The sequence below is a fragment of the Streptomyces sp. NPDC049597 genome (genome assembly GCF_040675505.1).
In the GTDB taxonomy this organism is placed as follows: domain Bacteria; phylum Actinomycetota; class Actinomycetes; order Streptomycetales; family Streptomycetaceae; genus Streptomyces.
This window is the reverse complement of sequence record NZ_JBFAOY010000009.1, coordinates 57,672-173,014: the sequence shown is the minus strand read 5'-3', so window position 1 is coordinate 173,014 and position 115,343 is coordinate 57,672. Positions and strand designations below refer to the sequence as shown.

Sequence of the window (115,343 nt, the reverse complement as noted above, 5' to 3'; positions counted from 1 at the left end):
CGTTGCCGTTCGGGTCGGCCGGGTCGCCGGCCGGCAGGTCGCGGGTGGCGGGGGCGAAGGTCTCGTACTGCCCGAGGACCCGCGAGGCGAGGAACGACAGGAGCATGCCGAGCTCGACGCCGGTCACCTTGCCGCCGACCGCGCCCAGCACCGCGCCGCCCGGCGTGCCCGAGCGGCGTTCCTGCATCTTGTCCAGCAGGGGGCGCAGCAGTTCGCGGAAGCCCGCCACGTTCGCCCTGATCCAGCCGGCCCGGTCCACGACGAGGACGGGGGTGTCCTGCGGCTGAGAGCCCGCGGGGATCATCGCTGTGAAGCCGCGCACGTGCTCCTCGGAGGCCTTGGCGTGCCGGCGCAGCTCGGCGACGACGGCTCGCGCCTCGTCACGGCTCACGTCGGGACCTGGCCGCACGAAGCGGGTCGCGGTCGCCGCGGCGAGGTTCCAGTCGACCATCTCGGCACCACCGATGCTCGTCATGCGTCAACCGTACGTTCTCCACCGCCGGGGCGTGCAGGTGTCGGCCGCCCCGTCCGCCCCCTACCCGGCCGCGGGAGTGCGGGCGCGTGCCGTGTCCTGCGCGGGCCGCCCGCCCGCGCGGGTGCCGCGGCGCGCAGGGCCCGGCCGGGTGGACGGGGCTACTTCGCGAGGGCCGACGCCAGGCGGTCGAGGGCGTCCTGCGCCGCGCCCCGCGAGGGGGTGCCGTCGGCGAGGAACGCGAAGCCGAGGAGTCGCCCGCCGGGGGCGACGACGGTGCCGGCGAGGGTGTTGACGCCGGTGAGCGTGCCCGTCTTGGCGCGGACGAGGCCGGAGCCGGACGAGGACGGTGCGTAGCGGTTCTCCAGGGTGCCGGTGAAGCCCGCGACGGGGAGGCCGGTGAGGACCGGGCGCAGTTCGGGGTGGGCCGGGTCGCCGGAGCGGGCGAGCAGCGCCGTCAGGAAGGCGGCGGAGACCTTGTCCTGCCTGCTCAGACCGCTGCCGTCGGCGAACCGGGCGCCGTCCAGCGGCAGCTGGAGACGGCGCAGCTGTCCCGTCACGGCCCGTCCGGCGCCGGCGAAGTCCGCCTTCTCCCCGGTGGCCGTCGCGGTCTGCCGGGCGAGCGACTCTGCTATGTCGTTGTCGCTGCTGGTCAGCATCCGTTCGACGATCGTGGAGAGGGGGTCGGAGAGTACCTGGGCGAGCGGGACGGCCTTCGCTGCCGCCCGGCCGGGCCGCGGGACTCCGCTCACGCGCACGCCGCGCTCCTCCAGCATCGTGGCGAAGACGCGGGCGGCCTCGCCTGCCGGGTCGGCGGTGCGCGTGGCGGCGCCGGTGCTCCGCGGGTCGTTGCGCCCCTGGTCGACCATCAGGGCGCTGACCGGGGCGATGTTGTCGTTGGGGCCGATGGGGTGCAGCAGGGGGCCGGTGTAGAGCGAGGTGTCGTGGACGAGGCGGACGGCACCGGCGCGGCGCTCGCGCAGGGCGCGGGCCGTGCGGTCGGCGAGCGTGGCGAGACGGGCCCGGTCCAGGGTGGCGTCGCCGCCGCCGACGAGGGTGATCTCCTTCGCCTCCGCGGTCGCGACGACCGTGGTGGGTATGCGGTGGTCGGGTCCGAGGGCGGACAGGGCGGCGGCGGCCGTGGCGATCTTCACGGTGGACGCGGGGGTCATGGGGACCGTCGCCCCCTTCCCGTACAGCCGCTCCCCGGTGCCGAGGTCGACGACGCAGGCGGTCGGCGACGGGCCGAGGCCGGGGGCGCCGAGCAGCGGTCCGAGGGCCTTCGCGAGGACGGCCGGGACGGTCGCGGGAGCCTGCGCGGACGCGGTGCGCGGGCCGCCGAGGGCGGTGAGCACGGCAGGGGCGCTGGGAGCGGGGGCGGGGCGCCGGGGCGCCGGCCGCCCGTGATGTACGCCACCCGTACGCCCGTGGGCCACCGCCCACTCCTTCTCGGCCTTACGCTGGCCCGAGTCCCAGGGGCCCGCCGCGGCAACCGCCCCGGCGGCGAGGGCGAGGCCGGCAACGGCGGCGCCCGCTGCGAGCTGCCACGTCCTGACCTTCGGCACCGCCGCACCAGCCCCTTTCGCGATCACCCAAGTGCGTGAGGGACACTTAATCACCGTCAATCACGTCTTGCTATGTCTTGATCATGGAGGAGCCACCCGTGGAGTTCGACGTCACCATCGAGATCCCGAAGGGTTCGCGGAACAAGTACGAGGTGGACCACGAGACCGGTCGGATCCGCCTGGACCGTCGACTCTTCACCTCGACCAGCTACCCGGCGGACTACGGCTTCGTCGAGAACACCCTCGGCGAGGACGGCGACCCGCTGGACGCGCTGGTCATCCTCGACGAGCCGACCTTCCCGGGCTGCCTGATCAAGTGCCGCGCCATCGGCATGTTCCGGATGACCGACGAGGCGGGCGGCGACGACAAGCTGCTGTGCGTGCCGGCGTCCGACCCGCGCGTGGAGCACCTGCGCGACATCCACCACGTGTCCGAGTTCGACCGCCTGGAGATCCAGCACTTCTTCGAGGTCTACAAGGACCTGGAGCCCGGCAAGTCCGTCGAGGGCGCCAACTGGGTCGGCCGCGCCGAGGCCGAGGCCGAGATCGAGGCCTCCTTCAAGCGCCTGGAGGCGCAGGGCGGCGCGCACTGACGCCGCTTGCACGAACCCCTGACGCGGGCGGGACACCTCGGTGTCCCGCCCGCGTCGCGTAGCCGGGCGGCCGCTGACCCCTTGGACATGCCCATACTGGGCAGGAGGGCCGGACACGGGGCTCGTACGAGAGGGAGCGAGGACAGCGAGATATGGCGGAGCCCGAGGGTCCGGAAGACCGGAAGCCTCAGTCCGACGAGGCGCACAGCGCTTTCGCTCCGCCCCCGGGGGTGGAGCAGCCGGGCGCGCCGGAAGAGGACCACCCCAGCTCGGAGTTCGCGGTTCCCGAGGGGCTGCTGCCGGAACCGCCGCCGGAGCCGGAGGGGTCGGCTTTCGCCCCGCCGAGCACGTACAGCGCCAGGACCTCCCCGCCGGCCTTCACGCCCGCGCACGGCGTCCCCGTCGTCCGGCTCACCAAGGACGCGCCCTGGCAGGACCGGATGCGGGCCATGCTGCGGATGCCCGTGGGCGAGCGGCCCGTGCCGGAGACCGTGCACCGGCAGGGCGAGACGGGCCCCGCCGTGCCGCGCGTGCTCGACCTGACGCTGCGTATCGGCGAGCTGCTGCTCGCGGGCGGCGAGGGGGCCGAGGACGTCGAGGCGGCGATGTTCGCGATCACGCGCGCGTACGGCCTGGACCGCTGTGAGCCGACCGTCACCTTCACGCTGCTGTCGATCACGTATCAGCCGTCCCTCGTCGACGATCCCGTGACGGCCAACCGCACGGTGCGGCGGCGGGGCACCGACTACACCCGGCTCGCCGCGGTCTACCGGCTGGTCCACGACATCAGCGTCGACGAGTCGGACGTCACGCTGGAGGAGGCCTACCGGCGGCTGGCGGAGATCCGCAGGAACCGGCACCCGTACCCCGGCTGGGCGCTCACGCTGGCCGGGGGCGTGCTGGCCGGTGCGGCCTCCGTGCTGGTCGGCGGTGACCTCGTGGTGTTCCTCGCGGCCGCGGTCAGCGCGATGCTCGGCGACCGGCTCGCCTGGCTGGCGGCCGGGCGCGGGCTGCCGGAGTTCTACCAGTTCGTCGCGGCGGCGATGCCGTCCGCCGCGGTGGGCGTGGCGCTGACGCTGTCGCCGCTGGAGGTGCGCGCGTCGGCGGTGATCACCGGTGGGCTGTTCGCGCTGATCCCGGGACGGGCGCTCGTCGCCGGTGTGCAGGACGGTCTGACCGGCTTCTACATCACGGCCGCGGCCCGTCTGCTGGAGGTCGGCTACCTGGTGGTCGGCATCGTCGTCGGCGTGCTGAGCGTGCTGTACCTCGGCTTCGCGCTCGACGCCGGGCTCCAGCCGGAGACGGCCATCCACACGGTGGAGCGCCCGGTGGTCCAGACGCTGGCGGCGATGACGCTGTCCCTGTGCTTCGCCATGATGCTCCAGCAGGAGCGCCACACGGTGTGGCTGGCGACCCTCAACGGCGGGGTGGCCTGGGTCGTCTACGCGGCCCTCGCGGACACCGCCGACGTCTCGCCGGTCGCCGCGACGGCTGCCGCGGCGGGGCTGGTGGGCCTGTTCGGCCAGATGCTCTCCCGCTACCGCTTCGCCTCCGCCCTGCCGTACGTGACGGCCGCGATCGGGCCGCTGCTGCCGGGCAGCGCCACGTACTTCGGGCTGCTGTCGATCGCCCGGGGCGAGCTGAACACGGGACTCGCCTCGCTCAGCAAGGCGGCGGCACTGGCGCTCGCCATCGCGATCGGGGTGAACCTGGGGGCGGAGATCTCGCGGCTCTTCCTGCGGGTGCCCGGAGCCGCGGGCCTGCCGGGCGCGGAGGCCCCGGGCGGCCGCCGCGCGGCCAAGCGGACGCGCGGCTTCTGATGGTGTGAGCGGGCGGGGCGGTCGGTCGGCCCCTGGGCGCGGACGTCACCCCCGGGCGGTCGTCCCGGCCCGGGGCGCGGGTCAGCGCTTGGCGTGGCGGCCGCGCGTGGTCGACGGCGCTTCGGCGGCGTCGGCGGAGGCGGCGGCCTCCTTCTTGTTCCTGGAGCGGGCCCGCAGGAACTCGATCACGATCGGCAGCACCGAGATCAGCACGATCAGGATCAGGATCGCCTCGATGTTCTTGTGGACGAACTCCACCTTGCCGAGCGCCGCGCCGAGCAGCGTCACTCCGGCGCCCCACAGCACGCCGCCGATGATGTTGAAGGTGATGAACGAGCGGTAGTTCATCCGGCTCACACCGGCGATGATCGGCGTGAACGTCCGCACGATGGGCACGAAGCGGGCCAGGACCAGGGACTTCGGGCCGTACTTCTCGAAGAAGTCGTGCGCCTTCTCCACGTTCTCCTGCTTGAAGAGCCGGGAGTCGGGGCGCTTGAAGAGGGCCGGGCCGACCTTGCGGCCGAAGAGGTAGCCGACCTGGTCGCCGAGGATCGCGGCCAGCACGACGAGGGTGCAGACCACCCACAGCGGCTGCTTGATCACATCGGTGGTCACCAGCAGGCCCGTGGTGAACAGCAGCGAGTCGCCCGGCAGGAAGAATCCGATCAGCAGGCCGGACTCGGCGAAGACGATGACCAGGACGCCGATCAGCCCGAAGGTGGTGATCAGGTAGTCCGGGTCGAGCCAGCTCGGTCCGAGCGCAAGGGTGTTCACGAGGTCCGGGCTCCTGAGTCGGTAGTCGGGCGATGCGCCGGGCGGCGTACGGCGTGCGGGGACGAGCCAAAGCTATCAACGCACCGGGACCCGGCCGCGTTCCACCGGCCCGCCCAGGATGCACTGTGCCCCGGCCGGGACAAAGTCACGGCCGGGGCACATGGCCGGCGGGCGACGGCCGGGTGGACGTCCGGCGGCCCGGTCAGGCGCGCCGCGCGGCGTTGGCGAGGATCGCCTCCCGCTCGTAGGCCGCCAGCCCCGGCTTCGCCCGGTCGATGTTGCGGGTGAAGCGCTCGTCGGAGACGTACATCTCCGCCAGGCAGCTGTGCATCTCGTGGGTGCACTCGTAGTGGTTGCGGCAGATCCACCGGCGGTGCTCCTCCGCGACGTCCGTCGCGGCCTCGGAGGTCGGCCGCTCACCGGCCTCCATCAGCGCCACGAAACGCCGGGTGATCTCCTGGGCCTCGGCCTGGATCCGCTGCCAGTCCTCCTTCGTGTACGACGCGGTACGCCGAGCCGACTCCTGGTAGGCGTCGGTGCCGCCCCAGCGCCGCTCGGCCTCCTCCGTGTGGACGTCGGGGTCGAAGTCCCCGAACACCTCGAACTTCTCCTCGGGCGTGAGGTTGATGCCCATCTTCTTCGCCTCCATGGCTCGCTCCACGGCCGCGGCCATCTCCTTCAGTCTGGCGATCCGGGCGGTCAGCAGCGCGTGCTGCCGCCGCAGGTGGGCCCGCGGGTCCGCGTCCGGGTCGTCGAGGAGTGCCGCCACCTCGTCGAGCGGGAAGCCGAGCTCCCGGTAGAACAGGATCTGCTGCAGCCGGTCCAGGTCCGCGTCGTCGTACCGCCGGTGACCCGCGTGGCTGCGCCCGCCCGGTGCGAGCAGGCCGATCTCGTCGTAGTGGTGCAGGGTGCGCACCGTGACGCCGGCGAAACGGGCGACCTGTCCCACGGAGTAGCTCATCGCCTTCCGCTCCTTCGTTTCCGTGACGCGTCCAGGCTGCTGCCTCACGTTGCGTGAGGTGCAAGCCCGGGTGAGCCTGAGTCCCATGGCACTCCATCAGGGCGCGTCCGGTGACGGCGGACCGGAACGGCGCAGGCTGTCGCTCAACCCGTTCTTCGGCGAGGCGGATCCGGTCGCCGGCATGACCGCGGCCCCGCCCACGCACCGCCTCCCGGACGGGCCGCTGCCGCCCTCCACCGCGTACCAGCTCGTGCACGACGAGCTGATGCTGGACGGGAACTCCCGGCTCAACCTCGCCACCTTCGTCACCACCTGGATGGAGCCCCAGGCAGGGGTGCTGATGGGCGAGTGCCGGGACAAGAACATGATCGACAAGGACGAGTACCCGCGTACGGCGGAGCTGGAACGCCGCTGCGTGGCGATGCTCGCGGACCTGTGGCACGCGCCGGACCCGGCCTCGGCCGTGGGGTGCTCGACGACCGGGTCGAGCGAGGCGTGCATGCTCGCGGGGATGGCGCTCAAGCGGCGCTGGGCGACGCGGAACGCCGACCGCTATCCGGCGAGCGCCAAGCCCAATCTGGTGATGGGTGCGAACGTGCAGGTCTGCTGGGAGAAGTTCTGCACCTTCTGGGAGGTGGAGGCGCGGCAGGTGCCGCTGGAGGGCGACCGTTTCCACCTCGACCCAAAGGCGGCCGCCGCGCTGTGCGACGAGAACACCATCGGGGTCGTCGCCGTCCTGGGCTCGACCTTCGACGGGTCCTACGAGCCCGTCGCCGACGTCTGCGCCGCGCTGGACGCGCTCCAGGAGCGCGAGGGCCTCGACGTCCCCGTCCACGTGGACGGCGCGTCCGGGGCGATGGTGGCGCCGTTCCTCGACGAGGGGCTGGTCTGGGACTTCCGGCTGCCCCGGGTGTCCTCGATCAACACCTCCGGGCACAAGTACGGACTGGTCTACCCGGGCGTCGGCTGGGCGCTGTGGCGCTCGCCGGCCGAGCTGCCGGATGAGCTGGTCTTCCGGGTCAACTACCTGGGCGGCGACATGCCGACCTTCGCGCTCAACTTCTCACGGCCGGGCGCGCAGGTGGTCGCCCAGTACTACACGTTCCTGCGGCTGGGCCGGGAGGGGTACCGGGCGGTGCAGCAGGCGGCGCGGGACGTGGCGCGGGGTCTCGCGCGGCGGATCGGGGAGCTGGGCGACTTCCGTCTGCTGACGCAGGGTGACGAACTGCCGGTGTTCGCGTTCACGACGGCGCCCGGCGTCACGCGCTTCGACGTGTTCGACGTGTCGCGGCGGCTGCGGGAGCGCGGCTGGCTGGTGCCCGCGTACACCTTCCCGCCGAACCGGGAGGACCTGTCGGTGCTGCGGGTGGTGTGCCGCAACGGCTTCTCGGAGGACCTGGCGGAGCTGCTGCTCGAGGATCTGCGGATGCTCCTGCCGGAGCTGCGGGAGCAGACCGGGCCGCTGGACAAGGACACGGCGAAGGCGACGGCCTTCCACCACTGAGGGGGCGCGTCAGCTGGCGTCACGGAGCTGTCGCCTCAGCGCGCGTCGCCCTCGTGGTGCTCGCCCGTCGCGTACGGGTTCTCCTCGCCCTCGGCCAGGACGCCGACGAAGGGGGCGCCCTCCCCCGCGAACGTGTACGCGCCGGACTCGATCCGCTCGATCAGCCCCCGCGTCCACCGGGCGCCGGAGTCGGCCTGCGTCACCCACAGGTTCATGATCTCGCCGATGTGCCCGAGGGATTCGGGCCCCTCATCGGGCGTGTAGTAGTCCGTGACCGACGAGCGCCACTCCTCGATGCTCCGCACCCGCTGCCGGAGCAGTTCCACCGCCTCGGAGCGCGGCAGGTCCACGACGAAGCCGAGCGCCGCCGCGAGCACGTCCGGCTTCTGGTCGTAGGCGGTCAGGGACGCGCGCAGGAGGGCGAAGAACTCCTCCGTGCCCTTGTCGGTGATCTCGTACTCGGTGCGCGGCGGGCCGCCGGCGGTCGACGGCGCCGTCTCGTGCGCGTGCAGCAGCCCCTGCTTCGCCATGTGCTTGAGGGCGTGGTAGATCGATCCGGGCTTGGCGTTCGACCACTCGTGCGCGCCCCAGTACTCCAGGTCGTTGCGGACCTGGTAGCCGTGCGCCCGCCCGTGCTGGCGCACGGCCCCCAGGACCAGCAGCCGGATCGCCGACATCCGCGTCCCTCCCGTTCAGGTGCGACCAGGGTACGCGGGCGCCGTTTCCGCCGGTCAGCGCGTCCACTTGTACTTGCCGCCGCCGACCCACCGCACGACCCCGGGATCGTCGAGGTCGACGTGGGGCAGACCGGCCTCGTGCGCCAGATGGACCACGTCCAGCAGGTCACGGGCGGTCCCGGCCACGGTGCCGTTGATCTCCACCAGGCGGAACGGCGGATCGGCGGGTGTGACCGCGTGGACGACGATCGAGACCCTCTCGTCATTGGCCATGCTTCCAGGGTGTGCCGACACGACGGCGGGCACATGTCGGGGCTACGCCTCCGGGCCGCGTCCCTGCTCCAGGGCCACCAGGTCGAAGGCGCCCTTGCCGTCGATGGACTCCCGGATGATGTCCGCGTGTCCGGCGTGGCGGGCGGTCTCGCGGATCAGGTGCAGCAGCAGCCAGCGCATGGAGACCCTGCCGTCCTTGGGGAACCAGGGCGCGGGCGGCAACGGGAAGGTGTCGTCCAGGCTGGGCACCGACCGGATGAACTCCTCGGTCTCCCCGGCCACCTCGTCCCAGAGCGCCAGCATGTCGGCGACCGTCTCGTCACCGGACAGGCGGAAGCCCTCGGCCCAGCTCTCCTGGGTGCGCCCGTCCGGGTTGGGCACCTGCTGTGCCAACCGCAGCCAGTTCCGCTCGACCTCGGCGCCGTGCTTGACCAGCCCGGACAGCGACAGTGTGCTGGCGGTCGGGCGGGACGCCGCCTGCTCCTCGGTCAGGCCGAGCACCGCGCGGCGGACTCCGCCCCGCTGCTCCGCCACGAAGGCGAGCAGTGCTCCGCGCTCGTCGCCATGTGCTTCCGCGGGAACGTGAGTGACCATGATGTCCGCCTTCCGGGTCCGCGGGGAGAGCGGCTCTCCCCTTCGACACGCCCTACGCTACGGAGCCTTGCGGACAACTTGTGTCCGCAAGGCCGCTCCGGGCGGAAAAGATCTCACGGCAGGACCGCACGGCAGGACGTCACGGCACGCGAAAGCCGCGGGCCCGCGGGCCTGCAGGCCCGGAAGGCTCAGAACGGGAACTGCGAGCGGCCGTGCTGCACCGAGATCCACTTCTGCGTCGTGAACGCGGCGAGCATCGCCTCGCCGTTCAGCCGGCCCACGCCCGACTGCTTCTCGCCGCCGAAGGGGACGATCGGCTCGTCGTGCACGGTGCCGTCGTTGATGTGGATCATGCCGGTGTGCACACGCTTGGCGAGCCGGACACCGCGCTCGACGTCGCCCGTGTGCACGGCGCCGCTGAGGCCGTACGGGGTGTCGTTGGCGATGCGTACCGCCTCGTCCTCCCCGTCGAAGGGGATCACCAGGGCGACCGGGCCGAAGATCTCCTGGCCGAGGACGGGCGAGCCGGCCGGCAGGTCGGTCAGGACCGAGGGCGCGACCAGGTTGCCGTCCGTCGCACCGTGCAGCAGCGCGGTCGCCCCCGCCGCGACCGCCTGCTCGACGACCGACGAAACCGCCTCGGCCTGCGAGGAGTTGATCAGCGGGCCGATGTGGGTCGTCGGGTCGGCCGGGTCGCCCACCTTCAGCGTCTTCACCTTGGCGACGAACTTCTCGGTGAACTCCTGCTGCACCGAGCGGTCCACCAGGATGCGGTTGGCCGCCATGCAGACCTGGCCCTGGTGCACGTAGCGGCTGAAGACCGCGGCGTCGACGGCGTAGTCGATGTCGGCGTCGTCGAGGACGATCAGCGCGCTGTTGCCGCCCAGTTCGAGGATGGCGTGCTTGAAGTTGGCCGCGCAGACGGTGGCGACGTGGCGGCCCACCGTGTCGGAGCCGGTGAAGGAGATCGCCTTGGGCACCGGGTGCTCCAGCAGGGCGTCGCCGATCTCGGCGATGTCGGTGATGACCACGTTCAGCAGGCCGGCCGGAAGGCCCGCGTCCTCGAAGACCTTGGCGACGAGCGAGCCGCCGCAGATCGGGGTGTTCTGGTGCGGCTTGAGGACGACGGCGTTGCCGAGCGCGAGCGCCGGGGCGACCGACTTGAGGGAGAGCAGGAACGGGAAGTTGAACGGGCTGATGACACCGACGACGCCGACCGGCACGCGGTAGACCCTGTTCTCCTTGCCGTCGACCGGCGAGGGCAGGATGCGGCCCTCGGGGCGCAGGGCGAGCTGGATCGCCTCGCGCAGGAACTCCTTGGCCAGGTGCAGCTCGAAGCCCGCTTTCAGATGCGTGCCGCCGAGCTCCGCGATGATCGCCTCGGTGATCTCCTTCTCGCGGTCCTCGATGATCCGCAGGGCGCGCTCGAAGACCAGCCGGCGGGCGTACGGGTTGGTCTCGGCCCAGGCTTCCTGCGCGCGCTCGGCGGCGCGGTACGCCTGGTCGACCTCGGCCGCGGTGGCCACGGTGACGGACGCCAGCTTCTCGCCGTCGAACGGGTTGAAGTCGATGATGTCCCAGGAACCGCTGCCCGGCCTCCACTCGCCGTCTATGTACTGAAGTGCCAGTTCACTGAAGAAGGACATGTGATCGCTCCAGAGGCATACGCGGCGGTGGCCGGCAGAAGCACAGAAGTCAGATGGTCCGGGACTGATGTGGCGTCATCGTACTTGTGTTTCAGGTGAGTTGAAGGAGACCCCGGAGAAGATCACGGGTCTCCGCCGCGTCCGGGCTGTCCTCCTCGAGCCGCTTCATCACCCGCTCGTAGTGGGCCACTTCCTCGCGCTTGTCCAGGTAGAGGGCGCTCGTCAGCTGCTCCAGGTAGACGATGTCGGAGAGGTCCGACTCGGGGAACCGCAGCATCGTGAACGCGCCGCTCTCGCCCGCGTGCCCGCCGAAGCTGAACGGCATCACCTGCAGCGTGATGTTCGGCTGCTCGGAGACCTCGATGAGATGCCTCAGCTGTGCCTGCATCACCGCGCGGTCGCCGTAGGGCCGGCGCAGCGCCGCCTCGTCGAGCACCGCGTGGAGGCGGGGGGCGTGCTCGGAGACGAGGGCTTTCTGCCTCTCCAGGCGCAGGGCGACACGGCGGTCGATCTCGGCCGCGGGGGCGTCGGGCATGCCGCGAGTGACGACGGCGTGCGCGTACGACTCGGTCTGCAGCAGCCCGTGGACGAACTGCACCTCGTAGATGCGGATGAGGGAGGCGGCTCCTTCGAGGCCGATGTACGTCTGGAACCAGCCGGGCAGCACGTCGCCGAAGCTGTGCCACCAGCCGGCGACGTTGGCCTCCTTGGCGAGGCCGAGGAGGGACCTGCGCTCGGCCTCGTCGGTCACCCCGTAGAGCGTGAGCAGGTCCTCGACGTCCCGCGCCTTGAAGCTCACCCGGCCCAACTCCATACGGCTGATCTTGGACTCGGACGCGCGGATGGAGTATCCGGCGGCCTCCCGGGTGATGCCGCGGGACTCCCTCAGCCTTCGGAGCTGGGAGCCCAGCAGGATCCGCCGTACCACCGAGCCTCCGCCCGGACCCTCACCGCCGGGGTGTCCCCACGACGCCGCCTCGCCTGCCGTCACGACTCCAACCCCTCCCACTCCACGCCGCTTTCGGCGCAGACCGATCCTGCACGAGGGTCCCCCCGAACCCAAGAGCCGGATTCTGCCACCAAAACGCTTCACCCCGTACTCGTCCGGTTACGGAAATGAGAAGGCGATGAACGCGGAACCGAAGAAACTCGTGGAAGAAATGAGCAAGAACCGGCACGGGGCTGGACAGGTCCGGCGCGTGCACGTGCATCTGCCCTTGCATCCGCCCTGCGCATTGGGAACCATGGTGCTCGCCGCACCTGCGTGCTCGTTCGTGTTGTAGCGTCACAGCCGCGATTCCCGGGAGTGCCTCGCATGGGGACGAATGGATCGACCATGCTCGAGCCGTTACGGCAGGGCCTTCCGCCGATCGATCCCTCGGCCGTCTCCAGCTCCGTGTCCTGCGCTCTGCCGTCCCGTTACGAAGCGGTGCGCGGCGCACGCCGGTTCACCCGGTCCACGCTCGGCCAGTGGGATCTGGACCACCGCTTCGACGACGTCGCCCTGGTCGTCTCCGAGCTCGTGACCAACGCCCTGCGCCACGCGCTGCCCTCCGACCCGGCGCCGCGCGAGAGTGCCGGCGAACCGCCTGTGCGGCTGCATCTGATGCGCTGGACGGGCCGGTTGGTGTGCGCGGTGCGCGACCCCAGCCACGACGGGCCCACGGCCCGGCAGTCCGAGGAGGACTTCTCGGCGGAATCGGGGCGCGGTCTGTTCCTCGTCGATTCCTTCAGCGACGGCTGGGGCTGGCACCCGCTCGCCGGTTCGCTGCGCGGCAAGGTCGTCTGGGCGCTGTTCCGTCTGGGCTGACCTCGCGGGGGCGGGCCGGATCGGGGGCCGGCCCGCCCCGGCCACTCACGCGACCAAGTGGTCGAATTCCCCGTCCTTGACCCCCAGAAGCAACGCTTCTATCTCCGCGGGCGTGTATACGAGTGCGGGACCGTCCGGGTGCCGTGAATTGCGCATCGCCACATCACCGCCGGGCAGCTTGGCGAATTCCACACAGGAGCCCTGGGAGTTGCTGTGTCTGCTCTTCTGCCAGACGACTCCCTGAAGCTCCGTGGCGGTCATGCCGTTGTACACGTGGTGCACAAGTCGCTCCCGGGGTGCATGGTGCAGGTGTCAACTGTCCGGGATCATAGCTGTGTTCATATGCCGATGCATGGGCGGATGCACCGGCAGATGCACGTGCACGGGCGGTGTTCCCCCGACTACGGAACCCTCTCGCGCCGGCCCCTGGGGTGCGGTGCGCGGTGGTCTCAGCGGGTGGACGAGTACGGCAGCAGGGCCATCTCCCGGGCGTTCTTGATCGCGCGGGCCAGCAGCCGTTGCTGCTGGGCCGTCACCCGGGTCACCCGGCGGCTGCGGATCTTGCCACGGTCGGAGATGAACTTCCGCAGCAGATCGGTGTCCTTGTAGTCGATGTAGGTGATTCCGGCGTGGTCCAGGGGATTAGGCCGGGACTTCGCGGGCTTGCGCGGGTCGGTGCGACGTGGGGACATGTCAGACCTCCAGAAGAGAGTCGAAGGCGGGCGGAAGCCGCTTCCAGGCCTCGCGGCCCGCGGCGTACTCGGCGTCGGTCAGCAGACAGGATTCGAGGAGCAGCTCCAGGCCGTCGCGGTCGAGGCCCGGCGAGGTGAAGACCAGGTGCTGGCAGCAGTCCCCGTGCTCGGGATGCCAGTCGAGGGCCGCGGCCGCCCGGCGCACCGGCGGCACCATCTCCCAGGCGGCGTCCGGCAGTGAGGCGAGCCAGGGGCCCGCGCTCTCGACGCACAACGCGCCGCCGGCGGCGTCCCACGCGAGCAGGGTGTCCGGCCGGTCGGCGAGCCAGAACCGGCCGCGGCTGCGGGCGGCCGCGCAGGTCAGGTCCTCCAGCGCCGCGTACAGCCGCCCCGGATGGAAGGGGCGTGCGCGGTGCCAGACGTACGTGGTGACACCGCAGTCGTCCGCCTCCTGCGGCAGCAGCGCGCAGGCGGGGTGCTGGGCGGCGGCGGCCGCCTCCACGTCGAAGCCCGCCACGGCCGCGGCGGCGAGTTCGTCCGAGCCGACGAGGACACGGCGGGCGGTCGGGTGCAGCTGGGTGAGCAGCGCGCGGTCCTCCTCGTCGGCGTCCTCGCTCTCGACCACGGAGATCACGGGCGCGTACTCCAGCTGGCGCGCCCAGGTGTCGGCGATCGTGCGCTGGTCCGTCGCGGCCGCGGCGAGCCCGGCCTCGGCGAGGTCGTCGCCGTTGCCCAGGTACGGCAGGAGCAGCGCCGGGTCGACGGCGCACATAACGGAGGTGACGGCGAGCCGCTCACCGCCGTGCGCGGCGACGACCTCGGCCATGGCCTTGGGCTCCACGGAGTCCCACAGCTCGACGATCGCGAGGCGGGTCGCCCCGTCCTCGGCGAGCCGCACCAGCTCGGGCACCAGGTCCTCGCGCAGCGCGCAGCAGGCGCAGTCGTTGACCAGCGGCGTCTCGCCGGTGTCCCGGACACGGAACGCGTCGCGCACCGTGCGCACGACGGTGCCCCGCTCGGCCGTGGAGAGGTCGTGGTGGAGCGCGACGCTGCCGGTCACCGAGGCGAGCAGCCGCTCCACGGTCTCGCGGCGGGCGTCGGCGTGCAGTCCGGCGACGATCGCGACGGACAGCATCAGCGGGCCTCGCGACGGCCGTAGCGGCGCTCGAAACGCTCGACGCGTCCGGCGGTGTCGAGGACGCGCGCCTGGCCCGTGTAGAAGGGGTGGCTCGCCGAGGAGATCTCGACGTCGATGACCGGGTAGGTGTTGCCGTCCTCCCAGTCGATCGTCTTGTCGCTGGTGGCGGTCGAGCGCGTGAGGATCGCGAAGTTCGCGACCTTGTCACGGAAGACGACCGGTGCGTACGGGGAATGGGGCCTCCCCGCCGAAGGCAGGGGACGGATGCCGTGCTTCATCGGGTTCAGCGCTCCTCACGGAAGTCGACGTGGCGGCCGGCGACCGGGTCGAACTTGCGCAGCGTCAGGCGGTCGGGGTCGTTACGGCGGTTCTTGCGGGTGACGTAGGTGTAGCCGGTGCCCGCGGTGGAGCGGAGCTTGATGACCGGGCGGAGTTCGTTGCGAGCCATGCCGGTAGTATATGGAAATGGTTTCCATTACCAAATGACCCAGACGAGAGGTGCCTCACCCATGTCCGCCCACTGCATGCTGACCGGGTCGAAGCCCGGCTTCGGCAACCGGATCTCCCACTCCCACCGGCGCACATCACGCCGCTTCGACCCCAACATCCAGCGCAAGCGCTACTGGCTGCCGAGCGAGGGACGCCATGTGCGCCTCACGCTCAGCGCCCGGGCCGTGAAGACGGTCGACACCATCGGCATCGAGGCCGCCGTGGCCCGCATCCGCGCCCGGGGAGTGAAGGTCTGATGGCCAAGAAGAGCAAGATCGCCCGCAACGAGCACCGCAGGAGCGTCGTCGAGCGGTACGCCGAGCGCCGCGCGGAGCTGAAGGAGATCATCCGCAGGCCTTCCAGCACCGACGACGAACGCGCCGCCGCCCAGGCGGAGTTGCGGCGTCAGCCCCGGGACGCCAGCGCGACGCGGGTGCGCAACCGCGACGGCGTCGACGGACGGCCCCGCGGCCACCTGCGGAAGTTCGGGATCTCCAGGGTCCGGATGCGCGAGCAGGCCCACGCCGGTTTCCTCCCGGGCGTGCGCAAGGCGTCCTGGTAGCTTGGCGCGGTCTTGCAACCGACCGGGTCCGCGGGCGTGTTGACCCGTGGCAGCAAGGGGACAGATCCGTGCACAAGCTCGTACGCATGTCGGCCGCCGCGGCCGGCCTCGTCGCCGCCCTCGCCCTGGCCGGCTGCGGCAGCGGTGAGAGTGGTGACACCGGTGGCGGCGACAAGGCGTCGGCCGCGCCCACCGAGACCGCCGACACCGGCGGCGGCGAAGGCAGGCCCCGCGACGTCGAGGGCACCTGGACGGGCCTCAGCGACGGCAAGCCGGTGGCCCTGTCCGTCACGCAGGGCAAGGCGGCGCTGCTCGCCGACGGTCACGCCTGCACCGGCGAGGTGCAGGACACGGGCGGGCAGACGCTGTCGCTGACGTGCGCGGACGGGAACACCGACCGCACGACGGGCTCGGTCGAGTCCAACGACGGGACGACGCTGGTCATCTCCTGGGGCGCGGGCAGGAAGGACACGCTGAGGAAGAGCGATGCCGGCGAGCCGCCGGAGGGTCTGCCCACCGGTCTGCCGACGGGCGTACCGGCCCCCTGACACGCGGACTCCCGCGCGGCGGCCGGGCTGCCGCGCCTTCCGGCGCACGGGTCGGGGGCGGTCCCGCGCGAAGTGCCGGGCGCCGCTCCCGGGCCGCGGACTCCTCACGGGTCCGCGGCCCTTCGTCGTCCAGGACTTCGGACGTCCTCCGGCGCGGGGAGGAGCACAGCCGCCCCGCTGCGCAGGACAGCGTCGTGCCGGACCGCGGGAGTCCCAGCCGCCCGGGGCCGCCTCCGGGCCTTGACTCGGCGGCATCGCCCACGCCGCGAGCGCGTCGCGGGCCGCCCGCCCCCGCCGCGCAGGACAGCGTCGTGCGGGACCGCGGGAGTCCCTGTCGCACGGGGCGGCCTCCAGGGTCCGGCGGCATCGCCCAGGCAGCGAGCGCGTCGCGGACTGCCCGCCCCCCGCTGCGCAGGACAGCGTGCGGGGCCGTGGGAGTCCCGGCCGCCCGGGTCGCCTCCGGGCCCCGATCCGGCGGCATCGCCCACGCCGCGAGCGCGTCGCGGGCCGGGCCCCGGCCTGGGCCCCGTGCTCCCGGACCGCCTTCCGCCGCTCTCAGGGACGCACCCGCCCCGGCGACCGCGACCGGGCCGCGCGGCTGGAGCGGGAGCGGGAGCGGGAGCGGGAGCGGTCGGATCATCGGTCGGGTGTGCCATAGCGTGGTGACCACCCCTGTCACCGAGCCGAGGAGCCAACCGATGACTGCCGAGTGGCGGCCCGTACGGCAGTCCCGCACGCACGAGCTCGTCCTGGAGAGCATCGAGGAGCGGGTGCTCTCCGGCGAGCTCAAGGCCGGCGACCGGCTGCCGCCCGAGCGCGAGCTGGCCCCCGTGCTCGGGGTCAGCCGGTCCGCGCTGCGGGAGGCGCTGCGGGTACTGGAGACGATCGGAGTGCTGTCCGCACAGGCCGGACGGGGCCCCGACTCCGGCGCCCGGATGGTGCGCAACCCGGACGACGCCCTCGGCCGCCTGCTGCGGCTGCACTTCGCCCTCGGCAGCTACACCCTCCAGGACATGCTGGAGGCCCGGGTCGTCCTGGAGCGCTCCAGCTTCGAGGCGGCGGCTCGGCACGCCTCGCGGGAGCTGCTGGCGGAGGCGGAGGACATCCTGGCCCGGCTGCGGGAGCCGGACATCGACGTGGCCGAGTTCAACGACCTGGACACCCGCTTCCACGTCCTGATCGCCCGCGGCTCCGGCAACCGGCTCACCTCGACGCTGACCTCGGCCGTGCGCGAGTCGGTGCGGCCGCTGATCCTGCGCGCCCTGGAGGCGGTGGACGACTGGCCCGCCACGGCCGCCGCGCTGAGCGCCGAGCACACGGAGCTGCTGCGGCTGGTACGGGAGGGCGAGGGCGGTGCGGCCGCCGATCTCGCCGAGCGGCACATCCGCGGTTTCCACGGTTCCCTGGTCGACGCGTCGGACGGGGAGGACCCACAGCTGTCCCCCTGAACGGCCCGTCGTTAGTATGGTCGGACCATACTCGAGGAAGGGCTCGCTCGATGCGCATCGGACTCTTCGCCACCTGCCTGGGAGACACGCTCTTCCCCGACGCGGTGCGGTCGACCGCCCTTCTGCTCGCCCGCCTCGGCCACGAGATCCTCTTCCCGCCCGAGCAGACCTGCTGCGGCCAGATGCACATCAACACCGGCTACCAGCGCGAAACCCTCCCGCTCGTACGGAACTTCGCCGACCGGTTCGGCGACTCCTCCGTCGACGCCGTGGTCATGCCGTCCGGCTCGTGCGCCGGATCGGTACGCCACCAGCACGAGACCGTCGCCCGGCGGTACGGCGACCCGGCGCTCGTCACGGCTGTCGCCGGGGTGAAGGCGAAGACGTACGAGCTGTCGGAGCTCCTCGTCGACATGCTCGGCGTCACGGACGTGGGGGCGTACTTCCCGCACCGCGTCACCTACCACCCCACCTGCCACTCCTTGCGGATGCTGCGCGTCGGCGACAAGCCGCTGCGACTGCTGCGCGCCGTGGAGGGCATCGACCTCGTGGAGCTGCCGGAGGCCGACGCGTGCTGCGGCTTCGGCGGGACGTTCGCCCTGAAGAACGCCGGGACCTCCACCGCCATGCTCCAGGACAAGGTGGGCCACGTCGTCTCGACCGGCGCGGACGTCTGCACCGCCGGTGACTCGTCCTGCCTGATGCACATCGGCGGCGGGCTCTCCCGTACCGGGGCAGGCACGCGCACGCTGCACCTCGCCCAGATCCTCGCCGCCACCCGCACCTCGCCGTACGCCCCGACGGAGGCCGCCCGATGAGCAGCAGCACCTTCCTCGGCATGCCCGCCAGGCCGCCGCGCGTCCCCTACGGCACCGGAAACCTGCGCGGTGACGCCCCCTTCCCCGAGGCGGCCGAGGGGGAGCTGCGCAACGCGCAGCTGCGCCGCAACCTCGGCCGGGCCAACCGCACCATCCGCGCCAAGCGGCTCGCGGTCACCGGTGAACTGCCGGACTGGGAGCACCTGCGCGACGCGGGCTCCGCGATCAAGACCGACACCATGAACCGGCTCCCGGAGCTGCTGGAGGAGCTGGAGCGGAAGGTCACCGAACGGGGCGGCACCGTCCACTGGGCCCGCGACGGCGCCGAGGCCAACGCGATCGTCACCCGCCTGGTCAAGGCGACCGGCAGCGACGAGGTCATCAAGGTCAAGTCGATGGCCACCCAGGAGATCGGCCTCAACGAGCACCTGGCCGACGAGGGCGTCACCGCCTGGGAGACGGACCTCGCCGAACTGATCGTGCAGCTCGGCCACGACCGGCCCTCGCACATCCTGGTCCCCGCGATCCACCGCAACCGCGACGAGATCCGCGACATCTTCCTGCGGGAGATCCCGGGCGTCGACCCGGACCTCGACTCCGTGCCCGAGCACCTGGCGGCCGCCGCCCGCGCGTACCTGCGGCACAAGTTCATGACGACCAAGGTCGCCGTGTCCGGCGCCAACTTCGGCATCGCCGAGACCGGCACGCTGTGCGTCGTGGAGTCCGAGGGCAACGGCCGGATGTGCCTGACCCTGCCCGAGACGCTGATCACCGTCATGGGAATCGAGAAGGTCCTGCCGCGCCACCAGGACCTGGAGGTCTTCCTCCAGTTGCTGCCGCGCTCCTCGACCGGAGAGCGGATGAACCCGTACACGTCGCTGTGGACGGGTGTGACCGAGGGCGACGGGCCGCAGGACTTCCATCTCGTCCTCCTCGACAACGGGCGCACCGCCGCCCTCGCCGACCGGACGGGCCGCGAGGCGCTCAACTGCATCCGCTGCTCGGCCTGTCTGAACGTGTGCCCGGTGTACGAGCGCGTCGGCGGGCACGCCTACGGATCGACGTATCCCGGACCGATCGGCGCGGTGCTCACCCCGCAGCTCGCCGGGATGCACGCCGCCGATGACGACCCGAACGCCTCGCTGCCGTACGCCTCCAGCCTCTGCGGCGCCTGCTTCGACGCCTGTCCCGTGAAGATCGACATCCCGTCGCTGCTGGTCGAGCTGCGCCACCAGAAGACCGAGCAGTCGCGGGGCGGCGGGGAGCGGCTGGCGATGAAGGCGGCCGCGGCCGTGATGAGGCGGCCGGCGCTCTACACCGCCGCGCAGAAGGCGGCCCGGCTCGGCCGGGTGGCCGCCGGACGGGACGGCACGATCCGGCGTCTTCCGCCGCCGTTCTCGGGCTGGAGCGACAGCCGGGACACACCCGCCCCGCCGAAGCAGACGTTCCGTGCCTGGTTCGCTTCGCGGGAGGGCGTCGAGGCCCTGCGCGAGGCGGCCCGCGAAGGCGAACAGCGGCGGCCGGCCGGCCGCGTCGAGCCGGAGGAGGACCAGTGACCGCACCGGCCACCGGGCCATCGGCCCGCGACATCGTGCTCGGCCGGGTCCGCGACGCGCTCGCGCTCGCGCCCCGCGGCGAGGTGACGGTGTCCCGGGACTACCGCACCGGCCGCACCCTGCCCGACGGGGAGCGCCTGGCGCTCTTCACCGACCGGCTGACCGACTACCGGGCACGGGTCCACCCCTGCACTGCCGACCGGACCGCCGAGGTCGTCGCGCGCGTTCTGCGCGAGCGGGGCGCCCGCGCGATCGGCGTCCCCGCGGGTCTCGACCCCGGCTGGCTGGCGGGGCACGACGGCGAGGTGCGCGTCGACTCCGCCGACGTGCCGGCGGCCGGACTGGACGCGCTGGACGGGGTGGTCACGGCGTCCGCCGGCGGCTGCGCGGAGACCGGCACCGTCTTCCTGGACGGTTCGCCGGACCAGGGCCGCCGGGCACTGTCCCTCGTACCGGACCTCCACGTCTGCGTGGTCGACCTCTCCACGGTGGAGGCGGGGGTCCCCGAGGCCCTCGCCCGGCTCGTGCCGGGACGGCCCACCACGCTGATCAGCGGCCCGTCGGCCACCTCCGACATCGAGCTGGAGCGTGTGGAGGGCGTCCACGGTCCGCGCGCCCTGGACGTGATCGTGCGTACCGACGTCTGAGACGTCCGATCGCGGGCGCGGCGAACAAGGGCCCGACGGCGGGCGCGGCGAACCGGGGCGTCCGATCGCGGGCGCGGCGAACCGGGGCATCCGATCGCGGGCGCGGCGGACCAGGGCGTCCGATCGCGGGCGCGGCGGACCGGGCGTCCGGCTAACGCAGCGGCTTGCGGGGCTCGTGCGGCTCCCGCCGGGCCCGGTCGGCCGCCGACGTGCCGTCGCGCCAGCCGTCGATGTCCGTCGCGCCGCGGACGCGGGTCCTCGTCGTCTCCGGGAACATGCGGTCCGCGTGGTCCGCGACCGCCACCTCGCGGGTGGACAGGACCGGGAGCAGGTCGGCGGTGACCTGCTCCTCGGCCACGGCCGTCAGATGCTCGCCCAGGCGGGAGGCGTACGCCGTCCAGAACGACTGCCGGAAGGTCTTCGTGCGCCTGCGCCCGCCCGCCCGCTGGGCGGACTCGGCCTTCGTCATGGCTCCGGCACCCTGGACGAGCAGCGAGGTGTAGAGCAGTTCGACCGCTTCGAGATCGCCCTCGAAGCCCACGACGGTGCTGAATCCGAAGGCGCTGTTCCAGACGGCGCGGCAGCGGTTCGCGGAGGCGACCGCGTCGAGCAGGACCGCCTTGGCCGTCTCGTACGGGGCGTCCACGCCGATGCGGCAGGCGGACGGCGCGTCCTTGCTGTGCGCGCCGTGGGCGAGGACGGCCTCGTCGATGCTGTGGCGGGCCATCAGCTCCTGCGCCTTCGCGGTGAGCGCCTCCGCCTCCTCCGGGTACTCCGTCGCCTCGGCCTTGGCCAGCAGGGCGCGGACCCGGGTGAGCATGCGCGGCTCGTGCGCGGAGGCCCTCGCCGTCAGGGGCGTGCCCGGCGGCGGGGCGACGGGCTCGATCCCGGGCAGACGCGCGAGCAGGCGGTACAGCTCCAGGAGGGAGGTCGCGTGCGTGAACCGGTCGGCCCGGTACGGCTCGTGGTCGGCGAGGTCGGCGAGCTGGGCCCGCCAGCGCGGTGCGAGCCGCTCGCCGTAGGTGCGCGACTCGGCGGTGACCAGGTCGGCGGCCAGGCGCTCGTGGGCGTCGTCGAGGTCGCGCCGGACCAGGCGGAGGACGTCGGCCGGCTGCCAGCCGCGCTCCCAGGCACGACGCAGCAACTCCTCGCCGCATCGGCGCAGTTCCGCGTCGGCGGACGGGTCGGCGGCGAGGAGGGAGGCGGCGGTGTCCAGCGATTCGTCGCCGTCCGCGTACAGCGCCGCCGCCAGCGCCTTCTCGACCGTGTTCACACACCCGATGGTGTCACGGGGCACGGGGTCGGCCGTCCACAGCCTGTGGACACCGCACCGCCGCGGGACCCGCGCGGGCTCGGGCCGGTGGTGGTCCCGCGCCTACGGGGCGATGTTCTGCTCCGCCCACACCACCTTGCCCGTGACCGTGCGGCACGAACCCCAGCGGCGGCAGAGCATGTTGATCAGCTGGAGGCCCCGCCCGCCCTCGTCGCTGAGGTCCGCGTGCTGGATCTGGGGCAGGTCGGGGCCGGTGTCGGAGACCTCCACGGTGAGGCGTTCGCCTCGCAGCAGCCGCAGCTGGCCGGGGCCGTTGCCGTAGCGCAGGGCGTTGCCGACCAGTTCGGAGACGACGAGTTCGCAGATGTCGGCGAGCTCCCCGAGGCCCCAGGAGGCGAGCTGGCCGGTGACGAGACCGCGGGCGACAGAGGCGGCCCGGCCGTCCTTCGGCAGCTCCCACACCCGCAGATCGGTGCGCGGGAACGAGGAGTCCGCGGCGACGAGGAGCACGGCCTCGTCGAACCGGACGGCGGTGGCCGGTGCGCGCTCCAGCAGGCCGCCCGCCTCCAGCTCCCCGGGGCCGAGACCCAGCGCCGAGGTGCGCAGCCGCTCCAGCTGGACGTCCATGTCCTGGGTCCGGGACTTGACGAGTCCGTCCGTGTACAGGACCAGCCGGCCGCCCTCCGGGACCTTCAGCCGCAGCGGGTCGTACGGGATCACTCCCGCGCCGAGCGGCGCGCCGGCCGGCACCTCCACGAAGGAGGCCGAGCCCGGCCCATCGAGCAGCAGGGGCGGCAGGTGTCCCGCGCTGGCCAGCGTGTAAGTGGAGTCGGCCGGGTCGTAGACCGCGCACAGGCAGGTGGCGACCTGTTCGTCCTCCAGGTCGCGGGTGGCCAGGTCGAGCCGGGCGAGGACCCGCTCCGGGGCCATGTCCAGGGTCATGAGCGTGCGGGCGACCGTCCGCAGCCGCCCCATCGTGGCGGCGGCCGGCAGGCCGTGTCCCATGACGTCGCCGACCATGAGTGCCGTGCGCCCGCTGGGCAGGGCCATGACGTCGTACCAGTCGCCGCCCACGCCGTGGCCGGCGTCGGAGGGCGCGTACTCGGCGTGCACCCGCAGGCCGGGGGTGACCGGGGTCGCGCGCGGCAGGAGGCTGCGCTGCAGGGAGACGACGTGCTCGCGCTCGCGTCCGTAGAGTCGGGCGTTGTCGATGAAGACGGCGGCCTTGGAGGCGAGCTGTTCCGCCAGGGCGAGGTCCGTCGAGGAGAACGGCGGCGTGCCGGGTCCGCGGACGAAGTCGGCGGTGCCGAGCAGCACCCCCCGGGCGATCAGGGGCACGGCCAGGTAGCTGTGGACTCCCGCGGCGCGCATCTTGACGGCCGCGCTCGCGGTGGGCGCGACGCGCGCGTAGTCGTCGTCGTTCATCCGGCTCAGAAGGACCGGCTTGCCCTGCCGGAGGCAGTACCGGTGGAGCAGCGTCTCGTGCGGCAACTCGTCGTGGACGAAGGTCTCTCCCACCGGTGTCGGTTCCAGGGAGGAGAGCTCCTCGATGGCGCACAGCGCCGTGGCCCGCATGGCGGGGATGCCCGTGCGGGTCCGCCTGCTGCCCTCGTCCCCGCTCAGGACGCTCTCGAGGATGTCGACGGCGGCCCCGTCGGCGAAGCGGGGCACGGTGAACTCGGCGAGTTCCTGTGCCGTGCGTTCCAGGTCCAGGGTCGTACCGATCCTGGACGTGGCGGAGTTCAGCCAGGCTAGCCTGCTGCGGGTGGTGAACTGGTCGGGCGGTACGAGTCCCCTGCCCCGGCGGAATCGCGGGCCCGCACTGCCGTAACGGTGGGCCGATGCGCCGCTCCCGGACGAGATCCGGCTGGTCAGGCGCCGTTTGCGGCTGCCGCCGTTCACCGTTTCGGCCTCCCGTCGCCTTCGCCCGCACTCGGTCCACAGTGTGCCCTGTCACAGGCCGCCACGCTTGCCGGACGGCGGGGCCGCCGGCCGCGGTCGTCAGAGTACGGCGAAGGGGCCGATTCCGGCAGCGGGGCGGCAGAACCGGCCCGCGGCCGCGGGGCATCGGGCGTCAGCCGGTACGCAGGCTCTTCCTGGCCAGTTCGTACGCGGGGAGCATCTGCTCGTGCTCCTGGGTGTCGAGTCCCCCGAGGTCCACGACCACGACGCCCTCGGGCGTCGCCACGGCGAAGGCGCGCTCCTTCTTCGGTTCACCGATGAGCTCGTCGGTGTTGACGTACGTGACCTCGACGGCGTCCAGCTCGCCCGCCTTCGTGGCGGTGTACGCCTCCTTCTCGCGGCTCTTGGCCGCGTCCGCGACGAACGCCCGCAGCGCCTGACGGATGTCGTCGCCCGCCGTGCCGCCCGCCCAGACGCGGATGAAGCCGATGTTCCCCGCGGGCTTCGCGTCGATCTCGCAGACCAGCGTGACGGTGCCCTGCCGCAGAAGAGCGCCGAACTCGTCGTCCGCGCCGCCGCTGTCGACCGCCTCGGGCTGCCAGTCGGCCGCGACGTCGAAGGTGACGGGCATCGGGCACGCCGAGCCGGGGCCGCCGATGGTGTCCCCCTTCTTCACGGAGCCCGCGGCGGCGGGAGTCGCCGTGGCGTCCGCCGTGCTGCTGGCCCCGGCCCCGGCGTCCGCCGCCGGCTCCGGCGAGCAGCCGGTCACCGCGCCCAGCACCAGGACGGCCGTCGCCGCCTTGACGGCCGCGCCGCGCGCACGCCCTTGCGTCACTTCTCGCACCGGAGGATCCCCACCCTGTGAATGTGCTCGCGGCCGGACCGGCCGCGTAGTAGGGATCAATCGTACGGAGGCGACGACCGGAGCCGAGGGGCGGACCGCGCATGGGCGTGAACAAGGACCGGATGCTGGCGGGCGAGTGGTACCTGCCCGACGATCCCGAGCTGGCCGAGGACACCGAGCGGCGCTTCGCGCTGTGCGCGGCGTACAACGCGGGCGGTGGCGCGGCACCCGCGGACCGGGAGCGGATCCTCGCCGAACTGCTCGGCGGCCTGGGCCGGCAGGTGCGCATCCGGCCGCCGTTCCACTGCGACTACGGCTACAACATCCGCATCGGGGACCGGACGTTCGTCAACTTCAACGCGGTCTTCCTGGACGCCGCCCCCATCACGATCGGCGCCGACGTGCAGATCGGCCCGAACGTCCAGCTCCTCACGCCCACCCACGAGCTGGACACCGAACGCCGCCGCGCCGGCTGGGAGCGGGCGGACCCGGTGGCCGTCGGCGACAACGTCTGGCTGGGCGGCGGGGTGATCGTCTGCCCCGGGGCGACGATCGGCGAGAACACCGTGGTCGGCGCGGGATCCGTCGTCACCGGGGACCTGCCAGCCGGGGTGCTCGCGGTCGGCAGCCCGGCCCGCGTCGTGCGCCGCCTCAGCGGCTGACGGCGGCGGAACGGCGCGTTGTCCGACCCTGCTGCCACACTCGAACCCGTGAGCGAGCGGTGGGCCGTGGCGGCGGACGGGGACGGGGCACGGCTCGTCCCCCTCGGCCCCGACGGCCTGCCCGCGGGACCGGTCGTCACCGAGCCCGACCTCGTCGAGGCGGTCCGCTCCCGGCCCGGCGTGGGCCGGTGGGTGTGGCGGTCCACCGCGGAGGTCTATCCCCGCCTGCTCGCGGCGGGCGTCAGGGTCGACCGGTGCTACGACATCGAGGACGCGGAGCTGCTGCTGCTCGGCCACGAGGGGCGGCTGGGCGAGCCGCGCTCGGCAACGGCCGCGTGGGCGCGCCTGCGGAACGCGCCCGTGCCGCCCGATCCCCCGTCGCGCGCGGCCGTGCCGGGCTCGCAGACCCCGCTGTTCGAGCCGCAGCCGGCGCCGCTGCCGCTGGAGGCTCTGCTGGAGGTCTACGCCGGGCAGCTCGGACGGCACGACGCCGCCGAACACCCGGGGCGGATGCGGCTGCTGACAGCCGCCGAGTCGGCGGGGATGCTGGTGGCCGCCGAGATGCACCGGGCGGGCCTGCCGTGGCGGGCCGATGTGCACCGCGAGGTCCTGCACGAACTGCTCGGCGAGCGGTACGCGGGCGGCGGCGAGCCGCGCCGCCTCGCGGAGCTGGCTGACGAGGTCTCGGCGGCGTTCGGACGGCGGGTGCGGCCGGATCTGCCGGCTGACGTGGTGAAGGCGTTCGCGGGGGCCGGGATCAGGGTGAGGTCGACCCGCCGCTGGGAGCTGGCGGGGATCGACCATCCGGCGGTCGATCCGCTGATCCGGTACAAGAGGCTGTACCGCATCTGGACCGCGCACGGCTGGGGCTGGCTGCAGGACTGGGTGCGCGACGGGCGGTTCCGGCCGGAGTACCAGCCCGGCGGCACCGTGTCGGGGCGGTGGACGACCAACGGCGGCGGGGCGCTGCAGATCCCCAAGGTGATCCGGCGGGCGGTGGTCGCGGACGAGGGCTGGCGGCTGGTGGTGGCCGACGCGGACCAGATGGAGCCGCGGGTGCTGGCGGCGATCTCCCGTGACCGGGGGCTGATGGAGGTCGCCGGTCACGACGGCGACCTGTACACCGCGCTGTCCGACCGCGCGTTCTCCGGCGACCGCGCGCACGCGAAACTCGCGCTGCTCGGCGCGATCTACGGACAGACGTCGGGTGACGGCATGAAGAACCTGGCGGCCCTGCGGCGCCGGTTCCCGCGGGCCGTGGCGTATGTGGACGAGGCGGCGAAGGCGGGAGAGGAGGGCCGCCGCGTCCGCACCTGGCTCGGCCGGACGAGCCCGGGGGCCGAGGAGAGCGGGTCGGACGAGGCGGGCATCCCCCAGGAGGACGACGAGGAGCGCGGCCGCCCCTCCTCCTCCGACGCCCGCGCGAGGGGCCGCTTCACGAGGAACTTCGTGGTGCAGGGCAGCGCCGCGGACTGGGCCCTGCTGATGCTGGCGGCGCTGCGGCGGTCGACGGCGGGGATGCGGGCGGAGCTGGTGTTCTTCCAGCACGACGAGGTGATCGTGCACTGCCCGCTGGAGGAGACGGAAGCGGTGACCCGAGCGATCCGCGAGGCCGGCGCGCTCGCGGGCCGGATCGCCTTCGGCGACACACCGGTGCGGTTCCCGTTCACGGTGGCGGTGGTGGAGCGCTACGCGGACGCGAAGTAGACGGCGCCGTACCGACGGACCGGGCCAATCCCAGCCCCGCGGGACCGCCGCACCGACGGACCGGGCCAATTCCAGCCCCGCCGGCGATTGAGGCGCGGGGCCCGGGGCAAAGCCCCGGCGACCCGGCCGAGGTCGCGGACCCGGCCACCCCCCGGCGCCACGGCCACGCCCGCGGACATGTCCTCAACCGCCGGGCTGGAACGCGCGCCCCGCAGACACGCAGCGCCGACGGACCGGGCCAACCCAGCCCGGCAGGACGGCCGCGCCGACGGACCGGGCCAATTCCAGCCCCGCCGGCGATTGAGGCGCGGGGTCCGGGGCAGAGCCCCGGCGACCCGGCCGAACTCGCGGACCCGGCCACCCCCCGGCGCCACGGCCACGCCCCGCGGACATGGCCTCGAACGCCGGCCCCGCCGACAACGCGTCACGGGCGCAGAAACACCTTGCCCGTCGTACGGCGCCCGCGCAGGTCCTCGAAGGCGCGGCGGGCCTCGCCGAGCGCGTACGGCGGCGACGTCACCGGCGTCAGGCGGCCCTGCGACACCAGGCGCAGCATCTCCGCCAGCGGACCCGACACCGCCCCCGGCCGCGCCAGCGTCGGGCGGAGCCAGAAGCCGACCACCGCCGCGTTCAGTCGCAGCAGCCTCGCCGGGTCCACGGGCGGCAGCCCCTCCCTCCGCGCGTCCCCGTACGTCACCAGTCGGCCGAAGTCCGCGAGCGACGACAGCGCCTGCGCGAACAGTTCCCCGCCCGTCGCGTCCAGGATCACGTCCGCACGCTCCGCGAGCGGGTACTGGGCCACCGCGTCCGCCCCCAGCTTCAGGGCGAGTTCACGCTTCTCGGGTGTCGACGCCTGGGCCAGGACCCGGCCGGCGCCGAAGATCCCGGCCAGCTGTACGGCGAGACTGCCCACGCCCCCGCCCGCCGCGTGCACGACCACCGTCTCCCCCGGCTGGATGCGGGCGGCCGACCTCAGCAGGTGCCAGGCGGTCAGGCCCTGCATCAGCAGGGCCAGCGCCTGTCCCGCGTCGAGGTCGTCCGGTATCGCGACGACGGCCGCCTCCTTGGCGACGGCCAGCTCGGCGTACCCGTTCGCCACCCGGGCGAGCACCCGGCGCCCGTCCTCGGTGCGGCCGACGATCTCGCTGCCCGGTATGCGCGGCAGCGATTCCGCTACGGCGTAGGAGCCGTCGACGACGAGGGTGTCGGCGTAGTTCACGCCGGCCGCCTCCACCGTGAGCAACAGCTCGCCCGGCCCCGGTACGGGATCGGGCACCTTGACGGCCTCCAGCACCTCGGGACCGCCGAATCGGCTGAACTGGATCGCACGCACTCTCGATTCCCACCCTTCTGTCCGGTGCGCCCGTCCACGGATGGAGTACGGGCACGTATAAACAACCGACTAAACGGTTTCTTTCTTCATGTGAACCTGCGGAGATGACAATGTCTGGGCCTCCAGGGGGCTCCCACCTCCCGGTTCGGGGTAGTTTCAGCAGCCAATGAGAGCGAAAACCGGTCGGACCCCGCACACCAAGGGCCAGTAAAGAAACCGCATGGTAGGTTTCTGTGGTGGGAGATGTCCCTCGTATTGCGGATCGCGAGGAAGGGGTGGCGGCGGTGGCCAAGCAGGAGCGGGCGGAACAGACCAGACGGTCCCTCATCCGCGCGGCGGCCCTGACCTTCGACGACGTCGGCTACGAGCGCTCCTCCCTCACCCGGATCAGCGAGGCCGCCGGTGTGTCCAAGGGCGCGCTGTCGTTCCACTTCGCCTCCAAGGACGAACTCGCGGACGCCGTCCAGGAGTCCGCCCACCTCGCCGCCCGGACCGTCGTCGACGCCGTCCGCCGCCGCCCCGGCCCGGCACTGCAGTCCGTCATCGACATCACGCACGAGCTCGCCGCCCTGCTGGAGCGGGACCCCGTGGCGCGGGCGGGAGCCCGCCTGGCCCGGGAGCGCCCCGCGAGCACCGAGCTCCCGCACCACTGGAACGCGGCGTGGGCGGAGGCCGTACGCCGGCTGCTGCGCCACGCCCGGACCGACGGGTCCCTGATCCCTGGTGCGAACGTCCACACGGTCGCCGTCCTCGTGGCGTACCTGATGTCAGGTCTGGAGACGACCGTGCGCGACCACGGCGTCCTGGCCGAACTGGTACCGCCGCAGGGTGCCGACGATCCCCCCGAGCCGCCCCGCGCGTGGCTCAGCCGGATCTGGGAGCTCGTGCTGCCCGAGGTGGCGGCCGTGGGGCATCTGCCGGTGCTGATGGCGCACGGCTCCCGCCCCTGCGGGGACGAGGACGGCGCGCTGTGCCCGCTGGGACCGCGCGCGGCGGAGCCCTGACGCCCCACCGCAGCCCCTCCCCTGCCGGGATGCCGAGACGGCGGCCGCCGGCCCCTCTCAGAGCCGTGAGCCGCCCGTGGCGTCGATGTACTGCCCGGTGACCCAGCGGGAGTCCTCGGACGCCAGGAAGCCCACGACGTCCGCGATGTCGGCCGGCTGCCCGATGCGGCCGAAGGCGGAGAAGCTCTCCAGGAAGGCGGCCCCCTCCGGGGTCGAGCGCAGGGGCGCGTTCATGTCCGTCTCGACGAAGCCCGGCGCCACCGTGTTCACGGTGATCCCGCGTCCGGCGAGCTCCTTGGCCAGCGCCAGCGTGAAGGTGTCCACGGCTCCCTTGGTCATCGAGTACGCGATGGCGTCGGGGAACGCCATGCGGGTCACGCCCGACGAGATGTTGACCACGCGCCCGCCGTCGCGCAGCAGCCCGAGCCCCCGCTGGACCAGGAAGAACGGCGCCTTGACGTTCACCGCGAACAGCAGGTCGAAGTCGCCCTCGGACACCTCGTCGATCCGGGCCGTCGGCCCGATCGCGGCGTTGTTGACCAGCACGTCGAGTCCCGGCTCGGCTCCCTGCGCCGCCATGCCCTCGCCGAACCCCTCGTAGAGCTCGGCCACACCGTCGCCGGCGGCGAGATCGGCTCGTACGGCGAAGGCCCGCCCGCCCTCCGCGGCGATCGACTCGACCGTCTCCTTGGCGGCCGCGTCGTTGCTCCCGTAGTGGACGGCGACGAGGAATCCGTCCCTCGCCAGCCGCTGCGCTATGCCGCGGCCGATCCCCCTGCTCGCTCCCGTGACCAGCGCCGCCCTTGCACCCGAAGCAGTCATGCGACCGCCCTCCCCTTCGAAGTGATCGATGTCGCGCGTGATGGTGTGGCGGCCCTCCGGTGGGCGTGAACCCGCCGGAAGGCCCGGCCGCGAGGCCTAGGCCCTCGCCCCCGCAGCGAGGGCCGCGCCCTCCTCGCCGTCCCCCTGGAACAGTCCGTTCTCGACGGCCTGGGCGGTCACCCGGGCACCGCGGTCGGGCCTGGTGTCCAGCCGGCCGAGGATCCCGGGGACGGCGATGGCGGGCAGCATGTGGTCGTACATCAGGCCCACCTGGCGCTCCAGACACGAGATGTCCGACGACGCCTGCGAGGTGAGCGACAGGCCGGTGAAGGCACCGACGAGGATCCCGGCCGTCTCCTCGGGCAGCACGTGCGGAAGCAGTTCGCCCTGCGCCTTGGCCTGGCTGAGCAGGCTCGCGATCAGTTCGGTCCACTCGCTGTACGGGGCGCCGAAGTGGTCCCGCGAGCTCTGGTCGGCGGCGAGGCGCGCGGCGGCGCGCAGGACGACCTCACGGGGCAGCCGGTAGGCCAGCACCATGCTGACGTCCACGACCTCCTGGAGCTTGGACGGCTGCTCGGGGACGCCCTCGGTGGTCACCGCGTAGGCGAGGACCCCTCTGGCCAGGTCTTCCTTGGACGAGAAGTGGAAGTACAGCGCGCCTTTCGTCACATCGGCGCGGGCCAGGATGTCCGCGATGGTCGCGGCCTCGTAGCCCCGCTCCGCGAAGACGGTGGCGGCTGCCTCAAGGATGGTCGCGCGAGTCCTGGTCGCGCGTTCCTGACGTGCCATCAGGCCTCCTCTCACTCCCCGTTCGCTTTCAAGTTCTTCTTGAGTTTGCCGCGGATCGATTGACAAAACAAACCGGGCAGTCCGTATCTTAGCAGGGGAACGGACAGCCGTTCTCACGTAGAAGGTCTACGAGCCTGGGGGGTTCTATGTCTCAGATGTCCATCCATGCCCGAAAAAGGACCACGCGCAAGATCCGCCGGTCGGTTTCGTCGCCGACCTCCGCGGTGGTCTCCACGGTCGGCACCCGGCCGAGCGGACCGATCACTCCGAAGTTCGTGCACCGCGTCGCCGAGGACGACATCCTGATCACCTCGTGGACGCGACTGGGCGAGGACCGATTCCACCTCTCCGCCGACTGGACGGTGGCCCACGGCTTCTTCGCTCCGGCACCGAGGGCACGGCACAACGAGATGCTCGTGGCGCAGACCATCCGTCAGGCCGGTCTGCTGCTGGCGCACGCGGGGTTCGAGACCCCCACCGCCGACCAGTACCTCATGAACAAGCTCCAGTACTCCTCGGATCCGGCCTACCCCACGGTGGACCGGACCATGGACGCCGTCGAGATCGACGTCCGGTGCGTCCCCTCCGGACGCCGCAGCCTGGACATGCACTTCGTGTTCTCGCACGAGGGCACGATCTTCGTGACCTGCAGCGCCGCGTTCAGCTGGGTGCCGGCGAACGTGTACGGACGGCTGCGTGGAGCGTACGCCTCCGCCCGGCCCGCCGGTGCCCCGGCCCCCGTCGCTCCGGCTCTCGTGGGCCGGCGCGCCGAGGACGAGGTGACGCTCGCCCCCACCGACACGGCCAGCCGGTGGGAACTGCGCGGGGACACCGGGCACCTGGCCCTGCTGGACCACCCGGTCGACCACGTGCCGGGTCTGGTCCTCGTCGAGGCCGCCCACCAGGCGGCGTTCGCCCATGCGGGGCCCGACGGCTTCGTGCCGACGTCGACCTCCATCGTGCCCATGAAGTACGTGGAGTTCGACAGTCCCTGCTGGATCGAGGCGCGCGACGTACAGGGCGCGCTCCCCGGCAGCAGGGCGATCGAGGTGACCGGGATCCAGCACGGTGAGCTCACCTTCCGCTGCGTCCTCACGTCCTGCGTCAACTGGCCGCCCGCCGTGGGCGAGTGGTAGGAGCGCACGACCCGTCGGTCAGGTGCGTGACCGACCGCAAGGAGGAGGCCCTGTCCGGGGTATGGACAGGGCCTCCGGCCTGTGGAGCGACGCCCGTCAGCCTCGGATGACGGTCTTGGTGCGCATCAGGAACTCGCCCAGGTAGCCGTCGTGCGGCACGCTGCGGTCCATCCAGTGGGTCGGGTGGTCCCCCAGGTGGACGTTGCAGATGCTCGGGTCCTCCACCAGCGCGTCGATGAGGCCGGCGTGCGCCTCCTCGTCCCCGGTGATCACGCCGAGCACGAGGGTCTCGCGCAGCGGTGCGATGCCGTCGGCGGGGCGCCACGGCGCCACCCACACGCAGGGGAAGGGAAGTTCGACGCGGTGCTGACCGCCGTCGGTGCCGGTGAGTTCGTGCACGGCGGGCCGCAGCACCGCACTGCCGTCCGGCAGTTCCTCGACGACACCGTCCCCGCCGAGGTGCGCGGTGGTCCCGGCGGCCTGGGCCAGCAGGTAGCGCTCGAGGTTCCGCGCGGTCTCAGCCGGCTGGACGGGCAGGACGGCCTTCTCGTCCTCGGGCGGCAGCGACGGCAGCGCGGCCAGCCGCTCGGCGATCGCCGCGGCCAGCGGTGCCGGATCGCCCTCGACGAACACGGCGGTCGTGTTGACGCACTTGACGCCGCCGTGGTGGGCCACCGAGTCCACGATCGTGTCCAGGTGCTCGCGCCAGTCGGCGTCCGCGGTGACGAGGATCTTGGAACGTCCGGGACCCTGGGCGAGCACCGTCGTGTCGGCCGCGTACTTCTGGACCACGTCGTCGCCGCCGTAGCTGATGCTCAGGTCGGCGCCGGCCATGACCTCGTCCGCGACCGCGTGGTCCGTGGGCAGCAGGACGACCTGGTCGTCGCCGAAGCCCGCGGCCCGCAGCGCGAGCACCAGCCGGTGGGGGGTGAACGGCTCTCGGCGCGAGGGCCGTACGGCGACCCGGTAGCCGAGGGCCAGTGCCTCCAGCCACAGGGCGTGCGGCGCCGGGTGATTGCCCGCCGCGTTGACGGCGAGGACCTCGCCGCGCCGCGTCCACACCGCACGGCCCGTGCGGGTCAGCGGGTGCCGCCAGTCGGAGACGGCGCCCGTGGGCCGCGCGTTGTACGACGGGGTCAGCACCCGCTCGGCGGAGTCGGCGATCTCGTCGGCCGCCGACCGCACCGCCTGCAGGGGCACACCACAGATCCGCGAGACGGTCCGCTCGTACTGCCCGTACGACAGGCCGCCGACCTCCTCCTCGCGGAAGATGCGGCCCGCGCGGGAGAGGGCGGCGAGCCGCTGCTCCTGCGGCAGCGGACGCGCCTTGCGCAGCGCGACCATGGCGCGGCCGACGAACAGCGCGGGGACGAGGCTCAGTTCGGCGGTGGGGGCGCCTGCCACGTCGGGGATGGTGAGCCGCTTGCGGGACCGGTAGGACCCGTTCGGGCCGAGCGCGTCCAGGGCGACCGGTTCGGCGGTCATCAGTAGACCCCCTCGATGACCTTCTCGTCGTCGAACTCGCGCACCGGTGCGATGTCCGCGACCGAGTCGCCGACCTGGCCCTCCAGCGGGCGGATACGGGTGGCGAAGTCCCGCTCCAGGTTGTTCGGCAGGAACAGGCTCTTGCCGACGTAGTTCATGACGACCCGGCCCCGCTCGCCGTACTCGACGGGCTTGCGGGCCTCCAGGTCGATCACGTTGTAGGTCATGTACGGCGAGAACGGGTCGTAGACGCACGGCTCGTCGTCGCTCAGACCGGGGCGCTCGCTGACGTGGCCGAGGGTCATCGTGTTGCCGAAGCCGCTGTAGAGGGGGATGCCCGGGTACAGCTCGGTGCGGTACAGATGACGGGTGTCGGGGTCGAGCTGGGTGCCGACCCACATGATCGCCTTGACCTTCTTGCGGATCAGCTCGACGAGGTCGTCGCGCCGGCTCAGCCGCTCCAGCACCGGCGGCGTCAGCATCAGGACGCCGATGTCCTGGGAGACCAGGGCGTGGGAGAGCTGGTCGACCAGGTGGTCGGTGTAGAGGTCGGCCTCGGTCTCGGCGCCCCGGGCGATGATCTTCTTCACCCAGCGCGGGTCCACGTCGATCGTGAACGACAGGCCGCCTCGGGCCGCCACCAGCTGCTGGAAGGTCGCGCCGACCATGTGCGGACCGGACGGGATGGACAGCAGCCAGTTCACGTCGCGCGGCACGCCGTGGGCGTCGAGCTGCGCGTTGCTGTGCGCGATCAGCATCTCCAGCCACTCCTGGAGCATGACCACGCGCTTCGGCGCGCCTGTCGTGCCGCCGCTGTCGAAGACACCGACGACCTTCGGGCGGGGGCCGTAGCCCCGGGGGATCAGGTCCTCCGCGCGGACGTCGCGCAGCGAGTTCGCCACGTTGGGGAACAGCTTGAGGTCGTCGAACCCGCGCACATCGGCAATGGGGTCGAACTCCAGCTTCTGCGCCTGTGCGAGCCAGAACGGCGAGCCGGTTTCCGGCGAGAAATGCCAGCGGAGCGCCGCGCGGAGGAATTCGTCCGGGTCCGGCGTGACGCCGTACGGCAGCTCGAGAATGGGATCGATGGCGGACACCGATGCGCTCCCTTCGGGAAACAGCAAGAGCAAGAACAAGTCAGCTTGTCCACATCATTCAAGTGCCCGCGCATCGACCCCGCAAAGGCGGCCGATTTACTCTGTCATGTGACCGGCGAATTGAATTGAATGAGCGTCATCATGCCTGCGCCGAAAGGGAAACGGAATCGAGGACCCCGTCCGCCCAGTCCGCGGTGTAGGCGCGGAAGTCCGGGAAGCCGCCCTGCTGCGGGTCGGCCGTCCAGCGGAAGTCGGCGCCGGGGTTGTGCACGTCGAGGCCGTCCGCCGTGAACAGGTGCGGGCTGCCCTGGACCCGCGGACCGCGCGCCACCTCCCAGTCGCGGTACACCGCGGCACGCCCCTCGCCCCGCGCGACGGCCGAGGCGAGGGCCTCCTCGTCGACGAGCGGGCACGCGGCGGCGACGGCGAGTATCTCGGCCGTCAGGCTGATGCAGCGGCCCTCGCCGTAGAAGGCGTGCCGCAGTGCGGTGTCGAGCTGGTCGGACGCGCGCAGCCCGCCGACGGCCGGGTCCTTGGCCGCCTGGACGGCCTCCATCGCCGGCAGGGTCGTCACCGGGTAGGTGTACTCGGGCGAGGTCCACAGGCGCCAGCCCAGCGCGGGCACCTTGGCGCCGATCGCGACCACCTCGGCGTCGATGATCGGCTTCGGCGTGGACTGGCTGTTGAACAGCTCCAGCGGGAAGACGCGGTGGTCCACGACGAGTTCGGTGCCGCGCCGCTCGGCGGCCGCGTGCAGCGTGTGCAGGGCCAGCGTGGCCCAGGGGCAGCCGATGTCCGACCACACGGTCACGGTGCGGGCGTCGGAGGAGAAGAGCGAGTCGTCCGCCGTCACGGGCAGGGTCCGAGTGTCGGCCAAGGGGTTCATCAGGGGTCCTCTTTCCTGGAGTCCGGGCCGTGCCCAGAGGCCGGGGAGAACCACCGCCGCCGGCCGTGGCGCGGCACCGTCAGTGTGACCGGCGGCACGCCGCGGTGCGCAGCGCGCGCGGGGACTTCGTCACTTTCCGAGCCAACAGGCAGGAGGGGCCCGCCGGGTGTCCGGCGGGCCCCTCTCACCTACGGACGTCGCGGCTCACCGCGCGGCGCGCTCCGTGTCCCGGCGGGCGACCCGCTCCGCGTGCGTCGGCCCGGCCGGCACATCGGCGGCGCGGCCCGACGCGAACTCCTTGCGGAGCACCGGCAGGACCTCCTCGCCGAACAGGTCGAGCTGTTCCAGCGCGGTTTTCAGCGGAATCGCATGCGCGTCGACGATGAACAGCTGCCGCTGGTAGTCGCCGAACGTCTCCCGGAATCCCAGCGTCTTGTCGATGACCTCCTGCGGGGAGCCGACGCTCAGCGGTGTCTGCTCCATGAAATCTTCCAGACGGGCGCCGCCGTACAGCGGGGCGTTGTCGAAGTAGGGGCGGAATTCCCGGACCGCGTCCTGGGAATTCCGGCGCAGGAAGAACTGGCCGCCGAGGCCGACGATCGCCTGCTCGGGCGCGCCGTGCCCGTGGTGCGCGTAACGCTCCCGGTAGAGGTTGACCAGCCGGACGAAATGGTCCTTCGGCCAGAAGATGTGGTTCGCGAAGAAGCCGTCGCCGTAGTACGCGGCCTGTTCGGCGATCTCCGGGGAACGGATGGAGCCGTGCCAGACGAACGGCGGCACCCCGTCCAGCGGCCGGGGCGTCGCCGTGAAGCTCTGCAGCGGTGTACGGAACCGGCCCTCCCAGTCCACCGTCTCCTCGCGCCACAGCCGGTGCAGCAGCGCGTAGTTCTCGACGGCGAGCGGGATGCCCTGCCGGATGTCCTTGCCGAACCAGGGGTACACGGGGGCCGTGTTGCCGCGCCCCATCATCAGGTCGACCCGGCCGTCCGCGAGGTGCTGGAGCATCGCGTAGTCCTCGGCGATCTTCACCGGGTCGTTGGTGGTGATCAGAGTGGTGGCCGTGGACAGGATGATCCGCCGCGTCCGCGCGGCGATGTGGCCGAGCAGCGTCGTCGGGGACGACGGCACGAACGGCGGGTTGTGGTGCTCGCCGGTGGCGAACACGTCCAGGCCGATCTCCTCCGCCTTCTCGGCGAGCGCGACCATCGCCTTGATGCGCTCGTGCTCGCCGGGCGTGCGGCCGGTGTGCGGATCCCTGCCCACGTCCCCGATGCTGAATATGCCGAACTGCATGCTGTCCATCCCATCTCCGCCCGGACTCACTCCGAGATGCCGCCGCTCCCGGCGGCCGGTTCCTGCGGCTTCCCGGACCGGCCGGGGCCGCATGCGCCCGTCCGCCGGCCCGTACGGTGGCCTCCCGCCGGTACGCGTACCGGCGGGAGGAAGGGCTCGCCGCCCTTCCTCCGCCGCCTGCCTCACGGCGCCCAGTGTTCCCTCGCGGGCCCCCGCGCCGAACCGCCGTCCTGATACTCCGTCAGGTCCCTCGGCGCCTCTCGCTCTCGGCCGGCGTCAGCGGACCGCGAGCGCGTCGAGGTACGAACCGACGTTGCGGCGGGTCTCGGTGACGCTGTCGCCGCCGAACTTCTCGACGACGGCGTCCGCGAGCACCAGCGCGACCATCGCCTCGGCGACGATCCCGGCGGCGGGCACCGCGCACACGTCGGAGCGCTGGTGGTGCGCCTGCGCCGGCTCACCGGTGCGGACGTCGAACGTGGCAAGCGCACGCGGCACGGTCGCGATCGGCTTCATCGCCGCCCGCACCCGCAGCACCTCGCCCGTCGACATGCCGCCCTCCGTGCCCCCCGAACGGCCCGACGTGCGCCGCACGCCCTGCTCGGTGGCCACGATCTCGTCGTGCGCCTTGGAGCCGGGCACCCGGGCCAGCTCGAACCCGTCGCCCACCTCGACGCCCTTGATCGCCTGCACGCCCATCAGCGCGGCGGCCAGCCGGGCGTCCAGGCGCCGGTCCCAGTGGACATGGCTGCCCAGGCCGACCGGCACCCCGTACGCCAGCACCTCCACGACGCCGCCGAGCGTGTCGCCGTCCTTGTGGGCCTGGTCGATCTCGGCGACCATCGCCCCGCTCCCGGCCGCGTCCAGGCAGCGCACCGGGTCGGCGTCCAGCCGCTCCACGTCCCCGGGGACCGGCAGCAGCCCGGACGGGGTCCGCGCCGCCCCCAGCTCGACGACATGGGACAGGATCTCGATCCCGGCCGTCTCGGCGAGGAACGCGCGGGCGACCGCGCCGAGCGCGACGCGCGCCGCGGTCTCGCGGGCACTCGCCCGCTCCAGCACCGGGCGGGCGTCGTCGAAGCCGTACTTCTGCATGCCGGCCAGGTCGGCGTGACCGGGCCGCGGCCGGGTCAGCGGGGCGTTGCGGGCCAGATCCGCCAGGATCTCCGGATCGACCGGGTCCGCCGACATCACCTGTTCCCACTTGGGCCACTCGGTGTTGCCGACCATGACGGCGACGGGCCCGCCCTGGGTCAGGCCGTGCCGGACGCCGCCGAGGAAGGTCACCTCGTCCCGCTCGAACTTCATCCGCGCGCCGCGTCCGTACCCGAGGCGCCGCCGCGCCAGGGCGTCCGCCACCACGTCCGTGGTGACCGGCACACCGGCGGGCAGCCCCTCCAGCGTCGCGACCAGCGCCGGGCCGTGCGACTCACCCGCGGTGAGCCAGCGCAGACCACCCATGATCAGACCAGTCCGGCGGGCACGGGCAGGGCGACGTGGCCGGCGACGCCGACCTTGCTGCCGTGCAGCCAGGCGACCTTGTCGTACATGTCCTCGGCGCTCAGGGAGGCCAGCATCGCGTTGCGCTCCTTGGCCGCCTCGCCCGCCGGGTGGTACAGCTGCCGGCCCATCTCGCGCGCGACGAGCTGGGTCGCGGCCGTGCGCTCGCGGCGCTCGGCGTTGAACTTCTGGAAGTTCACCTCGAACTCGGACTCCTCGGTGCCGATCAGCTCGCCGAGCACCACCGCGTCCTCGACCGCCTGGCAGGCGCCCTGGGCCGCGTACTGGAGCATCGGGTGGGCGGCGTCGCCCACGAGGACGACCCGGCCGTCGGCCCAGGTGTCGACCGGGTCTCGGTCGCACAGGACCCAGCTGCGCCAGTCCTCGCCGAGGTTCAGCAGGCGCCGCGCGGTGTCGCCCAGCTCGGGGAACTCGCCGAGCACATGGTCCTTGGCCACCGGCTCGCCGAGGACGGCCTTCGTGGCGCCGTCGTCGCGGGTGGCGGCCAGGTTGAGGAACTTGCCCTCGCCGATGGGGTAGTGGACGAAGTGCCACTTGGGCCCGGCCCACAGCGTGACCGTGTTCCAGCGCAGCTCCTCGGGGACCTGCTCCATCGGGATCACCGAGCGGTAGATCGTGTGCCCGGACACGCGCGGGAAGCCGTCGCCGACGAGCTTCTTGCGGACATAGGAGTTGATGCCGTCGGCGCCGATGAGCGCCGCACCGGTGACCTCCTCGCCGGAGGTGAGGCGCACGGTGACGGCGCCGTCGGTCTGCTCGTAGGTCACCACCGACGCGTCGGTGCGCAGCTCGATGGTGTCGACGGCGCGGCACGCCTCCAGCAGGGGCGCGTAGAGGTCGATGCGGTGGACGACGGCGTACGGGTTGCCGAACCGGCGGCGGTAGTCGCCGGTGAGCGGCATGGTGGCGACCTTCTCGCCCGTGGTGCCGTCCATGAAGCGCAGTTCGTCGATGTGCACGGCGCGGGCGCGGACCTCGTCGCCGACGCCCAGCTGGTCGAGGGCCTGGAAGGCGTTCGGGCCGAGCTGGATGCCGGCGCCGATCTCGGTGAAGGTGTCGCGGGCCTCCAGGACGGTGACCCGGTGGCCGCGACGGGAGATGCTCAGGGCCGCCGCCAGACCGCCGATCCCGCCGCCCGCAATGATGATGTCCGACATCTCGCTCTCATTTCTCGCTACGTGTGTCTGCTGGTCGTTGGGCGCTGCTGTGCCGTGCAATGCCGTACGGGCCGTGCCGCGCGCGTGCGTGCCGCGCAGTGCTGCTCGGTGCTGCTCGGTGCTCAGCCGGCCGGCGGGGAGAAGCTCGCCTGCCCTCCGAAGAGCCTCGTCAGCTCCTCGTGGAAGCCGGGGAAGGTCTTGGCGACGCAGCCCGGGTCGTCGAGGGTGATCCCGGGGGTGCACAGCCCGAGGACCGAGAAGGCCATGGCGATGCGGTGGTCGCGGTGGCAGGCGACCTCGGTCGGCGCCATCCGTCCGGGGTGGACCGTGATCCGGTCCTCGCCCTCCTCGACCCGGACGCCGCCCGCGCGCAGGTTCGCCGCGATCGCGGTGATCCGGTCGGACTCCTTGAACCGCGCGTGGCGGATGCCGTGGACGGTGATCGGACCGTCGGCGAGCGGCGCCACCGCCGCCAGGGTCATGAAGGTGTCCGAGATGTCGCCCATGTCGACGTCGAAGCCGCCGCGCAGCCGTCCGGTGCCGGTGACCGTCGTGGCGTCCGGACCGATCTCGACCTCCGCGCCGGTACGGGCCAGCACCTCGGCGAAGCGCAGGTCGCCCTGCAGGCTGTCCTTGCCGAGATGGGGCACGGTGACGGACGTACCGGTGACGGCGGCGGCAGCGAAGACGTACGAGGCGGTGGAGGCGTCCGGTTCGATGCGCAGCCCGGTACCGGTGTAGCCCCCGCGCTCCACCCGCAGCCGGCCCTCGGCGTCGATGCCGACCTCGGCCCCGAACCGGCGCATCAGCGCCGTCGTCATGTCGATGTACGGGCGGCTGACCAGCCCGTGCGCGGCGACGGTCAGCGGCTCGCGCATCAGCGGCGCCGACAGCAGCAGGCCCGTGAGGTACTGGCTGCTGACGGAGGAGTCCAGTGCGAGCTCGCCACCCGCCAGGCCACGGGCGGTGATGCGCAGCGGCAGTCCGCCGCCCTCGCCCGCCTCCACGCGGGCGCCCAGTTCGACCAGGGCGCGGGTCAGCGGGCGAAGCGGCCGGGCCCGTAGCTGGTCGGAGCCGTCGAAGTGGAACTCGCCCTCGCCAGCTGCCGCGAGGACGGGGAGGAAACGTGCCGCGGTGCCGGCGTCGGCGCACCACACGTCGGCCCCGGTCCGCGGCGCGCGGCCGAGTCCGGTCACCGTCCAGCGGTCGTCGCGCACGTCGACGTCGACGCCGAGGGCGGTGAGCGCCTCGCGGAAGGCGACCGTGTCGTCGCTGACCAGGGGGGCGGTCAGGACGCTCGTCCCCTCGGCGGCGGCGGCCAGCAGCAGGGCCCGGTTGGTCAGCGACTTGGACCCGGGGATACGGGCCGCGCGGGCACGTGTCCCGGGCATCAGAGGCTCACCCCGCCGTCCAGCACCAGGTCGTGACCGACGACGAACTTCGCCTCGGGGCTCGCGAGCCACGCCACGGTGTCGGCGATCTCCTCGGTGCGCGCGACCCGGCCGGCCGGGGCCGACGTCTTCACGTGCTCCTCCCACTCGGCGCGGCCGTTGGTGGCCTCCACGTCGCCGGGGCTGATCGAGTTGATGCGGATGCCGTCGCCGATGTGTTCCTGCGCGGCGGTGCGGGTGAGCGCGGACAGCGCCGCTTTCGCCGAGGCGTAGGCGCCGAATCCGAGTCGGCGGCCGTTCACGCTGATATTCGTGGAGTGATTGACTATCACACCGCCGCCGTTTTCCCGCATATGGGCGATCTCGTGCTTCATCAGCAGCCAGACGCCGGTGAGATTGGTGGAAAGGACTTCGCCCCATACGGCTTCGCAGGTTTCCGCGATCATATGGGGGTGAGGAACCCAGCAGGCGTTGTTGAACGCGATGTGCAGTCCGCCGTGGCGTTCCACCGTCGATTTCACGAGCCGGATGACGTCCAGTGCGTGCGTCACGTCGGCCATGACGGCGTCGGCCTTGCCGCCCTCCTTCTCGATCAGGGTGACGGTGTCCGTCAGGTCCCGGGGTTCCCGCCCGGCGACCACCACGGTGGCGCCCTCCCTGGCGAAGGCCAGCGCGGTCGCCCTGCCGGTGCCGGAGCCGCCTCCGGTGACGAGTGCGACCTTGCCGGCGAATCGTGCTGTCATCAGGATTCTCCTGGTAGCGGGCTGAAGGGGCGATGCCCGGCGGACGGGAAACAGGTTTTCCCTCGATGGATTGCCGCGAGCAATTCATTCCGTTCGCAAGAACGCGATGCGAATCACCTCTGGAGTCCCCTTCACTCTGCGCCGCGCCGTGGCCACCGATCAATGCGCGTCCGGCTACTTCGTCAGTTGACGGGATATGCCCGCGACCATGCGAAAGCCCCGCATTCGCTTTCCCGGGCGGACCGTGGAAAGTGAATGCGGGGCTCGGCGCGGGAGCAGCTGCCCGTCGTCAGAACCGGGCGCCGGTGACGCTCAGACGGCGCACGTCCAGCCCCGCCCCCTGCCCCCAGAGCCGGCTGCCGGGCCGGCTGTCCGGGTCGGCGAAGGTCTGCGGAACCGGCGCACCCGCATCCGGGTCGTGGTACGCGGTGGTGTCGGTGAGCTTCACCAGGGCGCCGTCGGCCTGCGGCCCCTCGGCGTCCAGGAGCGTGAACATCCCGAAGCCGGGCGCGAGTTGGCGCGGGGTCACAAGCTCTTCGCGACCGCCCAGGTCGATGACGAGATGGGTGCGGTCCGTGGGGCGGAAGCCGATCCTGTCGACCTTGTGGACCTCGCGGTCGTTCACCTTCCACACGACCGTGCCCGCGGCCCGGTCGTAGGAGATGGCCAGGTCGTCGGCCTGGTCGGGGCTGGAGCGCCGGGCCACCGGGAGGGCGTAGGTGAAGGCCACGTGGTCGGCGCCCGGGGTGGGCAGCCGCTCGTAGAGCGCGTAGATCCGGCTGTTGGTGACGAAGAAGTCGAAGACCATGTTCGACTCCTGGTCGATCGTGATCATCGCGCCCGCCGCAAGCCGCAGGTCGGCGTGCGGGTCGGCCACGGCATCGCCGAACGGATGCCGCTCGGTCCCGAACGTCCGGGCGCTGAACGAGGAGTGGAACGTGAGCACGGTCCCGGGACTGGCGTCGAAGCCCAGGACTCCGCTGGAGGCCCGATGGCTCGCGAGGGCCAGCCACTTGATGTGGTCGAGCGCGCCGTCGCCGCCGGCGGACTCCTTGCCCGTGGTGTACGCGAAGGCGGGCGCGCCGGTCACGGGGTCGGTCCCCGTGGGCACGACACGCAGCCCCGCCGGTGAGGTGGAGGTTCTGCCGTCGCCGTGGGGGAACGACCCGAGCGGCGTCACGGACCACTTGGCGTCGTCACCGGTGTGGTCGAATCCGCCGCTGAAGTCGTCCCAGGTGGTACGGGTTCCGGTCTCGGCGCCGACCGGTCCGGCGGGCACGAGGGCCATGGCGAGGGCGACCGTCAGCACGGCCGGCAGGTGGAACATGGCGCGTTTCACTGCGATGGCTCCCTGTGGTGTGTCGGCAGTTGGGGCCGGGGCCGGCCGGGCCGTGGCCCGGCACGGCCGACGCCGGAAGGGCACGGGCGAAGGCCGGAGCCCGCCCATCCGCCCGAGGGGCGGTTCGGGTGCGAGGCAGGCGGGCCGTGCGCCCCCGCGAGGCGGGGGCGGCTCGGGCCCGGAGGACGGTTCCGGCCGAGCCGGAGACCGGCGGTCCCTGGGCAGCAGCGGGCGCGATGGCCGGGGCAGCGGCAGAACCCTCCGGCCGGGCACGCCGGGCGGCGAAGCCGGGGGAAGCCGCACCGCCCGGAGGACGGCAGGAGCCCCGGGCCCGTGCCCCGGGGACCCGGGTGCACGGAGGCCGGGGCGCGTGGCCCGAAGGCGGGTGCCCCGGGTGGGGCACCGGGAGGCGGACGGCCCGCGCCCCGGAGGGCGCGTGGGTGTGGGGCGGGGCCCCGGGAGATCAGGCCGCAGCCTCGAGGCCCCGCTTCAGCGCGGTGCCGATCTCCACCGCGCGACGCGCCTGGAACTCGATCGCCGCCAGGTTCTCGGTGCCGGGGGCCTCGTTGTTGTAGCCCACGTGGCTGGCGCCGTACGGGTTGCCGTTCTTGATGTCGAACTGGATGCCGTCCGCGTAACCGGGGGGAACGATGATCGCGCCCCAGTGGTAGAAGGTGTTGTTCAGCGCCAGGATCGTGCTCTCCTGGCCGCCGTGGGTCTGCGAGGTCGAGGTGAACGAGGAGACGACCTTGTTCACCAGCTTGCCCTTGGCCCAGATGCCGCCCGTGGTGTCGATGAACTGCTTGAGCTGGGCGGCCGGCAGGCCGTAACGGGTCGGCGTGCCGAAGAGGATGATGTCGGCCCACTCGAGGTCTTCCAGGCTCGCCACCGCGATGTCCTTCGAGGCCTCGCGGTGCGCGGACCAGGCCGGGTTCGAGGCGATGGCGGCCTCCGGAGCGAGCTCGGCCACCTGGCGCAGCCGGACCTCGGCGCCCGCCTTCTCCGCCGACTCGGCGGCGGCCAGGGCGAGCTTGTGGACGTTGCCGGTGGACGAGTAGTAAATGACTGCGACGTTCGTCACGGTGGTGCGCTCCTTGTCGGAATGCGGGGCATGGACGGTTGGGAACCGCACCTGACCATCCCGCAGAGGTCATTGAGGCCTCAATCGATTCGCGTCGATTTCGTCACGTGTGGCGCCGGGCCTCCGCGCCCGGGTATTCGCCCGACGCTGTCAAGACGGCACACCGCGCCCGGCGCTGTTCATCTGACGAAGTATCGGGTGCTGGATACACGTTCCCGAGTGACAGGCGTCACCCTGTGTCAGATAACGGAAGCCGGCAATCCGTGCGGTCGCTCCCGCCTCCCGGACGTGCTCGTACACCCCCGGACCTCGACCGCCGGGTGGTCCCCCGCGGCCGTTGCCCTTGTGATCACCCGGATCCGGTGCCCCCACGGCCGCGCCGCCGCCGTCTTCCGCCCCGGCCGATCCGACAAGGAGCCACGAGATGAGCAACGCTCGCCTCTCCCCCCGGCAACCCGCAGGCCACGTGCCCCGCAGCGGAATGCGCGCGGCCGTCCTGGGGTCGCCCGTCGCCCACTCCCTCTCCCCCGTCCTGCACCGCGCCGCCTACGCCGCCCTCGGTCTGACCTGGTCCTACACGGCGATGGAGTGCGACGAGCGGCGCCTTGCCGCGCTGCTCGACTCGCTCGACGGCTCGTGGGCGGGCCTGTCCCTGACCATGCCGCTCAAGCGTGCGGTGCTGCCGCTCGTCGACGAGGTGACGCCGCTGGCGCTCGACGTCGGGGGCGCGAACACGGTGATCCTGCGCGACGGCCGGCGGTACGGCCACAACACCGACGTCCACGGCATCCTCGCCGCGCTGCGCGAGGAGGGTCTGGGCGGCGACGGCCGGCCCGACGCCGTGATCCTGGGCGGCGGGGCGACCGCGTGCTCGGCGCTGGCCGCGCTGAAGGAGCTCGGACAGACCGAGGTCCCGGTCGTCGTACGCGAGAGCAGCCGCGGCGGGGAGGTGTGCGCGGCGGCCACACGGCTCGGGGTGGCCGTGCGGTACCACTCGTTCGACGCGCTCGGCGACGCACTCGACGGCGCGCGCCTCGTCCTGTCCACGCTGCCCGCAGGCGCGGCGGATCCGTACGCAGGGGCGATCGCGCGCAGCGGCGCCGACGTCTTCGACGTCGTGTACGCGGACTGGCCGACGCGGCTCGCGAGGGCCGCCCGCTTCGGCGGTGCGCGGGCGGTCGGCGGGCACGCGATGCTGCTGCATCAGGCCGTGCGCCAGGTGGAGTTGATGACCGGCCGCTCGGACGTGCCGGTGGAGGAGATGCGCCGCGCGGTGCGTGCGGAGATCGGCCTCAGGGCCGCCTAGCCCACGAAGCGCCGCTTTCCGCGCGGGAACCTCGGCGCACGGTCGGCTTCGGAAGCGGTGCGGCTTCCGGCACCGGCGCGTGTCCGTGTGCCGAAGACGCCGGGGCCGCAGCGCGGGGAACGCCGCGGGCCGGCACGGGGCCGTCGGCCCCGCTCGCTCAGGCGGAGCGGATCAGACTGCGTGCGGTGCGCTCTTCCCGGACGCGTGCGGCCGAGAGGGACACGATGGCGTGCGCCACGGAACTGAGCGTGACATGCCGGTGCCAGCCCCCGAACGTACGGCCCTCGAAGTCCCGTACGCCGACACGCGTGCTGATCTCGGCGAAATCGCGCTCGACCCGTTCGGTGAGCCTGCCGAGCCGCAGCAGCACGGCGGGCGGCGCCTCGACCAGGTTGGTCAGCCACAGCTCCCCCGGCTGCCGCTCCCATCCCGACCAGGCGCCCGCCAGTTGCAGCGGCAGCCCGCCGCCCGGAGCGGGCAGGCTCACCCGCGTACCGGTCACGAGCGCCGAGCGGTTGATCGAGCTGTGCGGATCGACCCACCCGACCTGCCGGGAGGCCTTCTTGACCCACTCGATCAACTGCTGTGCCTGGAGCCGGCGTTCGCCGTGCCCCGTGGACAGCGTCTCGCTCGGCACCAGCAGCGTCGTGCCGCCGATGCGCAGGACGAACGGGACGCCCTTGCGCGCGAAGTTGCGTGCGAGCAGGGTGGCGTCGTGGTCGCGCGCGTCCATCACGACCGGACGGCAGCGAAGCCCCCAGGCGCGCAGCGGTTCCAGGACGGCGTGCAGGGCGACGGCGCCGGGATCGGCCTCGCCCTCGCCCTCGGGTATCTCGGCGCGCTTGCGCCTCTCCTTGTCCTGCAGCCAGTCCGCGGGAAGGATCAGCCGCCAGTTGATGGGTGCGCTCTGCTCCTCGTTGGCCAGCCAGACTCCGTACGACTTCTGGCTGTTGACGACCCGTCCGAGCTCTGGCACGAAGGACTCCTCGACCCCCACCGTGTGCTCGCCGGTCTTGACCACGTACATCGGCCGGACCACCCAGGCGTGCGGCAGCAGCGTGCGGTCCAGGTGGCCGGCCAGTGCTCTGCGCACCGCCAGCCAGTCCCACGAGGACTTGCTGATGAAGTGGTGCAGCCGCTGTTCGGCCGCGCCGCCGCCGATCACCGACGCGATCGACCGCATGGACTTGCGCCCGGGGATCGAGAGCAGTCCGGAGATGTACCACTCACCGCGTTCGCGCTGATCCCGGCGCGGCAGTGACGTGAGCATGCGCTTCGAGAACTCGGTCACGAAGTCGTCGTCGACATCGCCCCAAGCGATGTCCGGTCGTCCTTCCCTGTCCCTGGTCCCTTCCACAGGGCCCCCTTCCCTGGATGCGACCTGGTCCGCCGAAACCGCACAGCTCACCGCGCGGAGTGCCAGACCTGGCCAACTCGACCACCATACCAAACCACGCAGTCGGTTTTTATTCGAAACAGGCCACCCACACTCCGTCAGGTCAGAGGAGCGCGCCAGTGGCATATGCAGGCGGAAGGAGGGCTACCGCAAGGAAGGGGCAGATGAGAGCCCCGAGAAGACTGCCATCAGAGGCACCTCTCGGGGCTCACAAACAAGGGAAGTGGTCGGTTTTTTGTCAGCAATGCGTCATCGAAAAGTCGTCGCCCACTCCTTCCGTACCGCGCGTGCTGTGCCCGCGCCGGCCGGTGGCCGGAGGGCGGCGGTCGGGGGGACGGCGGTCGGGCGGCCTGCGCACGGCTCAGGAACCGATCCGGCGGTACGCCTCGTCCTGCAGCTCGCCCTGCGGGTCGTGGAGCAGCCCCGGCCTGCCGATGGCGTCGAGCACGACCAGTGGCGCCACGGCCTCCCCGGAGCCTGCCGTCAGGGCCTTCCGCAGCCCGGCCCACGCCTCGCGCGGATGGGACGTGGGCAGCCCGACGGCGGCGAGGATCTCGCGGTGGCGTTCCACGGACTCGTCGTCCAGCCGGCCCGCGAGGCTGGCCAGTTCGGCGGCGAAGACCATGCCGACGGACAGGGCGTGCCCCGGCGGTACGCGGTAGTGCCCCACGCGCTCGATCGCGCGCCCGAGGGTGTACCCGTACGCGAGGCTCCAGGCCGCCTCGCCGTCCGGCCGGTCCAGGGCGGCGGTCTTGACCCGTACCGCACGCTCGATCAGACCGGCGGCGTCGCAGCCGGCGGGACGCACGGCCCGTGCCGGATCCGCGGCGATCAGGTCCAGGATCACCGGGTCCCCGACGAAGCCCGCCTTGACCAGCTCGGCGATCCCCCCGAGATGGCCTCCCTCGGGCACCGTCCCCAGCAGGTCCGGATCGCAGACCACCCCGGCGGGCGCACGGCACACGCCGACCAGCTCCCGGCCCTCGGGCACGTTGATGCCGGCGGCACCGCCGACGGCCGCGTCCACCATGCCGAGCAGCGTCGTCGGCACCAGGATCAGCGGCACACCGCGCCGCCAGGTCGCCGCGGCGAAGCCGGCGAGGTCGAGGGTCGCGCCGCCGCCGAAGGCGACCACGGCGTCGGCGCCGGTGATCCCGGCCGCCGCGAAGCGGGACCACACGCCCGCCAGGACACCGATCTGCTTGGCCGCCTCGCCCTGCGGGATCTGCAGCACGGCGACACGGCGGCCGTCGGCGTCCAGCGCCGCGCGGATCGACCGCACCTGACAGCTGAGGGACTCGTCGTGGACGAGGGCGACCGTCTTGGCCGTCTCCGGAAGCAGGCCGACCACCGCGGAGGCGGCCTTCTGCCCGATCAGGACGTCGTACGGCCGCTCACCGCCCGCCCTCACGCGCAGCGGATGACGCCCGCCGAGCGCTTCGGGAGAGGCGGGCACGAGACCTGGGAACATGGTGCTCACACGGGCTCCTTCGCTCGTGGGAAGGCCCCGGCGGGCCTGCCCGGCAGCAGGGCGGCGATCCGGCCGGCGACCTCGTCGGGGCGCTCCCCGGCCGCCACCGTCACGGTGTGGCGGGCCAGTCTGCGGTAGATCGGTGTGCGGACGCCGAGGACCGTGCGCAGCCGGCCGCCCGGGTCGTCGGCCAGCAGCGGACGGCTCGCGGCGTCGCCGATCCGGTCGAGCAACTGCTCCAGCGGCACGGCGAGATGGACGACCGTGTGCGAGCGCAGGGCCTGCTGGACGGAGGCGTCCAGCACGGATCCCCCGCCCAGCGCGAGGACCCCCGCGTGCCGCGCGAGTGCGCGGTGCACCGCCGCCCGCTCCAGCAGCCGGAAATGCGCCTCGCCCGTGCGGTGCAGGATGTCGGGGATCGCCGTGCCGGCCGACGCCTCCAGATCCGCGTCCGTGTCCCGGAAGCCGACGCCGAGCAGACCCGCGAGCAGCCGTCCCACCGTGGTCTTCCCCGCGCCGGGCGCGCCGATCAGCACGGCGGCCGGCCGGCGCTCAGGACGCGAAGGCAAGGCCGTGTCCGGAGAGCGAGTCCAGGGTGTGCACACCCTGGACGGTGGCCTCCACGTCGAAGGCGTGGCGGTGTCCGGGCGGTGCCCCGATGATCTCGGCCGCGCGGGTGGGGATCGGCTGGGCGGCCGCCTCGGCGGACTCCCACAGGAAGATCGCTCCCCATCGCTCGCGAGCCTCGTCGGAGATCCAGGTCTTGAGCACCAGTCCGGGTACGGCCGCGAACCGGTCCACGGCCTCGTCCCGGAGGAAGTCGCGCAGCTCGGCGATGGTGCGGCCGGTGCCCTCGAGCTCCCACCAGACGACTACGGCATGCATGGCTGTCCTCCTCGGCGGTGAGCACCCGCCTGTGTCGGGTCTGTTGTGCGATCTGTGTGCGGTCTGGCGGGCAGCGGCCGCGGGCGCGGTGCAGGGGGAGGGGACACCGCGCCCGCGGCCCGCCGTCCGTGCCGGTCCGGCGGCGGGGGATGGTGCCGGACCGGCGGGCCGACCGGGGCGGGAGGGCCCCTGGATCAGTCGGCCGTCAGCGGGGTGAGCAGATCGGCGATGATCCGCACACCGTCCTCGGTCAGGATCGATTCCGGGTGGAACTGCACCGAGCGGAAGCCCGGTCCGCGCAGCCCGTGCACCTCGCCGGTCACCGCGTCCCGGCTCACTCCCACGGGTGCGCCGATGAGCTCGGGCCGCACGGTCTCGGTGGCGCTGCGCGCGGCGAACGTGTTGTAGAAGCCCACCTGTTCGGGCCTGCCGAACAGGTCGATCTTCCGCTGCACGCCCTGGTTGGGCCTGTCCCTGCGGACCAGGTCGAGACCCAGGATGGTGCTGAGCACCTGGTGGCTCAGGCACACCGAGAGGAACGGGAGGCCCCGCGCCAGCAGCTCGCGGGTCGCGCCGTGCAGATGGGCGATCTTCGGATGGTCCACATCGCGCGGATCGCCGGGGCCGGGCCCGAGCACGACCAGGTCGCAGCCGTCGAAGGTGTACTCCTGGTCGAAGCGCCGCACCGTCACCTCCATGCCCAGCGAACGGAGTTGGTGCGCCAGCATGCCGGTGAAGGTGTCCTCGGCGTCCACGACGAGGACCTTCCGGCCGGCCAGCGCGGGCACCGTGCGGCGGCGCGCGTCCGGCTCCTGGAGCCAGTACGCCGAGATCGACCGGTTGCGCTGGTCCAGCGCGGCCAGGACGTCGGGATGCCGGGCGAGCCCGGACTCCGTCGCGCCGAGCGCGGCCAGCAGCCCGGACGCCTTGGCCCGGGTCTCGGCCACCTCGGACTCGGGCCTGGAGTCCCTGACCAGGGTGGCGCCCACGCCGATGGTGACCCGCCCACTGGCGGAGATCTCCGCCGTCCTGATCATGATGGCCGAGTCCAGGGTCGGGCCGCCCTCGGCGTCCCGGCCGATGAGGGCCAGCACGCCGCTGTAGTAACCACGGCCCTGCGGCTCGTACTTGGCGATCACCTTCGCCGCGCTCTCCAGCGGGCTGCCGGTGACCGTCGGGGCGAACATGGTCTCGCGCAGGATCTCGCGCGGGTCGCGGGTGCTGTGGCCCTCGATGAAGTACTCCGTGTGCGCGAGGCGCGCCATCTCCTTGAGGTAGGGGCCCACCACGCGCCCGCCGCCGTCGCAGATGTTGGCCATCATCTTGAGCTCTTCGTCGACCACCATGTAGAGCTCGTCGGCCTCCTTGGGGTCGGCGAGGAAGGCGGTCACGCCCTCCAGCGTCGGCCCGGTCGGGGGATAGCGGTAGGTGCCGCTGATCGGGTTCATCACGGCGGTGCCGCCGTGCAGGCTCACATGCCGCTCGGGGCTGGCGCCGACGAATGTGCGGTCGCCGGTGTGCACGACGAACGTCCAGTACGCACCGCGCTCGCCCTCCAGCAGCCGCCGGAAGAAGGTCAGCGCGGCGGCCGGCGACCAGTCGCCGATGTCGGCCACGAAGGACCTGCGGATGACGAAGTTGGCGCCCTCGCCGGTGCCGATCTCGTCGGCGAGGATCTCCCGCACGGTCCGCGCGTAGGCGTCGTCGCCGACGTCGAAGCGGCCTTCCGACACCGCGATGGGCCGGTCCGGCAGCCGGTCCAGCACCTCGCCCAGGCTCACCGAGTCCTGGTCGCGCACGGACAGGGTGATCAGCGGGGCGCCGTCGTCGGCCGCCGCGTAACCGCGCTCGGTGATCTGCCGGTACGGGACGACCACCAGCACCTCGTGCTCGGCGCGCCCGGTGCCGGCCATCCGCACGCCGCCGCTGGAGGGCACGTCCGCGAGGACGGCCGGGGTGGACAGGTCTCCGATGATCACGTCGACCCGGTCGGCGCCCGCCGCCTCGGGGCGGTGCAGCAGGGCGAAGGGGGGCGGATCCGCTGCGAGAACCAGGTCCAGGAGTCCGTGCTCGGTCATCGCGTCCCTCGGCTCTCCGCCGGAGCCAGCTGGTCCAGCACGGTCTTGGTGGTCACGGTCATGGCGCAGCGCTGCGCCGCGTACTCCAGAGCCATCCGGTGGTACTCGAGCGAGAAGTCCGCGATGGCGTCGCCCACGAGGAAGGGCTGGATGTCGTGGGTGAAAGCGTCCGTCGTCGTCATGAGGACGCCGACGTGCGCGTACACACCGCAGACGAGGAGCTGGTCGCGTCCGCTGCTGCGCAGCAGGTCGAGCAGTCCGGTCCGGAAGAAGGCGCTGTAGCGCCACTTGGTGAAGACGGTGTCCCCCTCGGCGGGGACGAGTCCGTCGACGACCTTCTTGTGCTCCGGCTCCACGGTCATGCCGGGACCCCAGAAGTCCTTGAGCAGGCCGCGCTCCTCGTCGGTCATGCCGCCCGGCTGGGCGGTGTACGTCACCGGGATGCCGAGCTCCGCGCAGCGCTCCCGCAGGGCGGTGGCGTTGCGGACCAGGTCGGTCACCGGTGACTCCCCGGCCGGGAACGGCCGCAGGAAGTACTTCTGCATGTCGTGGATCAGCAGGACCGCTCGTCGCGGGTCCACGGTCCACTGCGCGATGTTCTCCGGCATGTCCCCCTGACCGGGCATCGGATAGGGGCTGATCGTGGGCAGAGCCATCCGGGATCTTCCTCTCGGCTGATGGGTACGGGGCGGTCAGTGGCCGAGCGAGGCACCGCCGTCCACGGTGAGGTCGTGCATGGTGATGTGCGCTGCCCGGTCGGACAGGAGGAACAGCACGGCGTCGGCGATGTGCGAGGGCTGGGCCAGCCGTCCCATCGGGATGCCGACGCGGAAGGCGCCGGGAACGCCGTCGATCGAGGAGCGCGCCGCGCTTCCGTCGTCCCACAGGGACGTCAGCATCGGGGTGTCGGTGGAGCCGGGCGCCACCACGTTGCAGCGGATGCCGTACCGCGCGACCTCGAGGCCGAGGACCTTGGTGAACATGGTGGACGCGGCCTTGGAAGCGGAGTAGGCGGACATGTCCACGCGGGCCGTGCCGGCGGCGTTGGAGGCGATCGTGACGATCGCGCCGGCGCCGCGCTCGACCATGCGGTTGACGACCGCGCGGGACATGAAGAACACGCCGCTGGTGTTCACCGCGAAGGTCGTGGCCCAGTCCTGGTCGGTGAGGGTCTTCGCCTTGCCGAGGCGGAGCACACCGGCGCCGTTCACCAGGTACTGGATGCCGCCGAGCTGCTGCTCGACCGCGTCCACCACGGCATCGACGTCCGCGCTGTCCGTGACATCCGCGGGGTAGGCCTCGGCCACCTGCCCCACCGCGCGCAGTTCCTTGGCCAGTTCCTCCAGTGGCTCCAGATTGCGGTCGACCATGGCGACGGCGGCGCCGTCGGCCGCCAGAGCACGCACCACTGCTTCGCCGATGCCGCCGGCCGCACCGGTGACGAGGGCTACCTTCTTTTCCGTCTTGTCGACATTCATCGTGGTCCCAAAGCTCGGGGATTGCGGCGGCCGGAGCCGCCGGGATTCCGTGGGCTGTATTGCCGCACCACGAAATCCCGGCGGCCCGCCGCCATTTCCTGCTGCGGATGTACGGGTGTGGCTGCCGCACGAATTCCGGACCCGTGCGGTTTCTCCTGAGGCGTGCCGGCCGTTTCCGTCACGTCATGCGGGTCGCGCCGTTCCTCGTGCCGTTCGCCTAGACGTGCCAGGCGGCGGCGACCTCCAGGGCCTGGCGGGGATTGAGCCGCGGGTCGCACAGGCTCGTGTACTTGTCCCCGACCCGGTCCAGCAGCGAGGCGTCGTGGACGCACTCGGAGACCGCGTCGGGCGTGGTCTCCAGATGCAGTCCGCCCGCCGTGCCGCCGGCGTCGGTGACGGCCTTCTGGAACTCCTCGACCTCACGGATCACCGTGGTGACGAGGCGGGTCTTGAAGCCGTCGGGCGATCCGAAGGTGTTGCCGTGCATCGGGTCGCACAGCCAGATGACCGGATGTCCGGCCTCGCGCACCGCGCGGACCAGCGCGGGCAGCCGCTCGGCGACCCGGTCGGCGCCCATCCGGGAGATGAGCGTCAGCCGGCCCGGCGTACGGTCCGGGTCGAGGCGCTCGCACAGCGCGAGCAGCCCGTCGCGGTCCATGCTGGGGCCGACCTTGCACGCCACCGGGTTGGCGACGGAGGCCAGCAGGTCGACATGTGCGCCGTCCAGCTGCCTGGTCCGGTCGCCGATCCACGGCCAGTGCGTCGAGGTGAGGACCAGGCGGCCCTCCTCGTCGCGGCGCAGCTGCGGGAGCTCGTAGTCGAGCACCAGCGCCTCGTGGCTGGTCCATACCGGTGCGTCGACCGGCGAGAGCGAGCGCACGGACCGCGACCGCAGGGCGTCCATCGCCGTGGCCGCCGCGTCGTGCGACGACAGCAGCCGGCCCGGGTCGGGCCTGCGCAGTTCCGGGTCGGCCTCCGGGCTGTTGACCAGGTGGCCGCGGTAGACCGGCAGTTCGACCCCGCCGACGACCTCGGTCGAGCTGGAGCGCGGCTTGCCGAACTGCCCCGCCATCCGGCCCACCTGAAGGACCGGACGCAGCGAGTTCAGCGACATGACGCCGGCGAGGGCGTCCAGCAGCGCCGTCTTGCGCATGACGTACTCGGGTTGGCATTCGAGCGGGTCCTCGGCGCAGTCGCCCGCCTGGACCACCTGGAGCAGCCCCTCGGCCACCTCTGCCAGCAGATAACCGAGGGTCCGTATCTCCTCCACCGCGACGAGTGGTGGTCGGGTGGAGAGCTCGCGCACGGCCTGGGCAGCGGCCCCCGCGTCCTCCCATTCGGGCTGCTGCAGAGCCGGCAGCCTGCGCCAGCGCCGCGTCTCGCTCTCAGGAAGCACTTCTCCGAATCCGGTCGGCCTTTCCGAGATTGTTTGACTCGTCACCCAGGACCTCCATCGTGAGAATTCCCCATCGTTGCTACGGCTCCGGTGTATCGACTCCCATCCCGTCCCGGATTTCCGAGAATCGAACCCCAACTCGAGTTTCGGGGTGGGAATTTGATGGGTCAAAACCGACCTTCGCACTTCGTCACGTGATGCGGACGCCCTGTTTTCGCGACAAAGTGGGTCCCTTTTTGTGTCAGGTGGCGGCGAATCCAGAAAGTATCGGCACTACCTGGTCAGGTCGTGCGGACACAAAAAAGCCGCCCGTCCTTTTTCCTTCGGGAAAGAGGACGGGCGGTATTTTTCGCCGGAGCCGGGTCAGGCCGCCGGCACCGCGGAGCGGCGCATGCGCAGCGAGCCCTGGCCGAGGACGACCCGGTCGGCCGGCAGCACCAGCAGCATCTGATCGGTCACACGGCCCGTGAGGGTCACACCGGTGCGCTCCATTTCGAGCACCGGCACCTGGTCACGCAGCCCGAAGCGGGCACGCTCCCGGGCGTAGGGCATACGGCAGCGCAGGTCGTCGACCAGCTGGAGCGGCTGGTCCCAGCGGCGCAGCGGCCACAGGGCCGGGACCTGCGGCACGGACACCGCCCGCGGCAGCCAGATCCGCGCCGTGCACAGCAGGGTGCCGCCGATCCGGTAGCCGAGGCCCAGCCGCAGGCCCAGTCCGCCCTCACCGCCGTTCTCCTGGTCGCCCAGGGCCCACTCGGGCGCCGGGCCGATCTCGGCGTCCAGCGCGTCGACGGACACGTCGTACCCGGCCGACACCAGCGCCTCGGCGACCGGGTCCGTCCGTACGGCCCGGATCCACGCCGCCTCGTTCAGCGGCAGCCGGACAGTGCTCTCTTCCATCCGCATCATGTTCTTCTTCCCCGTGGACGCGCGGCGGCTGCCGGACGTACCGGAGCCCGGCCGCCCACTGAGGACGGGCCGGACCCCGCGGCCACAATCGGTGACGAACGATCAACATACTGTGGAGCCAGGCGCGTTGGCGAGGAGGAATGGCATCCCCGGAGGGACCTGGTCGGTCAGGCCCCGGCCCGCCCACGGAACTCGGCGGTGCTTCGTGCGCAGCGACTCTGCCGGTGGCCGAGCGCCGTGGACAAGACAGGGCCGCCGACCTTGTCATATGCCCGGGCGCACGGGCGCTCCCCGCGCGCCCCTCCCGCCGTCACCCCCGGGGCAGCCACTTCTCGTCGAGCGCGACGGCCCGCAACTGCTCCATCGTCAAGGGCGACGTCGTCCACGCGTCCGGCAGGGGCTCCGCGTCGGCGAGCGCCTCGGAGGCCGAGTTCGTCCTCGAAAGGCATGGGGAACCGACAAGGGCGGTGACCCGAGCAGCATGTACCGGGAGCCGTCCGGGAGCGTCTCGGCCGTGCACGAGTCGTGGCTGACGTTCATGGCGTCCGCGGTCTCCTCGATGCTGCGGTCCTCCCAGTACCGCCGACCGGCCCGCGCTGGTCGAGGGCGGACTGCGGGCGCTTGTGCGTCAGGAAGCAGCGCACGAGCACGGTCTGCGCGTAGGCGGCCGGGTTGTCGATGCGGGCGACGCGCCCCCAGAGCATGGACATCCGGCCGAGCGTCTCCTGCACCAGATCCTCGGCGAGGTGACTGTCACCGCTGGTCAGCAGGCACGCGGAACGGTAGAGGTGCGCGGCGCGGCTCGTCGCGAACTCCCTGTACTCCTCCGCTCGCGACGCTCTCATGTCCCTGTCCACTCCCCCTCGATGACGCCTTCACCCCCCTGACGCGACGGCACAGGGGAAATGTTTCACCGGAGATGTCAGGCCCCGTCCGCGAACCGGTGGTCGGCCTCCGGCTGGGGCTCCCAGGGCGTGGGCGCGTCGGGCTCCGACGCCGTCAGGCGCAGCAGTTCGCGCAGTTCGGCGAGCGTCTTCTGGTGCGCGCCGTCGAACGCCTCCAGCGTGCGCACCGCGGCGCGCCACTGCTCCCGTGCCTCGCCCACGCGGCCCGCCGACCGCAGCAGCAGCCCCCGCTGGTGCCGGGCGAGGCCCACCATCTGCGCGTCGGCCCGCGCCTGCGCGCTCTCCAGAAGCCGCGCGCACTCCACCGCCGCCTCCTCGTCGCGGCCGAGCCCGCGCAGGGCCCGGACGAGTCCGACACGGCCCTGGGACTCGCCGTGCCAGGGCCCGTCGTCGCCGAGGATGCTCAGGCACTGCTCGAAGTGGCGCAGGGCGGCGGCAGGTTCGCCGAGTGTGAGATGCGCGTAGCCGATGTTGCAGTGCGAGGTCTGGACGAGCACGTCGCCGCCGAGCCGCACCCCGATGGCCAGCGCCCGCTCGTGGTAGCCGATGGCGGCGCGGGCGTCCGTGTGCTCGTAGAGGTTGCCGAGCGCGATGAGGACGACCCCCTCGGCGTACGCGTCGTCCATGCGGTGGACGAGCTGCAGGCTCTCGCCGAGGACCTCGGCCGCCTCCTCGTACCGTCCCAGGGCCTCCAGCAGGAGCCCCTGGTTGCTGAGGCTCCGCTGCACGCGGCGCTCGTTGCCGAGGGCGCGCCAGGCCGCGAGCGCTCCCTCGTTGAGCGGCAGGGCGCGGTCCGGGCGGCCGCTGAGGTAGTGCAGTGCGGCGAGATCGCTGAGCGCGTTCGCCTCCGACTCGGCGTCGCCGTGGGCGCGGGCCGCGTCGAGGGCGATCCGTCCCACGACGGCCAGTTCCTGGAGCCGGCCGCGGTGCCGCAGCAGGAGGGACCAGGCGCGGACGAGGAGGGGGACGGTCCGTGAGGCGAAGGCGTACCGCTCGGTCAGCGCGACCGCGTTCGCCACCTCGGAGTCGCACCAGGCCAGCGCCGTGTCGCCGCAGGAGAAAGGTTCCGCCTCACCGATCGGCTCGGGCAGGCGCAGTTCGGTGTCCGAGCCGACCGGGGACAGCGTCAGCGCCGCCTGCCGGGCGCGTTCGCCGTACCAGCGCAGTACGCGCTCGACCGCCTCCTCGGTACCGCCGGCCCGCTCGGCCAGCTCACGGGCGTAGTCCCGTACGAGGTCGTGCGGGACGAACCGGCCGTACGACACCTCCTGGAGCAGTGCCACCTCGACCAGCCGGTCGAGGGCCGCCGCCGCCCGCGGTTCGTCGGTGTCCATCAGCCGGGCCACGGCGGGCACGCCGTACTCGGGCAGGTCCACCGCGCCCAGGCCGCGCAGCGCGAGCGCCGCGTCGGGGTCCAATCCGTCATGGGCGACGGCGAGCGAGCCGCGCACGCTCAGGTCGTCGTAGTCGAGGTGGTCGAGCCGCCCGGCCTCCGCGTCCAGCAGCCCGGCGAGCACGTCCGCTGTGAGCGCGCTGCGGGCGGCGAGCCGGGCGCCGACGACCCGCAGCGCCAGCGGCAGCCGCCCGCACAGCTCGACCAGCCGGTCCAGCCGCTCGCCCGGGCCGCGCCCGGACACGGCGCGCACCAACTGCTCGCTGTCGTCGGCGCTCAGCGGATCGAGAGGAAAGCGCCGGGCGCCGTCCAGCGCGGTCAGCGGGGAACGGCTGGTGACCACGACCGCGCACCCCGTCCCCGCGGGCAGCAACGGCCGCACCTGCGCGGCGGACGCCGCGTCGTCGAGCACGAGGAGCGTGCGGGTGGGGGCGAGGACCGAACGCAGCAGTGCGGTCGCCGCGTCCGGCGTCTCCGGCATCTGACACGGCCCCACGCCCAGGTCCCTGAGGAGCGCCGCGACGGCCTGGGGCGCCTCCAGCGGGGTCATGCCCGGGGTCGCGCCGTGCAGATTCAGATAGAGCTGCCCGTCGGGGAACTCCTCGCGCAGCGTATGCGCGACATGGGCGGCGAGCGCGGACTTGCCGACCCCCGCCATGCCGGAGACGACGACGACTCCGCCGCCGGCGAGCGCGGTGCGCAGAGCCGCGACGGTCTCCGCGCGACCGGTGAAGTGGGCGGGACCGGGCGGGAGTTGTGCGGGCGGCCGCAGCTCGGGGACCTGGGGCGGGAGCGACTGCGGGGGCGGCTCCTGCACGACCGGACCGCGCAGCACCTCCTCGTGGGCCTGCCGCACCGCCGGTCCGGGGTCCACGCCCAGCTCCTCCACCAGCGTGCGGCGCAGCGAGCGGTACACGTCGAGCGCCTCCGCCTGCCGGCCCGTGCGGTGAAGCACCAGCATCAGCTGCCGGTGGAACGCCTCCCGCAGCGGGAACTCGGCGACGAGCGCCGCCAGTTCGGGCCCGAGCCCGTCGTGCCGGCCGAGAGCCAGCTCGGCGTCGTAGCGCCACTCCAGGAGCAGCAGCCTCGACTCCCGCAGCCGCCGCACGAGTGCGGGCTCGGCCTCCTCGGGGCCGTAGACGCCGGCCAGCGGGCTGCCCCGCCACAGCGCGAGGCCGTCCCTCGCGGCGTCCACGACGGCGGCCCACTCCCCGCGGCCGTACGCCGACCGCGCGGTGCCCACCTGATCCTCGAACACCTCGGTGTCCAGCTCACCGGGCGCCACGCGCAGCACGTACCCGGGGGCCACGGCCCGCAGGCGGCCCTCCTCCGCGAGGATGCGGCGCAGCCGGGTCACGTGGTTGTGCAGGGAGGCGTGGGCGGACGCGGGCGGTTCGTCGCCCCACAGCGCGGCCTTCAACTCGTCGACGGGAACGACCTTGTTCGCGCGCAGCAGCAAGGTGGCGAGCAGCACGCGGATCTTGGCACTGCCCAGGTGCCGTGGCTCACCGGCGGCATCGTGCACGGCGGGCGCGCCGAGCAGGCCGAACCGCATCGTCTTCCTCCCCCGTACCCGCCCGTCCGTGGGCGTCGGGCTCATGTTAGCGATCTGTTGGAGAAGGCTGTTTGGATCGGTTCATCGGATCCGGCCCGCTGGTGCTCGGCGTGGGGAAGCCACACTCGGGGGAGTGTCGCCGCCGCGGCCGGATTCGCGGACAGAGAGAGCCCCGGTCGCCTCGGGCACCGGGGCTCTCGTCCGTTCGCCGTCTCGGCGGCGGAGTCCGGAACGGCCTCGCAGGCGCGGGGCGCCGGCCCGGGTGAGGACGCCTCAGGGCAGCAGCTCCAGCGGTTCGTACTGGTGCGGCCTGCCGCCCGTCCACTCCACCCACGTCGGGTCCTCCAGCACCACCGTCCCGGTCTCGCCCGAGCTGCGGACGAGTTCCAGAACCTCCTCGTCGGAGTGGGCCAGCCCCATGATCCGTCCGCGCACGGTGACACGCCGGCCGCCCGAGGGGGAGATCCGGTGCACGACGATCGGCGGGTTACCGGCCATGGCTCCAGCGTCCTCCGGCCACCGCGCCCACGCCAGGCCCACGGCCGTGCGCCGAACTACCGTGGACAGGGGGCCGCCGCTGCCGTTGACAGGGATGGTCGCCGTTGCTTGTATGCGCGGCAAGCGCTTTCCCGGCTGACCCTGGAGTCCAGGTGCATCTTTCGCGTCGCGCCCTGTTGTCCGTGTTCCCCGCGGCGGCTCTGCCGTCCGCGGCACCGGCGTCGGCCGCGCCTCGCCGGGCCCGGGCGAGCGCGGATGCCGTCTCCGACCACGCCGCGCTGCTGCGCAACACCGCCGCCGTGTTCGCCGGAACCGCCGAGTCCAACGCCCGGCCGGAGGTCGCCCCCAAACTCGCCTCCATCGAGTCCACGGCCCGTGCCCGGCTCGCCGCCATGGACGACGCCGGGCCGGGCGAGCTGTTCAAGGGCGTCCCGCTCGGGACCAGCGACCCGAACCTGAGCAGATCGTTCCAGTACCTGTACGAGATCGCCCTCGCCACCTGCACCCCCGGCCCCGCCGCCTCCTGGCTGCGCGACGATCCGGCGACGCGGCGGCGGGTGGTCGACGGCCTGGTCCACCTCCACGAGAGGTACTACGGCGACCAGTCGAAGGGCTACTACGGCAACTGGTTCACCTGGGAGATCGGCATTTCGACCCATGTGAGCAGGATCCTCGCCCTCCTCAAGGACCACATCACGGCCCTCGCCCCCGGTCTCCCAACCACCTACGTCGCCTCGATGGACGCCTATCTGCGCAACGGCGAGCACGGCGACGTCGACCTCGACTCGCGGTTCCACACCGGTGCCAACCTGGCCGACATCACGACGAACCGGATCCTCCAGGGCGCCGTCCTCGGCGACGACGCCCGCATCCGCAAGGCCGTCGCCGACCAGCTGACCGTCTTCGCGACGATCGACCCGTACGACCTGCGGCACGGCGTCACCGACGGGTTCTACGCGGACGGCTCCTTCGTCCAGCACGCCTCCGTCGCCTACACGGGCTCGTACGGCAAGGGCCTGCTCACCCGTGTCGTCCAGACCGTCAAGATCCTCGACGGCACGGCCTACGCGCCCGGCGATGACCTGACCGGCACCGTACGGCGGTGGGTGACCGACGGCTTCGCCCCGGTGATCTTCGAGGGCTGGATGATGGAGATCGTCAAGGGCCGCGGGGTCTCCCGTACCATCACCGGCTACAGCGACGTCGCCGCGGTCGTCGAGGCCGTCGTCGACCTCTCCTCGTACGCCACCGGCGCCGACGCCGACGCGCTCGCGGCCTACGTCAAGCACGTCCACCGGTCGTCCAAGGCGCCGTTGGACCCCACGGGCTTCGTCTCACCGGTCAGCATCGCCCGCCACGCGGACATCCTCGCCTCACCGGTCCCCCCGAAGGACCTGACCCCCGCCGCGCACCACACCGCCTTCAACGCGATGGACCGGACCGTCCACCGCCGGCCCGGCTACGCCTTCGCCCTCGCGCGCAGTTCGGCGCGCATCAGCAAGTACGAGTACATGAGCGGCGAGAACCTGATGCCCTGGTTCCAGGGCGACGGCGCCCACTACCTCTACCTCTCGGGCGAGGACCAGACCGGGGCGTACGGCGTCGACTACTACACCGCGGTCTCCCCCTACCGCCTCGCCGGTGTCACCGCCCCCGTGGAGAGTCGCCGCACGGTCCCCGAGCTCTACGGCGGCCTCTGGTACGACAACCCGGCCCGCGGCTTCACCGCGTCGTCACAGTCACAGAACACCTACGTCTACTTCCCCCGCGCCACGAACTCCTTCTCCGGTGGCGCCCGTCTCGGCGCCTACGGCACGGCCGGCATGGTCCTGGCCGACGACGTCCCGTGGACCGCGAAGCAGACCGGCGCCCTCCCCGACGACTTCGTCGCCTATCGCGGTGCCCGCGCCACCAAGTCGTGGTTTCTGCTCGACGACGAGATCGTGGTGCTCGCGGCGGGCGTGGGCGACCCGGCGGGCCGCGCGGTGACGACCACGGTCGACGCCCGGATCGCGGCCCCGTCGGACACCGTCACCCTCACCGGCGGCCTCCACGACGGCACCCCGTGGTCGGGCACCGGCACGGCGCCCCTGGCCTGGCTGCGGTACGCCAACACCACCCGCGGCACCGCGATCGGCTACGCCCTCCTCGACGGCCCCGACCCCACGGCGGCCCTGGAGTCGGTCACCCGCAGCCGCCGCGTGGTCCGCCAGGCGAATCCGGCGGCTCCGGTGACGAAGCAGGTCTTCACTCTCTCGCTCGACCTGCCCGCCGGGGCCCCGCCCGCGGCGATGGCCTACGCCATCCTCCCGGGCGCCACCGCCCGCCGGACGGCCTCCTGCGCGGCCGGTCCCCTGACCGTCCTGACCAACACGCCCGAGGCCCAAGCGGTGAAGCACGCGCACCTGGGCCTCGTCGCCGCGAACACCTTTGCCCCGGGCACCCACCAGGTGGAACGCCTCACGGTCGACGGCCCGGCCTCGGTGCTCGTCCGCAGGACCCCGGACGGCACGACGGCGCTCGCGGTCTCGGACCCGACGACCGAGCGCCGGACGATCACGCTGACGCTCCACGGCCGCACCCTGCGACCGGTCAGTGCGGACCAGGGGGTCCGGGTCACCCCCGCCCCCGGCGGAACCCGCGTCGAGGTGACGACACACCGGGCGTACGGGCGCAGCTTCGGGGCGACGCTGCGGTGAACCGGCGCAGCCTCGGGGCGACGCTGCGGTGAACGGCGTCGCCCGGGTGAGCCGGTCGGCCCCGGGCGCGCCCTATCGTCGGTCGTGCGGCGCGCCCCGTGCGCCGGGGGCCATCGGTCACGCGGTGAGCCCACCGGCCGTGCGGCGGGTACATCGGTCGCGCCGTGAGCCGTCGGCCGTGCCGCGGGACCATCGGTCACGCCGTGAGCCCACCGGCCGTGCCGCGGGACCATCCGTCACGCCGTGAGCCGTCGGCCGTGCGCGGCCCCAGTCCTCTCACCGCCCGTCCCACGGCGTCGGTTCAGCCGGTGAGCCGATTCAGCAGCTGCTGCGTTTCCTTGACGCGCCCGACGCACAGCACGTGAAACGTGTCCACGGAACGTCCGGCGGCCGACTAGAACAGGTCGACGGCGAGTTTCAGCCAGCTCGGCTTGCCTTCCGGCGTCCACGCCAGAGGGTTGGCCGTTCCGGCCAGCCGGGCCGCCTGCCGGATGGCCTCGGCCCGCTGGAAGCAGTTCACCAGGTGCTCCTTGCCGAACCGCGCCTCCAGCAGCACCCGGCACGCGTCGAAGCAGTCGTACGCCCGCCGCGCGGCTACGGCGGCTTCGGGCCTCGCGTCCGGGTCGCCCTCGGGATCCCACAACTCGGCCTGCCGCAGATAGAGCTGCCCCAGACCGTTGATGAGGTCGATGTCGGTGAAGTTGTCGTAGAGCAGCCGCGTGAGGTCCTGTGGCTCGTCGTCCTGCCCGCTCCCCTCGTCCTCGGCGGCCGGTTCCGCGAAGCGCCTGCTGTGCAGGTACCTGCCGATGCTCGTCGCGTAGTCGAGACCGATGAGCTCCTCGAACGCCGCGTCGATCCGCTCCTGGTCGACCGACGCGCCGGACTCCAGACGGACGCGCTCGCGCAGCACGGCCACCCGCTCCGACTGGAAGCGGTGGTCGAGCGGCTCGACCAGCTGCGCGGCCGCCCGTTCGAGCGCGGCCTCGCGCTCCGCCGGATCCGGCGATCCGTAACGGACGTAGCGGAGCAGGAGATCCGCCATGTCTATCTGCGCCTGGCGCCGCTCCTGCCCGCTGCGGGTGCTGCGGATCACCGATTCGAGGGTCGCGGCCGCCTCCGCGTACTCCCACAGGTAGCGGTGGAGCCGCGCCCGGGCCAGCCGGATCTCGATGCTGTGCGGCCACAGGCTCTCCGCCCGCTCGAGGACAGCCCAGGTCGGTCCGTTGTCGACGCGGCGTCCCGCCCTGCCGGCTCCCGGCTGATGCACCGTCAGGAGACGCTGGTACTCGCGCTGCAGGTCGCAGCGCAGCACAGCCGTGCCGATGGTCGGCCCGTACCGCTTCTCGTGACCCTCGAGAGTGCGGACCCGTTCCGTGTACACCCGCCGCAGCAGATCGAGCCGGATGACGGGGTTCCCGTCGTTCGCCTCCACCGCCGCCTTCCACAGGCTGCGCCCGCGCAGGTGCCACTCCTCCACGATGCACAGCCGCGCCAGCTGGGCATGCTGGCCGCTCCTGGCCTCCTGGGTGGCGAGCCACTCCTGTGTCCTGTTGACCGCGCGGCGCAGGTCCCGCCGCGTGGCCGAGTCCTCCTGGCCGTGGCCCTCCAACTGCTCGCGGTGGCGCAGGCACTCCAGCCACACGCGGTAGGCGTGGGCACTCGGGGCACTGTCCACGGCCCGTACCGCGTACCGCTCGGCTTTCCTGGCCTCCACCGTGGCTTCGCGCAGACGCTCGTTCTCCTCCAGCGCCCACGCCGCGAACCCGGCCGTCCGGGCGAGCTCCAGCAGCCCGCCGGTGTCGCCCGCCTCCGCCTGCTGCACGAGGGCGTCGGCGTGCGGCAGGAGCAGGTCCATCGCGGCCTTCGCGCCGTCCAGCCGGAGAGCCGGATCGGCCTGACGCCGGTGGACGCTGCGGAGAAACCTGGCGACGGCCAGGCGAACGGGCACCCCCCAGGCCGTGACCGGCCCGTACGGGCCGGTCAGGCTGTCCATGACGAGACCCACCAGCGCGAGCCGCTCCTCGTCCGTCCGCAGCTCGAACGCGTGGTGCTTCGCCGCCTCGAGGAGCCGCCGGGTCCACAGATGCCGCAGTGCCGGGGTGGGCGCGCAGCGCTCGAGGGCCACGCGGCCGAGGCGCACCGCCTCCGCCAACGCCTCCAGCCGCTCCGGCTCGTTGTCGGCCGTCCTCGCCCGGGCCCGGCTCGCCCTCATGCGCAGTCCGAGCTGCGTGGCCTCACCACCGGTCGTGTTCGGCGGGGGCAGCAGCTCCAGCAGCTCGTGGACGAGCCGGACACTGGCCTGGCCCTCGGGCATCTGCTGTGCGTCCAGTTGCAGGTCCGCGGTGTTGAGCAGCCAGGAGACGGTCCAGGCGAGCCGGCTCACCCGCCCCTTGGCGATCAGCTGGGCGTCCTCGCTCAGCATCCCGGCGGCTCCGGCGCGGATCCGCAGCATGTCGGCGTCGCACGCGTAGCGGCGTCCTCCGAAGTACAAGGCGTTGTCGATCGACCGCAGCATCTGCGGGGGAAGGCCGGGCGCGCAGGCGCGCAGGGCGTCCACGGCCCGCTCGCAGGCGGCGACGAACCGGGCCTCGGCCTGTGCCGTCACCGGCTCGCGCATCCTCACGTTCAGCTGCGACACGGCCCGGTACAGGGCCTCGTAACCGTCGTTCGGACGGATGCCGCCGTCACCGCCGACGACGGCGGCGGCTTCGCGCTTCGGCTCCTCCTCCCGCTGCGCGCTCGGCTCGACCGGCAGGACGATCGCTTCCATGTCCAGCGTGTTGGCGATCTCCTCCACCTGCCGGCTCAGCCGGGGCAGCAGACCGTCGGCCCGGGCCCGGAGCCAGCCCGCCGTGCACTCCACGCCGAACAGGAGCGACCGGTGTTTGTCGTCGCTCTCCTCGTCCTCGAAGTGGGAGCGGGCGGCCTCGAAGACCCCGAGCGCCCCTCCTTGCAGCGTCCTGTCCAGCAGCTCCGGGTCGCGGGCGGCCGGACCGAGCGCGACGGCCTCCGCCGGCTTGAGACGCCGTCCCACGTCGAGCCCCAGGGCGACCAGCGTCATGTTCCGCAGCGCCTCCCGGGTGGCACGGCTCAGTTCGTAGTGCGGCGGCCCCGGCGGACCCGCTGACGGCTGCCGCTCCAGGAGTACGCCGTGGGCCGCGAGCCGCTGGAGCAGTGCCGGGCCGACCCCGGCGGCGACGAGGACGTCCTGCGGCAGCGGGAGGCGCTCGGCCATCGCCCAGACGATGAGCGGGGCGAGGCCACCGGGAGAAGCCGAGTCGTCGAGCAGCCGGCATTCGGCTTCCTCGAACACCTTGGTGATGGTCACGCGGCAGGCGTCGAGAAGGTCCACGGCGACCGCCACCGGTTCGGGGTCGTGCGGGCCGTCGTCGAGGTACTGGCGCACGTGCTGGTCGACGCCGAACAGAAGGATCACGGGCCGCTGGACGAAACTGTCGTCGGCCTCGTCGATGACCTGGCGTGCGTCCACGCGCACCTGACGCTCGTTCAGCTCGTACGAGAGGAGCTCGGCGGCCTCCTCCCGGGTGAGCGGGCCGAGCCGGACCGGAGGCATGTGGCGCAGTTGCTGCCCTCCGTCGGCCGGCAGATGCGTCACGCTGGCGATCAGCACCACCGACCGCCGGAACGCGGAGTTGCCGAGGACCTCGTCGAGATCGGCCTCGAGATCGGCGGTGTCCTCCCCGAAACGGGCGCAGTCGATGACGGTCACGATGTCGTGCCCGCGCGCGGCGCCCGAGAGAGTGCCCAGCATGTGCTTGATCTTGCGTTCCGTCGAGGTCGTGTCCTCGCCGTACTCCTCGTCCGTGAACAGGTTGACGTCGAGGTGCGTGGCCAGCGCCCGGGACACCGGGAACCGGCTGGCGCACCCGGGCACGTCGAGCTCCAGCAGCCCCCAGGGGCGGTTGCCTCCAAGGGCGCGGCGGAAGTCTCCGTCTTCGACCAGCCGCCCGATGAAAGCGGACTTGCCCGTGTGCTCGGGCCCGACGACGGAGAGGACCCTGCCTCCCGAGACCAGGGAGCGCGCGTTCCGCAGCTCCGCCTCGCGCCCCACGAACCTGCCCGACGGGCCGGACGGAAGCGGGGAGAGCCAGGCGGGCAGGGCGTGCGGCGGCGCCGGGGCGGGGGCAGGACGGGCCTCGATCACCCTGAGGGCGGCCGGTGGTACGACGTCGTGCTCGCGCAGAAGCTCGGTGAAACCGCGGTCCGTCACAAAGGTGTGGGTGGGGCAGGCGTGCAGGCGATGGTTCCGGAACGCATCGTCGTCGTGGATGACCACACCGACCAGGTGGTCGTCGCAGAAGACCGCGGCACCGGAGGCACCGGCCCACACCTGCTTTCCGTCCTCGCGTTCACCCGGGGCGATGTCCTGGTTCAGGACATACAGGTCATGGACGCCGCGACCGCCGGCGAGAGGCGGCAGGGTTCCGTACAGCTGCTCGACCTTGCGGTGCCCGTCGGCCGTCCGCGTCGCGAACGGGAACGCGAGACCGTCGTAGGACAGTACGGACGTTCCACCGGCACGGCCCCACAGCACCTGTCCGGGCACGTCGACAGCAGAGTTCAGCTCCAGCAGGGCGACGTCCCGCCCGTCGGGATGAATCCAGCAGACCTCCGCCGTGCGGTGCTCGACGGTACCGGTGGAAGGACGGCCGACATGCACATGGATGCGCGGCCACAGCAGTCCCGAGCCTTTCCGCCTGGTGACGTGCCAGGCGGTGAGCACCAGGCGGGGTGCGATCAGGTAGCCGCTGCCGTAGCTTTGCGTCTGTTCGGCGTCCCCGGCACGGACGTCGACCAGCCTGAGCGGGTCCATCTCAGTGGTAGTCCCAGGAGCCGGCTTCTTCCTCGTGGCTGATCTCAGGGCTGCTGCCCCCGGCCGCCTTGTCCTTGATCTTGAGATTGAGGGTCAGCTTGTGCGTCCGGGCGGAGGTGCTCGTCCGGTCCACGCCGGCGTCGGCCACCCCGAAGCGGAGCTTTCCGCCGAGCTTGGTGTCCTTGCGCAGTTCCAGCAGCAGCTCCAGCTGCGCCTGTTCGATCTCGAAGCGGAACTGCTGACCGGCGCCCTTGTCCTGCGCGGCGTACAGCTCCTGGCGCAGCTCCTCGATCGCCGCGGCCAGCCCCATCTCGGCCTTGTCCGCCATCCCCGCCCCCAGCTTCGCCACCGGCTCCGGACCCTCCGAACCCGAAGGGTCAGTAGTGTGCCAAGTGCCCCGGAGATTTGCCAAAACCCCGCGAAAACAAGGGTGTTGCCGATTCAACGGGACTCGGGCCGGCCCACCCGGCAGTCGCCCCGACGTCCGGTCCACCGCCCTACCGGTACCTTCTTCCGTCTTCACGACGTGAAGGGTGACGGCCGGGACCTCCACCGGCTCGCACCGGCTCGCCGAGCCACAGCGGTCGGCCGGTCAATGCGCGCATGCGACGTCAGTCCTACGCCTCGCGCTCGTCCTCATACCCTGGGCCTGCGCAGGCCGCAGGCCACGCTCCCGCCCGGACGAGGCGGCACGAACGACAGAAACCCCAGGCCATGAGCGACCTGGGGTTTCGGTGGAGCCGCCTTCGGGATTCGAACCCGAGACCTACGCATTACGAGTGCGTTGCTCTGGCCAACTGAGCTAAGGCGGCGCGCTACGGGGACGAGAGACCCGTCCCCGCGGGGACACGCTCTCATCAGCAGCGGCGCCAAGTCTACAGGGTTCTCGGGGGTGCCCCGAACCACCTCCTGCCGCACCCCGGACCGGCGCCCGTCCGCGGCCTCAGCAGCGCTTGCCGTCGGCCGGCGGTGTGCCCTCCAGGAGGTAGGCGTTGATCGCCGAGTCGATGCAGTCGCTGCCCCGGCCGAAGGCGGTGTGACCGTCGCCGTCGTAGGTCAGCAGCCGGCCCGAGGAGAGCTGGTCGGCGAGGCTCCTGGCCCACTTGTACGGGGTGGCCGGGTCGCGGGTCGTGCCGACCACCACGATCGGGGCCGCGCCCTTCGCCTCGATGCGGTGGGGCTTGCCGGTGGCCTTCTCGGGCCAGTAGCCGCAGTTCAGGGAGGCCCAGGCGAAGCCCTCGCCGAAGACCGGGGAGGCCTTCTCGAACTCCGCGACGGCCGGCTCGACGGCCTCGGGCGTGCCGAAGGCCGCCGGGAGGTCGAGGCAGTTCACGGCGGCGTTGGCGAACATCAGGTTCGCGTACGAGCCGTCCGCCTCCCGCTCGTAGTACATGTCGGCCATCGCCAGCAGCGAGGCGCCGTCCCCCTCCTGGGCCGCCGCCAGCGCCCCCCGGAGCTGGGGCCACACGCCCTCGTCGTACATGGCCGCGATCACGCCCGTGGTGGCCAGCGACTCGGTGAGCTCGCGGCTCTCGCCGGTCGGGGCGGGGGTGGCGTCCAGCTTCTCGAACAGCGCCTTGAGGCGTGCGGAGGCGTCCGCGGCGGACGTCCGGCCCAGGGGGCAGTCGGCCTGCTTGACGCAGTCGGCGGCGAAGGACTGGAACGCGGTCTCGAACCCGGCGGTCTGGTCGCGGTTCATCTCGCGGGCGGGCAGCGAGGGGTCCATCGCGCCGTCCAGGACGAGCCGGCCGGTCCGGTCGGGGAACAGCTCGGCGTACGTCGCGCCGAGGAAGGTGCCGTAGGAGGCGCCGACGTAGTTCAGCTTCTCGTCGCCCAGCACGGCGCGGACGACGTCCATGTCACGCGCCGCCTCGACCGTGGAGACATGCGGCAGGATCGTGCCGGAGCGCTTCTCGCAGCCCGCGGCGAAGTCCCGGTAGGCCGCCGCCAGCTTCGCCGTCTCGCCGGCGTCGTCCGGGGTCTGGTCGGTCTGCGTGAAGGCGTCCATCTCCTTGCCGGACAGGCATTCGACCGGTGCGCTGCGGGCGACGCCGCGGGGGTCGACGGCGACCATGTCGTAGCGGGCGCGGACCGGCGCGGGGTAGCCGATGCCCGCGTAGCTCTGGAGGTAGCCGACGGCCGAGGCGCCGGGTCCGCCCGGGTTGACCAGGAGGGAGCCGAGCCGCTCGCCCGGGCCGGTGGCCTTCTTGCGGGCGACCGCGAGGTCGACGGACTCGCCCTCGGGGTCCGCGTAGTCCAGCGGGGCCTTCACGGTCGCGCACTGGAAGCCGGGGACCCCGCACGAGCGCCAGGCCGGCTTCTGCGTGTAGTACCGCTCGAGGCCGGCGGAGGGTGCCGCCCGGCCGGACGGCGACGAACCGGGAGACGTACCGCCGTCGCCGCTGCAGCCGGAGACGAGCAGGCCGACAGCGGCCAGGGGGAGGGCGAAGGTGCGGAGCAGGCGCCTGGAGTCCATCCCCGGAGCGTAATCCCAGCAGAGCGCCGGTGCGTGTCCGTGCTCGTACGGGGGACCTGGTCAACCCACCGTGGAGGTGACGTCCCGACGCCCGGTCGGCCCATGGTGTCAGCCGGCGCGCAGCGCCATCGTCATCGCCTCGACCGCCAGCAGCGGGGCCACATTGCGGTCCAGGGCCTCACGGCAGGCGACGACCGCCTCTATGCGGCGCAGGGTGCCCTCGGGTGTGGAGCCGCGGGCGATGCGGTCGAGCGCGTCGCGCACGTCCTCGTTGGCGAGCTGGACCCGCGAGCCCATCTGGAGGGCGAGGACGTCGCGGTAGAACCCCGTCAGATCGGAGAGCGCGAGGTCGAGGCTGTCGCGCTGCGTCCGTGTCCTGCGGCGCTTCTGCTTGTCCTCGAGCTCCTTCATGGCGCCGGCCGTCCCGCGCGGCATGCGGCCGCCCGCGGACGCGCCGAGCGCCGCCTTCAGGTCCTCGGTCTCCTTGACGTCGATCTCCTCGGCGACCTGCTGGGCGTCCTCCGCCGCCGCGTCGACCAGCTCCTGCGCGGCCTTGAGGCAGCCGCCGACGTCCTCCACGCGCAGCGGGAGCTTGAGGACGGTGGCACGCCGGGCGCGGGCGCGCTCGTCCGTGGCGAGCCGTCGCGCGCGGCCGATGTGGCCCTGTGTGGCCCGCGCCGCCGCCGTGGCGACCTCTGGCTCGATGCCGTCGCGCCGGACCAGCACGTCGGCGACCGCGGAGACCGAGGGCGTGCGGAGCGTGAGGTGGCGGCAGCGGGAGCGGATGGTGGGGAGAACGTCCTCCAGGGAGGGCGCGCACAGCAGCCACACCGTGCGCGGGGCGGGCTCCTCGACCGCCTTCAGCAGGACGTTCCCCGCGCCCTCGGTGAGGCGGTCGGCGTCCTCCATGATGATCACCTGCCAGCGGCCGCCGGCGGGGGACAGCTGCGCGCGGCGCACCAGCTCCCGGGTCTCCTTGACGCCGATGGACAGCAGGTCCGTGCGGATCACCTCGACGTCGGCGTGCGTCCCGACGAGCGTCGTGTGGCAGCCGTCGCAGAACCCGCAGCCGGGGGCGCCACCGAGGGCGCGGTCGGGGCTGGTGCACTGCAGGGCGGCGGCGAAGGCACGGGCGGCGGTGGCCCGCCCTGACCCGGGGGGCCCGGTGAACAGCCAGGCGTGCGTCATCTTCGAGGCTGCGGGCGCGGGGGCGCCCTGTGCGTGGGCGGTGACATGGGTGTCGGCGTCCCGGGCGGCGGCGCAGAGCTGCGTCTGAACGCGCTCCTGGCCGACCATGTCGTCCCAAACGGCCATGTGCCGTCACCGCCCTTCCGTGCTGCGGTCTCCCATTGTGGAGGAGCCCTCTGACATCCCGTCCCGCCCGGCCCCGGGCAGGCGCCCCCTCCGGGCGGAAAGGGCGGCGTGACGGCAGCTGGCCGGACCTGGCGTGGGCCAGTCGAGGCACCGGGTCCGTCCGTCACGCCCGCGGGCTCACAGTGCCGTTGCCTCGGTCCACCGGTACGGCCGCGTGTCGCGGGGCCGCCGTGCGGCGCAGCACCAGCGGGAGCGGCGTGATCACCAGGACGCCCATCGCGTCACCGGCCCACCACGTGCCCGCCGGCCTGGCAGCGCGCCAGGGAACCGACCCGGGAGCCGGTGGCGTGAGGCCGCCACCGCCGCACCCGCGGGCCCGGCCGCCGCGGCCCTGCGGAAGGCTGCGCGCGGATCCGCGGCACGGCCCCGCCGTACGCGACCGCTGCGGCCCAGCTCACCATCCCCACCTGTCCGGCACCGTGCGCAACGGAGTCCGTGCCACGCGTTGCCGACTCCTCACGGGAACGTCCTCGGCGAGCCGGACGCGTCGGCTTCCAGGCCGAGGGCGCGAGCCGGCGCGTGCGAAGCCCTCTCAGCGCCTGCGGCCTCGGCGGTCGTCGTCGTCATCGTGGGGGCCGAGCAGTTCGTCCGCCAGGGTCGGCAGGTCGTCCAGCGGCGTCTCCTCCGCCCAGTCCGGGCGGCCGCGCCGACGGGCCTGCTGGGGGTCGACCTGAGGCAGCTCCCGGGTGCGCTCGTTCCCACCGTCGGCGTCCTCGGGACGCTCGTCGCGGAAGAAGCCCGGCGGCACCCGGTCCGCGGGGTCCCCGTCCTGGTGCCCGCCCCGGACAGGCGGCAGCACCGCCGTCTCGTCGGCCGCCCGCCGGTCGTCCACGGCCGGCAACACGGAGGTCTCCTCCTCGGCCCTCGGGTCCACGGCCGGCAGGACGGACGTCTCCGCCTCGTCCGGGACCTTGCGCAGCAGCCTGGTCTCGTCGTCCCCCGCGGCCGCGCCCGGCCTCGGGACTTCCTGCGTGATCTCGTCGGGACCGGCCGACGGCCCCTCGTCCGGCCGCACGACCGGCGTCGGCACCGTGACCTCGTTCGCCGACTGCGCGGAGGCCGCGGCCGCCGCGGCAGCGGCCGCCTCCGCGGCACGCCGCGCCTGCTCGGCCTTCAGCAGTGCCTCTTCCGCCTTGCGCTGCTTCTCCAGCCGGCGCGCCTCGGCCTCGGCCCGCAGCCGGGCCTCCTCCTCGGCCTGGCGGCGCAGCCGCTCCTGCTCCTCCTGGCGGGCCTTCTCCTCGGCCTCGCGACGGCGGCGTTCCGCCTCCGCCCGCCGGCGCGCCTCCTCGGCGCGCTGCCTGGCCTCCTCGGCCTGGCGCTCGGCCTCGCGCTGCCGCGCTTCCTCCTCCTCGCGCCGCTTGCGCTCCTCCTCCTCGGCACGCAGGCGCGCGAGCTGCTCCTGGCGCTCGCGCTCCAGACGCTCCTCCTCCGCCTTGCGCGCCGCCTCCTCCTCGGCCCTGCGGCGGGCCTCCTCCTCGGCCGCCCTGCGCGCCTCCTCCCGTGCCGTGATCTCGGCATCGGACAGGGGCAGCATCTGGTCGAGCCGGTGGCGTACGACGGTGGTGACCGCCTCGGGCTCCTGGCCCGCGTCCACGACGAGGTAGCGCCCGGGGTCGGCCGCGGCCAGGGTCAGGAACCCGGCGCGCACCCGCTGGTGGAACTCCGCGGGCTCCGACTCCAGCCGGTCCGGTGCCTCGGTGAAGCGTTCGCGTGCGGTCTCCGGGGAGACGTCGAGCAGCACGGTCAGGTGCGGTACGAGCCCGTCCGTCGCCCAGCGCGAGATCCGCGCGATCTCCGTCGGCGACAGGTCGCGGCCCGCGCCCTGGTAGGCGACGGAGGAGTCGATGTAGCGGTCGGAGATGACGATCGCGCCGCGCTCCAGCGCCGGGCGGACGACCGAGTCGACGTGCTCCGCGCGGTCGGCGGCGTACAGCAGGGCCTCGGCCCGGTGGGACAGCCCGGCGCTCGACACGTCCAGCAGGATGGACCGCAGCCGCTTGCCGACGGGTGTGGCGCCCGGCTCCCGGGTGACGACGACCTCGTGGCCCTTGGCGCGGATCCACTCGGCGAGCGCCTCGACCTGGGTGGACTTGCCGGCGCCGTCACCGCCCTCGACGGCGATGAAGAAGCCGTTGGCCGCGGGCACCTGGGCCGGGTCGGCGCCGCCGCGCACCGCGTCGCGCAGGTCGCGGCGCAGCGGCACCCCGGACCGGTCGTCGGTCTTGGCCAGCACGACCGCCGCGACGGGCAGCAGCAGCGCGCCCGCGAGCATCAGCGTGAACGCGGCCCCGCCGTGCGCGAAGACGAAGTCGCCGCTCGCGAGCCGGTGCGGTCCGATCGCCGCCGCCAGCAGCGGGGCGGCGATCGCGGTGAGGCCGATGGCGACGCGGACGACGGCCTGGAGGTGCTCGGTGATCCGGGGGCGGCGGAAGTCCTCGGTCTCCTGGTCGATCAGGCCGTGCCCGGTGTTCGCGGCCACACCGCCCGCGAAGCCGGCGAGTGCCGCGATGAACAGCACGGTGGCCGTGTCGGGTACGAGGCCCATGGCGAGCAGCGCCACGCCGGTCACGGCGAGCGCGAGGACCAGCAGCCGGCGGCGCGACAGCGAGGGCAGGACGGCTCCGGCCGTGCGGATCCCGGCTCCGGTGCCGCCGATCAGGGCGAGGACGAGCAGCGCGAAGGCCACCGGGCCGCCGCCGAGGTCGACGGCGTGGAGCACGGCGACGGCCGTCGCGGACGCGATGGCCGCGGCGACGGCGGCGCAGGCGAGCACGAACAGCGGGATGCTGCCGGTGCGGCCCTTGTCCACGCCGTTGCCGGTCGAGGGGCGGCGCAGGCCCTCCAGCGGCGAACGCGGCCGGGGCGTCTGCGCGGCGGGCAGCTCCACGAAGTACAGCGTCGACACGGACGCGGCGAACAGGCCGGCCGCGAGGTAGGAGGCGAGCGCCGCCTGGTGCAGCGTGAACCACTCGATGCCCGAGCCGAGCAGGTTGCCGATCAGCGTGGCGAAGAGCAGCACGGCGGCCGCGGCGGGGACGACCGCGAAGCCGGTGCGCAGCCACAGCCGGCGCAGCGCGTCGAGGTGGTCGGGCAGCGGACGTACCGCCGCGCCCTCCAGCGGCGGCGCGGGCAGCAGAGCGGGCGCGGCGCCGTCACGGGCGACCGTCCAGAAACGTTCCGCGACACCGGACACGAAGACGGTGATCAGCAGGATCGCGAGCGCGTTCGCGGGGATCCAGTCGATCCACAGGGGCGCCACGATCAGCAGCGCGACACGCACGCCGTCCGCGCCGATCATGGTCCAGCGCCGGTCCAGCGGGCCGCTCGGCGCGGTGAGCGAGGTCATCGGGCCGAGGAGTACGGCTCCGAACAGGAGTGTGGCGAGCACGCGCGCGCCGAGGACGGCGGCGACGGCGAAGGCCGCCCCGCGGTAACCGGTCCCGAACGTGCCTGATTCGACGGCCGCCTGCAACGCCAGCAGCATCAGGACGAGGACACTCAGTGCGTCCCCGGTCCCGCCGGCCACTTGGGCGTTCCAGAGCCGCCTCAGCGGCGCGTGACGCAGGAGGGCGCGCACGGCGCGCTCCCGGGAGTCCGCGGCGAGTGCGTCGGAATCAGATGCGTCGGAAGCAGTCTCTGCAGCGGTACGCATGACCGCCTGCTGCTCGGCTGGCTGCTCGGCTCGCGTCATCCGCCCAGCCTATCCGGAGCGGGTTGCTCCCCGGAGGGGTGCCCGAACACACAGGCGCTTTGTCACACGAGTGTGAAGATCCCCGTGCGGCAGAGCGCCTGTGCCGGTCCGGCCGGGAGTCGCCTCCCGGCCGCTCCTCTTACTCCTCGACCGTGGAGGCGTTGGCCGACGCCGCGGCCTTCTTGGCGGCGGTCTTCTTCGCCGGTGCCTTCTTGGCGGCGGCCGTCGTCTTCTTCGCGGCCGTCGTCTTCTTGGCTGCCGTCTTCTTGGCCGCGGTCTTCTTGGCCGCGGTCTTCTTGGCGGGCGCCTTCTTGGCCGTCTTCTTCTTGGCCGGCCCCTTGGCACGCTTCTCGGCGAGCAGTTCGTACCCACGCTCCGGCGTGATGTCCTCGACGCTGTCGCCGGTGCGCAGCGTCGCGTTGGTCTCGCCGTCGGTGACGTACGGGCCGAAGCGGCCGTCCTTGACGACGACGGGGCGCTCGCTGACCGGGTCGGTGCCCAGCTCCTTCAGCGGCGGCTTGGCCGCGGCCCGCCCGCGCTGCTTGGGCTGCGCGTAGATCGCGAGGGCTTCGTCCAGCGTGATGCTGAACAGCTGCTCCTCGTTCTCCAGCGACCGCGAGTCGGTGCCCTTCTTCAGGTACGGGCCGTAGCGGCCGTTCTGCGCGGTGATCTCCACGCCTTCGGCGTCGGTGCCGACCACCCGCGGCAGGGACATCAGCCTCAGCGCGTCCTCGAGCGTGACGGTGTCGAGCGACATGGACTTGAACAGCGACGCCGTGCGCGGCTTGACCGCGTTCTTGCCGGTCTTCGGCGTGCCCTCGGGCAGCACCTCGGTGACGTACGGCCCGTAACGGCCGTCCTTGGCGATGATCTGGTGTCCGGTCGCCGGGTCGGCGCCCAGCTCGAAGTCACCGCTCGGCTTGGCGAGCAGTTCCTCCGCGTGCTCCACGGTCAGCTCGTCGGGCGCGAGGTCGTCGGGGACGTCGGCGCGCTGGTGGCCCTCCGCGTCCTTCTCGCCGCGCTCGACGTACGGGCCGTAGCGGCCGACGCGCAGCACGATGCCGTTGCCGACGGGGAAGCTGGAGATCTCGCGGGCGTCGATGGCGCCGAGGTCGGTCACCAGCTCCTTGAGACCACCCAGGTGGTCGCCGTCGCCGTTGCCCGCCTCGGAGGCCGCGCCGGCGGCGTCGCCCTCGCCGAAGTAGAAGCGCTTGAGCCACGGCACGGCCTGCGCCTCGCCCCGTGCGATGCGGTCGAGGTCGTCCTCCATCCTGGCGGTGAAGTCGTAGTCGACGAGCCGGCCGAAGTGCTTCTCCAGCAGGTTCACCACGGCGAAGGAGAGGAACGACGGCACGAGCGCCGTCCCCTTCTTGAAGACGTAGCCGCGGTCCAGGATCGTGCCGATGATCGACGCGTACGTCGACGGCCGGCCGATCTCGCGCTCTTCCAGCTCCTTGACCAGCGACGCCTCGGTGTAGCGGGCGGGCGGCTTGGTGGCGTGGCCGTCCACCGAGATCTCCTCGGCGGACAGGGCGTCGCCCTCCGCGACCTGCGGGAGGCGCCGCTCGCGGTCGTCCAGCTCCGCGTTCGGGTCGTCGGCGCCCTCCACGTAGGCCTTCATGAAGCCGTGGAAGGTGATCGTCTTGCCGGACGCGGTGAACTCGGCGTCCCGGCCGTCGGAGGCCCGGCCGCCGATCTTCACCGTCACGCTGTTCCCGACGGCGTCCTTCATCTGGGAGGCGACGGTCCGCTTCCAGATCAGCTCGTAGAGCCGGAACTGGTCGCCGGTCAGACCGGTCTCGGCAGGCGTGCGGAAGCGATCGCCCGAAGGCCGGATCGCCTCGTGCGCCTCCTGCGCGTTCTTGACCTTGCCGGCGTAGGTACGCGGCTTGTCGGGCAGGTAGTCGGCGCCGTACAGCTGCGTCACCTGCGCCCGGGCCGCCGCGACGGCGGTGTCGGACAGCGTGGTGGAGTCCGTACGCATGTAGGTGATGAAGCCGTTCTCGTACAGCTTCTGGGCGATCTGCATGGTCGCCTTGGCGCCGAAGCCCAGCTTGCGCGAGGCCTCCTGCTGCAGCGTCGTCGTGCGGAACGGCGCGTACGGCGAGCGGCGGTAGGGCTTGGACTCGACGGAGCGGACCGCGAAGGACGTGTCCTGGAGCGCAGCGGCCAGGGCGCGGGCGTTCGCCTCGTCGAGGTGGAGCACCTGTGCGCTCTTGAGCCGGCCGTCCGGACCGAAGTCGCGGCCCTGCGCGACACGCTGCCCGTCGACCGTGTTGAGACGGGCCGTGAAGGTCGAGGGGTCGGACGTGTCACCGGCGCGGCCGGTGGCGAAGGTGCCGGTCAGGTCCCAGTACTCGGCGGAGCGGAACGCGATGCGCTCGCGCTCCCGCTCGACGACGAGCCGGGTGGCGACGGACTGCACGCGGCCGGCGGACAGCCGGGGCATGACCTTCTTCCACAGGACCGGCGAGACCTCGTAGCCGTAGAGGCGGTCGAGGATGCGGCGGGTCTCCTGGGCGTCGACCATGCGCTTGTTGAGCTCGCGCGGGTTCGCGACGGCTTCGCGGATCGCGTCCTTGGTGATCTCGTGGAACACCATGCGGTGGACGGGGACCTTGGGCTTGAGCACCTCCAGGAGGTGCCAGGCGATGGCCTCGCCCTCGCGGTCCTCATCGGTGGCGAGGAAGAGCTCGTCGGACTGGGCGAGCTGCTCCTTGAGCTTCCTGACCTGGGCCCGCTTGTCGGCGTTGACGACGTAGATCGGCTGGAAGTCGTGCTCCACGTCGACGCCGAGGCGGCGCACCTCGCCGGTGTACTTCTCCGGCACCTCGGCGGCGCCGTTCGGCAGGTCGCGGATGTGCCCGACGCTCGCCTCGACGACGTAACCAGGGCCGAGGTAGCCCTTGATCGTCTTCGCCTTGGCAGGCGACTCGACGATCACGAGTCGGCGGCCGCCCTGTGCGGTCTCGCTGGTCGGGGACAACTTCGCTCTTCTCTCCGGTCGACATTCGATGGGCGCTCACTGCGGTGCGGTACGCGGTGGTGCGGCGTTACGGCACAGCTGTGGCGCTGCTGTCGCTGCGGAGTGTGACGGTACAACCCGCCCCCGTGTCAAACGGCAAAAGACCGCAACGGCCACTCGAACGGTAACCCGAGTCCAGCCTTTTCTGCCGCCCGGACCGGCACGTCGGCGCCCGTGCGCCGCCTCAGATACGAGCGAAGCACCACACGCCGAGCGTGAGGAAGGCCGCACCGAAGAAGATCCCGAAGGTGCCGGCCGTGGCGGGGCTCACTCCGTGCGCGACCGGTGCGCGGTGTGCGAGCCGTGTTCCCGTCCACAGCAGCAGTACGGCTCCGAACAGCGCGAATGCCGTCCCTGCGAAGATCGCTGGCCCGCTCTCCATGCCCGTACCCGGCCCTTCCCTGGCGCCATGGATGTCCGGATGCCGAGGCTGGCACCCCCAGGCGTCGTCCGCACGAATTCCGGGTGAACGGCGCGTAGGTTCACTCGCGCGATCGCCTCAGCGGATTTTCCGGAGGGATCTCCTCCTCTTTCTCCGTCTCATCGATCACTCCCCTTTGATCGTTCTCGGGGCCGGCGCGCGCACGGTCGCGGGAGCCGGGGAGCGCTGAGCGAACATTGGCCGGTTTGCCCGTATCCGGCGGCGTGAACCGTGCGGGCGGCTATGCCGTCGCGCCGGGACCGGCCGGTTCGAGGAAGCCCTCCTCCACCAGCAGCCGCAGCGCCTGCGGCGTCCGGTCACGCAGGAGCACCGGGTCCTCGTCGATCAGCTGGGCGATGGCGTCCAGGATCCGCCCGGCGCTCAGTGTCCCGTCACACACCCCCGCGAAGCCCGCGCCGACGGTGTCGACCTTGGTCGCCCGCCGCATGCCGCGGTTCTGGCGGAGGACCACGTGCTCCGGGTCCTCGGCGCCCGGCAGCCCGACCTGCTCCTGCACCACCTCGGGCGCCAGCCGGAAGCGGTCGGCGAGCAGCGCCGCGTCGTCGTGCGTCCGCAGGTAGTCCTGCCGCTCGAAGTGGGCGCGCACGGCGTCGCCGAGCGGCTGCTCGACGGGGTGCGGCCACTCCTCCGTCATGATCGACGGCCGGTCCGCACCGGACTTGCGCAGCGTGATCCAGCCGAAGCCGACCGCAGTGGTCTTCCGCGCCTCGAACTCGTCCAGCCACGCGTCGTACCGCGCCGCGTACTGCGCGGGATCGCCGCGGTGGTCGCCGCTGTCGCGCAGCCACAGCTCCGCGTACTGCGTGATGTCCTGCACCTCGCGCTGCACGATCCAGGCGTCGCAGCCGCGCGGCACCCAGGAACGCAGCCGCTCCTGCCAGTCCTCCCCCTCGACGTGCTGCCAGTTGGCGAGGAACTGGGCGAAGCCGCCCTCGTTCAGCCTGTCCCCCGCCTGCTGGACGAGCGAGCGGCACAGATCGTCCCCGCCCATCCCGCCGTCCCGGTAGGTCAGCCGGGCGCCGGGGGAGATGACGAAGGGCGGATTGGAGACGATCAGGTCGAACGTGTCCGAGGCGACCGGCTCGAACAGCGAGCCCTCCCGCAGGTCGGCCTCCCGTGCGCCGGACAGCGCGAGCGTGAGCCGGGTGAAGTGCAGGGCGCGGGGATTGAGATCGGTGGCGGTGACCCTCGTCGCGTGCTGGGCGGCGTGCAGCGCCTGGATGCCGGATCCCGTGCCGAGGTCGAGCGCGGCCGCGACCGGCGTGCGCACGGTGATGCCGGCGAGCGTGGTGGAGGCGCCGCCGACACCGAGGACGACCCCTTCGCCCTGTCCCCCGGCTCCCCCCGCGCCGCCGACCGCGCAGCCGAGGTCGGACACGATGAACCAGTCCTGGCCCTCCGGCCCCCCGTAGGGCCGGACGTCCACGGTGGCCCGGACCTCGTCGCCGTCGCGCACCACCCAGCCGTCCGCCGAGGCGGCGTCGACCGGCAGCGCGTCGCGCGCCCGCCCGTACGCCACGGGCCGCTGCAGCAGGAACAGCCGGACGAGCGTCTCCAGCGCTCCCTCGCCACGGGTGGCACGCAGGGCGGGCACGGTCTCGCTGCGGGCGAGCGCCGCGTAGGCGCTGGCTCCGAGCAGGTCGAGCAGCCCGTCGGCGGTGAAACCGGCGGCGAGGAAGGCCTCACGGAGTCGGGGGGCGTGGCCGGGCGCGGGAAGACTGGTCGTACTCACGAAACCCATTGTGGCGGCCGCCCCTGACAATCGCCGCACGGCCGGCCCCGACCCCGGGGCCGGCCGTGCGGTGTGCCCGTGCGGTGTGCCCGTGCGGGGCGGCACGCGCCGGCCGCGGGCCGAGTGGGGCCTCACACAGCCTTGTTGCCCTGCGCGGGAGCCCCGGTCATGCCTTGCTGGGCGACGCGGAGGCGCCCGGGGCGGGGCTCGACGTCTTCGCCCTCTGGCAGCCCGGCTGCTTCGCCATGGCCCGGCCCAACTCGCCGGCCTGGAGCCTGGCCAGCGCCTGCTGGTCCATGCGCTCGATCTTCTTCAGACCGTCCGCGACCTCCTGCAGGCCGTCGGCGAACTTCTGCTGGTCCTTGGCGTCGAGGGCGTCGACCTTCTGCTTGAGCGCCAGGTACTCCTTGGCGGTTGCCTCCAGCTCGTTCACTGCGTCGGTGCGGAGCTTCTCGCCGTTCTCGACCGGCGGGACACCGGCGTCCCTGACGGCCTTGGCAAGTGCCTTGTCCGCTGCGGCGATGTCCGCGAAAGCCTTGGAGTCGGCGGCCTGGATGTCGGCGGGCTTGCCGTCCGCGGCCGTCGAGATGATGGCCTGCTGGGCGTCGGCTCTCTTCTGGATCTGCGGCTGGGCCTGGTCACAGACCTTCTTGGCCCAGTTGTTCACCTTCTCCTCGCTGTCGTCCCCGCATCCCGACAGCGCCAGTACCAGTACCGCACCGCCGGACAGTGCGGCCGCAAGCTTCTTGTTCACCGGATTGGTCCCTTCCAAGGCTCTCTCGGCCCCGGAACATACACGCCAAGTGGGCGACAAACGCATGTCGTACGCCCTGCTCATCACCTTTTGCAGCCATTTGCACCAAGGGAGACAAGACTCACCCACACGCGCGAATGGGCGGACGCCACGTCAGTACGCAGCGCCCGCCCATGTGTTGGTGCGAGGTCAGGACACCGCCGCGGGATCGGCCGACTTCGCGCTGCGCTCGGTCCGGCCGTCCCCGTCGCCGCCCACCGCGATACCGCGCCGCTTGGAGATGTAGACGGCTCCCACGATGACCACCATGGCGATCGCCGCGACCAGCGCGCGCACGCCGGCGCTGGAGTCGTCCCCGAAGCTGAACTGGACGACCGCCGGCGCGATCAGCAGCGCCACCAGGTTCATCACCTTCAGCAGGGGGTTGATCGCCGGACCGGCCGTGTCCTTGAAGGGGTCACCGACCGTGTCGCCGATCACCGTCGCCGCATGGGCCTCGCTGCCCTTGCCGCCGTGGTGGCCGTCCTCGACGAGCTTCTTGGCGTTGTCCCACGCACCACCGGAGTTGGCGAGGAACACGGCCATCAGCGTTCCGGTGCCGATCGCCCCCGCGAGGAACGCGCCGAGCGCGCCGACCCCGAGCGAGAAGCCGACCGCGATCGGCGTCATCACCGCGAGCAGACCGGGCGTGGCCAGTTCCCGCAGCGCGTCCTTGGTGCAGATGTCGACGACGCGCCCGTACTCCGGCTTCTCCGAGTAGTCCATGATCCCGGGGTGCTCGCGGAACTGCCGCCGCACTTCGTAGACCACGGCTCCCGCAGAGCGGGACACGGCGTTGATCGCCAGCCCGGAGAAGAGGAAGACGACCGCGGCGCCCAGGACCAGACCCACCAGGTTGTTGGGCTGGGAGATGTCCATCACCAGGTTCATCGGGGCGCCGTCGCCGAGCCTCTCGCCGACGTCCCTGGCCGCGGTCCCGATGGCGTCACGGTACGAGCCGAAGAGAGCGGCAGCGGCGAGCACGGCCGTGGCGATGGCGATGCCCTTGGTGATGGCCTTGGTGGTGTTGCCGACGGCGTCCAGGTCGGTCAGGACCTGCGCGCCCGCGCCGGTGACGTCGCCCGACATCTCCGCGATGCCCTGGGCGTTGTCGGAGACCGGTCCGAAGGTGTCCATGGCGACGATGACGCCGACCGTGGTGAGCAGGCCGGTTCCGGCGAGAGCCACGGCGAAGAGGGCGAGCATGATCGACGTGCCGCCGAGCAGGAACGCGCCGTAGACGCCGAGGCCGATCAACAGCGCTGTGTAGACCGCTGATTCGAGGCCGATCGAGATACCGGCCAGGACGACGGTGGCGGGGCCGGTCAGCGACGACTTGCCGATGTCCCGGACCGGACGCCGGTTCGTCTCGGTGAAGTAGCCCGTCAGCTGCTGGATCAGGGCCGCCAGCACGATGCCGATGGCGACGGCGACGAGCGCCAGGACACGCGGGTCACCCTCGTGCGCCCGGACAGCGGCGTCCCCGACACCGTCCAACTCCGCGTACGAAGAGGGCAGGTAGACGAACACCGCGATGGCCACCAGGACGATCGAGATCACCGCGGAGATGAAGAACCCCCGGTTGATGGCGGTCATCCCGCTGCGGTCGGCGCGCCGCGGGGCGACCGCGAAGATGCCGATCATCGCGGTGACCACGCCGATCGCCGGGACAATCAGCGGGAAGGCGAGCCCGGCGTCGCCGAAGGCCGCCGAGCCGAGAATGAGGGCCGCGACGAGCGTGACGGCGTACGACTCGAAAAGGTCGGCCGCCATGCCGGCGCAGTCCCCGACGTTGTCGCCCACGTTGTCGGCGATGGTCGCGGCGTTGCGGGGGTCGTCCTCGGGAATGCCCTGCTCGACCTTGCCGACGAGGTCGGCGCCGACGTCGGCCGCCTTGGTGAAGATGCCGCCGCCGACACGCATGAACATGGCGATCAGCGCGGCGCCGAGGCCGAAGCCCTCGAGCACCTTGGGCGCGTCGGCCGCATAGACGAGCACGACGCAGGAGGCACCGAGGAGCCCGAGGCCCACCGTGAACATGCCGACCACGCCACCCGTACGGAACGCGATCTTCATGGCCTTGTGCGCGACTGCCGTCAGATCCTTTTCCGGTTCTCCTTCCTGCGGTGTCGCTTCCCGCGCGGCCGCCGCCACCCGGACATTGGCCCGCACCGCGAGACGCATGCCGATGTATCCGGTGGCCGCCGAGAAGATCGCGCCCACCAGGAAGAACACGGAACGCCCCGCACGCTGCGACCAGTCGTCCGCAGGAAGAAGCATGAGCAGGAAGAACACCACCACGGCGAAGACGCCGAGGGTGCGCAGCTGCCGTGCGAGATAGGCATTCGCGCCTTCCTGCACCGCCGCCGCGATCTTCTTCATGGAATCGGTGCCCTCGCCCGCGGCGAGGACCTGGCGCACGAGCAATTGGGCGACGACCAGGGCCACCAGTGCGACAGCTGCGATGACCACGACGATCATCCGGTTGTCGTCCGTGAGCACCGCGGCAGCGTAGGAAGTGGGATGATCGGTCATTTGTGGGTTGAAGAGCCCCGCCATTCGTCCTCCTTGACGTTCAGAGCTCAAGATGTGGACGGATTGTAGGTAGCGGAACCTGATCAAAACAGGGTGCGGCAAATGCAATTGACCTTCACCGGCTACTCAGCAAATGATCGCGTTCTGAAAACGTGCCCGAAAGAGGTAATGGGGCAAAAGCATTGACCCTTGATCGATGATCTAGAAAATACGAAAGAGGCCCTGCTCAGCAGGGCCTCTTTCGCGAAACAATGAGAGGGGAATCGGAAGATCGATCACCCGGACGGCGGTCAAGCATGCGCAGGGCACCGCCCGGCGAATCTGGCCGGTCCGTCATGACGGCCTCCCGGTGCCCGGGCAGGCTCGTCGAATCTGTCGGCCCGCGATGGGCCGAACGGGTCATGGCGAGCCCTGGCCGACGGAGAAAGGGGCGGAGGGACGGGGTGGAAGGACAGCCGGCCCGACGGGTCAGGTGGCCGCCGGAGGCGGTGCCGCGGGCCAGCGCATCCGGATCACGCCGCCGTCCTCGGAGGACGAGACCTCCATGTCGTCCACGAGGCCGCTGATCACCGCGAGGCCCATCTCGTCCTCGCCCTCGGCTTCCTCATCGGCTGCATGCCCGCCCGCACCGCCGCCCGAGCCGGAAACCTCGTCCCCGACCTCGATCGAGAAGGTCTTCTCCTCCTCGGAGAGCACGACCCGCACGGGCGCCGTGAGGCCGTGGCTGCGGTGCAGTCCGACCGCGCGGCTGCACGCCTCGCCGACGGCGAGGCGGACCTCGTCCAGCACCGCCTCGTCGACCCCGGCCCTGCGTGCCACGGCAGCGGCGACCAGCCGGGCCGTCCTGACGTGCTCGGGCTGAGCGCTGAAGCGGAGCTCAACGGTGGCCATGCAGATCCCCCTCGGACATACGGGCGTGCCTCTCAGGGGCCCGGGCTGGATGCCCGGTGCCCCTCACTGCTTCCGGCGGTCTCCGGCCGACTGTCAGTCGGTCGCCGCGACGGCTTCGTCGACCGTGGTGTGGATCGGGAACACCTTGGTCAGACCAGTGATCCGGAAGATCTTGAGAATGCGCTCCTGGTTGCACACCAGGCGCAGGGAGCCCTCGTGCGCGCGCACGCGCTTCAGGCCGCCGACGAGCACGCCGAGGCCGGTGGAGTCGAGAAAATCCACGCCCTCCATGTCGACGACCAGGTGGTAACTGCCGTCGTTCACCAACTCGACCAACTGCTCGCGCAGCTTGGGCGCGGTATACACATCATACACATCAATCTCGCCACCGACCTCGACGACCGTGCGGTCGCCACCAGGGCCGGACACATTGCGAGTCGACAGGGACAGGTCCACGGATCCTCCAGCACCTTGCTATCGAGCGGCCGCCCTCTCAGGTCTCCCCGACGGAGCCGGAGGACAGTCGCCAGCCGCGATGGCATTCAATCACTTACCAGCAGCCATGCACGACGCCTTGGGACCATTGTCCGTCACGCCAGTGACACACTCGGTGCCGATGGCCAAGAATCACCGTCCCAGACGACCACCCGAGAGCGGGGAAACCCGCCCCTCCCCCGGTGCGGTCCTCGACCGGCTCACCACGGGGGCGAACCGGGCTGCGCGCATCACTCATACGGAGCACTTGCCCCCGCGACCGGGCAGGCATGCCGTCTGGCCCGACCGCATCCGCGCGGAAGTGATCGCCGCCGTCCAGGAGGCCGGCATCGACCACCCCTGGGTCCACCAGGCGGCCGCCGCCGAGCACGCCCTGGACGGCGAGTCCGTGGTCATCGCGACCGGCACTGCCTCGGGCAAGTCCCTGGCGTATCTCGCCCCCGTCCTGAGCACCCTCCTCGACGGCGCCGAGGCCCCGAACGGCCGCGGCACCACCGCCCTGTACCTGGCCCCCACCAAGGCCCTCGCCGCCGACCAGCTCCGCGCCGTCCGGGAGCTCGCCGCGCCCCTCGGCAACCGCGTGCGCCCCGCCGTCTACGACGGGGACACGCCCGTCGAGGAACGCGAGTGGGTGCGGCAGTACGCCAATTACGTCCTCACCAACCCGGACATGCTGCACCTCGGGATACTCCCGTCCCACCCGCGCTGGTCCTCCTTCCTCCGCTCCCTGCGCTACGTCGTGATCGACGAGTGCCACACCTACCGGGGCGTCTTCGGCTCCCACGTCGCCCAGGTGCTGCGCCGCCTGCGCCGCCTGTGCGCCCGCTACGGGGCACACCCCGTCTTCCTGCTCGCGTCGGCCACCGCCGCGGCCCCGGCCGTCGCCGCCGGCCGTCTCACCGGCCTGCCCGTCCGGGAGGTCGCCGACGACGCCTCACCCCGCGGCGAACTCGTCTTCGCCCTGTGGGAGCCGCCGCTGACCGAACTCCACGGCGAGAAGGGCGCGCCGGTCCGCCGTACCGCGACCGCCGAGACCGCCGACCTGCTGACCGACCTGACCGTGCAGGGCGTGCGCAGCGTCGCCTTCGTCCGCTCCCGCCGGGGCGCCGAGCTCATCTCCGTGATCGCCAAAGAGCGCCTCGCCGAGGTCGACCGCTCGCTGCCGCAGCGCGTCGCCGCCTACCGGGGCGGTTACCTCCCCGAGGAACGCCGCGCCCTCGAACGCGCGCTGCACTCCGGCGACCTCCTGGGCCTCGCCGCCACCACCGCACTCGAGCTCGGCGTCGACGTCTCCGGACTCGACGCGGTCGTCATCGCCGGATACCCGGGCACCCGTGCCTCCCTGTGGCAGCAGGCCGGCCGCGCCGGACGCTCGGGCCAGGGCGCCCTGGCCGTCCTCGTCGCCCGCGACGACCCGCTGGACACCTATCTCGTCCACCACCCCGAGGCGCTGTTCCGGCGGCCGGTCGAGTCCACCGTCCTGGACCCGGACAATCCCTACGTCCTCGCTCCGCACCTGTGTGCCGCCGCGGCCGAACTCCCGCTCACCGAAGCCGACCTGAAGCTCTTCGGGCCCGCCACCGCCGAGCTCATGCCCCAGCTGGAGGCGGCGCGACTGCTGCGCCGGCGCGCGTCCGGCTGGCACTGGACGCGCCGGGAGCGGGCCGCCGATCTCACCGACATCCGCGGCGGCGGCGGGCGTCCCGTCCAGATCGTCGAGGCCTCCAGCGGCCGCCTGCTCGGCACCGTCGACGAGGCGGCCGCCCACACGGCCGTCCACGACGGCGCCGTCCACCTGCACCAGGGCCGCACCTACGTGGTCGAACAGCTCGATCTGGAGGACTCGGTCGCCCTGGTCGAGGAGGCCAATCCGCCGTACTCGACCACCGCACGCGACACCACCTCCATCTCCGTGCTCGACACCGACATCGAGGTCGCGTGGGGGGACGGGCGTCTGTGCTACGGCTCCGTCGAGGTCACCAACCAGGTCGTCTCCTTCCTGCGCCGCCGGCTCATCACCGGCGAGGTGCTCGGCGAGTCGAAGCTCGACCTCCCGCCCCGCACCCTGCGCACCCGGGCCGTGTGGTGGACGGTCACCGAGGACCAGCTCGACGCCGCACGGGTGGGTGTGGAACAGCTCGGCGGAGCCCTCCACGCCGCCGAGCACGCCTCCATCGGCATGCTGCCGCTGTTCGCCACCTGCGACCGCTGGGACATCGGCGGTGTGTCCGTCCCGCTCCATCCCGACACCCTGCTCCCCACGGTCTTCGTGTACGACGGGCATCCGGGGGGCGCGGGCTTCGCCGAGCGTGCCTTCCACACGGCGCGCGAGTGGCTCACCGCGACGCGCGAGGCCATCGCCTCCTGCGAGTGCGAGGCCGGCTGCCCCTCGTGCATCCAGTCCCCCAAGTGCGGCAACGGCAACGACCCGCTGCACAAGCGCGGCGCGGTCCGCCTGCTCACCGAACTGCTCCGGGGCGCTCCGGCCCAGGCGCCGGGAGAGTGGCCCCTGGGCGAGCCCCGGGACGCGGCTGGTCAGGAGACCGCGGGAGAGCCGGCGCAGGAGCAGGCGTCCCAACCGGTGGGTGACTCGGTGGGCGAGCCTGCGGACGGACCTTTCGGCCCGCCGGCGTACGGACCGGCGAAGGCCCCGGAGGGCGGGCCGGAGGGACGGCCTTCGTAGGAAACGACCGGGCCGGTGGCGGAGGGGCCGCCCCGCGACCCGTCGTAAGGAGCGGTGGGGCCCGGCGACGGGACGGCGCGGGCGGCCGGCTCCGCGTCGCACGGGTCTCTCCGTCGGCCACCCCCTCGGGCGGCCCCGCCCTCGACCGGACCTCGTGTGCGTACGGCCCGAAGCGGGAGCGGGCGCTCACGTCGGCGATCTCGCCCCGCACCACGCACCTCGTGACCTCCGCCCCCTGCGCACGGGCTACCTCGGCCGCCTCGGCGCACGCCGCGTCCGGGCCGCTCAGGGCACGATCGGCCGCGGCCAGGGCCGCCAAGTCGGCAGCCCCGCCGGCCCGATGCCGTGCCACGACCACCTGTCCCATCGCCAGCACCAGCGCGAAGACCGCACACAGCACCGTGGTGGCGGACGCCACCCAGACGGTGGCCGAGCCCCGGTCGCGCTTCATGGCGCCACCGCCGCACGGCCCGGCACGGCGGCACCGGCCAAGGCCGGAGCACGCACCGCGCTCACCCCTGCCCCGTCGGGCCGGACGGCTGCGGCGCCGCCTCCCGAGGCGTCGTCCGTGCCCTGCCCCACCGTGTCCTCGGCCAGGGCCGCCGCCTCCGCGCTCAGCGTCAGCCCCAGCGCACCGGGTCCGGGCGTGTCCGCCTGCACCCGTACCCGCCACAGATCGCCTGCCCTGGACAGGGTGACCCGTGCGCCGGAAGGAGCCGCGGAGCGTGCGGCTGCAAGCGCCGCCGCACGCGGCTCCGACCTGGCAGCCGCCCGTGCCCCGGCCCGTGCCGCGTCCACGCACTGGATCTGCGCGGACGCGGCCATCAGCGCCCAGACCAGGGCCATGGCGAACAGGACCAGCGCGGGAACCGCCACTGCCGCCTCGGCGGTCACCGACCCCCGGTCGCCTCGCCCGTCGGGAGGCGCGCCCGGCTTCTCAGAACTGGGCATCGAGAGCCTTGCCGATCAGCGCCTGGAGCCCCTTCGACACCGCGTCACTCGTGACGACCTTGTACAGAACGGCCGCGAAGCCGCAGGCGGCGATCGTCCCCACCGCGTACTCGGACGTGGTCATGCCCTTGTCCGTCCGCAGCCCTGCCAGCCGGCGGCGCAGTCCGCCGAGCCGGCCGCCGAGCGGCCCGCCTCCGTCAGCCCTGCTCTCGCACAGCCGGTGCCACAACGTCTTCCACATGCTGGACCCCCTGGTCTCGTAGTGCTCTTGTACGGATGAGAAATCGGTGCGGTCAGTCGGTGGCCAGCAGTTGGCCGGCCAGCCCGATCACCACCGGTGCGACGCCGACGGCGAGAAAGGCGGGCAGGAAACACAGGCCCACGGGTGCCGTGATCAGCACCTGTGCCTTCCGACCGCGTGCCGCCACCTCACGGGCGCGGTCCGCCCGGAGCCTCTCCGCCAGCCGCGTCACCTGCTCCGCAGCCGGTGCGCCCGTCAGGTCGGCGCGCTCCAGGCAGCGGGCCAGCGGTCCGGCACCCGCTGTCGCGCCGAACCAGCCCCAGGCGTGTGCCGGCTCGCCACCGAGCCTCAGCTCGGCCGCGGCCCTGGCGAGTCGCTCGCCGAGCTGACCGCCCAGCGACTCGCCCACGGCCTCCGCCGCCTCACGCGGCCCCGCGCCGGCCGAGATACAGGCGGCCAGAAGGTCCGCGGCGAGCGGCAGTTGGCGTGCCGCCTCCTGTCCGCCATCGGCTCCCTCCCTGTCGGCCACCACCGCCGCGGCACGCTCCCGACGCCGGAGCCGGTGCCGTACGCCGAGTGCCGCGGCGATCCCCACAGCGGCGCCGGCCGCACCGCCGATCAGGACGTAACACAGGGCCGCCGCGCCGAACGGCGCCGCCCACGTCCTCGCCCGCGCCGCCAACTGTGCTCTGCTGCGGCGCTGTTCCCGCTCGACGGAGAGCAGGGCCTCGATCCGTCCACGCGCCGCCCTGCCACGGCGGTGCGCCGCGATCAGCGACCCGACACAGCTCACCGCCGCCAGGCCGGCCAGCACCGCCCCCAGCCTGTGGAGGGCGTCCGGGCTCATGTCCCCTCACCCGCCCGCACGATCCGCCCGGCCCAGAACAATCCGGCCGCCTCCAACAGCCCTCCGGCGGCCAGGCATGCGAGACCGCCCGGCGTGTGGAGCAGCACGCCCAACGGGTCCGCGCCGAGCGCCCAGCCCATGCCCAGCCCGGCGACAGGCAGCAGCGCGAGGAGCACGACGGTCGACCATGCGCCCGCCAAGTGCGCGGCCAGGTCCTCCCGTTGGTCCCGCTCCGCACGCAGCACAGCCTCCAGCCGGTCCAGACCGGCCGCCAGCCCCGCACCGCTGTCCACGGCGACCCGCCAACAGGCGGCGAATCCGGCCAGCCCCGCCGCGCCGGGCTGCCGAGCAGCCGCCTTCAGCGCCCCGGCCACATCACCGCCGAACCGTGCCGCAGCCAGGACGGCGGCCTCCTCCTGGCCGAGCGCCCTGGTGGACCGGGCGCCGAACAACAGGGCCTGCCCCGGCTGGAGGCCCGCCCGCAGTTCTCCCGCGACCGCTCCGCAGAGCGCGACCACCCTCTCGGCCGTGCGGTCCTCTTCCCTCCTCTGCTCCCGGCCCCGCAGCCGCCGCCGTACCAACGGCACCGCCGCCGCTCCCGCGAGGAGGGGCAGGACGGACTTCCCGAGTACGGCGACCAGGAGCGCCACCGGCAGGCACAGCCACTCCCTGTGCAGCCGCACCACCGGCAGCAGGCGCTCCCACGCCCACCACGGCGGTTCCGCGACGGCACCCCCGCCCGCCAGAAGCAGCCGCGCCCGGCGCGGTCCTTGGCCGTGGCCCGTGATCAGCCAGGCGGCGGCCCCGGCGCAGACCGCCGCGGCGCACATCGACTCGGTGACCCTCACAGCGCCTCCCCGATCAGGGCGCGAAGCCGCGGCCAGCCCTCCTCGCGCGCGAATGCCTCCGCGCCCCACCTCAGCGCCGGAACCGTCACCACCAGCCCGGCCGCATCCCGCTCCAGCACGTGCACCTCCGCGATGCGCCGCCGGCCGTCCGCGTCCCGTGCGAGATGGACGACGACGGAAAGGGCCGCGGCCAACTGGCTGTGCAGTGCCGCCCGGTCGAGGCCCGCCGCGGTCCCCAGCGCCTCCAGTCGTGCGGGCACGTCCGCCGCCGCGTTCGCGTGCACGGTGCCGCAGCCCCCTTCGTGACCGGTGTTGAGCGCGGCCAGCAATTCCGTGACCTCGGCGCCCCGGACCTCTCCGACGACCAGCCGGTCGGGCCGCATCCTCAGTGCCTGGCGGACCAGGTCGCGCAAGGTGACCCGTCCCGCGCCCTCCTGGTTGGCGGTGCGCGATTCGAGCCGCACCACGTGGGGATGGTCGGGCCTCAGCTCGGCCGAGTCCTCGGCGAGCACGATGCGCTCCCGCTCCCCCACCAGTCCGAGCAGACTGCTCAGCAGGGTCGTTTTCCCCGAACCGGTCCCGCCGCTGATCAGGAAGGAGAGCCGGGCCGCGACGAGCGCCCGCAGCACACGGTCCCCGCCCGGCGGAACCGTCCCCGCCACGACCAGCTCCCGCACCGAGAACGCCCGCGGCCGCACCACTCGCAGCGACAGGCACGTCGAGCCGACGGCCACCGGGGGAATGACGGCGTGCATCCGTGTCCCGTCCGGCAGCCGGGCGTCCACCCAGGGCCGGGCGTCGTCGAGCCTGCGCTCCGCCACCGCCGCGAGCCGCTGCGCCAGCCTGCGCACGGACGCCGCGTCCGGGAACGTGACCTCCGTGAGCTCCAGCCCCCTGCCCCGGTCCACCCACACCCGATCCGGCGCGGAGACCAGCACATCGGTGACGGACGGGTCGGACAGCAGGGGCTCCAACGGTCCGGTGCCCACCAGCTCGCCCCGTAACTTCTCCGTACCGCCCAGCACTTCGGCGTCCCCGAGCAGGCGCCCCTGGGCACGCAGAGCTGCCGCGACCCTCGCCGGTGTCGGCTCGGCGCCGCTCTCCGCCAGCCGCTGCCGCACGGCCTCCAGCAGCCCGGTGCTCATGAGACCGTCTCCCCGGCGAGCGCCCTCTCCCAGAACGCCGCGCAGAACCTGGCCAGCGGCCCTCGTCCGCTCGCTCCGGGCGGCGCTCCGCCGTCCTGGTCCGCCGACAGTCCTGCTTCCACGGGAAGTTCACCCGCGAGCGGCAGGCCGAGCGCGGACGCCACCCACTGATCGTCCAGCCCGGAGGCGTACGGGCCGCGGACGACCACGCGCAGGTCCGAGAGGACCATGCCCACCACCGAGGCGACCCGGTTCGCGGCGGCGACCGCGCGGAGCTCACCGGGGACCACGAGCAGGCCCAGGTCGAGCTGGGCGAGTGCCTCGGCCACGCCCTCGTCGACGCGGCGCGGCAGGTCGACGACGACCACCCCGCCCCGGCGGCGCGCCGCCGCGAGCACCGACCTCATCGCCTCGGGCGGGACGACGACGCAGTCGCCGCGGTCCCAGCTGAGCACCCGCAGCGCGTGCAGCTCCGGCAACGACTCCTCCAGTGCACCGCCGGCGACGCGGCCCTTCGAGGCGGCGAAATCGGGCCATCGTCTGCCCTCCGTCTGCTCGCCGCCGAGCAGAACGTCCAAGCCACCGCCCAGTGGGTCCCCGTCGACGAGCATGGTGCGCCGGCCGGCGCGAGCGGCCGTCACGGCGAGGGCGCAGGCCAGCGTCGACGCCCCCGCGCCGCCCCGCCCGCCGATGACTCCGACCGTCAGGGCCTGCCGTCCGACGCCCTCGGCGACGTCGGCGATCCGGTCGACGAGCCAGCCCTCCCCGTCGGGCAGGCGAAGAACACTGTCGGCACCGATCTCCACGGCCCGCCGCCAGACGTCCGGGTCGTCCTGATCGCGGCCCACGAGCAGCACCCCTTGCCTGCGGGTGGCCCCGCGGCACCGCTCGGCCGCGTCGTCCCCGACGAGGACCAGCGGCGCGCCCTCCCAGACACCCTTGCGATCGGGGACCGTGTGGTGGACGTCCGGCTCGGCCCCCGCCGCCGCGCACAGCCGCAGCAGGTCGTCGAGCAGCTCCACGTCCTCCGTGACGATCAGAGGCCCACCGCGGCGCTCCTCCGCCGTGCGGGGACGCTCCGATGTGATGGATCCGGCCACGATCTCCACCCCTCTCCCGGCGATCTCGCACACGGCGAGATCCGTGATTCCTTCGGCCCGCGAACTTCGCGGCTGGAATCACGGTGCAGCTCGCCGAAAAACCGTGTGGATCTTGCCGAAAAACTGTGGACAACCGGCCAGTTGTGAATATCTCCGTAGCCCGAACCGGTGACCCGCGGAAAGTTCCCGGAGCGCAGCGCCGCAACTACCCTCAGTGATGAATCCGAGGGTGCGTCTTCCATGTCTGTCCAGCGCCACAGAGGCGGGCAGCAGGCGACCACGGCCGCGAAGATGAAGGAGAAAGCCGCCCGGACATGCGACGACCCCCGCCGGGGGGGAGAGCGGGGGTCGTCTCTCCGGCCGACTCGGGGGGGGAGGAGCCGGACCGGGTTAGCACGGTCGCGAACGATCCGTGACTTCCATGGTGTACCCGAGAGCCTTCTCAGGCAAACCCACGCGCCCAGCGTACGCCGAATGGCGGGCACATATGCTCACCCCGTGGAAAACCACTCCTTGCCGCGCACAGCCGCCTTCTTTGATCTGGACAAGACGGTCATTGCGAAGTCCTCGACGCTGACCTTCAGCAAGTCCTTCTACCAAGGCGGGCTGATCAGTCGGCGTGCCGCGCTGCGCACCGCCTATACCCAGTTCGTGTTTCTCGCGGGCGGCGCCGATCACGACCAGATGGAGCGGATGCGCGAGTACCTGTCCGCGCTCTGCAAGGGCTGGAACGTGCAGCAGGTCCGGGAGATCGTCGCCGAGACGCTGCACGATCTCATCGACCCGATCATCTACGACGAGGCCGCCTCCCTCATCGAGGAGCACCACATGGCCGGCCGGGACGTGGTCATCGTGTCCACGTCCGGCGCCGAGGTGGTGGAGCCCATCGGCGAGCTGCTCGGCGCGGACCGCGTCGTGGCCACCCGCATGGTCGTCGGCGACGACGGCTGCTTCACCGGCGAGGTGGAGTACTACGCGTACGGGCCGACGAAGGCAGAGGCCGTCCGGGAGCTCGCCGCGTCGGAGGGCTACGACCTGGACCGCTGCTACGCGTACAGCGACTCGGCGACCGACATCCCGATGCTCTCGGCGGTGGGCCACGCCTATGCCGTGAATCCGGACCGCGCACTGCGCCGCGAGGCGGCGGTACGGGGCTGGCCGGTTCTCGTCTTCAACAAGCCGGTGCGGCTGAAGCAGCGGCTGCCGGCCTTCTCGATACCGCCCCGTCCGGCGCTGATGGCCGCCGCGGCGGTCGGTGCGGCGGCCGCGACCGCCGGGCTCGTCTGGTACGCCAACCGCCGCCGGGGAGCGGCGCGCGCGGCCCGTGCGACGACCCCAGCCGTCACCCGCTTCGCCCGTATTTGAACCTAAAAGTAAAGAAGTCTGCGCAGGCCTTTCCCTTCCCGGCCTGCGGTAGTACAAAGGATGCAACGGCCCGCGAGACCGAGGACATCCGAAAGGATCACCTTTAAACGCAGAGAAGGCCCCACGGACCGAAGCATGGAAGCCGAGCACCCACGCGACGTCGACCCGTCGATTACGGGCCAGCCGCACCAGGTGACGGGCAAAGTTCCCGACCTGATGGGCAACATTCGAGGACGCATGGTAACTGGGTGGACATGCCAGCGGCGGTACCAATTGGTACCGCCGCAACCCTTTTCGGCAGGAATTCGGGCCTTTCGCCCGCAGGGGCGTCCCCCTCAGGCCGCACCGCGCTGCAGCGCTTCGCACACCGCCGTCGACTCCCTGACGCCCAGCTCCACGGCCCGTCCGCAATGGGCGATCCAGGCCGCCATGCCCTCCGGCGTCCCCGACAGGTAGCCCTCGAAGGCCGCGATGTAGGCCGCGCGTCCCTGTTCGGCGTGTCCGACCTCGGCCGGACAGATCGACTTCGGGTCGAGGCCGCTGCCGATGAGCACAATCCGCTCGGCGGCCCGCGCGACCAGACCGTTGCGGGAAACGAAGGGGCGCAGCGCGAGCAGCTCGCCGTGCACCACCGCCGCCGTCACCAGGGCAGGTGCCGAACTGCCCGTGATGATCAGCTCAGCGAGCCCGTCCAGACGCCCGGCCACCTCGGCCGCACCGGGCAGCGGCGCCTCGATCAGCGGCTCGTCGACCGGCTCGCCGGACAGGCGCGGCCTGCCCACCGCCTCGGCTGCGTCGCTGCCGCTCGCCGCCACCAGATGCAGTCTGGCCAGCACCCGCAGGGGCGACTGCCGCCAGATCGAGAGCAGCTGGCCCGCCTCCGCCGTCAGCCGCAGCGCCGCACCCACGGTGCGCGCCTCGGGCTCACTGCCGAAGTCGGTGCGCCTGCGCACCTCCTCCAGCGCCCAGTCGGCGCCGGACAGGGCGGCGGAGGCGCGGGCGCCCCGGAGCGCGGCCTCCGACGTGATCTCGTTGCTGCGCCGCCGCATGACCCGGTGCCCGTAGACCCGGTCGACGGCTTTGCGTACGGAGTCCACGGAGTCGGCGACGCCCGGCAGCGTGCCGAGGGTGGCGAGAGGGTCGGCCGGCGAGGCGTTCGTACTCATAGGTAGCGAGGCTACGCGCCCCCGGCCCGCGCCCCACCTTTGAGTGGTCTTCTTCACGCCCGTCGCCAACGGTCCGCCCTCACGGCACTACCCTAGGTGAACATGAAGATCGCTTTCGTAGGGAAGGGCGGCAGCGGCAAGACGACTCTGTCCTCGCTCTTCATCCGCCACCTGGCCGCCGCCGAAGCCCCTGTCATCGCGGTGGACGCCGACATCAACCAGCACCTGGGGGCCGCGCTCGGTCTCGACGACGCGGCGGCCGCCGCCCTGCCGGCGATGGGCGCGCACCTACCGCTGATCAAGGAGTACCTTCGCGGCACCAACCCGAGGATCACCTCGGCCGAGACGGTGATCAAAACCACCCCGCCCGGCGAGGGCTCCCGGCTGCTGCGGGTCGTCGAGGACAACCCGGTGTACGAGACGTGCGCCCGCACCGTACGGCTCGACGACGGCGAGATCCGGCTCATGGCGACGGGGCCGTTCACCGAGTCCGACCTCGGCGTCGCCTGCTACCACTCCAAGGTCGGCGCGGTCGAGCTGTGCCTCAACCATCTGGTGGACGGGCCCCGGGAGTACGTCGTGGTCGACATGACCGCGGGCTCGGACTCCTTCGCCTCCGGCATGTTCACCCGGTTCGACATGACCTTCCTGGTGGCCGAGCCGACCCGCAAGGGGGTGTCGGTCTATCGCCAGTACAAGGAGTACGCCCGGGACTTCGGGGTGTCGTTGAAGGTCGTGGGCAACAAGGTGCAGGGCCCGGACGACCTGGAGTTCCTGCGCGACGAGGTGGGCGACGACCTGCTCGTCACCGTGGGCCACTCGGACTGGGTCCGGGCGATGGAGAAGGGCCGGCCTCCTCGGTTCGAGCTGCTGGAGGCCGCCAATCGGACGGCGCTGCAGACCCTGCAGGACGCGGTCGAGGACTCGTACGCGCACCGGGACTGGGAGCGCTACACCCGTCAGATGGTGCACTTCCACCTGAAGAACGCGGAGAGCTGGGGCAACGCGAAGACAGGGGCGGACCTGGCCGCCCAGGTGGACCCCGCGTTCGTGCTCGGCGAGCACGCGCCGGTGCCGCAGCCGGGCTGATCCGCGCGACGAGGGCGGCCCGGCCGGCCCGGACCGCCCCGCGTCATGCCGCGTTCAGCGCTGCGACGCGCGTTTCCCGGCGTCCCGCTCGGCGCGCGGACCGGCTGGGGCCACCGGCGGCTTCGAGAGGAAGGAGGACCACCCGCCCTTGGGCGCCTCACCGACCTCCAGCTGCCGCAGCTTCTCGAGAACCAGCGGGTCCTGGGCGTCCAGCCAGTCGGCCAGCTGGCGGAACGACACGCACTTCACCTCGCTCTTCACGCACACCGTGGCGATCGTCTGCTCGATCGCCTTCATGTACGTTCCGCCGTTCCAGGACTCGAAGTGGTTGCCGATGATGAGCGGCGCGCGGTTGCCCTTGTAGGCCCGGTCGAATGCCCGCAGCAGGCCGTCGCGCATCTGGTTGCCCCAGTACGTGTGCATCGCCGCTTTGCCCCTGGACGTGCCCGACTGATTGACCATGAAGTTGTAGTCCATCGACAGCGTCTCGAAGGCGCGGCCGGGGACGGGGACCATCTGGAGGGAGAGGTCCCACAGGCCCAGTTCCTTCTTGGGCCAGACCTGTTCACTGATCCCGCTGGCGTCGTAGCGGAAGCCCAGGTCGCGCGCCGCCCGCAGGAAGTTGTCGCGGCCTTCCAGGCACGGGGTGCGGGCCCCGATGAGTTCCTTGTCGTAGTCGAAGGGGAGCGGCTCGGCCGAGGCGAGGCCGGCGTTCGTCCTCCAGTTCTTCACGAAGGACTTGGCCTGGCGGATCTCGCTCTTCCACTCCTCGACGGACCAGGAGCCCACCCCCCTGTCCTTGCCGCAGAAGTGCCCGTTGAAGTGGGTGCCCACCTCGTTGCCGTCCTGCCAGGCGCCGCGCAGCTCCCGCACGGTGTCCTTGATTCCCCGGATGTCGTTGAAGCCGATGTCGGAGCGGCCGACGGCGTGCTGGGGAGGGTCGTACAGGTGCCGCTTCTTCTCGGGGAGGAGATAGACGCCGCTGAGGAAGTACGTCATCGTCGCGTCGTACTTCTTGCCGACCTTGCGGAAGCGGGAGAAGAGCTTTTGGCTGTCCTCGCCGGCGCCGTCCCATGAGAACACCACGAACTGCGGGGGTTTCTCACCGGGCTTGAGCCGTCGAGGCGTGAGCAGACCCGGCTGGGGACCGGTGAAGGCGGTGGAGCCGTCGCCGATGAGGCGGACTCCGCCCTTCTTCTGAGCCGGGGCACCGTGCTCGGTGCCCGCGCCGCCCGAGCCCCCCGCACCGCTGCCCGAGCAGCCGGCGAGTCCTGCGATCAGTGCCGTGGCGACCGCACCGACGGCGGCGGCCTTCTTCGTGACGGCCGGCATCCACCCACCCTCTTTCGTATGGCGATACGACTATCTGACTGCGATGGAGCCGACACGGTCGCTCGCCAGCGATGGGGAGGGCGGCCCGACAGGCCGCGATGAAATGATTAATCACTGCATCAGGTGATTGATTGCCCCATTTGCCCAGAAAATCATGCCTGAGTCTTTACTCTGCATTACGATCCATTTACTTAACGTTGAGCGCTCGTGCGATTCGAGCATCCCGCCGCTGCATGCCGTGCCCCACGGCCGCGCCCCCACCGTTCCGCGACCGCGCCACCTTGGAGGAGACGGGAATGTCCTGCGTCCCCACCCGCACCGACGATGTCGATCACCCGCCGACGTCCCCGGCCGCCCGCTCCCAGAGCCCGCACAGCCCGCCACCCACCGGACCGCGCAGGCGCTTCCGCATCGCGGGCGCCGACCTGTCCGCGTCCGTCTGCGTCTTCCTGATCGCCCTGCCGCTCTCCCTCGGCATCGCGCTCGCCACCGGGGCGCCGCTCCAGGCCGGCCTCGTCGCCGCCGCCGTGGGCGGCGTCGTCGCGGGCCGGTTCGGCGGATCCCCGCTCCAGGTCAGCGGCCCTGCCGCCGGACTGACCGTCGTCACCGCCGAGTTGATCCAGCGATACGGGTGGCGCACGACCTGCGCCATCACGGTCCTCGCCGGCCTGTGTCAGCTCGGCCTCGCCGCCCTGCGGGTGGCCCGCTCCGCCCTCGCCGTCAGCCCCGCGATCGTCCACGGGATGCTGGCCGGCATCGGCGTCACCATCGCCCTGGCGCAGCTGCACATCGTCCTCGGGGGCACCCCGCAGAGCTCTGCCATCGCCAACGTGGGCGCGCTGCCGGAGCAGTTGGCGCGTCTGCACCCGGCCGCACTGTCCGTCAGCGTCCTGACCGTCGCCGTCCTGCTGGCGTGGCCGCGTATCCCGGGGCGAACGGGACGGATCGTGCGGACTGTTCCGGCGGCCTTGGCAGCCGTCGCCGCCGCGACCGCGCTCGCGACGTTCGCGCAGCTCCACCAGCCGCGTGTCGACCTGCCCTCCTGGCGCTCGCACGCGCTCCCCGAACTTCCCGAGGGGCCCGTGCTCGGGCTGATCGCCGCCGTCCTCACCATCACGCTCGTCGCCAGCGTGGAGTCACTGCTGTCGGCCGTCGCCATCGACAGGCTCGCCGCCGCCCGCAAGCAGCCGGACGTGCGCATCCCCCGCGCGGACCTCGACCGCGAGCTCGCCGGTCAGGGCGCGGCCAACGTCGTGTCCGGCGCGCTCGGCGGACTGCCCATCACCGGCGTCGCGGTCCGCAGCTCGGCGAACGTCTCCGCAGGAGCGGTCAGCCGCCACTCCACCATGCTCCACGGGCTGTGGATCGCTGTGGCCGCGCTGCTGCTCGTGCCCGTCCTCGACCTGATCCCGCTGGCCACGCTCGCCGCGCTGGTCATGGTGGTCGGCGTGCAGATGGTCAACATCACGCACCTGCGCAGCGTCAAGCGCAACCGCGAGATCCTGGTCTACGCGGCAACCGTGAGCGCTGTCGTCCTGACCGGCGTACTCGAAGGCGTGCTGATCGGGATCGCGGTCGCCGTCACCGTCGCGCTGCACCGGCTCACCAGAACCCGGATCACCATGGAGGAGGAAGGCGGCGTCCACCGTGTGCGTGTACGCGGGCAGTTGACGTTCCTGGCCGTTCCCCGGCTGAGCCGTGTCCTCGGACAGGTGCCGCACGGCGTCGACTGCGTGGTCGAGCTGGACGGCTCGTTCATGGACCACGCGGCGTACGAGGCGCTGCACGACTGGCAGACGTCGCACAGTGCGCAAGGCGGCACCGTGGAGTTCACGGGCCGGTCGGGGGCGCGGATCAGCGAGCCCGTGCACGAGACGCACGGCTGCTGCCGCCCCTGGACGCCCTGGCGCAACCACCACTGCGGCGGGCCCCCACAGCCGGCCGAGCCCCACCAACTGGCCACCGGGCTGAGCGCGTTCCAGCGCAACACCGCCCCCCTGGTCCGCGACGAGCTGGCGCGCCTCGCCCGTGAGGGCCAGAAGCCGTCCCAGCTGTTCCTCACCTGCGCCGACTCCCGGCTGGTCACCAGCATGATCACGGCGAGCGGCCCCGGTGACCTGTTCACCGTGCGCAATGTGGGAAATCTGGTTCCGCTGCCCGGCGAGGAGAGCGGCGACGACTCGGTCGCGGCCGCCATCGAGTACGCGGTGGACGTGCTGGGGGTGGAGTCCATCACGGTCTGCGGCCACTCGGGCTGCGGGGCGATGCAGGCCCTGTTGAACAGCCCGCCCGAGGGCACGCCGACGCCGCTGCGCCGCTGGCTGCGGCACGGTATGCCCAGCCTGGAGCGCATGCGCAGCCGTCGGCATGTGCCGGCGAGGATCTCGGGGCGGATGCCCGCGGACGCCGTGGAGCAGCTGTGCCTGACCAATGTGGTGCAGCAGCTGGAGCATCTGCGGGCCCATGAGTCGGTCGCCCGCCGGCTCGCCGAGGGCAGGTTGCAACTGCACGGCATGTACTTCCATGTCGGCGAGGCCCAGGCGTACCTGCTCACGAGCGCCACCGACCTGGATGTCGATCAGGTATTCGACCGGGTCGCTCCCACCCCGTCCGTGCTGGAGAAGGCCCGCGTCTGATCACATGCACCTGTGGACTCGGGACAGGAGTGCACGCCTCGTGACCGAGCGCACATCACACGGCTGAACCGCCGCTGTGCGGCGTCCGTGGGAACGGGTGGCTCCTCTTCCCCACCGCCCGGGGCCGAGGGGTCGCCCACAGGTCTAAACCATTTTCCCGGAGGCCCTTGTCACCCGGCCTTCTGGCTGATGAGCTATGGCCTGGGACACATACGCACAGAAGACGCCCTGAGAAAGGGAGATGTCGTGAGCAACGAAAGCCTGGCCAACCTTCTTAAGGAAGAGCGGCGGTTCGCACCTCCGGCCGAGCTGGCCGCGCACGCCAATGTGACCTCGGAGGCGTACGCACAGGCCGCCGCGGACAGGCTTGGCTTCTGGGCCGAGCAGGCACGGCGGCTCGACTGGGCCGCCGAACCGACCGAGACCCTCGACTGGAGCAACCCGCCCTTCGCGAAATGGTTCGCGGACGGCAGGCTCAACGTCGCGTACAACTGCGTGGACCGCCATGTCGAGGCCGGCCACGGCAACCGCGTCGCCATCCACTTCGAGGGCGAGCCCGGCGACAGCCGCGCCATCACCTACGCCGAGCTCAAGGACGAGGTCTCCAGGGCCGCCAACGCGCTGACCGAACTCGGTGTCCGCAAGGGCGACCGCGTCGCCGTCTACCTGCCGATGATCCCCGAGGCCGCGGTCGCCATGCTGGCCTGCGCGCGGATCGGCGCCGCCCACTCGGTCGTCTTCGGTGGCTTCTCGGCCGACGCGGTTGCCTCCCGCATCCAGGACGCCGACGCCAAGCTCGTCATCACCGCCGACGGCGGCTACCGCCGCGGCAAGCCCAGCGCGCTCAAGCCGGCGATCGACGAGGCCGTCTCCCGCTGCCCGCAGGTCGAGCACGTGCTGGTGGTGCGGCGCACCGGCCAGGAGACGGCGTTCACCGAGGGCCGCGACGTGTGGTGGCACGACATCGTCGGCCGTCAGTCCGCCGAGCACACCCCGGAGGCGTTCGAGGCCGAGCACCCGCTCTTCATCCTCTACACCTCCGGCACCACGGGTAAGCCCAAGGGCATCCTGCACACCTCCGGCGGCTACCTCACCCAGGCGGCCTACACGCACCACGCCGTCTTCGACCTCAAGCCCGAGTCCGACGTCTACTGGTGCACGGCGGACATCGGCTGGGTCACCGGCCACTCGTACATCGTCTACGGCCCCCTGGCCAACGGTGCGACGCAGGTCATGTACGAGGGCACGCCGGACACCCCGCACCAGGGCCGGTTCTGGGAGATCGTGCAGAAGTACGGCGTCACGATCCTCTACACGGCGCCGACCGCGATCCGCACGTTCATGAAGTGGGGAGACGACATCCCCGCCAAGTTCGACCTCTCCAGCCTGCGCGTCCTCGGCTCGGTCGGTGAGCCCATCAACCCGGAGGCATGGATCTGGTACAGGGAGCACATCGGCGCCGGGAGGACCCCGATCGTCGACACCTGGTGGCAGACCGAGACCGGCGCGATGATGATCTCGCCGCTGCCCGGCGTCACCGAGACCAAGCCCGGCTCCGCGCAGCGCCCGTTGCCCGGCATCGCCGCCACCGTCGTCGACGACGAGGCGAACGAGGTGCCCAACGGGGGCGGCGGCTACCTCGTGCTCACCGAGCCGTGGCCCTCGATGCTGCGCACCATCTGGGGCGACGACCAGCGGTTCATCGACACCTACTGGTCCCGTTTCGAGGGCAAGTACTTCGCGGGCGACGGAGCCAAGAGGGACGACGACGGCGACATCTGGCTGCTCGGCCGCGTCGACGACGTGATGCTCGTGTCCGGCCACAACATCTCGACCACCGAGGTCGAGTCGGCGCTGGTCTCGCACCCCAAGGTCGCCGAGGCCGCCGTCGTGGGCGCCGCGGACGAGACGACCGGTCAGGCGATCGTCGCCTTCGTCATCCTGCGGGGCACCGCGAGCGAGGACGACGGCCTCGTGAACGAACTGCGCAACCACGTCGGGGCGACGCTCGGCCCGATCGCCAAGCCCAAGCGGGTCCTGCCGGTGGCCGAGCTGCCGAAGACCCGCTCCGGCAAGATCATGCGCCGCCTGCTGCGCGACGTCGCCGAGAACCGCCAGCTCGGCGATGTCACCACGCTCACGGACTCCTCCGTGATGGACCTGATCCAGTCCCGCCTGCCCAGCGCCCCGAGCGAGGACTGACCGGCGCGCAGCACCGTTCGAGGGACGGCTCGCGCCTGGTCCACCGGGCACCCAAGGCCCCGGCGTGTCCACGCCGGGGCCTTGCCCATGCGGTGGGCGGCCGACCGCCGTCCGTACGCCCGCGAGGACCCGCAGGGTTGGGTAGGGTAAAGAACGCGTCAGAGGGCGCAGGAACGATCTCAGGTGCGCCGGGAAGTCTGGTCGGCAACAGTTTTTGTCGTGTCCGACCGACCGGAGGTTACGCACCGTGGCCGCGCTCAAGACCACTCCCAAGCTCTTCGGCCGCCTGTCGTTGCCCGAGCGGAACTTCGTCGCGGACGCGCTGCGCGCGGAGACGGTCGGCGGTGTGCTGCTCCTGTTCGCCGCGGTGGTGGCACTGATCTGGGCGAACACTCCTCTCGGGGACAGCTACGCCTCCGTGCGCGACTTCCACATCGGCCCCGCGTCACTCGGCCTCGACCTCTCGGTCCAGCACTGGGCGGCGGACGGTCTGCTGGCCGTCTTCTTCTTCGTCGCCGGCATCGAGCTCAAGCGGGAGCTGGTCGCGGGAGAGCTGCGCGACCCGAAGGCCGCTGCTCTGCCCGTCGTCGCCGCTCTCTGCGGCATGATCATGCCCGCCCTCGTCTATCTGGCGGTCACGACGCTCGGCGACGGTTCCACGGCCGGATGGGCGGTCCCCACCGCCACGGACATCGCCTTCGCCCTGGCCGTCCTGGCGGTGATCGGCACGTCGCTGCCGGCCGCGCTCCGCGCGTTCCTGCTGACCCTGGCGGTCGTCGACGACCTCTTCGCGATCCTGATCATCGCGATCTTCTTCACGAACGACCTGAACTTCGCGGCTCTCGGCGGCGCCGTCGCCGGACTCGCCCTCTTCTGGCTGCTGCTGCGCACGGGCGTGCACGGCTGGTACGTGTACGTGCCGCTCGCCCTCGTCATCTGGGGGCTGATGTACAACAGCGGCGTCCACGCCACCATCGCCGGTGTCGCGATGGGCCTGATGCTGCGCTGCGGCCGCCGGGAGGGCGAGGAGCAGTCCCCGGGCGAGCACATCGAGCATCTGGTGCGTCCCCTGTCCGCGGGCATCGCCGTCCCGCTGTTCGCGCTGTTCTCGGCGGGAGTCACCGTCACGGGCAAGTCCCTCGGCGACGTCTTCAGCAAGCCCGAGACGCTGGGCGTCGTGCTGGGTCTGGTGGTGGGCAAGGCAGTTGGCATCTTCGGAGGCACCTGGGTGACGGCGCGCTTCACCAGGGCGGAGCTGAACGAGGACCTGCGCTGGCCGGACGTCTTCGCGCTGGCCTCGCTCGCCGGTATCGGCTTCACCGTCTCCCTGCTGATCGGTGAACTCGCCTTCACCGGGGACGCCACTCTCACCGACGAGGTGAAGGCCGCGGTCCTGATCGGTTCCCTGATCGCCGCAATCATCTCCGGCATACTCCTCAAACTGCGGGTACGCACCTACCAGGCGCTGGCGGCCGAGGAGGAGCGCGACGAGGACATGTCCGGGATCCCCGACATCTACGAGCAGGACGACCCCGCGTACCACTTGAGGATGGCCGCCATCTACGACGAGAAGGCCGCGGAGCACCGCAGGAGGGCTCAAGCGGCGGGGGCGTCGCGCGACGGCGGCGACAGTCCGGCATGATCTGACATCGGACCGTAGAACTTTGGAGAGGGAGTCAGCGATGAGCGACCGCGGCAACACCACGGCGAACGCTGTCGGCGCCGACCGCAGTCTCGGTCAGCTGGTCGCCGCGGCGACCGCCGAGATGTCGGCGCTGGTGCACGACGAGATCGCGCTGGCCAAGGCACAGTTGCGCCGGGACGTGAAGAAGGCGGGCATCGGCGGTGGTGCGTTCACCGCTGCCGGCGCGGTGCTGCTCTTCTCCTTGCCGATGCTGAGCTTCGCGCTCGCCTACGGCTTCCAGTTCTGGACCGGCTGGCACCTGTCCGTCTGCTTCCTGCTGTCGTTCGCCGTCAACGTCCTCGTCGCCGGACTGCTGGCGCTGATCGGCCTGGTCTTCGTGAAGAAGGCGAAGAAGGGCAAGGGCCCGCAGAAGACGGTCGCCTCGGCCAAGGAGACCGCGGCGGTGCTGCAGAACGCCAAGCCGCATCCGCGCCGCCCCGCGCAGCCCGAGCTCCCGGCCGGCTCCCGGCAGGACAAGGTCACGGTGTGACGCGGAGGACCGGCGCGGGCGCCGCCGGCCGGGGAGTGGCGAACGGCCGGTCCGCGGGTGTGGCACGCTCATCAGCATGACGGCACCTGTTTCCAGCCCCGGCGGTCCTGTACGTCTCGACGGTCCGTGGACCCACCGCGACGTCGCGGCCAACGGTGCCCGCTTCCACATCGCCGAGATGGGTGACGGGCCGCTGGTGATGCTGCTGCACGGGTTCCCGCAGTTCTGGTGGACCTGGCGGCACCAGCTGCCCGCGCTCGCCGAAGCGGGTTTCCGGGCGGTGGCGATGGACCTGCGCGGGGTGGGCGGCAGTGACCGTACGCCGCGGGGTTACGACCCCGCCAACCTCGCACTCGACATCACCGGCGTGGTCCGGTCCCTGGGAGAGCCGGACGCCGCGCTGGTCGGACACGACCTGGGCGGCTATCTGGCGTGGACAGCGGCCGTGATGCGTCCCAAGCTGGTGCGCCGTCTGGCGGTCTCGTCGATGCCGCACCCGCGGCGCTGGCGCTCCGCGATGCTGTCGGACTTCGCGCAGAGCCGTGCCGGGTCGTACGTGTGGGGTTTCCAGCGGCCCTGGATCCCGGAGCGTCAACTGGTCGCCGACGCCGCCGCCCTGGTGGGCCGCCTGATCGAGGACTGGTCGGGTCCGCAGCCGCTCGACGAGGAGGCGGTGGACGTCTACCGGCGCGCGATGTGCATCCCTTCGACGGCGCACTGCTCGATCGAGCCGTACCGCTGGATGGTGCGTTCGCTGGCCCGGCCCGACGGCATCCAGTTCAACCGCCGGATGAAGCGTCCGGTGCGGGTGCCGACCCTGCATCTGCACGGGTCACTCGATCCGGCGATGCGCACGCGCAGCGCGGCGGGTTCGGGCGAGTACGTCGAAGCCCCGTACCGGTGGCGGCTGTTCGACGGTCTGGGCCACTTCCCCCACGAGGAGGACCCGGTGGCCTTCTCGAACGAGCTCATCAGCTGGCTCAAGGACCCGGAACCCGACCGCTGAGCCGTCCCGCCGCGGCCGCGCGAGGTCGCGGGGGCTGTACGGGCGAACCGGTGGAACGGTTGTCCTACGAACGGCCACATGCCCGGCGCATAGGCCAATTGGCGGGTCCGGAGACGGTTACCGACCATGGGGCCCGGGCAGACGTCCGGGTATGGGCTGGACGCACGACTACGGTGACGCAGCACGCAACCGCCGCTCGGCCAATGGGCCGATTTCCCACGACAGCGGCGGCTCTGAGCATCAGGGCCAGGAGCATCCGGGGCAGGGGATGGGCATTTCGCGCATCCTCCGGCGCCGTGCACGCTGGGTGTCCGCCCGACTGCGGCATCCGCGGGCCTGAGCCGGCGACGGCCCGGGCCGGCCGCATCCCTACAGGGCGCATCCCTGGCTGTCGACCTGCTGGTTGGCCGCCCGGCCACGGGTGATGTCGTCGCGGATCTCGTCGACCGTCAGGGCGTAGCCCGTGTCCGCGTCGTCGAGGGACCGGGCGAAGATGACGCCGTAGACCTTGCCGTCGGTGGTGAGCAGCGGGCCGCCGGAGTTGCCCTGGCGCACGGTCGCGAACAGTGAGTAGACGTCGCGGCGGACGGTGCCGCGGTGGTAGATGTCGGGGCCGTTGGCGCTGATCCGGCCGCGGACTCGGGCGGAGCGGACGTCGTAGGAGCCGTTCTCCGGGAAGCCCGCGACGATCGCGCTGTCTCCGCTGCGGGCGTCGTCCTCGGCGAACTCGAGCGGACGGGCCTTGAGGTCGGGAACGTCCAGGATCGCGATGTCGCGCTCCCAGTCGTAGAGCACGACCTTGGCGTCGTAGAGCCGGCCCTCGCCGCCTATCTGGACGGTCGGCTCGTCCACGCCGCCGACCACATGGGCGTTGGTCATGACCCGGCGCTGGTCGAAGACGAAGCCGGTGCCTTCGAGGACCTTGCCGCATGTGGGCGCCGTACCGACGACCTTGACGATGGACTGCTTGGCACGCGCGGCGACGGGGCTGCCGACGAGAGCCGGATCCGGGGGCCGGACCTCGGTGATGGGCTCATTGGCGAACGGGCTGAAGACCTGCGGGAAGCCGTTCTGCGCGAGGACGGAGGTGAAGTCCGCGAACCAGGTGTTGGCCTGATCGGGCATCACCCGGGAGATGCCGAGCAGCACCTTGGAACTGCGCACCTCCTTGCCCAGGGTGGGCAGCGAGGTGCCGGCGAGCGCGGATCCGATCAGCCAGGCGACCAGCAGCATGGCGACGACGTTGACCAGGGCGCCGCCGGTGGCGTCGAGGGCGCGGGCGGGTGACCAGGTGATGTGCCGGCGCAGCTTGTTCCCGAGGTGGGTGGTGAACGCCTGGCCGACCGACGCGCAGACGATCACGATCACCACGGCGACGATGGCGGCCGTGGTCGACACCTCGGCGCCGTCGGTGAGCGCCGCCCAGATGACCGGGAGCAGGTAGACCGCGACGAGCCCGCCGCCGAGGAAGCCGATCACCGAGAGGATGCCGACGACGAAGCCCTGGCGGTAGCCGACGATCGCGAACCAGACGGCGGCGACCAGCAACAGGATGTCCAGCACGTTCACCGTCAATAGCCTCGCAGTGTCGTCGCCGGGTGCTCCTTCCGGCTGGTCGGTCCGGGTCCGCGGCGTGGCCGCTTCGTCTGTGCGCCCCGGGGTGCGCTTCGTACGGGATCAGCGTGTCATGCGCGCCAGTCCAGCGGGACCTCCCTGGTCCGGTCCCATGGTCGCTCCCAGCCCGCGAAGTGCAGGAGCCGGTCGATCACCCCGGCGGTGAAACCCCAGACCAGAGCGCCTTCCACCAGGAACGCGGGCCCGGCGTTACCGCTCGGGTGGAGGGCCATCGCGCGGTTGTCCGGGTCCGTGAGATCCGCCACGGGCACGGTGAAGACCCGCGCGGTCTCGGCGGGGTCGACCGCTCCGACCGGGCTCGGGGTGCGCCACCATCCCAGTACGGGCGTGACGACGAATCCGCTCACCGGGATGTAGAGCTTGGGCAGCACGCCGAAGGGCTGGACCCCCGACGGGTCCAGACCGGTCTCCTCCTCGGCCTCCCGCAGTGCCGCGCGCAGCGGCCCCGTGGTGGCCGGGTCGCCGTCCTCCGGGTCGAGGGCGCCGCCGGGGAACGACGGCTGCCCGGCGTGCGAGCGCAGGGTGCCGGCGCGCTCCATGAGCAGCAGCTCGGGCCCCCGCGCGCCCTCGCCGAACAGGACGAGCACGGCGGACTGCCGGCCGCGGCCGCTCTCGGGCGGCAGGAAACGGCTCAGCTGGTGCGGCTGGACGGTGTCGGCGGCGCGCACCACGGGGTCGAGCCAGTCGGGCAGACCGGCGGTGCTGACGGACACCTCTTCGTGCCTGCCGGACTGTTCGTACGTCCTGTAGGTCTCTTCGCCTGCGCGCGTCATGGACACCCCCTGGTGCTCAACGCCCCGGGGCGTTTGGATCGTTCCTCGTGGGGGGCGTTCACCCGATCGCGCCCAGGGCCGGGGCCGGTTTTCCCGGATAGTCCGGCGGCGGCTTGAGCCGCTGGCCGGGCTGGCCGCCCATCTCGTACTTCAGGAGCTTCCTGGCCTTGTCGGGGTCGGTCTCGCCCTCGCCGTAGGCCGGGCAGAGGTGGGTGATCGGGCAGGCGCCGCAGGCGGGCTTGCGAGCGTGGCAGATGCGGCGGCCGTGGAAGATGACGCGGTGGGAGAGCATCGTCCACTCCGATCTGGGGAAGATCGCGGCGATCTCGGCCTCGATCTTCACCGGGTCGTCCTGGTCGGTCCACTTCCAGCGGCGCACGAGGCGCATGAAGTGCGTGTCCACGGTGATGCCGGGCACGCCGAAGGCGTTCCCCAGGACGACGAAGGCCGTCTTGCGGCCCACTCCCGGGAGGCTGACCAGGTCCTCCAGCCGCCCGGGGACCTCGCCGCCGAAGTCGTCGCGGATGGCCTTGGACAGCCCCATGATCGACTTGGTCTTGGCCCGGAAGAAACCGGTCGGGCGGATGAGCTCCTCGACCTCCTCGGGGACCGCCGCGGCCAGGTCCTCGGGCGTGGGGTACTTGGCGAAGAGGGCGGGGGTCGTCTGATTGACCCTGAGGTCGGTGGTCTGCGCCGACAGGACCGTCGCTATCAGCAGCTGGAACGGATTCTCGAAGTCGAGCTCCGGGTGCGCGTACGGGAAGACCTCGGCGAGCTCGCGGTTGATCCGGCGGGCGCGGCGGACCATGGCCAGACGCGATTCCGGTTTGTCCGATTTCTTCCTTTTGCCCGGGGTGGGCGGCAGTTGTTCGCCCACAGCGGAATTCTGCTTTCCGGACACGCTTCCAGCCCCCTTGGCCTGCGCTCTCACCGGCGAATTGGACACCCGGCCAGCCTAAGGGCCGCCACCGACATCCGGGCCGGTCCCCCGGAATCACGACCCAATCGGGCCCCTGCCGCACGGTTGGGCGCGCCAGTGAGTCAAACTTGTTGTGATTGATCGCACGATTGTTTACTACCGGGGTCCCGATCCCCGACGATGCCGCCGTGGGGCACCGAGTCCCCGGAACAGCACGGCGACGGTCCGGCATCATGGGGACAACGTCCCCTGAGCAGGTCGACAAGGAGAGAACTCGTGGACGACGTTCTGCGGCGCGCCCCGCTCTTCGCGGCGCTCGATGACGAGCAGGCCGCGGAGCTCCGCGCCTCGATGAGTGAGGTGACGCTCGCCCGCGGCGACGCGCTCTTCCACGAGGGCGAACCCGGCGACCGCCTGTACGTGGTCACCGAAGGCAAGGTCAAGCTCCACCGCACGTCCCCCGACGGCCGCGAGAACATGCTCGCCGTCCTCGGCCCGGGCGAGCTCATCGGCGAGCTGTCCCTCTTCGATCCCGGCCCGCGCACCGCGACCGCCACCGCGCTGACCGAGGTGAAGCTCCTCGGCCTCGGCCACGGCGACCTCCAGCCCTGGCTGAACGCGCGCCCCGAGGTGGCCACCGCACTGCTGCGCGCGGTCGCACGCCGACTGCGCAAGACCAACGACCAGATGTCCGACCTGGTCTTCTCCGACGTCCCGGGCCGTGTCGCCCGCGCGCTCCTCGACCTGTCGCGCCGCTTCGGCGTGCAGTCCGAGGAGGGCATCCACGTCGTCCACGACCTCACGCAGGAGGAGCTGGCCCAGCTCGTCGGCGCCTCCCGCGAGACCGTGAACAAGGCGCTCGCCGACTTCGCCCAGCGCGGCTGGCTGCGCCTCGAGGCGCGTGCGGTGATCCTGCTGGACGTGGAGCGCCTGGCCAAGCGTTCGCGCTGACACCTGCCGCACCTGCGAAGAGGGCCGCCCGCATCGCGCGGGCGGCCCTCTCGCATGCGTACGGCGTCAGTTCCTGGTGCCGTCCACGATCAGCGGATTGCCGGTGCCGGAGCCGCACGGGACGGCGTAGACCGGGTTCTTCGCGGCCGCCTCGCGGAACGCCTCGATGCACTGGTTGGTCAGCACCTTGTCGCTCAGCGACTCGCTCAGGATGCGGTTGGCCTTGGCGATGCCCTCGGCCTCGATGCGGCGGCGTTCGGCCTCGGCCTTGGCCGTACGGGCCGCCTCCGTCGCGCGCTCGGTGGCCTGCTGCTGCTGGATCTTGCGGTCGATCTGGTCCTGCAGCTTCTCCGAGGGCTTCACGTTGCGCAGGTTGACCGTGGTGACGTCGATGCCACGCGGGGCCAGCCGCTCCTTGATCAGCTCACCGATCTCGGCGTTGATCTTCTCGCGGGCGGAGGTGTAGCCCTCCTCGCTGGTGTGGCGGGCGAAGACGTTGCGCACGATCTCGCGGCTGTCGGGGAAGACCAGGCGCTGCTGGATGGCGTCCTCGCTGCCCGCGAGGCGGTACAGCTCGACGGCCTTCGCCGGGGTGACCGCCCACTTCACGGTCAGCTCCGCGTACATCACGCCGCCCTGCGAGGAGCGCACCTCGACGACGTCCTTGTCCGAGAGATTGAGGTCCACCGGCCGGGTGGAGAACGTGGTGACGCTGGTGAACGGCGAGGTGAGGTTCACGCCGGAGGTCAACGGGGAGCCGACCTTGCCGAACGTGACCGGCACGCCGACCTCGTAGGCGCTGACGACGTGGACACAGCTGGCCACGCCCGAGAAGAGCCCGGCGAGCAGGGCGCCCAGGGCGCCGATCTTGAGACCCCTGTTGTCGCCGCCGCGGGCGACGGCGTACATCACCGCGGCGGCGATGACGAGGATGATGAACAGGACGAACACGGCTTGATCCCCCCAGTGACGGATGTCGCGAAGCGCAAAGTAAGCGGAGCGTAAAGCATCACCGGGAGTGGGGACGCGGGCGGGCGGTGTCCGGTTGCGGCCCCCGTGGCCACGGGCCTGTCCGGCGATTCGGCCGGGATCCGCCGGACGCCCCCTGGGGTCAGCCCTGTCCGATCAGACCGTGTTCACGCAGGTACTCCAGCTGCGCCCGTACCGACAGCTCCGCCGCCGGCCACAGGGACCGGTCGACGTCCGCGTACACCTGGGCGACGACCTCGGGTGCCGTCGTGAAGCCGTCCTCGACGGCCGTCTCGACCTGCGCCAGGCGGCTCGCCCGATGGGCGAGGTAGAACTCGACCGCGCCCTGGGCGTCGTCGAGCACGGGCCCGTGGCCAGGCAGGACCGTGTGGACACCGTCGTCGACGGTGAGCGAGCGGAGCCGCCGCAGCGAGTCGAGGTAGTCGCCGAGCCGGCCCTCGGGGTGGGCGACGACCGTCGTGCCCCGGCCCAGGACCGTGTCGCCCGTCAGCACGGCGCGGTCGGCGGGCAGGTGGAAGCTGAGCGAGTCGGCGGTGTGCCCCGGGGTGGCCACGACCCGCATCTCCAGCCCGCCCGTGGTGATCACGTCCCCGGCCGCGAGCCCCTCGTCGCCGAGCCGCAGCGCGGGGTCGAGGGCACGGACCTTCGTACCCGTCAGCTCCGCGAAGCGTGCGGCGCCCTCCGCGTGGTCGGGGTGCCCGTGGGTGAGCAGGGTCAGCGCGACCCGCCGGCCCGCCTTCTCGGCCGTCTCGATCACGGCCCGCAGATGGCCGTCGTCCAGCGGTCCCGGGTCGACCACCACGGCGAGGCCGGAGTCGGGCTCCGAGACGATCCAGGTGTTCGTGCCGTCCAGCGTCATCGCGGACGGGTTCGGCGCGAGGACGTTGACCGCGCGGGCGGTGGCGGGGCCGGAGAGCGCGCCTCCGCGGGGCTGTCCGGGCAGTGCTGCGGCGTCGGTCATCGCGAGCCTCCGGTCGGCACGTGCTTGGTGAACTCGTCGTGCCCGGGCCAGCTGAGGACGACCTCCCCGCCCTCCAGGCGCGCCGTCGCGAGCACGGGCGCCAGGTCCTGCCCGGCGGCCGCCTCCAGCGCCTGCGCCGCCGTCGCGTACTGCCGCAGGGTGCGCAGCGTGGCGATGGTGGGCGGCATCATCAGCAGCTCGCCCTTGTCGTAGCCCGCGGTCGCGTCGGCCGGGCGGATCCAGACGGTGCTGTCGGCCTCCGTGGACGCGTTGCGGGTGCGCTGGCCCTCGGGCAGGGCCGCGACGAAGAACCAGGTGTCGTAGCGGCGCGGCTCGAACTCCGGCGTGATCCAGCGCGCCCACGCACCGAGCAGGTCCGAGCGCAGCACCAGGCCGCGCCGGTCCAGGAACTCGGCGAAGGACACGTTCCGGTCCACCAGCGCCTGCCGGTCCGCCTCCCAGTCGTCCCCCGTCGTGTCCCCGACGACCGTGCCGGGCGTCGGGCCCGCGAGCAGGACGCCCGCCTCCTCGTACGTCTCGCGGACCGCCGCGCACACGATGGCCTGCGCGGACGCGGTGTCGGTGCCCAGCCGCCGCGCCCAGGTCTCCAGCGAAGGCCCGGCCCAGCCGACGGGCCGGTCGTCGCGCGGGTCCACGCCCCCGCCCGGATACGCGTACGCGCCGCCCGCGAAGGCCATGGACGTGCGCCGGCGCAGCATGTGGACGGCTGGCCCGTCCGCCGCGTCGCGCAGCAGCATCACGGTGGCGGCCCTCTTGGGGGTCACGGGCGTGAGCTCACCGGCCGCGAGAGCGCGGATGCGGTCGGGCCATTCCGGCGGGTACCACTGACCATTGGGCATGGGGCGGATGCTATGCGCTCACGCGCGGATGTTCGAGGGGTGGCCTGTGCGGCCGGCCCTCGGCGCCGTCAGCGCCGGTGCCCGCCGTGCTGCCGACCGGCGCGCGTGCACTGGGCGTCGACCGTCGGGACGCGGCCGCTCCGGCCTCGTCCGTGGACGTGGTGAGCCCGACGCGGTCGTTCCCGGCCGCTCCGGCCTCGTCCGTGGACGTGGTGAGCCCGACGCGGTCGTTCCCGGCCGCTCCGGCCTCGTCCGTGGACGTGGTGAGCCGGATGTCGCCGTCATGGCCCGACCTCGCCGGACAGCCGGCCGCGCATCCCCTGGAAGCAGGTCTTCCGCCACGACCAGGTCGTGCCCGTCCCCGTCCGCCGCCGGTGGACGCGCTCGCCGCGCCCGGAGCCCCCCACCGGCCGCGACACGCCGACGGCCCCGAGCCGCCGACGGACCGGCGGCCTCGGGGCCGTACACCTACTGACCTAGCGTTCAGTCCTGGACGAGCTCCACCTGGATCTCGACCTCGACCGGAGCGTCCAGCGGCAGCACCACGACGCCCACCGCGCTGCGCGCGTGCACACCCTTGTCGCCCAGCACCTCGCCGAGCAGCTCGCTCGCCCCGTTGATCACACCGGGCTGGCCGGTGAAGTCCGCGGCCGACGCCACGAAGCCCACGACCTTCACCACCCGGGCGATGCGGTCCAGGTCGCCGACGACCGACTTCACGGCGGCCAGAGCGTTCAGCCCGCAGATACGGGCGAGCTCCTTGGCCTCCTCGGCGGTGACCTCGCCGCCCACCTTGCCGGTGACCGGAAGCTTGCCGTCCACCATCGGCAGCTGGCCGGATGTGTACACGTACGAGCCCGAGATCACGGCCGGCTGATAGGCGGCCAGCGGCGGGACGACCTCCGGCAGCGTCAGACCGAGTTCGGCGAGCCTGCGCTCGACCACGCCGCTCACGAGGACTTCTCCCGCTTCAGGTAGGCCACCAGCTGCTCGGGGTTGTTCGGCCCGGGCACGACCTGGACGAGCTCCCAGCCGTCCTCGCCCCAGGTGTCCAGAATCTGCTTCGTCGCGTGCACGAGGAGGGGCACGGTCGCGTATTCCCACTTGGTCATGGAGCCGACTGTAGCCGCACCCCCCGGCCGCTTCGCGAAGCAGCCCGCGGCGGGACGTGACGCAGCCCGCAGGCAGCCTCGTGCGTAGGCCGGTGCACGACTGGTTAGGCTCGAATACGTGAGCAGGCTCCAGGTCGTCAGCGGCAAGGGCGGTACCGGTAAGACCACGGTGGCCGCCGCCCTCGCGCTCGCCCTCGCGACCGAGGGTAAGCGCACCCTCCTCGTCGAGGTCGAGGGCCGGCAGGGCATCGCCCAGCTCTTCGAGACGGAAGCCCTTCCGTACGAGGAGCGCAAGATCGCCGTGTCGTCCGGCGGCGGCGAGGTGTTCGCGCTGGCCATCGACGCCGAGCGCGCGCTCCTCGACTACCTCCAGATGTTCTACAAGCTCGGCAGCGCGGGCCGCGCCCTCAAGAAGCTCGGCGCGATCGACTTCGCGACGACCATCGCGCCCGGCGTCCGCGACGTGCTGCTGACCGGCAAGGCGTGCGAGGCCGTACGCCGCCGGGACAAACAAGGGCGGTACGTCTACGACCACGTGGTCATGGACGCACCGCCCACCGGTCGCATCACCCGCTTCCTGAACGTGAACGACGAGGTCGCGGGCCTCGCCCGGATCGGCCCGATACACAATCAGGCGCAGGCCGTGATGCGCGTGCTCAAGTCCCCCCAGACGGCGGTCCATCTGGTCACGCTGCTGGAGGAGATGCCCGTCCAGGAGACCGCGGACGGCGTCGCCGAGCTGCGCGCCGCCGGACTCCCCGTGGGCAACGTCATCGTGAACATGGTCCGGCCCCACCTCCTCGACGAGGAGGCGGTGCGCGACGCGTCGAACGGCCGCCGTGGTGAGATCGCCGAGGCGCTCACGGCCGCGGGCGTCCACGGCTCGGCGACGCTCGTCACCCCGCTGCTCGAGCAGGCAGCCGAGCACGCCCGGCGGGTGGAACTGGAGCGCGAGCAGCGGCGGGTACTGAACGCGCTGGCCCTGGGCGCGTACGAACTGCCGGTGCTCAGCGAGGGTGTCGACATCGCCGGGCTGTACCAACTGGCCAGGGAACTGCGCAAGCAAGGGGCGGGCTCATGACGCTGGACGCATCGGCCCGCCTGGAGGTCGACCCGCTCATCGACGATCCGGCCACGCGCATCATCGTGTGCTGCGGCGCGGGCGGCGTCGGCAAGACCACGACGGCCGCGGCCCTCGGCGTACGGGCGGCGGAGCGCGGTCGCAAGGTCGTGGTCCTGACCATCGACCCGGCCCGGCGGCTCGCCCAGTCCATGGGCATCGACTCGCTCGACAACACGCCGCGCAGGGTCAAGGGCATCGAGGGCGACGGCGAACTGCACGCCATGATGCTCGACATGAAGCGCACCTTCGACGAGATCGTCGAGGCGCACGCGGACGCGGAGCGTGCCCGCGCGATCCTGGAGAACCCCTTCTACCAGTCCCTGTCCGCCGGTTTCGCCGGCACGCAGGAGTACATGGCGATGGAGAAGCTGGGACAGCTGCGCGGGCGAGAGGAGTGGGACCTGATCGTCGTCGACACCCCGCCGTCGCGCTCCGCGCTCGACTTCCTGGACGCGCCCAAGCGCCTGGGGTCGTTCCTCGACGGGAAGTTCATCAAGCTGCTGATGGCTCCCGCGAAGGTGGGCGGCCGCGCGGGGATGAAGTTCCTCAACGTCGGCATGTCGATGATGACGGGCACGCTGGGCAAGCTGCTGGGCGGTCAACTGCTGCGCGACGTCCAGACGTTCGTGGCCGCCATGGACACGATGTTCGGCGGCTTCCGTACCCGCGCGGACGCGACCTACCGGCTGCTGCAGGCGCCGGGCACGGCGTTCGTGGTGGTCGCGGCGCCGGAGCGGGACGCCCTGCGGGAGGCGGCGTACTTCGTGGAGCGGCTGGCCGCGGAGGACATGCCGCTCGCGGGCCTCGTCCTCAACCGCGTGCACGGCAGCGGGGCCGCGGGGCTGTCCGCGGAGCGGGCGCTCGCGGCCGCGGAAAATCTTGACGAGTCCGGCATTGTGGATCAGGGGCCCGGGAATGCTGGTGT

98 protein-coding genes, 1 tRNA gene and 2 pseudogenes (2 of these 101 cut by a window edge) are annotated in these 115,343 nt (G+C 72.2%); 29 read left to right on the top strand and 72 right to left on the bottom strand.

Features of this window, described 5'->3' with window-relative positions:
• Together AB0K02_RS13525 and dacB are read right to left on the bottom strand one after the other, a co-directional pair.
• On the bottom strand, positions 1-475 hold the 5' portion of the coding sequence (locus tag AB0K02_RS13525; protein ID WP_365992542.1) for a zinc-dependent metalloprotease. 680 nt of this gene lie to the left of the window's left edge; the window shows 475 of its 1,155 coding nt (coding positions 1-475); the start codon lies at positions 473-475; its stop codon lies off the left edge, out of view.
• Between the two features lie 158 nt (positions 476-633).
• Positions 634-2,037 (bottom strand): D-alanyl-D-alanine carboxypeptidase/D-alanyl-D-alanine-endopeptidase, encoded by a 1,404-nt coding sequence (gene dacB, locus AB0K02_RS13520; protein ID WP_365992541.1) that lies wholly within the window; start codon positions 2,035-2,037, stop codon positions 634-636.
• 98 nt (positions 2,038-2,135) lie between these two features.
• Between dacB and AB0K02_RS13515 the strand changes: the two genes are divergently transcribed.
• Positions 2,136-2,630 (top strand): inorganic diphosphatase, encoded by a 495-nt coding sequence (locus tag AB0K02_RS13515; protein WP_017949744.1) that lies wholly within the window; start codon positions 2,136-2,138, stop codon positions 2,628-2,630.
• Between the two features lie 152 nt (positions 2,631-2,782).
• Complete coding sequence (locus AB0K02_RS13510) at positions 2,783-4,450, top strand: threonine/serine exporter family protein (RefSeq protein WP_365992540.1); 1,668 nt, start codon at positions 2,783-2,785, stop codon at positions 4,448-4,450.
• Between the two features lie 81 nt (positions 4,451-4,531).
• Here the strand turns inward: AB0K02_RS13510 and AB0K02_RS13505 are convergent, their stop codons facing one another.
• Together AB0K02_RS13505 and AB0K02_RS13500 are read right to left on the bottom strand one after the other, a co-directional pair.
• Entirely contained in the window at positions 4,532-5,224 is a 693-nt protein-coding gene (locus AB0K02_RS13505; protein WP_365992539.1) for a VTT domain-containing protein, read from the bottom strand.
• Positions 5,225-5,426: 202 nt separating this feature from the next.
• Entirely contained in the window at positions 5,427-6,185 is a 759-nt protein-coding gene (locus AB0K02_RS13500) for a MerR family transcriptional regulator (RefSeq protein ID WP_365992538.1), read from the bottom strand.
• 85 nt (positions 6,186-6,270) lie between these two features.
• Here AB0K02_RS13500 and AB0K02_RS13495 point away from each other — a divergent pair, with 85 nt between their 5' ends.
• A complete protein-coding gene (locus AB0K02_RS13495; protein ID WP_365992537.1) occupies positions 6,271-7,689 on the top strand; it encodes a glutamate decarboxylase in 1,419 nt (472 codons plus the stop codon).
• 35 nt (positions 7,690-7,724) lie between these two features.
• Here the strand turns inward: AB0K02_RS13495 and AB0K02_RS13490 are convergent, their stop codons facing one another.
• From AB0K02_RS13490 to AB0K02_RS13470, 5 genes are all read right to left on the bottom strand, one after another.
• Positions 7,725-8,366 (bottom strand): PadR family transcriptional regulator, encoded by a 642-nt coding sequence (locus tag AB0K02_RS13490; protein WP_365992536.1) that lies wholly within the window; start codon positions 8,364-8,366, stop codon positions 7,725-7,727.
• A gap of 54 nt (positions 8,367-8,420) precedes the next feature.
• Complete coding sequence (locus AB0K02_RS13485) at positions 8,421-8,639, bottom strand: hypothetical protein (RefSeq protein WP_365992535.1); 219 nt, start codon at positions 8,637-8,639, stop codon at positions 8,421-8,423.
• A 42-nt stretch (positions 8,640-8,681) separates the two neighbouring features.
• Entirely contained in the window at positions 8,682-9,233 is a 552-nt protein-coding gene (locus tag AB0K02_RS13480; RefSeq protein WP_365992534.1) for a DinB family protein, read from the bottom strand.
• Between the two features lie 188 nt (positions 9,234-9,421).
• Positions 9,422-10,879, bottom strand: coding sequence for an aldehyde dehydrogenase family protein (locus AB0K02_RS13475; protein ID WP_365992533.1), 1,458 nt, complete (start codon positions 10,877-10,879; stop codon positions 9,422-9,424).
• Positions 10,880-10,970: 91 nt separating this feature from the next.
• Entirely contained in the window at positions 10,971-11,870 is a 900-nt protein-coding gene (locus tag AB0K02_RS13470; protein ID WP_365992532.1) for a helix-turn-helix transcriptional regulator, read from the bottom strand.
• A 324-nt stretch (positions 11,871-12,194) separates the two neighbouring features.
• Here AB0K02_RS13470 and AB0K02_RS13465 point away from each other — a divergent pair, with 324 nt between their 5' ends.
• Positions 12,195-12,689 (top strand): ATP-binding protein, encoded by a 495-nt coding sequence (locus AB0K02_RS13465; RefSeq protein ID WP_365992531.1) that lies wholly within the window; start codon positions 12,195-12,197, stop codon positions 12,687-12,689.
• A 45-nt stretch (positions 12,690-12,734) separates the two neighbouring features.
• On the opposite strand, the gene AB0K02_RS13460 is transcribed toward AB0K02_RS13465, so the two are convergent.
• From AB0K02_RS13460 to rpmG, 5 genes are all read right to left on the bottom strand, one after another.
• Positions 12,735-12,971 carry a DUF397 domain-containing protein gene (locus AB0K02_RS13460; protein ID WP_177149558.1) on the bottom strand — a complete coding sequence of 79 codons (237 nt, stop codon included), beginning with the start codon at positions 12,969-12,971 and terminating at the stop codon, positions 12,735-12,737.
• A 167-nt stretch (positions 12,972-13,138) separates the two neighbouring features.
• Positions 13,139-13,381, bottom strand: a complete 243-nt coding sequence (rpsR, locus tag AB0K02_RS13455; RefSeq protein ID WP_365992530.1) for a 30S ribosomal protein S18 — start codon at positions 13,379-13,381, stop codon at positions 13,139-13,141.
• 1 nt (position 13,382) lies between these two features.
• Entirely contained in the window at positions 13,383-14,516 is a 1,134-nt protein-coding gene (locus AB0K02_RS13450) for a GTP-binding protein (protein ID WP_365992529.1), read from the bottom strand.
• Positions 14,516-14,797: a type B 50S ribosomal protein L31 gene (locus AB0K02_RS13445; RefSeq protein WP_365992528.1), complete on the bottom strand. Its 282-nt coding sequence runs from the start codon at positions 14,795-14,797 to the stop codon at positions 14,516-14,518. The genes AB0K02_RS13450 and AB0K02_RS13445 overlap by 1 nt, the downstream gene beginning before the upstream one ends.
• A 5-nt stretch (positions 14,798-14,802) precedes the next feature.
• Complete coding sequence (rpmG, locus tag AB0K02_RS13440) at positions 14,803-14,967, bottom strand: 50S ribosomal protein L33 (protein WP_333932256.1); 165 nt, start codon at positions 14,965-14,967, stop codon at positions 14,803-14,805.
• A 61-nt stretch (positions 14,968-15,028) separates the two neighbouring features.
• Between rpmG and rpmB the strand changes: the two genes are divergently transcribed.
• The 7 genes from rpmB (at position 15,029) to AB0K02_RS13405 (ending at position 20,587) form a co-directional block, all read left to right on the top strand.
• Complete coding sequence (rpmB, locus tag AB0K02_RS13435; RefSeq protein WP_365992601.1) at positions 15,029-15,265, top strand: 50S ribosomal protein L28; 237 nt, start codon at positions 15,029-15,031, stop codon at positions 15,263-15,265.
• Entirely contained in the window at positions 15,265-15,570 is a 306-nt protein-coding gene (rpsN, locus tag AB0K02_RS13430; protein ID WP_365992527.1) for a 30S ribosomal protein S14, read from the top strand. The genes rpmB and rpsN overlap by 1 nt, the downstream gene beginning before the upstream one ends.
• A gap of 68 nt (positions 15,571-15,638) precedes the next feature.
• Positions 15,639-16,118 (top strand): hypothetical protein, encoded by a 480-nt coding sequence (locus AB0K02_RS13425; RefSeq protein ID WP_365992526.1) that lies wholly within the window; start codon positions 15,639-15,641, stop codon positions 16,116-16,118.
• Between the two features lie 698 nt (positions 16,119-16,816).
• A complete protein-coding gene (locus AB0K02_RS13420) occupies positions 16,817-17,566 on the top strand; it encodes an FCD domain-containing protein (protein WP_365992525.1) in 750 nt (249 codons plus the stop codon).
• A 50-nt stretch (positions 17,567-17,616) separates the two neighbouring features.
• Positions 17,617-18,384, top strand: a complete 768-nt coding sequence (locus tag AB0K02_RS13415) for a (Fe-S)-binding protein (protein ID WP_365992524.1) — start codon at positions 17,617-17,619, stop codon at positions 18,382-18,384.
• Positions 18,381-19,940, top strand: a complete 1,560-nt coding sequence (locus AB0K02_RS13410; protein ID WP_365992523.1) for a lactate utilization protein B — start codon at positions 18,381-18,383, stop codon at positions 19,938-19,940. The genes AB0K02_RS13415 and AB0K02_RS13410 overlap by 4 nt, the downstream gene beginning before the upstream one ends.
• Complete coding sequence (locus AB0K02_RS13405) at positions 19,937-20,587, top strand: LUD domain-containing protein (protein WP_365992521.1); 651 nt, start codon at positions 19,937-19,939, stop codon at positions 20,585-20,587. Before AB0K02_RS13410 ends, AB0K02_RS13405 begins: the two co-directional genes overlap by 4 nt.
• Positions 20,588-20,738: 151 nt before the next feature.
• On the opposite strand, the gene AB0K02_RS13400 is transcribed toward AB0K02_RS13405, so the two are convergent.
• The 3 genes from AB0K02_RS13400 to AB0K02_RS13390 all read right to left on the bottom strand — a co-directional run bounded on the left by AB0K02_RS13400 (position 20,739) and on the right by AB0K02_RS13390 (position 24,597).
• Positions 20,739-21,869 carry a DUF2786 domain-containing protein gene (locus AB0K02_RS13400; protein ID WP_365992600.1) on the bottom strand — a complete coding sequence of 377 codons (1,131 nt, stop codon included), beginning with the start codon at positions 21,867-21,869 and terminating at the stop codon, positions 20,739-20,741.
• A gap of 93 nt (positions 21,870-21,962) precedes the next feature.
• Positions 21,963-23,762, bottom strand: a complete 1,800-nt coding sequence (locus AB0K02_RS13395) for a SpoIIE family protein phosphatase (RefSeq protein ID WP_365992520.1) — start codon at positions 23,760-23,762, stop codon at positions 21,963-21,965.
• Positions 23,763-23,934: 172 nt separating this feature from the next.
• Positions 23,935-24,597 (bottom strand): lipoprotein, encoded by a 663-nt coding sequence (locus AB0K02_RS13390; protein ID WP_365992519.1) that lies wholly within the window; start codon positions 24,595-24,597, stop codon positions 23,935-23,937.
• A 110-nt stretch (positions 24,598-24,707) separates the two neighbouring features.
• On the opposite strand from AB0K02_RS13390, the gene AB0K02_RS13385 reads away from it, so the two are divergent.
• The gene (locus tag AB0K02_RS13385; protein WP_365992518.1) at positions 24,708-25,268 is read left to right on the top strand and encodes a sugar O-acetyltransferase; all 561 of its coding nucleotides are present in this window, start codon (positions 24,708-24,710) and stop codon (positions 25,266-25,268) included.
• Between the two features lie 48 nt (positions 25,269-25,316).
• A complete protein-coding gene (locus AB0K02_RS13380; RefSeq protein ID WP_365992517.1) occupies positions 25,317-26,975 on the top strand; it encodes a bifunctional 3'-5' exonuclease/DNA polymerase in 1,659 nt (552 codons plus the stop codon).
• Between the two features lie 424 nt (positions 26,976-27,399).
• Here the strand turns inward: AB0K02_RS13380 and AB0K02_RS13375 are convergent, their stop codons facing one another.
• Complete coding sequence (locus AB0K02_RS13375; protein WP_365992516.1) at positions 27,400-28,308, bottom strand: zinc-binding dehydrogenase; 909 nt, start codon at positions 28,306-28,308, stop codon at positions 27,400-27,402.
• A gap of 284 nt (positions 28,309-28,592) precedes the next feature.
• On the opposite strand from AB0K02_RS13375, the gene AB0K02_RS13370 reads away from it, so the two are divergent.
• Positions 28,593-29,312 (top strand): ScbR family autoregulator-binding transcription factor, encoded by a 720-nt coding sequence (locus AB0K02_RS13370; protein ID WP_365992515.1) that lies wholly within the window; start codon positions 28,593-28,595, stop codon positions 29,310-29,312.
• A gap of 57 nt (positions 29,313-29,369) precedes the next feature.
• On the opposite strand, the gene AB0K02_RS13365 is transcribed toward AB0K02_RS13370, so the two are convergent.
• Positions 29,370-30,134: an SDR family oxidoreductase gene (locus AB0K02_RS13365; protein WP_365992514.1), complete on the bottom strand. Its 765-nt coding sequence runs from the start codon at positions 30,132-30,134 to the stop codon at positions 29,370-29,372.
• Positions 30,135-30,230: 96 nt separating this feature from the next.
• Entirely contained in the window at positions 30,231-30,923 is a 693-nt protein-coding gene (locus tag AB0K02_RS13360; RefSeq protein ID WP_365992513.1) for a ScbR family autoregulator-binding transcription factor, read from the bottom strand.
• A 155-nt stretch (positions 30,924-31,078) separates the two neighbouring features.
• On the opposite strand from AB0K02_RS13360, the gene AB0K02_RS13355 reads away from it, so the two are divergent.
• Entirely contained in the window at positions 31,079-32,059 is a 981-nt protein-coding gene (locus AB0K02_RS13355; protein ID WP_365992512.1) for a ScbA/BarX family gamma-butyrolactone biosynthesis protein, read from the top strand.
• A gap of 96 nt (positions 32,060-32,155) precedes the next feature.
• Here AB0K02_RS13355 and AB0K02_RS13350 read toward each other — a convergent pair whose 3' ends face one another.
• The 10 genes from AB0K02_RS13350 to wrbA all read right to left on the bottom strand — a co-directional run bounded on the left by AB0K02_RS13350 (position 32,156) and on the right by wrbA (position 44,052).
• On the bottom strand, positions 32,156-33,544 hold the full coding sequence (locus AB0K02_RS13350; RefSeq protein WP_365992511.1) for an aldehyde dehydrogenase family protein: 1,389 nt from the start codon (positions 33,542-33,544) through the stop codon (positions 32,156-32,158).
• Positions 33,544-34,641, bottom strand: coding sequence for a phenazine antibiotic biosynthesis protein (locus AB0K02_RS13345; RefSeq protein WP_365992510.1), 1,098 nt, complete (start codon positions 34,639-34,641; stop codon positions 33,544-33,546). The genes AB0K02_RS13350 and AB0K02_RS13345 overlap by 1 nt, the downstream gene beginning before the upstream one ends.
• A 139-nt stretch (positions 34,642-34,780) precedes the next feature.
• Entirely contained in the window at positions 34,781-35,527 is a 747-nt protein-coding gene (locus AB0K02_RS13340; RefSeq protein WP_365992509.1) for a DsbA family protein, read from the bottom strand.
• Positions 35,528-35,731: 204 nt separating this feature from the next.
• Positions 35,732-36,820: an LLM class flavin-dependent oxidoreductase gene (locus tag AB0K02_RS13335; protein WP_365992599.1), complete on the bottom strand. Its 1,089-nt coding sequence runs from the start codon at positions 36,818-36,820 to the stop codon at positions 35,732-35,734.
• Positions 36,821-37,096: 276 nt separating this feature from the next.
• Positions 37,097-38,281 carry a chorismate synthase gene (gene aroC / locus AB0K02_RS13330; RefSeq protein ID WP_365992508.1) on the bottom strand — a complete coding sequence of 395 codons (1,185 nt, stop codon included), beginning with the start codon at positions 38,279-38,281 and terminating at the stop codon, positions 37,097-37,099.
• Between the two features lie 2 nt (positions 38,282-38,283).
• Positions 38,284-39,498 carry a 3-hydroxybenzoate 6-monooxygenase gene (locus AB0K02_RS13325; RefSeq protein WP_365992507.1) on the bottom strand — a complete coding sequence of 405 codons (1,215 nt, stop codon included), beginning with the start codon at positions 39,496-39,498 and terminating at the stop codon, positions 38,284-38,286.
• Between the two features lie 122 nt (positions 39,499-39,620).
• Complete coding sequence (gene aroA / locus AB0K02_RS13320) at positions 39,621-40,889, bottom strand: 3-phosphoshikimate 1-carboxyvinyltransferase (protein ID WP_365992506.1); 1,269 nt, start codon at positions 40,887-40,889, stop codon at positions 39,621-39,623.
• The gene (locus tag AB0K02_RS13315; protein WP_365992505.1) at positions 40,889-41,632 is read right to left on the bottom strand and encodes an SDR family oxidoreductase; all 744 of its coding nucleotides are present in this window, start codon (positions 41,630-41,632) and stop codon (positions 40,889-40,891) included. The genes aroA and AB0K02_RS13315 overlap by 1 nt, the downstream gene beginning before the upstream one ends.
• Positions 41,633-41,921: 289 nt before the next feature.
• Positions 41,922-42,971, bottom strand: coding sequence for a DUF6081 family protein (locus AB0K02_RS13310; protein ID WP_365992504.1), 1,050 nt, complete (start codon positions 42,969-42,971; stop codon positions 41,922-41,924).
• A 463-nt stretch (positions 42,972-43,434) separates the two neighbouring features.
• Positions 43,435-44,052, bottom strand: coding sequence for an NAD(P)H:quinone oxidoreductase (gene wrbA, locus AB0K02_RS13305; protein WP_365992503.1), 618 nt, complete (start codon positions 44,050-44,052; stop codon positions 43,435-43,437).
• A gap of 424 nt (positions 44,053-44,476) precedes the next feature.
• Here wrbA and AB0K02_RS13300 point away from each other — a divergent pair, with 424 nt between their 5' ends.
• Entirely contained in the window at positions 44,477-45,358 is an 882-nt protein-coding gene (locus AB0K02_RS13300) for a shikimate dehydrogenase (protein WP_365992502.1), read from the top strand.
• Positions 45,359-45,515: 157 nt separating this feature from the next.
• On the opposite strand, the gene AB0K02_RS13295 is transcribed toward AB0K02_RS13300, so the two are convergent.
• The 12 genes and pseudogenes from AB0K02_RS13295 to AB0K02_RS13240 all read right to left on the bottom strand — a co-directional run bounded on the left by AB0K02_RS13295 (position 45,516) and on the right by AB0K02_RS13240 (position 59,322).
• On the bottom strand, positions 45,516-46,715 hold the full coding sequence (locus AB0K02_RS13295) for a transposase (protein ID WP_365992501.1): 1,200 nt from the start codon (positions 46,713-46,715) through the stop codon (positions 45,516-45,518).
• A 400-nt stretch (positions 46,716-47,115) separates the two neighbouring features.
• The gene (locus tag AB0K02_RS13290; protein ID WP_365992598.1) at positions 47,116-48,225 is read right to left on the bottom strand and encodes a 3-dehydroquinate synthase family protein; all 1,110 of its coding nucleotides are present in this window, start codon (positions 48,223-48,225) and stop codon (positions 47,116-47,118) included.
• 5 nt (positions 48,226-48,230) lie between these two features.
• On the bottom strand, positions 48,231-48,794 hold the full coding sequence (locus tag AB0K02_RS13285) for a shikimate kinase (protein ID WP_365992500.1): 564 nt from the start codon (positions 48,792-48,794) through the stop codon (positions 48,231-48,233).
• Complete coding sequence (locus AB0K02_RS13280) at positions 48,778-49,110, bottom strand: YdhR family protein (protein WP_365992499.1); 333 nt, start codon at positions 49,108-49,110, stop codon at positions 48,778-48,780. Before AB0K02_RS13280 ends, AB0K02_RS13285 begins: the two co-directional genes overlap by 17 nt.
• Positions 49,111-49,304: 194 nt before the next feature.
• Positions 49,305-51,188: an anthranilate synthase family protein gene (locus AB0K02_RS13275; RefSeq protein ID WP_365992498.1), complete on the bottom strand. Its 1,884-nt coding sequence runs from the start codon at positions 51,186-51,188 to the stop codon at positions 49,305-49,307.
• Positions 51,185-51,844: an isochorismatase family protein gene (locus AB0K02_RS13270; protein ID WP_365992497.1), complete on the bottom strand. Its 660-nt coding sequence runs from the start codon at positions 51,842-51,844 to the stop codon at positions 51,185-51,187. The genes AB0K02_RS13275 and AB0K02_RS13270 overlap by 4 nt, the downstream gene beginning before the upstream one ends.
• A gap of 36 nt (positions 51,845-51,880) precedes the next feature.
• Positions 51,881-52,666 (bottom strand): 2,3-dihydro-2,3-dihydroxybenzoate dehydrogenase, encoded by a 786-nt coding sequence (locus AB0K02_RS13265; protein ID WP_365992496.1) that lies wholly within the window; start codon positions 52,664-52,666, stop codon positions 51,881-51,883.
• A 217-nt stretch (positions 52,667-52,883) separates the two neighbouring features.
• Positions 52,884-54,062, bottom strand: a complete 1,179-nt coding sequence (locus AB0K02_RS13260; protein ID WP_365992495.1) for a 3-deoxy-7-phosphoheptulonate synthase — start codon at positions 54,060-54,062, stop codon at positions 52,884-52,886.
• 363 nt (positions 54,063-54,425) lie between these two features.
• Positions 54,426-54,962 (bottom strand): hypothetical protein, encoded by a 537-nt coding sequence (locus AB0K02_RS13255; protein ID WP_365992494.1) that lies wholly within the window; start codon positions 54,960-54,962, stop codon positions 54,426-54,428.
• Between the two features lie 537 nt (positions 54,963-55,499).
• Positions 55,500-55,816, bottom strand: a pseudogene (locus tag AB0K02_RS13250) (sigma factor); the annotation flags it as partial.
• Between the two features lie 77 nt (positions 55,817-55,893).
• Positions 55,894-58,869 (bottom strand): BTAD domain-containing putative transcriptional regulator, encoded by a 2,976-nt coding sequence (locus AB0K02_RS13245; protein ID WP_365992493.1) that lies wholly within the window; start codon positions 58,867-58,869, stop codon positions 55,894-55,896.
• A 228-nt stretch (positions 58,870-59,097) separates the two neighbouring features.
• A complete protein-coding gene (locus AB0K02_RS13240) occupies positions 59,098-59,322 on the bottom strand; it encodes a hypothetical protein (RefSeq protein WP_365992492.1) in 225 nt (74 codons plus the stop codon).
• Between the two features lie 152 nt (positions 59,323-59,474).
• Here AB0K02_RS13240 and AB0K02_RS13235 point away from each other — a divergent pair, with 152 nt between their 5' ends.
• Positions 59,475-62,021 (top strand): polysaccharide lyase family 8 super-sandwich domain-containing protein, encoded by a 2,547-nt coding sequence (locus AB0K02_RS13235; protein WP_365992491.1) that lies wholly within the window; start codon positions 59,475-59,477, stop codon positions 62,019-62,021.
• 394 nt (positions 62,022-62,415) lie between these two features.
• Here AB0K02_RS13235 and AB0K02_RS13230 read toward each other — a convergent pair whose 3' ends face one another.
• From AB0K02_RS13230 to AB0K02_RS13170, 13 genes are all read right to left on the bottom strand, one after another.
• Positions 62,416-66,855, bottom strand: a complete 4,440-nt coding sequence (locus tag AB0K02_RS13230; protein ID WP_365992490.1) for a hypothetical protein — start codon at positions 66,853-66,855, stop codon at positions 62,416-62,418.
• 1 nt (position 66,856) lies between these two features.
• Positions 66,857-67,204, bottom strand: coding sequence for a trypco2 family protein (locus tag AB0K02_RS13225; protein WP_365992489.1), 348 nt, complete (start codon positions 67,202-67,204; stop codon positions 66,857-66,859).
• A 386-nt stretch (positions 67,205-67,590) separates the two neighbouring features.
• Positions 67,591-67,667, bottom strand: a tRNA-Thr gene (locus tag AB0K02_RS13220).
• A gap of 131 nt (positions 67,668-67,798) precedes the next feature.
• Positions 67,799-69,331: an alpha/beta hydrolase gene (locus tag AB0K02_RS13215; RefSeq protein ID WP_365992488.1), complete on the bottom strand. Its 1,533-nt coding sequence runs from the start codon at positions 69,329-69,331 to the stop codon at positions 67,799-67,801.
• Between the two features lie 108 nt (positions 69,332-69,439).
• Positions 69,440-70,645 (bottom strand): DNA polymerase III subunit delta', encoded by a 1,206-nt coding sequence (locus AB0K02_RS13210; RefSeq protein ID WP_365992487.1) that lies wholly within the window; start codon positions 70,643-70,645, stop codon positions 69,440-69,442.
• A gap of 592 nt (positions 70,646-71,237) precedes the next feature.
• Complete coding sequence (gene tmk, locus AB0K02_RS13205) at positions 71,238-74,357, bottom strand: dTMP kinase (protein WP_365992597.1); 3,120 nt, start codon at positions 74,355-74,357, stop codon at positions 71,238-71,240.
• Positions 74,358-74,535: 178 nt separating this feature from the next.
• Entirely contained in the window at positions 74,536-77,382 is a 2,847-nt protein-coding gene (gene topA, locus AB0K02_RS13200) for a type I DNA topoisomerase (RefSeq protein WP_365992486.1), read from the bottom strand.
• Between the two features lie 223 nt (positions 77,383-77,605).
• The gene (locus tag AB0K02_RS13195; protein WP_365992485.1) at positions 77,606-77,803 is read right to left on the bottom strand and encodes a hypothetical protein; all 198 of its coding nucleotides are present in this window, start codon (positions 77,801-77,803) and stop codon (positions 77,606-77,608) included.
• Between the two features lie 280 nt (positions 77,804-78,083).
• On the bottom strand, positions 78,084-79,604 hold the full coding sequence (locus AB0K02_RS13190; RefSeq protein ID WP_365992484.1) for a class I SAM-dependent methyltransferase: 1,521 nt from the start codon (positions 79,602-79,604) through the stop codon (positions 78,084-78,086).
• Positions 79,605-79,761: 157 nt separating this feature from the next.
• Positions 79,762-80,349, bottom strand: a complete 588-nt coding sequence (locus AB0K02_RS13185; RefSeq protein ID WP_365992483.1) for a small secreted protein — start codon at positions 80,347-80,349, stop codon at positions 79,762-79,764.
• Positions 80,350-80,538: 189 nt separating this feature from the next.
• Positions 80,539-82,947, bottom strand: coding sequence for a sodium-translocating pyrophosphatase (locus tag AB0K02_RS13180; RefSeq protein ID WP_365992482.1), 2,409 nt, complete (start codon positions 82,945-82,947; stop codon positions 80,539-80,541).
• A gap of 444 nt (positions 82,948-83,391) precedes the next feature.
• Positions 83,392-83,814 carry an ATP-binding protein gene (locus tag AB0K02_RS13175; RefSeq protein WP_365992481.1) on the bottom strand — a complete coding sequence of 141 codons (423 nt, stop codon included), beginning with the start codon at positions 83,812-83,814 and terminating at the stop codon, positions 83,392-83,394.
• A gap of 93 nt (positions 83,815-83,907) precedes the next feature.
• Entirely contained in the window at positions 83,908-84,270 is a 363-nt protein-coding gene (locus AB0K02_RS13170; RefSeq protein ID WP_365992480.1) for an STAS domain-containing protein, read from the bottom strand.
• A 79-nt stretch (positions 84,271-84,349) separates the two neighbouring features.
• Between AB0K02_RS13170 and AB0K02_RS13165 the strand changes: the two genes are divergently transcribed.
• Positions 84,350-86,992, top strand: coding sequence for a DEAD/DEAH box helicase (locus AB0K02_RS13165; RefSeq protein WP_365992479.1), 2,643 nt, complete (start codon positions 84,350-84,352; stop codon positions 86,990-86,992).
• 127 nt (positions 86,993-87,119) lie between these two features.
• Here AB0K02_RS13165 and AB0K02_RS13160 read toward each other — a convergent pair.
• From AB0K02_RS13160 to ssd, 7 genes and pseudogenes are all read right to left on the bottom strand, one after another.
• A pseudogene (locus tag AB0K02_RS13160) lies at positions 87,120-87,443 on the bottom strand (Rv3654c family TadE-like protein); the annotation flags it as partial.
• Positions 87,440-87,943, bottom strand: coding sequence for a TadE family type IV pilus minor pilin (locus AB0K02_RS13155; protein ID WP_365992478.1), 504 nt, complete (start codon positions 87,941-87,943; stop codon positions 87,440-87,442). The pseudogene AB0K02_RS13160 and the gene AB0K02_RS13155, both read right to left, overlap by 4 nt.
• Entirely contained in the window at positions 87,930-88,184 is a 255-nt protein-coding gene (locus AB0K02_RS13150; RefSeq protein ID WP_365992477.1) for a DUF4244 domain-containing protein, read from the bottom strand. The genes AB0K02_RS13155 and AB0K02_RS13150 overlap by 14 nt, the downstream gene beginning before the upstream one ends.
• Before the next feature lie 52 nt (positions 88,185-88,236).
• On the bottom strand, positions 88,237-89,031 hold the full coding sequence (locus AB0K02_RS13145) for a type II secretion system F family protein (RefSeq protein WP_365992476.1): 795 nt from the start codon (positions 89,029-89,031) through the stop codon (positions 88,237-88,239).
• Positions 89,028-89,861 (bottom strand): type II secretion system F family protein, encoded by an 834-nt coding sequence (locus AB0K02_RS13140; RefSeq protein WP_365992596.1) that lies wholly within the window; start codon positions 89,859-89,861, stop codon positions 89,028-89,030. Before AB0K02_RS13140 ends, AB0K02_RS13145 begins: the two co-directional genes overlap by 4 nt.
• A gap of 14 nt (positions 89,862-89,875) precedes the next feature.
• Entirely contained in the window at positions 89,876-91,024 is a 1,149-nt protein-coding gene (locus AB0K02_RS13135) for a TadA family conjugal transfer-associated ATPase (protein ID WP_365992475.1), read from the bottom strand.
• Positions 91,021-92,124, bottom strand: coding sequence for a septum site-determining protein Ssd (ssd, locus tag AB0K02_RS13130; RefSeq protein ID WP_365992474.1), 1,104 nt, complete (start codon positions 92,122-92,124; stop codon positions 91,021-91,023). The genes AB0K02_RS13135 and ssd overlap by 4 nt, the downstream gene beginning before the upstream one ends.
• Before the next feature lie 474 nt (positions 92,125-92,598).
• On the opposite strand from ssd, the gene AB0K02_RS13125 reads away from it, so the two are divergent.
• Positions 92,599-93,489: an HAD-IB family hydrolase gene (locus tag AB0K02_RS13125; RefSeq protein WP_365992473.1), complete on the top strand. Its 891-nt coding sequence runs from the start codon at positions 92,599-92,601 to the stop codon at positions 93,487-93,489.
• 335 nt (positions 93,490-93,824) lie between these two features.
• Here AB0K02_RS13125 and AB0K02_RS13120 read toward each other — a convergent pair whose 3' ends face one another.
• Positions 93,825-94,655, bottom strand: coding sequence for an oxidoreductase (locus AB0K02_RS13120; protein WP_365992472.1), 831 nt, complete (start codon positions 94,653-94,655; stop codon positions 93,825-93,827).
• 102 nt (positions 94,656-94,757) lie between these two features.
• Here AB0K02_RS13120 and AB0K02_RS13115 point away from each other — a divergent pair, with 102 nt between their 5' ends.
• Positions 94,758-95,744 carry an ATP-binding protein gene (locus AB0K02_RS13115; RefSeq protein ID WP_365992471.1) on the top strand — a complete coding sequence of 329 codons (987 nt, stop codon included), beginning with the start codon at positions 94,758-94,760 and terminating at the stop codon, positions 95,742-95,744.
• 54 nt (positions 95,745-95,798) lie between these two features.
• Here the strand turns inward: AB0K02_RS13115 and AB0K02_RS13110 are convergent, their stop codons facing one another.
• Positions 95,799-97,076: a hypothetical protein gene (locus AB0K02_RS13110; protein WP_365992470.1), complete on the bottom strand. Its 1,278-nt coding sequence runs from the start codon at positions 97,074-97,076 to the stop codon at positions 95,799-95,801.
• Between the two features lie 296 nt (positions 97,077-97,372).
• On the opposite strand from AB0K02_RS13110, the gene AB0K02_RS13105 reads away from it, so the two are divergent.
• From AB0K02_RS13105 to AB0K02_RS13080, 6 genes are all read left to right on the top strand, one after another.
• A complete protein-coding gene (locus AB0K02_RS13105; protein WP_365992469.1) occupies positions 97,373-99,712 on the top strand; it encodes a SulP family inorganic anion transporter in 2,340 nt (779 codons plus the stop codon).
• A gap of 246 nt (positions 99,713-99,958) precedes the next feature.
• A complete protein-coding gene (acs, locus tag AB0K02_RS13100; RefSeq protein ID WP_365992468.1) occupies positions 99,959-101,914 on the top strand; it encodes an acetate--CoA ligase in 1,956 nt (651 codons plus the stop codon).
• 247 nt (positions 101,915-102,161) lie between these two features.
• Positions 102,162-103,556, top strand: coding sequence for a Na+/H+ antiporter NhaA (gene nhaA / locus AB0K02_RS13095; protein ID WP_365992467.1), 1,395 nt, complete (start codon positions 102,162-102,164; stop codon positions 103,554-103,556).
• Between the two features lie 40 nt (positions 103,557-103,596).
• Positions 103,597-104,088, top strand: a complete 492-nt coding sequence (locus AB0K02_RS13090; RefSeq protein WP_365992466.1) for a phage holin family protein — start codon at positions 103,597-103,599, stop codon at positions 104,086-104,088.
• A gap of 76 nt (positions 104,089-104,164) precedes the next feature.
• Positions 104,165-105,094, top strand: a complete 930-nt coding sequence (locus AB0K02_RS13085) for an alpha/beta hydrolase (RefSeq protein ID WP_365992465.1) — start codon at positions 104,165-104,167, stop codon at positions 105,092-105,094.
• A gap of 151 nt (positions 105,095-105,245) precedes the next feature.
• Complete coding sequence (locus tag AB0K02_RS13080; RefSeq protein WP_365992464.1) at positions 105,246-105,434, top strand: hypothetical protein; 189 nt, start codon at positions 105,246-105,248, stop codon at positions 105,432-105,434.
• Positions 105,435-105,463: 29 nt separating this feature from the next.
• Here AB0K02_RS13080 and AB0K02_RS13075 read toward each other — a convergent pair whose 3' ends face one another.
• The 3 genes from AB0K02_RS13075 to nth form a co-directional block, all read right to left on the bottom strand.
• A complete protein-coding gene (locus AB0K02_RS13075; protein WP_365992463.1) occupies positions 105,464-106,663 on the bottom strand; it encodes a MarP family serine protease in 1,200 nt (399 codons plus the stop codon).
• A 116-nt stretch (positions 106,664-106,779) separates the two neighbouring features.
• Positions 106,780-107,502 carry a CoA pyrophosphatase gene (locus tag AB0K02_RS13070; protein ID WP_365992462.1) on the bottom strand — a complete coding sequence of 241 codons (723 nt, stop codon included), beginning with the start codon at positions 107,500-107,502 and terminating at the stop codon, positions 106,780-106,782.
• 58 nt (positions 107,503-107,560) lie between these two features.
• Entirely contained in the window at positions 107,561-108,403 is an 843-nt protein-coding gene (gene nth / locus AB0K02_RS13065) for an endonuclease III (RefSeq protein ID WP_365992461.1), read from the bottom strand.
• Positions 108,404-108,697: 294 nt separating this feature from the next.
• On the opposite strand from nth, the gene AB0K02_RS13060 reads away from it, so the two are divergent.
• Complete coding sequence (locus AB0K02_RS13060; protein ID WP_215183860.1) at positions 108,698-109,372, top strand: Crp/Fnr family transcriptional regulator; 675 nt, start codon at positions 108,698-108,700, stop codon at positions 109,370-109,372.
• A 66-nt stretch (positions 109,373-109,438) separates the two neighbouring features.
• Here the strand turns inward: AB0K02_RS13060 and AB0K02_RS13055 are convergent, their stop codons facing one another.
• From AB0K02_RS13055 to AB0K02_RS13035, 5 genes are all read right to left on the bottom strand, one after another.
• Positions 109,439-110,323 (bottom strand): prohibitin family protein, encoded by an 885-nt coding sequence (locus AB0K02_RS13055; RefSeq protein ID WP_365992460.1) that lies wholly within the window; start codon positions 110,321-110,323, stop codon positions 109,439-109,441.
• A 160-nt stretch (positions 110,324-110,483) separates the two neighbouring features.
• Positions 110,484-111,323, bottom strand: a complete 840-nt coding sequence (locus AB0K02_RS13050) for an MBL fold metallo-hydrolase (RefSeq protein WP_365992459.1) — start codon at positions 111,321-111,323, stop codon at positions 110,484-110,486.
• Positions 111,320-112,183, bottom strand: coding sequence for an NUDIX hydrolase (locus AB0K02_RS13045; protein WP_365992458.1), 864 nt, complete (start codon positions 112,181-112,183; stop codon positions 111,320-111,322). The genes AB0K02_RS13050 and AB0K02_RS13045 overlap by 4 nt, the downstream gene beginning before the upstream one ends.
• 483 nt (positions 112,184-112,666) lie before the next feature.
• Positions 112,667-113,137 carry a RidA family protein gene (locus tag AB0K02_RS13040; RefSeq protein WP_365992457.1) on the bottom strand — a complete coding sequence of 157 codons (471 nt, stop codon included), beginning with the start codon at positions 113,135-113,137 and terminating at the stop codon, positions 112,667-112,669.
• The gene (locus AB0K02_RS13035) at positions 113,134-113,295 is read right to left on the bottom strand and encodes a DUF4177 domain-containing protein (RefSeq protein WP_005314434.1); all 162 of its coding nucleotides are present in this window, start codon (positions 113,293-113,295) and stop codon (positions 113,134-113,136) included. The genes AB0K02_RS13040 and AB0K02_RS13035 overlap by 4 nt, the downstream gene beginning before the upstream one ends.
• 118 nt (positions 113,296-113,413) lie before the next feature.
• Here AB0K02_RS13035 and AB0K02_RS13030 point away from each other — a divergent pair, with 118 nt between their 5' ends.
• Both AB0K02_RS13030 and AB0K02_RS13025 read left to right on the top strand, forming a co-directional pair.
• Positions 113,414-114,376, top strand: a complete 963-nt coding sequence (locus AB0K02_RS13030) for an ArsA-related P-loop ATPase (protein ID WP_365992456.1) — start codon at positions 113,414-113,416, stop codon at positions 114,374-114,376.
• Positions 114,373-115,343, top strand: the 5' portion of a protein-coding gene (locus AB0K02_RS13025) for an ArsA family ATPase (protein WP_365992455.1). Its footprint extends 361 nt past the window's final position; the window shows 971 of its 1,332 coding nt (coding positions 1-971); the start codon lies at positions 114,373-114,375; its stop codon lies beyond the right edge, outside the window. The genes AB0K02_RS13030 and AB0K02_RS13025 overlap by 4 nt, the downstream gene beginning before the upstream one ends.

Bases quoted from the DNA above. Each gene is read 5' to 3' on its own strand.
- AB0K02_RS13510 (WP_365992540.1), top strand. From the start codon at position 2,783: ATGGCGGAGCCCGAGGGTCCGGAAGACCGGAAGCCTCAGTCCGACGAG.
- AB0K02_RS13500 (WP_365992538.1), bottom strand. From the start codon at position 6,185: ATGAGCTACTCCGTGGGACAGGTCGCCCGTTTCGCCGGCGTCACGGTG.
- AB0K02_RS13495 (WP_365992537.1), top strand. From the start codon at position 6,271: ATGGCACTCCATCAGGGCGCGTCCGGTGACGGCGGACCGGAACGGCGC.
- AB0K02_RS13490 (WP_365992536.1), bottom strand. From the start codon at position 8,366: ATGTCGGCGATCCGGCTGCTGGTCCTGGGGGCCGTGCGCCAGCACGGG.
- AB0K02_RS13485 (WP_365992535.1), bottom strand. From the start codon at position 8,639: ATGGCCAATGACGAGAGGGTCTCGATCGTCGTCCACGCGGTCACACCC.
- AB0K02_RS13480 (WP_365992534.1), bottom strand. From the start codon at position 9,233: ATGGTCACTCACGTTCCCGCGGAAGCACATGGCGACGAGCGCGGAGCA.
- AB0K02_RS13475 (WP_365992533.1), bottom strand. From the start codon at position 10,879: ATGTCCTTCTTCAGTGAACTGGCACTTCAGTACATAGACGGCGAGTGG.
- AB0K02_RS13465 (WP_365992531.1), top strand. From the start codon at position 12,195: ATGGGGACGAATGGATCGACCATGCTCGAGCCGTTACGGCAGGGCCTT.
- rpsR (WP_365992530.1), bottom strand. From the start codon at position 13,381: ATGTCCCCACGTCGCACCGACCCGCGCAAGCCCGCGAAGTCCCGGCCT.
- AB0K02_RS13450 (WP_365992529.1), bottom strand. From the start codon at position 14,516: ATGCTGTCCGTCGCGATCGTCGCCGGACTGCACGCCGACGCCCGCCGC.
- AB0K02_RS13445 (WP_365992528.1), bottom strand. From the start codon at position 14,797: ATGAAGCACGGCATCCGTCCCCTGCCTTCGGCGGGGAGGCCCCATTCC.
- rpmG (WP_333932256.1), bottom strand. From the start codon at position 14,967: ATGGCTCGCAACGAACTCCGCCCGGTCATCAAGCTCCGCTCCACCGCG.
- rpmB (WP_365992601.1), top strand. From the start codon at position 15,029: ATGTCCGCCCACTGCATGCTGACCGGGTCGAAGCCCGGCTTCGGCAAC.
- rpsN (WP_365992527.1), top strand. From the start codon at position 15,265: ATGGCCAAGAAGAGCAAGATCGCCCGCAACGAGCACCGCAGGAGCGTC.
- AB0K02_RS13420 (WP_365992525.1), top strand. From the start codon at position 16,817: ATGACTGCCGAGTGGCGGCCCGTACGGCAGTCCCGCACGCACGAGCTC.
- AB0K02_RS13415 (WP_365992524.1), top strand. From the start codon at position 17,617: ATGCGCATCGGACTCTTCGCCACCTGCCTGGGAGACACGCTCTTCCCC.
- AB0K02_RS13410 (WP_365992523.1), top strand. From the start codon at position 18,381: ATGAGCAGCAGCACCTTCCTCGGCATGCCCGCCAGGCCGCCGCGCGTC.
- AB0K02_RS13385 (WP_365992518.1), top strand. From the start codon at position 24,708: ATGGGCGTGAACAAGGACCGGATGCTGGCGGGCGAGTGGTACCTGCCC.
- AB0K02_RS13365 (WP_365992514.1), bottom strand. From the start codon at position 30,134: ATGACTGCTTCGGGTGCAAGGGCGGCGCTGGTCACGGGAGCGAGCAGG.
- AB0K02_RS13360 (WP_365992513.1), bottom strand. From the start codon at position 30,923: ATGGCACGTCAGGAACGCGCGACCAGGACTCGCGCGACCATCCTTGAG.
- AB0K02_RS13355 (WP_365992512.1), top strand. From the start codon at position 31,079: ATGTCCATCCATGCCCGAAAAAGGACCACGCGCAAGATCCGCCGGTCG.
- AB0K02_RS13350 (WP_365992511.1), bottom strand. From the start codon at position 33,544: ATGACCGCCGAACCGGTCGCCCTGGACGCGCTCGGCCCGAACGGGTCC.
- AB0K02_RS13340 (WP_365992509.1), bottom strand. From the start codon at position 35,527: ATGAACCCCTTGGCCGACACTCGGACCCTGCCCGTGACGGCGGACGAC.
- AB0K02_RS13335 (WP_365992599.1), bottom strand. From the start codon at position 36,820: ATGCAGTTCGGCATATTCAGCATCGGGGACGTGGGCAGGGATCCGCAC.
- aroC (WP_365992508.1), bottom strand. From the start codon at position 38,281: ATGGGTGGTCTGCGCTGGCTCACCGCGGGTGAGTCGCACGGCCCGGCG.
- AB0K02_RS13325 (WP_365992507.1), bottom strand. From the start codon at position 39,498: ATGTCGGACATCATCATTGCGGGCGGCGGGATCGGCGGTCTGGCGGCG.
- aroA (WP_365992506.1), bottom strand. From the start codon at position 40,889: ATGCCCGGGACACGTGCCCGCGCGGCCCGTATCCCCGGGTCCAAGTCG.
- AB0K02_RS13315 (WP_365992505.1), bottom strand. From the start codon at position 41,632: ATGACAGCACGATTCGCCGGCAAGGTCGCACTCGTCACCGGAGGCGGC.
- AB0K02_RS13300 (WP_365992502.1), top strand. From the start codon at position 44,477: ATGAGCAACGCTCGCCTCTCCCCCCGGCAACCCGCAGGCCACGTGCCC.
- AB0K02_RS13290 (WP_365992598.1), bottom strand. From the start codon at position 48,225: ATGTTCCCAGGTCTCGTGCCCGCCTCTCCCGAAGCGCTCGGCGGGCGT.
- AB0K02_RS13280 (WP_365992499.1), bottom strand. From the start codon at position 49,110: ATGCATGCCGTAGTCGTCTGGTGGGAGCTCGAGGGCACCGGCCGCACC.
- AB0K02_RS13275 (WP_365992498.1), bottom strand. From the start codon at position 51,188: ATGACCGAGCACGGACTCCTGGACCTGGTTCTCGCAGCGGATCCGCCC.
- AB0K02_RS13270 (WP_365992497.1), bottom strand. From the start codon at position 51,844: ATGGCTCTGCCCACGATCAGCCCCTATCCGATGCCCGGTCAGGGGGAC.
- AB0K02_RS13265 (WP_365992496.1), bottom strand. From the start codon at position 52,666: ATGAATGTCGACAAGACGGAAAAGAAGGTAGCCCTCGTCACCGGTGCG.
- AB0K02_RS13255 (WP_365992494.1), bottom strand. From the start codon at position 54,962: ATGGAAGAGAGCACTGTCCGGCTGCCGCTGAACGAGGCGGCGTGGATC.
- AB0K02_RS13245 (WP_365992493.1), bottom strand. From the start codon at position 58,869: ATGAGCCCGACGCCCACGGACGGGCGGGTACGGGGGAGGAAGACGATG.
- AB0K02_RS13240 (WP_365992492.1), bottom strand. From the start codon at position 59,322: ATGGCCGGTAACCCGCCGATCGTCGTGCACCGGATCTCCCCCTCGGGC.
- AB0K02_RS13230 (WP_365992490.1), bottom strand. From the start codon at position 66,855: ATGGACCCGCTCAGGCTGGTCGACGTCCGTGCCGGGGACGCCGAACAG.
- AB0K02_RS13215 (WP_365992488.1), bottom strand. From the start codon at position 69,331: ATGGACTCCAGGCGCCTGCTCCGCACCTTCGCCCTCCCCCTGGCCGCT.
- AB0K02_RS13210 (WP_365992487.1), bottom strand. From the start codon at position 70,645: ATGGCCGTTTGGGACGACATGGTCGGCCAGGAGCGCGTTCAGACGCAG.
- tmk (WP_365992597.1), bottom strand. From the start codon at position 74,357: ATGCGTACCGCTGCAGAGACTGCTTCCGACGCATCTGATTCCGACGCA.
- AB0K02_RS13195 (WP_365992485.1), bottom strand. From the start codon at position 77,803: ATGGAGAGCGGGCCAGCGATCTTCGCAGGGACGGCATTCGCGCTGTTC.
- AB0K02_RS13190 (WP_365992484.1), bottom strand. From the start codon at position 79,604: ATGGGTTTCGTGAGTACGACCAGTCTTCCCGCGCCCGGCCACGCCCCC.
- AB0K02_RS13180 (WP_365992482.1), bottom strand. From the start codon at position 82,947: ATGGCGGGGCTCTTCAACCCACAAATGACCGATCATCCCACTTCCTAC.
- AB0K02_RS13175 (WP_365992481.1), bottom strand. From the start codon at position 83,814: ATGGCCACCGTTGAGCTCCGCTTCAGCGCTCAGCCCGAGCACGTCAGG.
- AB0K02_RS13165 (WP_365992479.1), top strand. From the start codon at position 84,350: ATGGCATTCAATCACTTACCAGCAGCCATGCACGACGCCTTGGGACCA.
- AB0K02_RS13155 (WP_365992478.1), bottom strand. From the start codon at position 87,943: ATGCCCAGTTCTGAGAAGCCGGGCGCGCCTCCCGACGGGCGAGGCGAC.
- AB0K02_RS13150 (WP_365992477.1), bottom strand. From the start codon at position 88,184: ATGTGGAAGACGTTGTGGCACCGGCTGTGCGAGAGCAGGGCTGACGGA.
- AB0K02_RS13145 (WP_365992476.1), bottom strand. From the start codon at position 89,031: ATGAGCCCGGACGCCCTCCACAGGCTGGGGGCGGTGCTGGCCGGCCTG.
- AB0K02_RS13140 (WP_365992596.1), bottom strand. From the start codon at position 89,861: ATGTGCGCCGCGGCGGTCTGCGCCGGGGCCGCCGCCTGGCTGATCACG.
- AB0K02_RS13135 (WP_365992475.1), bottom strand. From the start codon at position 91,024: ATGAGCACCGGGCTGCTGGAGGCCGTGCGGCAGCGGCTGGCGGAGAGC.
- AB0K02_RS13125 (WP_365992473.1), top strand. From the start codon at position 92,599: ATGGCGGGCACATATGCTCACCCCGTGGAAAACCACTCCTTGCCGCGC.
- AB0K02_RS13120 (WP_365992472.1), bottom strand. From the start codon at position 94,655: ATGAGTACGAACGCCTCGCCGGCCGACCCTCTCGCCACCCTCGGCACG.
- AB0K02_RS13115 (WP_365992471.1), top strand. From the start codon at position 94,758: ATGAAGATCGCTTTCGTAGGGAAGGGCGGCAGCGGCAAGACGACTCTG.
- AB0K02_RS13110 (WP_365992470.1), bottom strand. From the start codon at position 97,076: ATGCCGGCCGTCACGAAGAAGGCCGCCGCCGTCGGTGCGGTCGCCACG.
- AB0K02_RS13105 (WP_365992469.1), top strand. From the start codon at position 97,373: ATGTCCTGCGTCCCCACCCGCACCGACGATGTCGATCACCCGCCGACG.
- AB0K02_RS13090 (WP_365992466.1), top strand. From the start codon at position 103,597: ATGAGCGACCGCGGCAACACCACGGCGAACGCTGTCGGCGCCGACCGC.
- AB0K02_RS13085 (WP_365992465.1), top strand. From the start codon at position 104,165: ATGACGGCACCTGTTTCCAGCCCCGGCGGTCCTGTACGTCTCGACGGT.
- AB0K02_RS13080 (WP_365992464.1), top strand. From the start codon at position 105,246: ATGGGCTGGACGCACGACTACGGTGACGCAGCACGCAACCGCCGCTCG.
- AB0K02_RS13070 (WP_365992462.1), bottom strand. From the start codon at position 107,502: ATGACGCGCGCAGGCGAAGAGACCTACAGGACGTACGAACAGTCCGGC.
- AB0K02_RS13050 (WP_365992459.1), bottom strand. From the start codon at position 111,323: ATGACCGACGCCGCAGCACTGCCCGGACAGCCCCGCGGAGGCGCGCTC.
- AB0K02_RS13045 (WP_365992458.1), bottom strand. From the start codon at position 112,183: ATGCCCAATGGTCAGTGGTACCCGCCGGAATGGCCCGACCGCATCCGC.
- AB0K02_RS13035 (WP_005314434.1), bottom strand. From the start codon at position 113,295: ATGACCAAGTGGGAATACGCGACCGTGCCCCTCCTCGTGCACGCGACG.